The organism is Bradyrhizobium sp. USDA 3240, from assembly GCF_054063295.1.
The window spans coordinates 724776-835736 of sequence record NZ_JBSSGD010000002.1; the positions used below are offsets into that span (position 1 = coordinate 724776).

The window sequence follows — 110961 nt, forward strand, 5'->3', positions numbered from 1 at the left end:
AGGAACGCACGCCGCCCGACGAGTCGGCGCGCAGCATCGTCGATGCCGCGCTCGCGGCCGGCAGCAGCGACAACACTACCGCGCTGGTGCTCGACGTCGTCGACCTGCCGCCGGCGGATCGCGACGACCTCACTCATGCGATCGCGACCTTGCCGATTTTGGACTTGCCGGAAAGCGGCGACACGATCGACGATTTCGCGCTCCACGACGTGCTGTCCGACGGGCGCTACAGCCGCCTGTTCAAGGCGACCGACAAGCGTGCCGGACGCGAAGTGGTGCTGAAGTTTCCGCATCCGCGGGTCGCCAGCGAAGGCTCCTACCGCCTCGCCTTCGTGCGCGAGGCCTGGGTCGCCGCGCGCGTGCGCAGCCTGTGGATCGGCGAGATCATCGAGGTGCCCGCGGAGCGGCAGACCAGGCTCTATTCGGCGATGCCGCTCTACGAGGGCGAAACGCTGGAACAGCGGCTCAACCATGCGCCGCGGCTGTCGCTCACCGAAGGCATCGCGATCGCAACCAAGCTGGTGCGCGCGGTCACTGCGCTGCACCGCGCCGGCATCATCCATCGCGACATCAAGCCCGACAACGTGATCCTCTCGAAGGACGGCGGGCTGCGCCTCGTCGACCTCGGCGTCGCGCGTGTCCCCCTGCTGGAGGATTTTCCCGCCGAGGATATTCCGGGCACCGCGAGCTACATGGCGCCCGAGCTGTTCGGCGGCAAGGCCGGCGACGAGGCCTCCGACCTGTTCGCGCTCGGCGTCACCGTCTACCGCATGTTCACCGCGAACTATCCGTTCGGCGAGATCGAGCCGTTCTCGCGGCCCCGGTTCGGCAAGCCGGCGCCGCTGTCACGCTACCGGCCTGACCTGCCGGCCTGGCTCGATGCGGTGATCGGCAAGGCGCTCAGCATCGAGCCCGCGCAACGCTTCGGCGACGCCATCGAGTTCGCGCACGAGCTCGAGAACGGCGCGACCTGGGCCGGCCCCGCCGTCACGACCCGCAAATCGCTGCACGACCGCGATCCCGTGACCTTCTGGAAGGTGCTGTGCGCCATCCTGGCCCTGATCATCGTCGTGCTGCTGGCGCGGCATTAGCGGGCTGTAGAAGACGTCTTCCTTGGCGGCGACGAAGCTGACGTCACCGGGAGACTTCTTCAACTTCCTGCCAACGGCGCGAACGCAAGCGTTACTGAGCTTTCGTGACGAACGGACACCCGCCTTCCGCGAGCGGCCGCCAGGCTTCGTCCGGCGAAATCGTCGCGATCACCTTTTCATAGTCCCAAGGCTCGTGCGATTCGGATAGCGATTTGGCCTGGACCAAATACATCGAACGCATCACCTGCCCATCCTCGCGGATCCGTGCATTCTGCGTCATGAAATCGTTGACCGGAAGCTTGCGCATGGCGGCGGCAACGGCGCCAGGATCGTCGGTTCCGGCCGCCTGCGCTGCCTTCAGATAGTGCATCACTCCACTGTAGACGCCGGCCTGGATCATGGTCGGCGCCTGCCCGTGCCGACGCGCCATGAAGCGATGACCGAAGGTCCGGGTTGCCTCGTTCTGGGTCCACGAAAACGACGTCGCGTAGATGATGCCCTGCGCCGCCTCGAGGCCGAGCGAATGCACGTCCGTGATCAACATCAGAAGAGCGACGATATTCTGGTCGGCAGATTTTCCGATGCCGAACTCCGCAGCCTGCTTGAGGCTGTTGACCGTATCGCCGCCCGCGTTCGCCAACGCAATGACTTTCGCCTTCGAGTTCTGTGCCTGGAGCAGGAACGAAGATAGGTCCGACGCACCGAGCGGATGGCGAACCGAGCCGACGACCTTGCTCCCCGCGGTCGTGATGAAGCTTGATGCGTCACGCTCCAGCGCATGGCCGAAGGCGTAGTCCGCAGTCAGGAAGAACCACGTATCCGCGCCCTTCTTGAGCATGGCCTTGGTAACGGCGGAGGCTTCAGCGTAGGTGCTGTAGGTGAAATGAAACCCATAAGGCGAGCACTGCTTTCCGGTAAGATCGGAACTACCAGGCCCGGAAATCACAAAGATGCGCTTCTTCTCGCGGGTGATAGCCTGAATGGCCAGCGCCGTCGCCGAATTGCCGCCATCGGCAATCAGATCGACACCGTTCTCGTCGATCCAACGACGCACGATGCCGGAGGCGATATCGGGCTTGTTCTGATGGTCGGCCGACATCAGCTCAATCTTCTTGCCGAGCACGGTCGGGCCAAAATCCTCGATCGCGAGCCGCGCCGCCTCCACCGAGCCCTCGCCCCCAAGATCGGAATAAAGTCCCGACATGTCGTTGATGACGCCGATGCGCACCACGTCGCCGGACACCTGCGCGCGCACCGACCCAACGGCAGCCAGACACAAGACCGCCGTGAGCGCGGCCGCAATCGATCGCATAGAAACCTCCCCGCGATGTTTTTTTGTTGTTGTGGTCAGGCCGTCAGGAATTTGACCGCTTGACCGAATGTGACCGGCGCACCGCTCAGCATCAGATCGATGGCCTCGCGCTCCCACGCGTCGTCGGCCGGGGCCAGCGGATCCTTCGTCGACAGGCGATGCTCGAGCACGAAGCGTGACAGCAACAGCCGCCTTGCATCGACCTCCGGCTGGGATCCTTCCCATGCGAGCGTGATCGCCGATGCCGCATGATAAAGCGCGCTCGCCGCAAGACGCGCCGTGTGCTCCGAGCCGGGATCAGCCGCGACCTGCTCGGCAAAGCCGATCGAACGATCGAGCGCTATCCGAAGGCGCTTGCGGAACGACTCGGGCAACGCCTTCGCCTCCTCGAGGCGCGACTGAAGGACAGCGGCGAGCGCCCGGTGCGCGCCGCTCTTGCCGACGGCGCGCGAAATGATGTCGAGCGCGTTGATGTTGCTGGTGCCTTCCCAGAGCACGCCGACATGGGCATCGCGCACCAGCCGCGGCTGCACCCATTCCTCGATGTAGCCGTTGCCGCCACGCACTTCCATCGCACCGGTTGCAACCGGAATGTTGTCGCGGCACGCGCGATACTTCAACAGCGGCGTCAGGATCCGCAGCAGGTCCCTCGCCTGCGCCGAGCCGGCATTGGCATCGTCCATCGCGCGCGCGGCCACCAGCATCATCGACAGCGCCTGCTCGGTCGGCACGATCAGCTTCATCAGCTGACGGCGCAGCAGCGGGAAATCCATGACGCACTGGCCAAACGCCGCGCGCGACGAGGCGCTGACGACGGCCTCGTTGACACAGCGCCGCATCATCGCGGCGGCACGCACGCCGTGCGACAGGCGCGAGAGATTGACCTGCTCCATCATCTGCTTGAGGCCCTGCGTGGGATCACCGACCAGATAGGCAACCGCGTTGTCGAGCCGGATCTCGCCTGACGCCATCGATTTGGTGCCGAGCTTGTCCTTGAGACGGACGATCCGGTAGCTGTTGCGCCGGCCATCCTTGAGGCGACGCGGCAGCGCGAACAGTGCGAGCCCCCAGGTGCCGTCGGGCGCACCTTCCGGCCGCGCCAGCATCAGCGCGACGTCGGCATCGGCGTGCGAGCAGAACCATTTGTCGCCGGTCAGGCGCCAGACGTCGCCATCCCGCCGCGCAACGGTCTCGACGGCGCCGACATCGGAGCCGCCGGCGCGCTCGGTCATGAACTGGGTACCCTTCCACAGCGTCGCCATGTCGTCCGACAGCATCTTCGGCAGCAGGTAGGCCTTGAGCTCGTCGGAGCCGAATTTGCGGATCAAATGCGTCGAGGTGTCGGTGACGCTGATCGGGCACATCAGCCCGAACTCGGACTGCACGAACAGGTACTGAAACACGTATTTGGCCACCGCCGGCAGCGGCCGGTCCATGCCGAGCACACCGGCGCGATGGCTCATGGCGTGAAACTGGAAATCGCCGAAGGCGATCGCCTCCATCTCGCGGTAGGCCGGATGATAGTCGATCCAGTCCTCGTCGCGGCCGTAGGCGTCCCTCGGATTGAGCACCGGCGCATGCTTGTCGGCGATCCGGGCCAACCGGTCCAGCCTGCCGCCCGCCAGTTCGCCGAGTCGCTTGAAGTGCGGCTCCAGCCGCTCGCGATCCTCGCGCGCCAGATAGAGCCCCAGCAGGCCCCGGAGTCCGCGATCGAGGTCATAGAAGTTGAGGCCGGCACAATCATGCGAGATATGGCGAGCCGGATCGGCGGCATCGTCGGGGCTGCGAAGGTCGCGCGCGCTCATCTGCATCGGGGCTCTCCTGGTTCGGGATGACGTCGCGGCCGGTGTGCGGGATGTCATCGCTCGGTGTTCAAGCTTCGCCTGCAACATCGGGAACGATCGCGGCGATGTCCACCGGCGAGCCGGCTTGCGAGAATAATTTCAGATACGTGGAGGAAATGCCGTCCGCTCGAGGATCGCACGCCAGGTCATGCCGCACCGCGGACGCTTGACCTCCGCTGGTTTCGCTGCACATTCGACGGCACATAGCGACAATGGATGTTGCAGCGCACCAGGCCTGCGCTGCCTTCAAGGACACGAGCGGCAAGAAGATGAAGGGCGTTCGCTCCGATACCCAGCCCCCGTCCAGGCGAGGCCGCAGGCGCATCGTCGCCGACCGCGTGCGCCTGCAAGCGGACGATCCCTCGGCGATGGTGATCGAGGCCAACCGGCATGACGAATTGTTTCGCGCTGCCGACGGCAGCCCCGATCCGTCAATCGTCAAGTCCGCCCATCGCGTGCTCCGCATCTTCGAATATTTTGCCGAGATCGAGCGGCCCGCGGCCATGACCGAGATCGCGCGCCGGCTGAACTATCCGCCGTCGAGCACGTCGGCGCTGCTGAAGAGCCTGGTCGAACTCGGCTATCTCGACCATGACCGGCAGGCGCGCAGCTACCGGCCGACGGTCCGCGTCGCCCTGCTCGGCGGCTGGCTCACGAGCCAGACATTGCCGGGAGCGACGCTCGATGCGATCACGCGCGAGTTGCACGAGGCGACGCGGCTGACCACCTTCGTGGTGGCGCGCAACCAGCTCTACAGCCAGTACATCCGCGTGCTGCAGGGCACGACACCGGTGCGCTATTATCTGGAGCCTGGCGCACGACGGGTGCTGACCCATTCGACTCCGGGCCGGGTGTTTCTCAGCCTGATGAACGACGAGGATGCGCGGCGGATCGTGCAGAGGATCAACGCCGAGGAAGCACCGTCATCGGCGGTCCGATTCGGCAATATCCAGCAGGCGCTGGCGACGATCCGCCGCCAGGGATTCGCCTACACGCGCGACATGGGCACGCCCGGCCTGAGCGCGATTGCGATGCGGCTGACCGAGGCCGACCAGACGCCCCCGCTCGTCATCACCGTTGCCGGCCCGAGCTCGATCATCTCCGCGGAAGGCAATGCGATCATCGGAAAGATGCGCGAGCTGGTCGAACGGCAGTCGCCCGGCCTGCTGCCGCAGATCGAAATCGACGCAGCCCCGATCGAGACCTGAGATCGGGCGGGCCACGCGGCGCGGACGCGCCCGATCGATGTTCCTACGACCCCGCGCGGCGAATCGTGATCCGGGTCTCGTCGGTCATGTCCTTGAGCTCCTTGTTCGGCGCACGGTAGAGATGCCGCTCGATCTCGACGGTCCGGCCATCGGTGGTCTTGCTGCATGTCTCGTCGACAAAGACGCCCCCGACCTCCTGCTTGTCGGCGCCCGGCTTCGCCTCCGAGCAGGTCCAGCCATCCTCGCCGTAGCGCGACTTCGCCTGCAGGCCGAGCAGGAACGCCTTCTTGCGCAGATAGAGCCGAGCCTTCGGATCGGTCTCGATCGTCAGCGCCGCGATCCTGGCGTCCTTGTCGATCATCACGGTCAGGATCGCCGGGTGGCCGCCGACCATGGTGCCTTCCCGTGCGGTCTCGCGGTCATACTCGAAGCGGATGCCGCGCAGCTGATCCGGCCCGGCCGGGCAAGCCGCCCACTGAGCCCATTCCGCCAATCTGTGCGTCTTCTCCCCAACGCAGGTCAGGTTGATGTATCCCGCGTCGGGAACCTTGCCGATGTCCATGCCGACATTGATGTCGCGCAGATCACCTGCCGTCGCCATCGCCGGCACGGCCGCGGTGACGGTAGCCGCAAAAACGAACCCACGGATTGCCGATCTCTGCTTGCTCATGGCTTTGCCTTCTCGCTTGGGTCGGACGGCGCGGCGGCGTGGCCGGCCTCCTTGTAGATATTGCAGACGCGCGAGCCGTCGCCGAAGAAGGCGATGCATTCGTCATAGCTCGGCTCGCCCTTGCCCTTGACGCGGGCGAGCACGTAATCGGCAACCGCCTCGATCTCGTTCGGCCGCAGGAACACATTCGCCTCGGGCGGCATGCGGTCGGCGACATCCTGCCGGGTCATCTCGTAGCATTTCGTGGTGTCATAGGAGCCGCGCACGAAGAACGGCATGCCGGTGCCCGGCCGCCCGCACGTCACGGTCTCGATGATCTGCTCGCGCGTCAGCTCCGTCTTGCGCAGCGACAGTGCGTCGCCGCCATAACCGCCGCCGCCATTGCCGTGCCATTTGTGGCAGCCCATGCAATTGCCGCGCTTGAACACCGCCTTGCCGGCATCGGTCGGATCGCTCGCCGACTGTGCCTGCGCAGTACTCACAAATCCCGTCACCAGCGCGCAGCCGAGCCACGCGCCAACCAGCCATGTTTGTTTCATTTGTCTTGTTTCTTGTTTTACTTCTCTCGGCCAGATCGACGCGGGAGGCCTCTCGCTGAGGCCTCCCGCGCTTGCGATGTCAGAGCGCGAACACGTAGAGCATCGAGCCCGGCTGCATCCGCTTCAGCTCGGGCGTGGCATCGATGAACCACTTGTCCCAGGCGCCGCCGAGGCCGACCAGGATCGCGACATACTGCTTGCCGTCCACCGAGAACGTCATCGGAGGCGCATTGACGCCACCGCCGGTGTTGAACTGCCAGAGCTGCTGCAGCGATTTCGCATCATAGGCGATCACCTCGCCGGACGGCTGTCCGGAGAACACGAGGTCGGGCGTCGCCAGGATGCCGCCGAGGTTCGGGAATTGCGTCTCCGCCTTCCCCGCCACCTTGCCGGTGGTGACGTCGATCGCGGTGACGCTGCCGGTGATCTTGACGTTCTGGCTCGGCCCGCCGCCGGTGAAGAACTCGCGCGCCTTCACCTTGTCGGGCGTCATCTCCTCGACCTTGATGTGGTTGCAGCTCTCGATGACGGGAATGTACCAGAGCTTCAGGGTCGGATTGTACGCGGTCGGCGGCCAGTTCTTGCCGCCCATATTGCCGGGACAGATATCCGTTTCCTTGTTGCTACGGCTCGGCGTCACCGACGCGTTGTACTTCTGCACCCCCTGCTTCGGATCATACTCCACCGGCTTGCCGGACTCGGGATCGAGCCCCTTGGTCCAGGTCACCTTCTTGACGAAGGGCAGACCCCAGATGAACTTGCCGCTGTTGCGATCGACCGCATAGGCAAAGCCGTTGCGGTCGGCCTCGAGCGCGAGCTTCAGCGTCGTGTTGTTGGGGCCGGGGACGTCGACCAGCACGTTCTCCGCCACGCTGTCATAGTCGTAGGGATCGTTCGGCGTGTGCTGGTAGTGCCACTTGATCTTGCCGGTGTCGGCATCGAGACCGAGCGACGAGTCGGTGTAGAGGTTGTCGCCGGGCCGGTATTCATTGTCCCAGTCCGGTCCGGGATTGCCGACGCCCCAGACGACGGTGTTGGTCGACGGGTCGTAGCTGCCGGTGACCCAGGTCGATCCGCCGCCGCTCGCCTTGGCGTTCTTGTCGTCCTTCCAGGTCTCGGAACCGGGTTCGTCCTTGCCCGGGATGGTGTGGGTACGCCAGACTTCCTTCTGGCTCTTCAGGTCGGTCGCAGCGATCCAGCCGCGAATACCGTATTCGGCGCCAGCGACGCCCGTGATCGCCATGCCCTTGACGATCAACGGCGCGCCGGTGATCACCTCACCCTTGTCGGGATCGGCGACCTGACGCTGCCAGGCGACCTGCCCGGTCTCCTTGTTGGTCGCGATCAGGCGGCCGTCGAGCGTGTGCGAGATGACGAGGTTGTCCCACAGCGCGACGCCGCGGTTGTCGACGCCGCAGCAGGCGACCGCGCCGGCCCAGTCGTGGTCGGTCTTGGGATCCATCTTCCAGAGCAGCACGCCGTTGCCGCCATGCGCGTCGATCTTGTAGACCGAGCCCCAGCCGTCGGTGACGTACATGAATCCGTTCTCGACGATCGGAGTTCCCTCCAGGCCGCCGTGCCCCCAGATTCCGCCGCCCTCGACGCCGCCGAGATGCATGGTCCAGGCGACCTTCAGGTTCTTGACGTTGTCCTTGTTGATATCCGCCAGCGACGAGAAGCGGGTCGCCGAATAGTTCTTGTGATGGTGCAGCCAGTTGCCTGCTTCCTTGTCAGCATTGAGCAGGCGATCCTGGTTGACATCGTCGGCGAGCGCGAAAGAGCCCGCGAAGGTCGCGGCGGATGCTACTGCCGCCGCGAGCATGTGCGATTTAACCCAATTCAACCTTGTCATGAGTTCATTTCCTCCGGATCCAGCGTTCTTCATTGATCGAACCGTCCGTCACATACGGGCGGTCGCGCGAGAAGCCTTGAGTCCCGGCGATCGGCTGTGCCGCTCGCCGCCTTCCTTAATCACTTGTCTTCACCTGTCTTGGGGTCACTTCTGGACCTGTACCTCCGTCTCGATGGTGCCTGCTTTCTGAAAAACGACCGCGCATTTGAAGGTCTCGCCCGGCGCGAGCGCCTGACGCAACTGCAGCAGCATGACGTGATAACCGTCGCGCTTCAGTTCGAGCGTTGTCTTGGCGGGGACTGGTATATTGGATATCGAGCGCATGGCGGGCGCGCCTTCTCCGCGATCGACGATGTGGCGCTCGGAAAAATTCGAGACCGGGCAGCGCACACGGAGCAGCGCGTCGGCGCTGTCGGCCTCGTTCTTGATCGTCATCGTCAAGGGAAGGTCCCCGCCCGCTTTGTCGACCGCCGATACACGCGCATCCACAATCTGTAAGGATTCGTTCGCGACGGCGTTATGCATCACTCCGAACGTGCTGATCAGGCAGAATAATGGCAACGCCATCCACGATCTGCGCTTACCGGTCTTGCACGCAACTGCGCAATGCAACCCCCGCTCGAACGACATCCATCTCTATCCCATCATGATTTTTGCGGTATTGTTTCATGCTTCGTCGCGTGCTGCCAGCAATAGATCGAGAACGCTGCATCAATGCAATTTCGGCACGCATAGCGGCCATGCTATCTTTTTGCGCATGAGTGCTCTCGACATACTTCCGCCGGTGCAGCGCGAAACAGCGCATGCCGCACTGCGTGAGGTGATCGGCACGGCAGCGATCGACGCCATCACATCTATCTCAGGCGGCGCAACATCGGCACGCTTGTTCCGGATCGATGCAGGCGGCAAGAATTATTTGCTACGGATCGAGGGCGTGCCGAGCCCGCTGCGCAATCCGTATCAGTATGTTTCGCTGCGTATCGCGGCCGAGGCCGGCATCGCGCCACGACTCTATTATGTCGACGAGGCATCACGTGTCGCGGTGATGGATTTTATCCAGCGGCAGCCGCTCGGTCATTATCCCGGCGGCGCGCCGGCGTTGGCAAAGGCGCTCGGCGAATTGCTGGCGCGGTTGCAGGCGACGCCGACCTTTCCGGCTTTCGTGCGCTATCCCGACATCGTCGCGCGGCTCTGGGCCCATGTCTGCCGCACCGGTCTGTTCGCGCCCGGCGTGCTCGACCGATGCAACGAGCATCTCGAACGCATTCGCGCGGCCTATGTCTGGGATGAGGCGAACTCGGTCTCGAGCCACAACGACTCGCTTCCCGCCAACATCCTGTTCGACGGCAACAGGCTCTGGATGATCGACTGGGAATCCGCCTACCGCACCGATCCGCTGGTCGATCTCGCTGTTGTCGGCGACAGCTTCGCGCGAACGCCGGAGCTGGAGGAGATTTTGCATCGCGCCCGGCTGCGGCTGGTTCGCGCCCTCACCCGGCTCTACTACGCCGGCGTACTGTTCAGCGCATCTGCGACGGCGCCGCGCGCCGCGCCCGACACGAGCCTCGTGGCACCGACACTGATGGAACTCGCAGCCGCCTGCGCCGGCCGGCTCAGGATCGACACGCCGGCGGCCAAGCACGTGCTTGGAAAAATGTTCCTTGCCTCGTTCCTGACCGACGTTGCGACGCCCGGCTTCGACTCTCGGCTTGACGGTCAGCCCGGCGGATTGAACGTCCGTGCAAAGAACACCGGCGCCCTGGCCTTCTTCAACCGGTAGAGCTGCGCCGGCCGGTTCGGTCCCTTGCGCATCTTCGCGACTGGTTCGATCAGATCGGCGGCGAGCATACGGGTGCGGAAGGCGCTTTTCTCCAACGGACGATCGAGCACGATCTCATAGGTCCGCTGCAGTTCCGGCAGCGTGAATTCCGGCGGCATCAGATAGGCGGGCAGCGAGGTATACTCGACCTTGCTCCGCAAACGCTGCACCGCGGCGTGCAGGATCTCGGCATGGTCGAAGGCAAGCTTCGGCCTCACTCTCTCGCCCTCGATCGCGAACCACTGCGCATCTGCGGCCAGCGCGCCGCCCGCGGCGTGTTCCGGCAGCAATGCGAAGTAGGCATGCGTCGCAGACCAGCCGCGCGGATCCCTTGACGCGCTGCCCCAACTGCCGAGTTGCTCCAGATACGGACTGACCACGCCGGTCTTGTCCTTCAGCTTGCGCGCCGCGCACGCTTCGAGGTCGCGATCGCCTGCGATATCGACGAAGCCGCCGGGCAAGGCCCAAGACCCTGGAAACGGCTCGGTTTCCGCTCTTGGGCGTTGAACCAACAGAACCTGAAGCGCGTCTGACCGTATGGCGAAAATGACGACGTCGACCGTCGTCAGCGGCCTCGGAAAGTCGAGTTCCGGCTTCTCGGGCATGCTCTCCCCGCTTCCCCTGCTGGCGTGAACCTTCTCGCCGCCGGCCTTGACAATAACATACTTAGTTGTACAGTCCAACTAGCTTAGTTGCCTAGACACACTTATTCAGGAGTGCACGCCATGTTCGGTCTCCGCTTCATCAAGGCCCAACCGACCACCTATCTCATGAAGTACCGCCGCGGCGCGGTGACCGAGCAAGGCGCCGGTCTGTCCGGCTTCTATTATGGGCCGGTCACCTCGCTGGTTGCGGTGCCGATCGGCAGCCGCGACGCCGCCTTCATCTTCCAGCAGATCGCGCGCGACTTCCAGGCGCTGACCATCCAGGGCCATGTCACCTACCGGATCAGCGAGCCGCAGAAGGCCGCCGCGATGCTCAACTTCACCCTCAAGGCCGACGGCAAGACCTACGAGTCCGACGACCCGGAGCAGCTGGCGCAGCGGATTCTCGCGACTGTCGAGGTGCTGGCACAGCAGGCGGTGAAGGAACTGACCTTGAAGGAAGCGCTGCAGGCCGCCGATCGCATCGCCGGCCTGATCGAGAGCGGACTGCGTGCCCGTGCCGATGTCGCCGCCCTCGGTCTCGAAATCCTCGGCGTCTCCATCCGCGGCGTGAAGCCGACGCCGGACACCGCCAAGGCACTGGAGGCCGAGGCGCGCGAGGCGATCCTCAAGAGCGCGGACGAGGCGATCTTCGCGCGGCGCAACTTTGCGGTGGAGCAGGAACGCGCCATCCGCGAGAGCGAGCTCGACACCGAGATCGCGGTCGAGCAGAAGAAGCGCTCGATCCGGGAGACCCAGATGGATGCCGAAGCGAGCGTTGCGGCCAAGCAGGCCGAGCTGCGCGAGGCCGGCATGGTCGCCGACATCACGCTGGAGAGCAAGCGCAAGGATTTCGTCGGCCTCAACGCCGAGAACACCCGCACCTTGGCGGATGCCGAGGCCTATCGGGTCGGCGCGCTGATGAAGATCTTCGAGGGCGTCGACACCCGCGTGATCCAGGCGCTGGCCGCAGCCGGCATGCAGCCGGGACAGTTGATCGCGCAGGCCTTCAGCGGCATCGCCGAGAAGGCCGAGAAGATCGGCCAGCTCAACGTCTCGCCCGACCTGCTCAACACGCTGCTGGACAGGCCCGTCGCGGAGGCTCCTCGTGCCCGCCGACAATGACCGCAAGATCGTCCTCGTCACCCGCAAGACGCGGCTCGAGGGGCTGATCGCCAAATACCTGACGGCGGCGCAGGCGCGATTCTATGTCGAGCATCTCGGCGCCGACTTCTCCGATTACCAGCGCGAGCACGATGTCTATCAGGCCGAGCGCCACGTCACCGTGCAGGCGCTGGAGCAATGGGGCCGTTACCAGGTGATCGACCGGAGCTTCCTGCCTAACTTCATCTTCGGCCCCTCCGACATCGTGGTGGCGCTCGGCCAGGACGGCGTCGTCGCCAACACGATGAAATATCTCGACGGCCATCCGCTGATCGGACTCAATCCGGATGCCAGGCGCTATGACGGCGTCCTGCTGCCCTTCGCGCCGCGTGACCTCCCTGCCCTGCTGCGCGAGGTCGCCGCGGACAGACGCGGCTACAAGGCAGTGACGATGGCCAAGGCTGCGCTCACCAACGGCCAGATCCTCTATGCCGTCAACGACCTCTTCATCGGCGCACGCACGCATACATCAGCCGTCTACGAAATCGCCCTCGCCGACCGGAAGGAGCGTCAGTCCTCGAGCGGCCTGATCGTCGCGACCGGTCTCGGCTCGACCGCCTGGTTCAAGAGCATCGTCACCGGTTCGCTCGCGATCGCAGGCAGCTTCGGCGGCGGCGCCGGCAGCCCGCCCTATCTGCCGCAGCCTTGGGACGCCGGCGCGCTGCGCTTTGCGGTGCGCGAGCCGTTTCCGAGCCGCACCTCGCAGGTCACGCTGGTCTGCGGCAGCCTCGAACGCCCCGAGCGCCTCAGCGTCCGCTCGCTGATGCCGGAGAACGGCGTCATCTTCAGCGACGGCATCGAAGCCGATCGGCTCGATTTCAACTCGGGAACGGAAGCCCAGATCACGGTCGCGGAGCGCGAAGGGCGGCTGGTGGTGTGAGGCGGCCGCGCGCGGCTCACTGCGGCACGGGATGCAGCCGCACCAGCTGATCGATCGACAGCCGCGCCTCGCGCTCCGTCAAGGGAAAGCGGACAATGATGTCCTGGCGCGCAAGCTGGCCCCACAGCGCGTCCGACGACCATTTCTGCGGCTCGGGGCCGCGCGGCCCATCAATCCAGATGAAATACCATTCCGTCATGGGCCGTGACCAAGCTCCCTCTCCGGAAGATTGTCCCTTCGCCGGCCAATCCGCAACGCCGGATTTTCGCGCCGACTTGCGGTTCAGGAGTTATACGGACGGCCGTCCTTATGCAGGAAGCGGCCGTCGGAACTCGGGCTCATCATGTCGATGTCGGAACAGGTGATGACGTCGGCACGTGAGCGCGAGCCGACCTCGAGATAGGTCGCCGTCATCTGCGACCGGTTGATCATGTGGTGGCCGTTGCCGGAATTCTTGGGGAATGCCGCGCAGTCACCGGCGCGCAGCGCCGTCTCGCCGCCGTCCTCGACCAGCACCACCTCGCCCGCGAGCACATAGATGAACTCGTCCTCGTCCGAATGCCAATGGCGCTGGCTCGACCAGTTGCCCGGCGGCAGCCGCATCAGATTGACGCCGAAATCGGCAAGCCCGCCGGCGTCGCCGAGACGCCGCCGGATCCGTTCCGCGCACGGTGCGGCGAACTCGGCCGGATAGCCGGAGCCCTTGCGTTCCGGCACTTTCGTTAGATCGATCTTCGGCATGGCAGCGTCCCCGGGGCGATGACAGCAAACGAGTGTGCGGATGCGCGGCTATCGCAGCGGCCCGCCGGAATTGTGACGCTTCACTTTGCGCGACGTCAGGCGCGCCCGACCAAGTCCTTTGCCATCAGGATGTCGTCGTAATAGCGGCCGTCGATCTTCAGGGCGCGCTTCTCCAGCCCGTACTCGATAAAGCCGGCGCGCCGGTAGAGCTCGCAGGCAGGCTCGTTGCCTTTCACCACGGCGAGCTGCACCAGCTCGACCGATTGCGCAGCGAGATCGAGCACGGCATCGACCAGGAGCCGGCCGACACCGGCGCGCCGCGCCTGCTGCCGCACATACATCCCGAACAGCATGCCCCTGTGCTGCCGTTTCGGCCCATCCGCAGTGAAGAAGCCGACGATGCCGGCGAGTTCATCGCTCCGAAACGCCCCAAATATCACCGCCCCGTGCGCGAGCCTCTCGGCGAACCAGCCAACCGGATGAACGCTCTCCGTCTCATACGCGCTGCCGAACGCTTCGGGGCTCAAGCGCAGCGCCTCGAGACGGATGTCGCGATAAAGCGCAGCGTCGGCAGGCAAGAGGCGGCGAATCTCGATTGAGTGCGTCGTCATTCCGTGTCCTGTCTCCGCCGCGGCAGCATGGCCTCGATCGGCGTGTCGATCGCGGCAACTATCGCGCGGCCAGCATATCCACGGCTGCGGCTGTCGCATAGAGGTAGACTCCGGATGACGCTTGCCTGACACTGGCGCATCGAGGAGAGGCCGATGGTTTTCTGGATCGCGAGTGTAGCTGGACTGGCGACCGCCTATCTTCTCGGTTCGATACCCGCGGGCTATCTGGCGGGGAAACTGCTCAGGGGTATCGACATCCGGGAGCACGGCTCCAAATCCACGGGGGCCACAAACGTGTTGCGAACCCTCGGCAAATGGCCCGCGCTGGCGGTCCTCCTGGTCGATGTGCTGAAGGGCGCCGGGGCAATTGCATTTGCCCGCTGGTTCTATCCCTGGCTCGGGACATTACCGTCGGTCACGCCACCGACGGCGATCGATCTGAAAGCCTTGGTGCCTTGGGCGGTGTGCCTGGCTGGACTTGCGGTATTGCTGGGGCACAGCCGTTCGATCTGGTTGAATTTCACCGGTGGCAAATCCGCCGCAGCAGGGCTCGGCGTGTTGCTGGCGCTGTCCTGGCCGGTCGGCTTGGGCGCCGCCGCAGCCTTTGGCGCGGTGCTGGCTGTTTCCCGGATGGTGTCGCTTGGTTCGATGCTGGCGGCGCTCACTGCGATCGCGCTGGTCTGCGCCCTTGAGCAGCCGATGCCCTATCGGCTGCTGGTCATCGCGGGTGGCCTTTACGTGATCGCACGCCATCGTGCCAACATTCAGCGGCTGCTGGCCGGGACCGAGCCGCGACTGGGATCATCGAAAGCGGCTTCGCAAGGCTAACGTGCGCACTCAGAATGCGACCGCTGCCGCTAGCGGCAGCGCGCCCGAATCCGTCACGCCGTTCGATGTGCGCCTGAAATGGCCTCGATGACATCTGACGAATGCGTCACGAAGCCGAAGCATTTCTTGACGTTGAACAGGGTTGCTTCAACGCAGTAGCCCGGCGACGTCGTTGCGCAGCAGTCCTCGACCAGAAGGCAACCGTAGCCCAGGAAGTTCGCGTCGGTGAGCGAATGCAATACGCATTGATCGGTGTTGACGCCGGCAAACAGGATCGTCTTGGTTCCGAGATTGCGCAGAATGCTGTCCAGCGGCGTGTCCCAGAAGCCGCTGATCCTGTACTTGTCGACGTGAATGTCCTCGGGCTCCTGCTTCAATTCATCGACAACGGCCGCGGCCCAACTGTCCTTCTGCAGCACGCGCGCGCCACTGCCCGGCAACGGCTCGCCAAGGCCGATGCCGACGCCCTTCGGCTTGTAGAGATGGAGCTGGTTCGGCGCCATGTTCTTCAGATCGGGCCGATTGCCCCAGTTTAGCCAGATGATTGGCACGCCGGCATTGCGCAACACCGGGAGAAGCTTCTGCAGCGGCTCGATCGGCGCCCGATCCGGCGTGTGGTCGAGGCCGAGATGGTCGACCCATCCCCCCTTGGCGCAGAAGTCGTTCTGCATATCGACGACGATGAGAGCGGTGCGGTGCAGATCGACCGTCACCGTTTGCGGCTGCGCGTCGATCGTGACCGCCTTGGGCGGCGGCGGCGCCATCGCCATGTTGACGTTGGTGTCGTCGACCAGCCATTTGTAGCCGGGAGCAGACCCAAGGGGATTGGCGGTACCGGGCGCTGTGGATTCCGCGGCCTTTGCTAAAGTGGAACTCGTCATCGGACTTTCCTCCCTTGCCTATGTTTTCTTGGCTATGTTTTCTTGCCTATGTTTTTTGACGTCTGTTGCGATCAGCCGCCGCGTTCGAACGGAATGGTCAGGGCCGACGGCTGCCTGCTCTTTCCGACGAAGCCCGCGATAGCGACCAGTGCCAGCAGATATGGCAGCAGCAACAGCAGCGCGACCGGCACATCGAGCTGCAGCGCCGGCACCAGGAATTGCAGCGCGGTGGCGAAGCCGAACAGCAGGCAGGCCGCCAGCGTGTACCAGGGATTCCAGCCGCCGAAGATCACGGCCGTGATCGCAAGATAGCCCGCGCCCTTGGTCATGTTCTCGGTGAACGTGTTGCTGTCGGCGACCGACATGAACGCGCCGCCGAGGCCCGCCAGGATGCCGGCGTAAAGCACGCCGAGATAGCGCGTCCGCGCCACGCTGATGCCGGCCTTGTCCGCGGCGCGCGGATCCTCGCCGACCGCCCGCACCGCCAGCCCGAACGACGTGTATTTCAGGATCAGCCACGTCACGACGACCATCAGGATGCTGACATAGGCAAGGCCGGTCTGGTTCGCCAACGCCGGCCCGATCACCGGAATGCTGGCGAGCCACGGCAGATTGAGCTGCGCGAAGCCGGGAATCGGATCGCGCGACAGCGGCCCGAAGATCTCACGGTAGAGAAACGTGGTTGTTCCCAACGCGAGGATGTTGAACCCGATCCCCACCACCAATTGATTTGCGCGCAGTGTCACGCTCAGCACGGCCTGGACTGCGGCAACCGCCATCGCGACCAGGACGCCGGCCGCCACGCCGAGAAGCGGCGAGCCGGTCGCCCACGATGCCAGCGCCGCCGTGAAGGCCGACATCAGCATCATGCCATCGAGGCTGAGATTGAGCACGCCGGCGCGCTCGCTCAGCATCTCGCCGGTTGCGGCGAAGATGATCGGAACCGCGAGGCGCAGTCCGGAACCGATGAACACGGCCATTTGTTCGTCAATCATCGGGTCACCTTTCGGTTGGTGAGGATCGCGGAGCCTGCAATGACAATGACGATCAGGCCTTGGCAGATCAGAACGACGGCGGACGGGACGTGCGCCGAGATTTCCATGTTGATGGATCCCGACCGCAGGAATCCGAACAGCAGCGCACCGATCACCACGCCGACCGCTGAGCCGCGCGACAGCAGGCCGACCACCAGGCCGTCAAATCCGTAACCGGACGAGAAATCGCTCGTCAGATAGAATTGCTGGCCAAGGATCATGATCGCGCCGCCGAGACCGCCCAGGCCGCCAGAGACCGTCATGGCCAGGATCACGTACAAGCTCGTCCGCATGCCGGCACGACGGGAGGCCGTGGCATTCAGGCCGACAGCGCGCAGCCGCAGGCCGAGCGTGCTGTGCTTGAGCACCAGCCACACCACGACGACCGCGATCGCCGCGATCAGCAGGCCGATATGGAGCGGCGATCCATTGTCCGGGAACAGCAGCGGCAGCTTGGTCGAATCTGGAATCTCCGCCGATTCCGGCAGCGACGACACGTCACTGATCGGCTTGCGCAACAGGTGAAAGGACTCGACGGACCAGTACACCAGCGGCAGAGCAATGAAGCTCAACAGCAATGTGCTGATGACCTCGTTGGTGCCGCGCGCCGCCTTGAGGAAGCCGGCCAGGCCGCCCCAAACGGCGCCGGCGACGGTTCCGACGGCGAGCGGCACGATGAACGCCAATCCCAGCGGCAGGCCGCCGGCGCCGTGGAGAGCCGCAGCCGTCGCGAACATGCCGCCCATCGCGATCTGCCCCTCGCCGCCCACATTGGTCAGGTTGGCGCGGCTGGCGAAGATGAAGCCGAGACCGACCAGCGCGAGGCTGATGGCGCGATTGATCGAGGCGCCGATGTTGAAATCGCTTCCCGCCATGCCGTCCCAAAACGCCTCGATCGCCTCGAGGACGGATGCACCGGTGGCGGCGATGATGAGCAGGCCGATCCCGAGCGCGATGATGGTCGATACCACCGGAACCAGGACCTGCAACGGCACGAGCTCGAGTCTTGCGCCCTTTGCGACCCGCGCAAGCTTCGGATTTTTCATAACCATGGCCAACCTAGACATGCGCGTGCCCCGACATCATTGCTCCGATCGCCTCGCGGCTGAACGATCCAGCCGCGAGCTCGCCAACCAGCTTGCCGCGGTAGATCACCGCGATCCGATCCGACACCGCCATCAGCTCCTCGAGCTCGCTGGAGATCAGAAGCACCCCGAGGCCGTCATCGCGCGCGGCACGGATCCGATTGTAGACCGCCTCGATTGCACCGACGTCGAGGCCGCGCGTCGGTTGCGCGGCAAGCAGGAACACCAGCGGATCGAGCGACAGCTCACGTGCGAGCACCGCCTTCTGCTGATTGCCGCCGGAGAGGCTGGCCATCGAAACATCAGGGCTGCTCGCCCGCACGTCGAAGTCGCGCATCATGACCTCCGCCGCCTTGCGCCGCGCCGGCTTGTCGAGCAGGCCGAAGCGGCTGAATTTTCCGATCGCACCGAGAAACAGGTTCTCGGCAACCGACAATTCCTTGATGCAGGCCACCGCATGGCGATCCTCCGGAACGATGCCGACACCTGCATCCGTGATCTGCTGCGGCGTGCAGCCGCCGACCGGTGCCCCGCCGACCACGATCGCGCCGGCGCTTGGCGCGGCGAGCCCGGCCAGGATCAGTCCGAGCTCGGTCTGGCCGTTGCCCTCCACGCCCGCGATCCCGACGATCTCGCCGGTACCGACCGTGAGGCTCAGGCCGTCGAGCCGCGGCACGCCATGCGGGTCCCGATAGACGAGGTTCGAGATCTGCAGCACCGCCTCGCCCGGCGACACCGGACCGGCCGCGTCCACACTGGATTTCGCTGGCGTCTTGCCTTCGATGTCGACCGCGGCAGCAAGCACTGAGCCTGCCGACTGGACGTCGCGGCCGACCATTGAGCGCACCAGCGATCGGATGTCAGCGCCCTCCATCGCGACGGTCTCGATGATGCGGCCCTGCCGCAGTACCGTGGTGCGATCGGCCACACGGCTGATTTCACCGAGCTTGTGCGTCACCAGGATCACGGATTTTCCGCGCAGCGCCACCTGGCGGCAGATCGCCAGCAGCGCATCGATCTCGTCCGGCTGCAGCACCGCCGTCGGTTCGTCGAGCACCAGCAGCTGCGGATCGCCGAGCAGGCATTTGATGATCTCGACCCGCTGCCGCTCGCCGACCGAAAGCTCATCGATCCGCGCCTCGGGGTCGATCTCGAGCCCGTATTCGGCTGCGAGCTGCTCCATCCGCACGATGATGTCTTGCGGCTTCAGCACCGCGCTGGCACGGCCGAGCATCAGGTTCTCGGCCACGCTCATGTTGGGCACCAGACTGAAATGCTGATGCACCATCACGACGCCGCGCTGCAGCGCCTCCGCCGGGCCGCGCGGATCGAACGGCTCGCCGCCCAGCGTCATCGCGCCGGCATCCGGCCGGTGCACCCCGAACACCAGGTTGCACAATGTCGATTTGCCGGCGCCGTTCTCGCCAAGCAGGCAATGCACCTCGCCGCGCTCGATCAGCAGCGATATGTCGTCGAGCGCGGTGAAAGCCCCGAAGCGCTTGGTCAAGCCAGACAGTTCGAGAAGAGCCACGGTCAACCCACCTTGACTTTGATCTTGTTCGACAGCAGGTCGTCCTTGAGCTCCTTGATCTTTGCCTGGATCTCCGGCGTTGCCCCGGCGCAGATCTCGAGGTCGGCCGAACGTGGCCCCATGGCGAGGCCGAACTGCTTGTACTCCGGGTGCCACGTTCCGGCGACGGCCTGGTCGATGGCGTATTCGACCATGAACCCGATGCCGCTGACCGTGTAGGCAATGTAAAGCGGGTTGTTGTCGGAGCAGTAGTTGGTATAGCTCCCGATCATCCTGGTGCCCTTCTCGCGTGCCGCCTGCTCCATTCCGCGCACGCCGAGATTGAGGATGTTGTAGTGGACGTCGGCGCCCTGCGCGATCGCGGCAAGGGTCGCCTCCTTCGCTTTGGCGACGTCGTCGAAGTCGCCGGTGTAGGTCACGAAGCATTTGGTGTCCGGCTTGACGTGCTTGGCGCCGTTCGCGAATTCCGTTCCGGTGTTGACGATGGCCGGAATTTCAAGCCCGCCGACGTAACTCACCGCGCCGTTCTTCGACATCATCGCGGCGACCGCGCCGGCGATGAAGCCGATCTGGGCCTGCAGCACGTCGTATTGCGCGACGTTCTCGGTCGGCTGTCCGGTCGGGCCGACGATGGAGAACTTCACCTTCGGGAAGCGCTTGGCGACCTTGAGCACCGAAGCCTGGGTCTGCCCCGCGGCGCCGATCACCATGTCGTTCTTGGTCGCGAGCGTGACGAGCGCCTGCTCCATGTCGGCGAACTTGACGTTCTCGATCGACGTGATCACGACATTCTTGCCGTGGCGCTGCTCGGCCGCCCTCATGCCGTTGTAGGCCGACTCCATCCAGCCATGGTCGGCCCGCGACCCCGGAATCAGAATGCCTATGTGAAGCGGCTTCGCCGCATCGTCGGCGAAGAGCCGGCCTGATGAACCGATGAAGGCTGCCGAGAGCAGGCCTGTTTGCAGAAATGCACGACGCGTACCGTTCATGTGTTTCCTCCTGTTCGTTCCCGGTGTCGCCGCATTGTTTGTTGCGGCATTTTTTCAATCGGCGGCGCGACCGCGCCGTCGTTCTCAAACTCGAAGCAACGTCATCTCCCGGCCGTCGCCGCCAATGCGCCGACGGCGTCGACGAAGCACTTCATCGGCGCCTGCACGACGCCGGCGCCGATGATCCCCATACCCGGCTCCTTGTGCGCGGTTGCAGTGTTGATGACGGGCCGCCTGCTCTCGTCTACGACCTTGCGGATGTCGATCCCGACAGGCGCTCCGATGAAGTCGAGCATCGGCAAGGTGAAGCCGGGATTGCGGCCGATCGTGACGTGCGCCATCTCGCGCGAATAACGCAGGGCATCCTGCGGCGTGCCGCCGACGAACTGGACCATCGCCGGAGCCGCCGCCATCGCGAACGCGCCCAGACCCGCGGTCTCGGTGATCGCGCTGTCGCCGATATCCGGATTGGCATCGGCCTCGCTGAAGCCGGGCAGGAACAGGCCGACCGGGATGTCGGCCGGACCGACAAACCATTGCCCGTCCAGGCCGCTGACCCTGATGCCCACATTGACGCCGTTGCGCGCCATTGCCGTGACGATGCTGCTGAACGGCACGCCGTGCGCGGCATCCATGGTCGCCTTGCACGCCGCCATCGACAGGCTGAGGAAGAACATGTCGTCCGCCCCGATCGTCCGTAGCGTCTCGTGAACCAGATCGCGCGAGATCGAGGACTTGAGCAGCGATTCCGTGACGGCACGATACAGCAGCAGGGTCGCCGCCGTGTTGCGGTTGTGGACGTCGTCGCCCATGTGCAGCGACTGCGACATCAAAGGTTTCAACGGCAGTCCACCGTCGATGCCGGTGACCGCGGCCTTCAGACATGGGGCCAATACATTCTCGATCAGCTTGAGGCCTTCGATCACCTCGGGCGCGAAGGCCCCAAACCGCAATGTCTTGGCGCCGCCGGATTCCATCATCGGCGCATAGGCGCGATTGCCGGTGGTCTGGTTCTCCACCACGAACAGCGGCATCGAGGGCGAGATGATCCCGGTCATCGGCCCGACCGCGCCGAACTCATGGCACGGCGCGAAGCGGATGCCGCCTGCCGCGACGAGTTGTTCGGCCTCTTGCTGCGTCGTCGCCCATTTCTCGTAGAGGATTGCGCCGACGACGGCCCCCTTCATCGGACCGCACATATCGTTCCAGGCGATCGGCGGACCGGCATGGAGCAGCGTCCGGCTCATGTCCGGCCAGACTTCGGACGCGTGGGCCGCGACGTCGACCCATACCGGCTGTGCGGTCAGGATCCGCTCGAGCACTTCCGCATTGGCGCGATCGATCCGCGATCCGAGGCAATCGGCATCACGGGCATCGCCGACCAGTTGCGCGAGGCTCCAGGCGACCCCGGGACTTCCGTCGCCGACCGGCTGCCACTGCAGACGCACCAGCGGGGCACCACTGCTCTCGACGCCGCGATCGAGGCCGGAGGCGCCGAGGCTGATGACCGATGTCTTGTTCTGGAGCGCGGAAGGGGCTGCGTTCATCATCGTTCTCCACCTTGCATCGCACGACGCGCTGTGGCGTTGTCGTCCGCGGCCATGCGGCTCGCGATGGCTTGCGCGGCAAGCGCTGCGCCCGTGCTGCTGCCGACAATCTCCGCGCCGGCGTCCGCCAACATGGCTTTCTGGGTCTCGTAGGGCTGCGGATCTGAACCCGTCCCGCAGACGAAGCAGACCACGGGAAGCTCCCGCCCCTGCGCTCGCGCCGCGGCCCTCGCCCGGCGGATCGCCGGAGCCAGGATCTCGGCCGGATTGGGGTGGCTGCCGTAACCGAGCACGACGTCCAGGACGATGCAGGCAACGGTCGGATCGTCCGCTTCCTTCAGCAGCCGTTCGATCCGCACGCCATAGTCGATCATCGGATGCGGACGCCCGACCGTGAATTCGTCACTGCCCAGATCGATCGCCGTGTGCCCGTGGCTCTCTGCCACGTCGGCGAGACGATCTGTGCAGGCAAGCGGCGCGTTCGACCGGGCACGAATGCCCGCCGCCCGCCAGATGGTCTGGGCTTCCGAGCAGAACGTTCCACCGGAGTAGAGACCGCGCAGGTAGCGCTGCGACGGCGCCAGCGACGCACAGACCCGCGTTGCCAACGCTTCAATGGATTGTTCATCGCCGCCGGGTTGGCGCGCTCCCGCAAGCGCGACGGCCTGCCGCGCCGTCTCCTCGAGCGACGATGTGCGGTGAACATTGCCGGCAGATGCTGCCGGCTCGCCGCCGAGGAAGCAGATCACGACCGGCTTTCCGATCGCGCGAGCGCGCTCGATCACCCGCTTCTGCACATCGGGCGCAGGAGGTTTTGAGACGATGGCGACGACTTTGGTCTGCGCGTCGGCGGCCAATAGCTCGAGGCCCTGCAACATGGTGATACCGCCGACTTCGCTGGAAACGTCGTGGCTGCCGGTGCCGATCGCCTGCGAGATGCCCTGGCCATGACGATGGATCTGGCACATCACTTCCTGCAGGCCGGTGCCAGACGCGCCGACGAGCCCGATCGCGCCGCGCCGGACGACGTTGGCAAATCCAAGCGGCACGCCGTTGATGATGGCCGTGCCACAATCCGGTCCCATCACCAGCAGGCCCTTCTGCGCCGCAACGCGCTTGATGGCCACCTCCTGTTCGATCGGCACGTTGTCGCTGAACAGCAGCACATTCAGGCCCTGGCGCAGCGCCTTCAAGGCTTCCGCCGCGGCATAGGGACCCGGCACCGAGATCAACGCGAGATCAGCATGATCGGCAATCGCGACGCCGCCGGAGATCGAGCGCGGCGGCGCTTCCGCCGTCGCTTCGCTCGATCCTCCCTTCGGCTCTTCACCGGCGATCAGGGAGTGGATCTCGCGCTCCGCGGCGGCGACCTTGTCGGGCGCATCGTCCGCCACGACGATCATGATGTCGCCCGGCTTGGCGCTCTCGAGCGCCGGGCTCATCAGCCCGGCCTGCTGCAGGAACTCCTTGTTGCTGCGCGTTCCCATCAGCAGCGTGACCCGCTGCACGCCGGTCCGCGCGACCGTGACCTGGGAAATCCGCATCAACGACACGGAATCCTTGTACAGGTTCGCCCTTATGCTGGATTGAATGGCCATTGCCTTGTCGTTCCCTTGAATCCCGCAGGCTGCTTTGTTTGTCTTTAGCTTGAGCCATCGGCCAGCCCGATTGCCTGATCAGAATGAGGCGCCGACGCGCCTCAACTGCTTCAACTCGGTGAGGCGCGGGCGGATGTGCCGCCGAAGCGCCAATCTCGGTGGCTATTGAACGACGTGCGTCCCGGTCTCGCCCCGCAGCGCCGCCATGGCGCAATCGAGGTGACTGATGATCGCGCGCTTGCCGCCGCCCTCGAGAAACCGGATCGCCGCATCGACCTTGGGTCCCATGCTTCCCGGAGGGAAATGTCCCTCACGGTGGTAGGCCTTGATCTCATCGAGACTGACCTGATCCAGATCCTTCTTGTTCGGCTTGCCGAAATTCACCGCGACACGCGGGACCGCGGTCAGGATCAGCAACTCTTCGATACCAAGCACATTCGCGATATGAGCGGACGTCAGATCCTTGTCGATGACCGCCGGCACGCCGGTGCGCACGCCCTTCGCATCACGAACCACGGGAACGCCGCCGCCGCCTCCGGCAATGACGATCGTTCCGCGCTTGACCAACGCGTCGACCAGCGAGATGTCGCAGACATGCTTGGGCTTCGGCGACGGCACGACATGACGCCAGCCGCGCCCGGAATCCTCGCGCATCGCCCAATTGAGCTCGGCGCTGATCTTCTTCGCCTCGTCCTCGGAAAAGAACGGTCCGACGAACTTGGTCGGATTCTTGAACGCGGGATCGTCCTTGTCCACCTCTACCTGGGTCAGCAGGCTTGCCACATGTCGCTGGTTGCCCTGTTCGCGCAGGGCATTCTCGATCGCCTGCATCAGGAGATAGCCGATGCCGCCCTGGCTGTGCGCGACGCAGATGTCCAGGTCCATTGGCGGGATTCGGTTCATCGTCAGCATCTGGCGCATCATGATCTTGCCGACGACCGGGCCGTTGCCGTGCGTGATGACCAGCTCATTGTCGAGTTGCGCAAGCGGCAGCAGCGCTTCCGCCGTGATCTGCGCGACCGACTTCTGCTCCTGGGAGGTGCCCCTGATATCCTCGGGGTGAACCGCATTGCCACCGATCGCGACCACCAGGCGACGCGGCACGTCATTGAGTGTACGCATTTCCTTACCTCCCGGCATTCTGGACGATGGCAACCGCAAGCTCGCACGCCTGGGCGTTCGACGGCGCAACGAGGATTCCGGCCTGCTCCAGTTTCCTGACCTGCGCGGAGCGCCCTTGCGGGTCCTGCTCCGTGCCGACGACCGACGCGATCAACGCCGGCGCATCCTGCCCGCGATCGGCGACGATCTTCGTCAGATGTTCAGCGGGATCGGCATGCGCGCCATAACCGAGCACGAGATCGAGCAGCACCACCGAAAGATCGCGATTCCTGAGCGCAGCCCGCAACGCATCGTCGCGCACGGACGGATCGATCATCGGGTGCGGCCGACCACGGGTATATTCGTCGTCGCCGAGGTCGATCAGCCGATCCCGTCCGGCATTCGGCTCCACGCCGAGCTTGACCACGCCGGGGATTGCGGCGTTCGACGCCACCTTCCGACCTGCGGCAGCGAGGATCACCTGAGCTTCGGCACACAGCGTTCCGCCCGCGAACAAGCCCTCGATCCCGCCTCGGCCGCTGCGCGGAAGCTGCGACGCGACAGCTTTCGCGTCGAAGCCTGCGCAGATCTTCTTGTCTCCCAGGGCCAGTTCCGCGGCGCCCTTCAGCGTCGGCGAGAAATGGGCATTCGGCGGGAGCTCGATCTCCGAAGCACCGATGAAGCAGACGGTGTACGACTTCCTGCTTCTGCCGATCCGCTCAAGCACGGATTTGGCGACATCGGGATGCGGCGGCTTCGAGATCAGCACCACGTGATCGGTTTCCGGATCGGACTCGAATGCATCGATTGCCATCAACGTGGTGATGCCGCCGATATCTTTCTTCAGATCGCGCCCGCCGACCCCGATGGCGTGGGAGATTCCCGCGCCGGCTTCCGAGATCAGGCACGAGACCTCCTGCGTGCCGGTCCCGGACGCCCCGATGATGCCGATCCTGCCGCGCCTGATCTTGTTGGCGAACGCCAGCGGCGCACCGCCGATCACGGCCGTTCCGCAATCCGGTCCCATCATCAGGAGGCCGGCCGTCCGCGCCTGCTGCTTGAGCGACAATTCGTCCTCGAGGGACACGTTGTCGCTGAACATAAGGACATGCAGGCCGCGATTGAGCGCCTTGCGGGCCTCGGCGGCGGCGAACTCTCCGGGCACGGAGATCAGCGCAAGATTGATCTCCGGCCTGACCTTCACGGCCGCGGCGATCGAGTGCGGCTGCCAGGCGGACTGCGCTTCGCCCTGGGTCTTCGGCTTGTCGAGCGACTTGATCGCATTGTCGAGGGCTTCGCGGGCAGCGGTCTCGGACTCGGCCTTGACCGCGATCACGAGGTCATTGCCCTTCACGGCAGTGCCCTCCTCCAGCAGCCCCGCATTGCGCATGATCGCGGCGTTCGACGGCGTTCCCATCATCAGCGCCGCCTCGATCACGCCGGGCGAGCCGGCGACCTCACGCGACAGCCGCATCAGCGCGACCGAGTCGAGATAGAATCCCTTGCGGACCTCGTTCAGGACAACGACGTTCATGACACACCCAAATCCTTGGCGATCGCGACGATCGCCTGCTGGAAGCACGCCAACGGCGCCTTGACCACGCCGGCACCAACCTGGCCGATGCCGGGCTCACGATGCGCGATGCCTGTGTTGATGACCGGCACTACGCCGGAATCGACGACGAGGCGGATATCGATGCCGGTCGGCACGCCCGCGAAGTCCATTGCGGCGATGGTCCATTCCGGATTCTGCGCAACCGTGATCTCGCCCATCGAGCGGGTGAAGTTGCCGGCCTCGGACGGCGCGCCGGCCCCGACGAAGCCTGCGACGGCCGGCGCCGCCGCCATCGCAAATCCGCCGAGACCGATCGTCTCGACGATGGCGGAATCGCCCATGTCCGGATTGGCGTCCTTCTCGGAATAGCCGGCGAAATAAAGCCCTTCCGGCATTTCGACCGGCGCGGTGAACCATTGCTCGCCGAGCCCGCTGACGCGGATTCCGAAATCGGTGCCGTTGCGGCACATGGTGGTGACGATGGTCGAACCCCGGATGCCGTTGGCGGGATCGGTGATCGCCTTGCCCATCGCCATCGCAATGTTGAGGAAGAACTGATCGTTCTGCCCGACGAACGCGAGGCATTCGGCGAGAACGGCGTTGTCGGTCGAGCTTCGCGCCATCCAGGGCGCGATCTCGCGAAGGAAGACGCTGGAGCATGCCAGATTGCGCTGATGCAGCTCGTCGCCCATTGACAGGCCCCGCGCGACGATCGATTTCAGGTCGATGCCGCCGGCGGCACGGATCGCCTTGCCGAGCGTCGGCCCGAACACGTCGCGCAGCCAGGCGAGACGATTCAGCACGCTGGCGTCGTTGCCGCCGAAGCGCATCACCTTGCCGAGCCCCTCGTTGATCGCGCAATAGGCGCGGTTGGAGAAGCGCGCGTTCTCGACCACGAACAACGGCATCGACATCGTCGTCATGCCGGTCATCGGGCCGACTGCGCCGAAGTGGTGGTTCGGGTGAAACTCGATCTCGCCAGTGGCGGCGAGCTTGGTCGCAGTCGGCAGATCCTTCGCCCACCCTTCAAACACGACGGCGCCGGCGACCGCACCGCGCATCGGGCCGCACATCCTGTCCCAGGAGATCGGCGGTCCGGCGTGGAGGATCATCCGTTCGCGCAGGCCCGGGATCAATTCGCGGGCGGGAACGATGTCGATCAGCCGCGGCTCCCCTTCGAGGATCCGGGTGAGCGCCTGCTGGTTTGCGTCTTCGATCAGTTTCATCGGTGCGCCCTCACACACCGAGCTTCGCGAGCAGGGCCGCCATCTGCGGATCGCCGCCCGCCGACGGTTTCCAGTCGACGTGAACGACGTCGATGCCGCAGTCGCGGAGGTCCTTCACGAACCCCTCAAGCCCGACATTCACGACTTCGACCTTGCGCGCCAGCAACTGCTGATACTGCGGCCTATCCTGATCCGTCATCGTCTCCGCCCTAATCAAGTTCGTTTTCGCTGCCTCGAGTAAATAAGAAAACACTTACTTCGTCAAGACCGGATTCCCGGAAAATGCGAATTTCCGTATCCGCTCGAACAGCGGACCGGCCGAAGCGCGATCCGCCTTAAAAAAAGTGCTCCGAACTTCGTTCGGAGCAGTCTGGGAGAATTCGAAATTCGATCTGCAACGGCGTCACCGTTCGCGCAAGGCGTGGCGCAGGACAATCAGACTGCCGGCAAACGCATCCAGTCCGGATGTATGCCCGATCGCCGTCAGGGCAGTGAGCGCGCGGCGAAATCCAGCGGCCTCCCCGCTCATCGTTGCATGGATGGCAGCGTGCAGCGCCGCTGCGCCATAGCCCAGCGCCGCCGCGCGCAGATGGATTCGGCTGATGTCGTTGGTGCCGTCGAGCAGCGCGCGGCAATACTCCCACAATGCGTCGCGCGCTTCGATGCGTCCGAGCGCGGCCAACGCAATCAGCGCTCCGACGATCAGATCGTCGCCGGATGGCGTCAGCCCCGGCCCGAGACCGATCAGGCTGCCAAGCCCGGACTCTCGATCCGTATCGTCATCCGAGGCTGCAAGGATCAGCTCCAGTGCAGAAAGACCAGGCAAGGCAGCTCGAACAAGCGAAGAAGCGTCGCTCGGAACATGTCCAGCCCCGAGCGTGGCGAGGCCTTCCGAAGTCAGATCACCGCCCCACACCTCATCGACCACATCAAGGCCGCGCATGAGGCTGCTCATCGACCAGTGTGGTGCAGCGGGCGGCGCCCAGACGGACCGAGCGGCCAGATTCGCGAGCGGCGTCGCTCCGATCCACAGAATGGAGTCCGCGACCCGCACGGGATCGCCGACCACAAGGCCCGGCCATCGGAAGTCGCCGACCACGTGCAACGGACCCGATCCGATCCCGATCCGCCCAACGCAGATCCAGATCCCGTCGATCACGGCGTAGAACGAACGTTCGAACACGGCGACGACCTGGCCCGCGGCGCGATCGCGAAGCGCCTTGTCGGCAAGCAGCCCCACTTCCACATCGGCACAGATCGTCGCTGCGGGCTCGGGACGCCGCTCGTCGGGCGCACTCATGCGACCTGGCTCCCCTCCATCGACTTCGCGGCCTCCGACCAACATCCGCCCTCGTCTCCCTCAGCGCGCCTGGGCCGCGAAACGTTGCGGCGCGCCGGCCTGGGCCTCACCACCCAGATAGGCCGCCTCGAGCAGCGGATCCTCGGCGATGATGTCGGCGGCGCCGCTCTTCAGGATCGCACCCGTTTCCAAAAGATAGGCCCGGTCGGCCAGCGCGAGCGCGTGGCCTGCCATCTGATCGACCACGATGATGGTCATGCCCTCGCTGCGCAGCCGCTCAAAGGACGCGAACAGTTCATCGACCACCAGCGGCGCCAAACCGAGCGACGGCTCATCCAGCATGTAGATCTTCGGCCCGGTCAGAAGCCCGCGCGCCACCGCGAGCATCTGCTGCTCGCCTCCGGACAGCAGGCCGGCGCGCTGGTCGATACGCTCCTTCAGCCGCGGGAAGCGCACGAACATCGCCTCGATCTCGGCATCGAGGTCTATTCCCTTGCGGGCATAGGCGCCGAGCTGGAGGTTCTGCTTCACCGTCAGCTCCGGAAACACCTGCCGCCCTTCCGGCACCAGCACGACGCCATTGCGGGCACGAACATGTGCGGGCATCCGGTCGATGCGCGTCTCGGCGAGCCGCACTTCGCCGGTGGAGCGCGGCGGCTCGAGCCCGGCGATCGACCGCATCAGGGTGGTCTTGCCGGCGCCGTTGGCGCCGAGCACGGCGACCGCCTCGCCGGGAGCGACCACCAGATCGATCCCGTTCAAGGCGCGCGACAACCCGTAGAACGAATCGAGCGTCTTGACCTCGAGTGCAGAGCCCTGCCGCGCCGGCCGTGGCGCACGGGTCTTCTCACCGGCCGTCGCGTCGCCGAGATAGGCCTTGCGGACCAGCGGATCGTTGCGGATCGCCGCCGCGTCGCCGATCGCGATGCGCTTGCCGCCGTCGAGCACGACGATGAGATCGCTCAGCGACATGATCATCGGCATGTCGTGCTCGACGATGATCACGGCGATCCCGAGATCGGCGATCCGGCGCAACAGTGCGGTCAGGCGCTGCTTGTCGCCCTTCGAGAGGCCTGCCGCGGGCTCGTCGAGCAGCAGGATGCGGGGCCGCAACGCGAGCGCGCGCGCGATCTCGACCAGCCGCTTCTCGCCATGGGACAGCGAATCCGCGAGACGATCGACATCGCCATCGACACCGGCAAAGCGCAGCAGGAACCGGGCAAAACCCTCAGTCTCCGCGTTGCGCAGCGCGGAGACGACGCCGCCGAGACGGCCGACCCGCTCGGCCAGCAGGATGTTCTCCAAGATCGTGAGCGAGCCGAACAGCTGCGTGGTCTGGAACGTGCGCGCCACGCCGACCCGCGCCAGCAAATGCGACGTCATGCCCGTGACGTCGCGATCGCCGAGCTTCACCGTCCCCGCCTGCGGCCGGTAGAAGCCGCAGAGCAGATTGAGCGCGCTGGTCTTGCCGGCGCCGTTGGGGCCGATGATGCTGGTGACGGCACCTGGCGCCGCCTTGAACGAGACGCCCTGGACCGCGCGCACGCCGCCGAACGAGATCGACAGATCCGTCACGTCGAGCCCCGCCGCGTTGTGCGTCTCGAGGATCGCCGCATCGGTTTCCGCCGCGGCGATCGCGGGCTCGGCCACCGGCTTGCGCGCCGGCAGGAATTTTGCCGCGAGCTGCTCCACGAGTCCGACGATGCCGGAGGGTGCGGCGCGCAGCACGACGAACAGCAGCACGCCGAACGCCAGCAGGCGATACTCGGCGAGGTCAGACAGCGCTTCCGGCAGCAGCACCACGAGCGCTGCGCCGATCACCGGACCGAGCACCGAGCCGGCGCCGCCGACCATCACCGCGAACAACAGCAGCACCGATTGGAGGAACGGGAACGAGCTCGGGCTGATATAGCCCTGCAACGGTGCGAACAGCGCGCCGGCCAGCGCCATCGCGGCCGCCGAGATCACGAAGGCCACGGCGCGGACCTGCACCAGATCGATGCCGAGCGAGCGCGTCGCGACCTCGGTATCGCGAGCGGCACGCATGGCATAGCCCCAGCCGCTGCGCTTCAGGCGCTCGAACAGGAAGAGACCGGCAAACACCAGCACGACGCCGGCGATGGCCAGCGAACGCTCGGACAGCGTATAGCCGAACACGCTCGGCGGCGCGCTGAGCATCAGGCCGTTGCCGCCGCCGGTGAGATCGCGCCACTCAATCGTGACATGCTCGACGATGAAGCCAAAGGCAATCGTCACCATCGCGAGATACGGCCCGCGCACCCGCAGCGCCGGCATCGCGAGCAGCCCGCCGACGATGCTGACCAGCACGATGGCCCCTGCCGTCGCGGCGAGGTAGGGCCAGCCGGCCTTCTCCATCAGCAGCACGGTGGTGTACGCACCGATCGCCATGAAGCCGATATGGCCGAGCGAGATCTGCCCCGCGAGGCCGAGCAGGACGTTGAGGCCGATGCAGCCGATCGCCGTCAGCGAAATCGTCGCGATCAGGAACACCGAATAGCTGTCCGCGACCGCGGCATAACCGACAGCAATCGCGAACGCCGCGACTGCAACGAGAAGGGAGGCGCGCGAGGTCATACCTTCTTAACTCCAGCTCGGCCGAGCAGCCCGTGCGGCATGACGACGAGGATGACGATGACGGAAGCGAACGTGATGATCTGGGTGTAGACCGACCCGAGATAGTTGGTCGCGAACACCTCGATCAGGCCAAGGCACAATCCGGCCAGCATGACGCCCCAGGCGCTGGCGAGACCGCCGATGATGGCGGCGGCGAACGCCTTGATGCCGAACAGCGTGCCCATCTCGGACGAGACGTTGAACAGCGGCGCGATCAGCAGCGCAGCGACGCCCGCCAGCATGGCCGACACCGCGTAGCTCGCGGCAATGGCGCCGCTGACATTGATGCCCATCAGCCGCGCGGCATTGGGATTCTGCACCACCGCAAGCATCGCGACGCCATGCCGCGTGCGGCGGGTGATCAGATGCAGCGCCAGAGCAAGCAGGAGGCCGACCACGGGAATCAGGAGCTGGAGAGGATAGACCCCTGCCCCCTCCACGATCTGGATCGGCTTGGCCGCGAGCATCGACGGGAAGCTGCGCGGCTCCTTGCCGAACACGAACAGCATCACATTGTCGACGATGATGCCGACCGCGACAGTCGCCATCAGCCAGTTCTCCGACCCGCGGAGCACGAACGGACGCACCGCGAAGCGTTCAATCAGGACACCGTAGACCGCGCACACCAGCAACACCGCGGGGATGCCGATCGCGGCCGGCCAGCCCCACACGATGAGGAAGAAGTATCCGGCAACGGCTCCCAGGGTCATCGAGCTGCCCTGCGAGAAGTTGACCGTGCCGGATACGGCGTACGTGACGTGAAAGCCCAGCGCGAGCAGACCGTACATGCTCCCCAGCGCCATTCCGGTTATTATCGCCGAAAGAAACGACATCGATGATCACCCCGATCTGCTTGCTGGACGACCGCTACCGTCAGTTCTTGAACGGCAGGATGTGATTGTCTTCGAAGTGGGCCCAGATGTAGTCCTGCGCCGTCAGCGCATCGTGCTTGTCCTGGGCGAACGGCTTCTCATAGGTCTTGATCAGGCCTTCCAGCCGATCGATTCCGTAGAAGCCGTCACGAATGGCGGTCGGATCGGTGCTGCCGGCCTTCTGGATCGCGCCGGCGATCACCAGGACGCTGTCATAGGCGTTGGCAAAGCCGACCGCGGGCGTCACGTCCGCCGGGCCCTTGATGTCCGGATACTTGGCCTGCAGCTCGGCGAGCACGCGCTTGCCGACCGGCGAGAGGTTGCCGAAGAAGCTGTAGGTCTGGACGAAGACGACGCTCTCGGCGCTCGGCCCGGCGAGCTCGGTGAAGCGGCCGCCGGCCGGTCCCCAATGCGATACGATCGGCGGCGACCAGCCCATCCGGTCGAGCGATTTCACGACCTGCGAGGATGGACCGACATTGCCGACAAGGAACAGGGAGTCGGCGCCGGCCTGCTTGAGCCGAGACAATTGCGCGACCACGTCGACATCGTTCCCCTCGAACTTTTCGACACCCGCCGGTTCGATCCCGGCCGCCTTCAGCGCTGCGCGCAGGCCATGCTCGTTCGATTCGCCCCAGGGATTGTTGACCAGGATGAGGCCCGGCTTCTTGGCTGCGAAGGTCTTGCCTGCGAACGCAACGATCGCCTTGTCGACCTCGTCGTCCATCGCCGAGACGCGGAATACGTAGTTGGACGCGGCGCCGTTCTGCGTGATGTTGGTTCCGGCGGCCCATGGCACGACGAACGGCATCTTGACGTTGTTGACGAACGGCACGATCGCGAGCTGGACCGGCGTATCGAGGCCGCCGAGCAGCACCGCGACCTTCTCGCGCTGGATCAGTTCACGCGCGGCGGTCAGCCCCTTCGCGGGATTGCTTTCATCGTCACGGCGCACCAGCTCCAGCGGACGGCCGAGCACGCCCCCTTTGGCGTTGATCTCCTCGATCGCGATCGTGGCGCCGCGGGTCAACGCTTCGCCGGCGCGCGCCGACTGCCCCGACAGCGCGGTGACGAGGCCGATCTTGATCGGCTCGGCGGCCCGTGCCCGCTCCGCGAGCGGCACAGCGCCGATGAGAATGGCGAGCGCGCCCTGCAAGACGACGCGGCGGCACAACCCGGTGATGGGGGTACAAGCGTAGCTCATTTCTGCAATTCCTCCCGCTCCGACGGCTCCCAAGCCGCCTCTGGTCCGCTGCCGCTGTCTCCGCGGCCTTGACGGAAGTAAAAACTTTCTTCACAAATTGACGAATGTCAAGCGGCTGATCGCGCGCCGGATGGAGATTGCAATGCAACGGGAGACTGGAGCGGAACCGGAGCGGGCCACCTCGAATGACGTTCTCGGCGGTGCAACATCCGCACAAACGCCGGATCCGGCACGCGGTCTTCGCTCTCACGACCGCTACCGCTACAGTGCGATCACGCGCCGGCCCGACTTCGTGTGGCCAAACGGAAAGCGCCTCGCGGTCTACGTCGCGCTCAACCTCGAGCATTTCGCTTTCGGCGACGGACTCGGCGCCGAACTCTGCCCGGGCGGTCCACATCCGGACGTCCTCAACTACGCCTGGCGCGACTATGGCAACCGGGTCGGCGTCTGGCGGCTCATCGATCTGTTCGACGAGCTGAAACAGCCGGTCTCCGTGCTTGCGAACAGCAGCATCTATCACTACTGCCCGGAAGTCATGGACGCATTTCGTGCGCGCGGCGACGAGGTCGTCGGCCATGGACGGACCAATTCCGAACGGCAGGGCGTGCTCTCACCTGCCGACGAGCAGCAACTGATTGCGGAAGCAACGGATGTCATCGCGCGGGCCGAGGGACGACAGCCGCTCGGCTGGCTCGGTCCATGGATCTCGCAATCCGCCGTGACGCCGGATCTTCTCGCCGAAGCGGGCTACCAATACCTGCTCGACTGGTGCATGGACGATCAGCCGGTGTGGTTCTCGACAAGGGATGGCGGGCGGATCCTGTCCGTCCCCTATCCACAGGAACTGAACGACATCCCCTCGATCGTCGGGCGCAAGGACAGCGGCGAACAGTTTGCGACCATGATCACGGACACATTCGAGGAGATGCTGGCGCAATCCGCCAAGCAGTCGCTGGTGATGGGGATCGCGCTGCATCCATATCTGGTCGGCCAGCCCCACCGGCTGCGGCCGCTGCGACGCGCCCTGCAGGCGATCGTCGCACGGCGCGACGACATCTGGATCACCACCGCCGGCGAGATCGCGGCATTTTCGCGCGCCCTGCCCGACGGCATCGTGCCGACATAAGAAACCGGAGACTTGAAGTGACAGCCATCGACACACTCTTTCAGAACGCGCGGCTCACCGACGGCCAGCTGGTCGAAATCGCCGTCCGCGGCGGCAAGATCGTGGCGATCGCGTCGTCCCCGCAAAGCTACGGCGCAGTCGGCGAAAGGCGCGATCTTGGCCGGCGGCTGGTGCTGCCCGGCATGGTCGAAGGTCACATCCACCTCGACAAATGCTTCATCGGCGACGACTGGAAGCCGCACCGGCCCTGTACCGCGGGCTTCAATGTGCGCGAGCGCGTCAAATTCGAGAAGGAAGCCCTCGCCGCCGCCAAGCCGATCCCGGTTCGGGCCGCGGCCCTGATCGATCTTTGCGTCTCTCAGGGCACGACTCACATGCGCAGCCATGTGGATGTCGACGCCGAGGTCGGCCTGCGACATTTCGAGCCGATCGCCGCCGCGCGGGAGGCGCACCGGGAGAAGCTTTCGATCCAGATCGTCGCGTTTCCCCAGAGCGGCATCGTGACATCGCCCGGAACGGCCACATTGCTTGAGGAGGCCGTTCGCGCCGGCGCCGATCTGGTCGGCGGACTCGATCCCGCAGGCCACGATGGCGACGTCGCCGGGCATCTTGACGTCGTCTTCGGGATCGCCGAGCGGCATGGCGTCGGCATCGATATTCACCTGCATGACGGCGGCCTGCAGGGCATCTCGGAGATCGAGGAGATCGCGCGACGCACCAAAGCGTCGGGCCTTGGCGGCAAGGTCACGATCAGCCATGCCTACGCGCTCGGCGAAGTGGCTGTCGACGTGGCTCAACGGACTGCGCAGCAGCTTGCCGAAGCCGGCGTCGCCATTTTCACCAATGCCCCGGGGGCGCACGCATTTCCGCCCGTGTTGCTGCTTCGCGATGCCGGCGTCACCGTGTTCTCCGGCAACGACAACATCCGTGATTCCTGGTGGCCCTACGGCGACGGCGACCTGCTCGAACGCGCAATGATGGTCGGCTATCGCTCAGGCTTCAACACGGACGATCAGTTGGCCGCGGCCTTTGACATGGTGACGACCAACGCAGCGCGCGCGCTTGGCCTCAAGGATTACGGCCTCACGGTCGGCGGGACGGCGGATTTCGTCGTGCTCGACGCCCGGCATGTCCAGGAAGCCGTGGTCGCTCGTCCCAAGCCACGCGATGTCTACAAGGCCGGCCGACTCGTCGCGCAGGGTGGCGTGATGGTTGCGGCCGGCGCCCGGAAGCAGTGAACATGGAGGAATCGCACTTGACGAACAGTCGCAATGCCGATCTCAATCCCAGCTGCTTGCGCCGGGAAACGGTCCGCTGCCCGATATGGCCTGATGCGGACCTCCCCTGCGTGAATACCCGAGCCCAGGCAAGGTTGACGCCGTGACAGAAACGACAGCACCGACCAGCCCCACCCGCAGCACCACACGCGGAAAGCGGCCGCGCGACTCCGCGCTCACCAAGGAAGCGATCCTGCGCGCCGCGACCTTCGAGTTCTGCCACAATGGCCTCGGCGGCGCACGCGTCGAGGCCATCGCGCAGCGCGCCAAGGCCAACATGCGCCTGCTCTACGCCTATTTCGGCGACAAGAACGGGCTCTACATAGCCGTCCTCGAGGACGTCTACACCGAAATTCGCGCGGCCGAACAGCGGCTGAACCTGGATGATCTCGAGCCGATCGCCGCAATGAGCGGGTTGATCGATTTCACCTTCACCTTCTTCGGACAGCACCAGAACTACATCGCGCTGATCAACACCGAGAACCTTCAGCGCGGGCGCAATATGCGCAAGTCGCGCAAGATTGCCGATCTCACTTTGCCCCTGGTTGCAAGCATCGAAGGTATTCTGCGGCGCGGCGTGGCGGCGGGCCAGTTTCGCGGTGATGTCGATCCCATCCAGCTCTATGTCTCGATCACCGCGATGAGCTATTTCCACGTTTCCAACCGGTACACATTGTCGGCGATGTTCGACAAGGATCTCGGCGCGTCAGACTGGCTCGAGCTGCGGCGCGAGCATGCGCAGGACATGATCCTGACCTGGCTGACGGCCCCTGCCGGGACGCGCAAGGACAAGGCTGCAGCATCGAAGGCGACGGCGCGCCTCGGCAAGCCGTCACGCTAAGAGGTCAGCCGCACGACACCGTGTCGTGCGGATCATGCGCCGGGAATGCCCCTCAGCGGGTCGCAACGACGCCGTCGCTGCGCGGATCGCTGGCCCCTTCCATCAGGCCGTCCGGATGCCAGACGATGGCGCCGGCGTGTCCCATGATCTCCTCGAACGGGCCGGTCACCTGAATGTCGTGGCCGAGCGCGCGGAGCCGATCGATGATTGCGGGATCGAAGCGGGATTCGATCTTCAGATTGTTGTTTTCCTCGCCCCAGGTGCGACCAAGCAGCCAGCGCGGCGCCGTAATCGCGGACTGCAGCTCCTGGCCATGCAAGGCGTAGCGGGAGAAGATCGCGGCCTGGGTCTGCGGCTGCCCCTCTCCACCCATCGTGCCAAAGGATATCAGCCGCCCATCGCCGAGTTCGGCCATCGCCGGCTGGATGGTGTGGAACGGCAGGCGTCCCGGATCCAGCCGATTGGTATCGGTCTCGCCGAGGCTGAAGCTCGTTCCACGGTTTTGCCAGGTGACGCCGCTCTCGGGCAGGATGACGCCCGAACCAAACTCCCAATAGACGCTTTGAATGAAGCTGACGCTGAGCCCGTTGCGATCGGTCGCAGCGAGCCACACCGTATCGCCCTGCTTGGACGGATCGGGCCACGGCGCGGCGCGGCGATCGGATATTGTTTCGTGAAGCGCGGCCAGCGACTGTTCAGACAGGAATTCGGCGGCCGGCCGCTTCATGTAGTCGGGATCGGTCACGTGGCCGTTGCGAATACGGAACGCAGCCTTCGTGCATTCGACGAGCCTATGCAGATGATCGACGCCATCGGCTTCACCGGCGATGCGCCGGGCATACAGTGCCAGGATCAGGAGCGAGGCCAGCCCCTGCGTCGGCGGAGGCATGTTGAAGACCTTGTGGCCGGACACCTCGACCGAGAGCGGCGTCACCAGCGATGCCTGATGCCGCTCCAGATCGGCCAATCGCAGCGGGCTCCCTGCCCGCTCGAGATCGGCCGCCATCGAGCGCGCCAGTTCGCCGCGATAGAAATCAGACAGCCCGGCCTTGGCCAGACGCCGCAATGTCGCGGCGACACGCGGCTGTCGCAGCCGCGCACCGAGCGCGAGCGGGGCGCCTTGCGGCAGATAGACCTCGGCATAGCCGGGCACGTTTTCGAGCTCAGGCCGTTTCTTGCGGATGTTCTCATGTAGCGTGCTGGTGACGGCCACGCCCTCCTCGGCATGCCGGATTGCGGGCTCGAGCAGCCGCGCCATCGGCAGCCGGCCGTCATGACGATCGCGGCTGAGTTCGTAGGCCTTCTGCCAACCGTCGACGGTACCGGCGACGGTGAGCGCGGCGAGCGGGCCGCGACCGGGAATGCTGCTGCAGCCACGCTCGCGATACCAGCTGCGATCCGCTGCCATCGCGGCGCGTCCGCAAGCCTGAATCCCGACCGGCTTCGAACCGGCGCGGCCGACGAGCCAGAAGCTGTCGCCGCCGAGGCCGTTCATGTGCGGATAGGCCACGGCAATCGTCGCCGCCGCGGCGATCATCGCCTCAATGGCATTGCCACCTTCCGACAGGACCGCGAGTCCGGCCTGCGCCGCGAGGTGGTGCGGCGCGGTCACCATGCCGCCATAGCTTCGTTTTGTCTGCAACATCAACCGTATCTCCCAACCACGGCATGTAATAATATTTTTACTTACCGTGTCAAGGCGCCAGAGATCGGTCTTTTATATACGGGTGCCGAACCGTCGAGCTCGTTACCAGGACTGGCCATTGCAGTTCGGCACCGTGATCATTGCATGAAGCTCAGGCTGCCGCCACCTCGTGGCTAGCCATCACCTCCAACGCTCTCAGAATTGCGGAATGGTCCCAGGCCTTGCCGCCGAGCGCGGTACAGGCGTTGAACAATTGCTGGGCGGCCGCTGTGCCCGGCAGCGACAACCCGAGTGCCCGCGCGCCCTCCAGCGCGAGGTTGAGATCCTTCTGATGCAGCTCGATGCGAAAGCCTGGATCGAAATTTCGCTTCAACATGCGCTCGCCGTGCACTTCAAGGATCCGGGACGAGGCAAAGCCGCCCATCAACGCCTGGCGTACCAGCGCAGGATCGGCGCCGGCCTTGGACGCGAACAGCAGCGCCTCGCTCACCGCCTCGATGGTCAGCGCCACGATGATCTGGTTCGCAACCTTGGTGGTCTGGCCGTCGCCATTGGCGCCGACATGCGTGACATTCTTCCCCATCGCGTCGAACAGGGGCTTCATCGCGTTGAACGCCCGCTCCCGCCCGCCGACCATGATGGTCAGGCTTGCTGCCTTTGCACCGACCTCGCCGCCGGAAACCGGCGCGTCGAGATAGTCGGCTCCGAGCGCATCGATCTTACGTGCAAACTCCTTCGTCGCCAGCGGCGAGATCGAGCTCATATCGACCACGATCATGCCTTTGGACACCCCCTCCGCGACGCCGCCCTGACCGAACAGCACGGCTTCGACATGCGGCGTATCCGGCACCATGATGATCACGGCGTCGGCTTCCTGCGCCACTTGCCTCGCGGACTCGCAAGCGATGGCGCCGGCTGCAATCAGCTCCGGCGGAAGCGGTGCAACGTCGTGCAGGAACAGGCGATAGCCGGCAGCCAGGAGGTGGCTCGCCATCGGACGTCCCATGGTGCCGAGCCCGATAAATCCGATATCTTTCATTGTCGTCGCTCCTGTCAGGCGGGTTAGAGCGTTCTCCCGCGAAGCGGACAACGCATCAAAACAAAGTCCAGAGTTCGGTTCCGATTCGATCGGAACGGAAAAGCTCTAGGTCACGAAGGTCTGCGCGGCATGCCAGGCGAGGCTCTCGAGCGTGGTCGTCCGCGGCTTGTATTCGCATCCGATCCAGCCGCGATATCCGATGCTGTCGAGATGCTTGAACAAATGGGGATAGTTGATCTCGCCGGTCCCCGGCTCGTTCCGGCCAGGATTGTCGGCGAGCTGGACATGCGCGATCCGGTCGAGATGCTTTTGCAGGGTCCGCGCCAGATCGCCTTCCATGATCTGCATGTGATAGATGTCGTACTGGATGAACAGGTTGGATGAGCCCACGTCGGAAATGAGCTGCACCGCCTGTTCCGGCCCGCTCAGGAAGAAGCCGGGAATATCGATTGTGTTGATCGGCTCGATCAGGAGCTTGATGCCGTGCTGGCCGAGCGCAGCGGCGGCGAAGCGCAGATTGGACAGAAGGGTCTCGCGCAGGTCGGCTGCATCCGCACCGGCGGGAGCGATGCCGACCAGGCAGTTCAGCTGCCGGCAATCCAGCGCCTTCGCGTAGTCGATCGCGCGCACCACGCCGTCGCGAAATTCATCGACACGGTTGCGCAGGATCGCAATGCCCCGCTCGCCGGCGGCCCAATTGCCCGCCGGAAGATTGTGCAGCACCTGGGTCAGCCCGCAGCGCGCCAACTCCTCGCGCAACGCGCCCTTTTCGAAGTCGTATGGAAAGAGATACTCGACGGCATTGAAGCCGGCGGCCTTGGCGGCGACGAACCGATCGAGAAACGGCAGCTCGTTGAAGAGCATGGTGAGGTTGGCGGCAAATTGAGGCACGGGTCTATCTCCGCTTGGGGCAGCGCTGGATGATGTCGTCAGGCCGGCAACAGCGTGCCGGATCGTTGTGCGCTCGGCACGTCATCGAGCGGGAGATCGAGCACCTCCTCGAATTCGACGATGTTGTCGATCTCGGTTCCCATCGCGATATTGGTGACCCGCTCGAGGATGAACTCCACCACCACGGGCACGCGATGCTTGGCCATCAGCACGCGCGCGGTCGCGAACGCGGCCTGTGCCTCGTTTGGATCCGTCACCCGGATCGCCTTGCAGCCCAGCCCTTCCGCGACGGTCACGTGGTCGACACCGTAGACGCCGATCTCGGGTGCGTTGATGTTCTCGAACGACAGCTGGACGTGATAGTCCATGTCGAAGCCGCGCTGCGCCTGCCGGATCAGCCCGAGATATGAATTGTTCACGACGACGTGGATGTAGGGCAGATTGAACTGCGCCCCGACCGCGAGCTCCTCGATCAGGAACTGGAAGTCGTAGTCACCCGACAGCGCGACGATGTCGCGGCCGGGATCGGCGGCGCGCACGCCGAGCGCAGCGGGCAGCGTCCAGCCGAGCGGACCGGCCTGCCCGGCGTTGATCCAGTTGCGCGGCTGATAGACGTTGAGGAACTGGGCACCCGCGATCTGCGACAATCCGATCACCGTCACGTAGCAGGTGTCGCGGCCGAACGCCTTGTTCATTTCCTCGTAGACGCGCTGCGGCTTGATCGGGATGTTGTCGAAGTGGCTCTTGCGCAGCATCGAGCGCTTGCGGTCGCGGCAGGCTGCGGGCCAGGCCTGCCGATCGCGCAGCTTACCGGACTTCCGCCACTCGCGGGCGACGTTCACGAACATTTCCAGCGCGGCCTTGGCGTCCGACACGATGCCGAGGTCCGGATTGAAAACCCGTCCGATCTGCGTCGGCTCGATGTCGACATGAACGAACTTGCGGCCCTTGGTGTAGGTCTCGATCGAGCCGGTATGCCGATTGGCCCAGCGGTTTCCGATGCCGAGCACGAAATCGGATTCGAGCATCGTGGCGTTGGCGTAGCGGTGACTGGTCTGCAAGCCGACCATCCCGGCCATCAACGCGTGATCGTCAGGAATGGCGCCCCACGCCATCAGCGTCGGGACGACCGGAACGTTGACCGCTTCGGCGAATGCGACCAGCAGCTCGGATGCATCGGCGTTGATCACCCCGCCACCGGCCACGATCAGCGGCCGCTCCGCGGCGTTGAGCATTTCGAGTGCCTTCTCGATCTGCTTGCGCGTCGCCGCAGGCTTATAGACCGGCAGCGGCGAATAGGTCTCGTCGTCAAACTCGATCTCGGCCAGTTGCACGTCGAGGGGAAGATCGATCAGCACCGGTCCCGGCCGCCCCGACCGCATGATATGGAAGGCCTGGCTGAACACGCGCGGCACCAGCGCCGGCTCGCGCACGGTGACGGCCCATTTCGTCACCGGCTTTGCGATCGCCTCGATGTCGACGGCCTGGAAATCTTCCTTGTAGAGCCGCGCCCGCGGCGCCTGCCCGGTGATGCAGAGGATCGGAATCGAATCCGCGATCGCCGAATAGAGGCCGGTGATCATGTCGGTTCCGGCCGGGCCCGACGTGCCGATGCAAACGCCGATATTGCCCGCTTTCGCCCTGGTGTAGCCCTCCGCCATGTGCGAGGCGCCTTCGACATGGCGCGCCAGAATGTGCCGGATCGAGCCGTTGCGCTTCAGCGCGGAGTAAAGCGGGTTGATCGCGGCGCCGGGAACGCCGAATGCGCAGGTGATCCCCTCGCGTTCGAGAATGCGCACTGCTGCATCGATTGCTCGCATCTTCATCTGATGATCCCGCTTCGCTATGAGTTGGCCTGAGTATGATCATCAGGCCCGCGATCATCGATCTCAACGCAATCGATTGGATTTTCCGCACAGTGGCAGCGCTTGCGATTTCTTGCATCTCTCCAAGAGATTAGCGCCTGCGAAACAATGGAAACCGGCAAAGCCGAGAACAGCAGCAGGCCTTGCGCCTGCTACGGTTGCGTGCGGCTGCTGCCGCGAAGCTCTGCCGAGAGCTCGGCTGCGATCTGGTGCACGATGGCGCCGATCTCCGGCAAGCGCTCGTCCGTCAGACGATCCGCCATCCCCGATACGGAAACCGCGGCGAACGGCTCGCTGCAATCGTTGAAGACGACGGCGGCCACGCAGCGCAGGCCGAGCCGCGCCTCTTCATCGTCCACCGCATAGCCCTGGCGTCGCACGGTCTCCAATTCCCTGAACAGCTCGCCCGGCCGAATGATCGACTTTTCCGTGAGGCGCGGCATGCCGCGACGACGAATGATCGCGTTGATGTCCGCATCGGAATACGCGGCCAGCACCGCCTTCCCCACACCCGACGCGATCAACGCCACACGTCCGCCGACCTTGGTCAGCGAGCGCATGATCTCCCGGCTCTCGATACGGGATACGACGATGATGGAGTCGTCATCAACGACGGCAAGATTGGCCGTTTCCCTGGTCTGGTCGCGCAGCTTGCGCAGATAGGGCAATGCCCGCGCGGAAAAATTGCGCCGGCGCATGAACGTCGAGCCGACCACGAAGCTTTGCGCGCCGATATGCCACTTGGACTCATCGCGGTCGAACTGCACGAACCTGCGATTCTCCAGCGTCGTCAGCAGCCGATGGGCCGTCGACGGCGGCAAGCCGATGCGGATCGCAAGATCGGTCAGCCGATAGCCTTCGTCATCCTCTGCAAGCGCTTCCATGATTTGCATCGCGCGATCGACAGATTGAACGCCGCCGTCTCGCGCGTCCTGATCCGACGGAGCGCGAAGATCGGGATCGGACGGCTTGCGCCGGATCGGCTCTCTTTTCATCACGACCTGCCCCTAACCGGTTGCGGTTCAGAACGAAATTGCTCGCCGATAACGAGCGTCACAATTGGCATATGGCATACCAAAAGACCCCTGAGTCAAGGTTGCGGAATTCGAGAATAAGCAAGAATAGGTAAGCATTTTTGCCGTTTTTCTTTCAGAACACGCCGATTCTTTTGTTTGACTTCTGGGATAATGTATACCACGATTGTTTCTTAACGATCCAATGATGCAACCGGGAGGACCATACCATGTATGTCGGGGACATCCTTCGTACCAACAGTGCGCACGTGGTGACGATCGGCTCGAGCGAAACCGTGAGCATTGCGGCGAACCTGATGTACGCGAGCAATGTCGGCGCACTCGTGGTCAGGAACGGCTCGCGCAGCGTCGACGCCGCCGTGGTCGGAATGTTCAGCGAGCGCGATGTGGTCGCTGTGATCGCCGAGCGCGGCACGGGTGGTCTTGCCGCGAAAGTCGCGCAGTTCATTTCGCCGCGGCCGCTGGTGTCCTGCACTTCGCAGGATGCGCTCGCCGATGTCGAGCGTGTGACGGTCCGTCACGACATCCGCCATATCCCCGTCATCGACAACGGCCGGCTGGTCGGCGTCGTGAGCATGCGGGACATCGGCTTTGCCCTGGAGGAAGCCGCCTGCGCGGCCTGACGGATTTTCCCAAGGTCATTGTCACGCAACCCGGTTCGAGCCGTTGCGGCTCATGCTGTGCCCCCACTCTGCTCGCGAGGATTTCATGAAGGTCTGCATCTACGGCGCCGGCGCCATCGGCGGCTATCTCGGTGTCGAATTTATGCGCGCTGGCGCCGATGTCAGCCTGGTGGCGCGGGGCGCGCACCTCGCCGCGATGCGGCAGAACGGCCTGAAGCTCCTGATCGGCGACGAGGAGCGCGTGGTGCATCCTCGCTGCACCGACAACCCCGCTGAACTCGGCGAGCAGGATTTCGTCATCATCTGCCTCAAGGCGCATTCGATCACCGGCGTCATCGAGCCGATGCGGCCGCTGCTGGGTGAGCGGACCCGCATCGTCACCGCCGTGAACGGCATTCCCTATTGGTATTTTTACAAGCACGGCGGACGGCACGAAGGATCGGCGCTCGAGAGCATCGATCCCGGCGGTCGGCAGTGGAACGAGCTCGATCCCGCGCGCGCCATCGGCTGCGTGGTCTATCCCGCCACCGAAATCGAGGCGCCCGGCGTGATCCGCCACGTCTACGGCAACAGCTTTCCGCTCGGCGAACCCTCCGGCGAGATCACGCCTGACGTCGAGCGGCTTGCCGCCCTGTTCACGGCGGCGGGCATGAAGACGCCGGTTCTCGACCGCATCCGAGACGAGATCTGGCTCAAGCTGTGGGGCAATGTCTGCTTCAACCCGATCAGCGCCCTCACCCACGCGACCCTCGACGTCATCTGCACCAATCCCGGCACGCGGGCGCTGTCCAGGGCGATCATGCTGGAAGCCCAGGCGATCGCGGAAAGCCTCGGCGTCAAGTTCCGGGTCGATGTCGAACGCCGCATCGAGGGCGCACGCAAGGTCGGCGCGCACAAGACCTCGATGCTGCAGGATCTCGAGCGTGGACGTCCCGTCGAGATCGATCCGCTGATCACCGTGGTGCAGGAGATGGGCCGGATGACTGATATTGCGACGCCCGCCCTCGACGCGGTGCTGGCGCTGGTCGCGCAGCGCACCAGACTGGCAGGCCTCTACGACGGGGCGGCCGGCGTCGAAGCCCAATCGCTTGCGGTGGCGTGATCACGATGGCCAATGTGACGCGCTGGGTCCGCTTCCGCCACCATGCCGAAATCGGCTTCGGGCAACTCACCCCGTCCGGCATCGCCGTGCACACGGGCGAGATGTTCGGCGAGACACGACCGACCGGACAGACGCTGGCGCTTGACGATGTCGAGTTGCTCGCGCCCACCGAGCCGAGCAAGATCGTCGCGCTCTGGAATAACTTCCACGCGCTGGCGGCGAAGCTGAAATCACCTGAGCCGGCCGAACCGCTGTATTTGTTGAAGGCGCAGACCAGCGTGACCGCGCCTGGCGCCGTCATCACGCGTCCCCGGGGCTACGATGGCAAGACGACCTACGAAGGCGAACTCGGCATCGTCATCGGCAAGAGCTGCACGGCCGTCACACCCGAACAGGCCGACGGCTTCATCTTCGGCTATACTTGCACCAACGACGTCACCGCCGCCGACATCCTCAATCGCGACCCGACCTTCCCGCAATGGGCGCGGGCCAAGGGTTTTGACGGATATGGCCCGTTCGGTCCGGTGATTGCCTCGGGCGTCGACCCCGCACGCCTGGTGGTGCGCACCATCCTCAACGGCGTGGAGCGCCAGAACTACCCGATCGCCGACATGATCTTCAGCGCGCAGGCGCTGGTCAGCAAGATCTCGCACGACATGACGCTGTTGCCGGGCGACCTGATCTGCTGCGGGACATCGATCGGCGTCGGAGTGATGAAGGAGCCGATCAATACCGTCACCGTCGCGATCGACGGAATCGGTGAGTTGACCAACGAATTTCGTCAGTAGGCAGCGTCAGGGCGACAGCCCGACGCAGCCGGACAACCGACCAACACCTCTTTTGGGAGCGCACATGATCTCCAGCACGAAACCGGTATCGTCGCCCGGCGGCTTCCGCTGGTTCCAGCTCGCGATCGGCATCGTCTGCATGGCGATGATCGCCAACCTTCAATACGGTTGGACGCTGTTCGTCGATCCGATTGACGCGAAATATCACTGGGGTCGTCCGGCCATCCAGCTCGCCTTCACGATCTTCGTGATGACGGAGACATGGCTGGTGCCGGTCGAAGCCTGGTTCGTCGACAAATACGGCCCGCGCATCGTCATCACGTTCGGCGGGCTGATGATCGGATTGGCCTGGGTGCTGAACTCATACGCCTCTTCGCTCGTCATGCTCTATGCGGCGGCTATTGTCGCGGGCATCGGTGCCGGTGCCGTCTACGGCACGTGCGTGGGCAACGCGCTGAAATGGTTTCCGGACCGGCGCGGCCTCGCCGCAGGCGCGACCGCCGCAGGCTTCGGCGCCGGCGCGGCCCTCACCGTCGTGCCGATCGCCAACATGATTGCCACCAGCGGCTACCAAAGCACGTTCCTGACGTTCGGTATCGGGCAAGGCCTGATCGTTCTCCTGCTGGCCTGGTTCGTCCGCCCGCCGCATGGCGTCGAGGCCCCCAGGAAAAAGCAGCTCAATCTGCCGCAGAGCGCGATCGACTACACGCCGCCGCAGGTCCTGCGCACGCCGATCTTCTGGGTCATGTACCTGGTGTTCGTCATGGTGGCTTCCGGCGGGTTGATGACCGCCGCGCAAATCGGGCCGATCGCCCACGACTTCAAGATCGCGGATGCGCCGGTCACCCTGGCGGGCTTCCAGATGGCGGCGCTGACCTTTGCCATCTCGCTCGATCGTGTGTTCGACGGTTTCGGCCGTCCGTTCTTCGGCTGGGTCTCCGACACGATCGGCCGCGAGCACACGATGTTCATTGCGTTCGCGACTGCGGCGCTGATGTTGCTGACGCTGTCGACCTACGGCCACATTCCGGTTGTCTTCGTGCTGGCCACGGCGGTCTATTTCGGCGTCTTCGGCGAAATCTACAGCCTGTTTCCAGCGACCTCGGGCGACACCTTCGGCGCCAAATACGCGACCACCAACAACGGCATGCTCTACACAGCGAAGGGCACCGCGGCGCTGCTCGTGCCGCTCGCAAGCATCATTTCCACGCAGCTCGGCTGGCAAGCCGTGTTCATCGTCGCGGTGGCGCTCAATGCCACCGCGGCCCTGACGGCCTTGCTGGTGATCAAGCCGATGCGGCGCGCCTTCATTCTCGGCAGTGAGACGACGGCAAAGACCGCGATCGCGCCTGCACCTGGCCGGAGCGCGGCGATTGAACACTGACTGGACGGACCTGCGTGCTCGAACGGCGCTGCGGAAGATCTTCGATGCTGCCATCGCCAGCTGCGATCCGAGGCTGACCATCGCGCGCGCCCTGCCGGCAAAGCCGAAGGGCAGATGCATTGTCGTCGGCGCCGGCAAGGCATCGGCCGCGATGGCCGCAGGCCTCGACGCGGCCTGGCCTGACGTCGACCTTTCGGGTGTCGTGGTCACGCGCCACGGCCATTCAGTTCCCGCGGGCCGCATCGAAGTGCTCGAGGCGTCTCACCCCGTGCCTGACGACACGAGCAAGACGGCCGCCCTTCGCATGCTCAGCGCCGTTCAGGGACTTTCAGCGGATGATCTCGTCATCGCCCTGATGTCCGGCGGAGGCTCGGCGCTGATGACGCTTCCTGCATCCCCGATGACCCTCGCCGACAAGCAGGCGGTCAACCGTGCCCTCCTTGCAAGCGGCGCAACGATTGCCGAGATGAACGTCGTCCGCAAACATCTGTCCGCGATCAAGGGTGGACGGCTGGCGCTCGCAGCCCACCCCGCCCACGTCGCGACGCTTGTGATCTCGGATATTCCCGGCGACGATCCCACAGCGATCGGCTCCGGTCCCTCGCTGCCGGACAGCAGCACAAAAGCCGATGCGCAGGAGATCGTGGGCCGGTTTGCAATCGACCTGCCGGACGCGGCGCGGCTTGTGCTCGCGCAAGCCGACGAGACCCCGAAACCCGGCGAGATCGACGCAGACGTCCGCATCCTTGCCGCGCCGATCCACGCGCTTGACGCTGCGGCAAGAGTAGCGCGAGATGAGGGCCTGACCCCGATCATCCTTGGCGACGCGATCGAAGGCGAGGCGCGCGAACTCGGAACCGTGATGGCGGGCATCGCCCGCTCGGTCGTGGGGCATGGGCAACCCGGCCCGGCCCCTGCCGTGCTACTCTCCGGCGGCGAGACCACGGTGACGATCGGACGCGGGCCGGCGGGCCGCGGCGGCCGCAACACCGAATTCCTGCTGGGGCTTGTCATCGCTTTGTCCGGTACGTCCGATATCTGGGCGATTGCGGGAGACAGCGATGGTATAGATGGAACGGAAGATGCGGCTGGAGCTTTGATCAGTCCGGATACCCTGCGGCGCGCTGCCGCCAATCGCCTCGACGCGCGGGCCTATCTGGCAGCCCATGACAGCTACACGTTCTTCGACCGCCTTGGAGACCTCGTGCGCACCGGGCCAACGCTTACCAATGTCAACGATATCCGCGCCGTGCTAATTGCGGCCGGCAAGCCAGCCATGAGGTAACCCATGCGTCGTCATCGACGGGCCAAGATCGTCGCGACCGTCGGCCCCGCCAGCAGTTCCCCCGAGATGCTCAAGGCGCTGCTGCTGGCCGGCGTCGATACGTTCCGTCTCAACTTCAGCCACGGAACCCAGAGCGACCACGCAACCATCCACGCCGCGATCCGAAAGCTGGAACAGGAAGTCAACCGGCCGATCGGCATTCTGATGGACCTCCAGGGTCCGAAAATCCGCGTCGGCACCTTGCGCGATGGCAAGATTGTGGTGGCGGCCGGCGAGACCATCCGGTTCGTGCTGTCCGGATCGGAGGGCGAGCGAACGTCGATTCCGCTGCCGCATCGGGAAATCTTTGCCGCCGTGGCCCCCGGCCACGACCTTCTGATCGACGACGGCAGGGTCCGGGTTCGCGTCGCCGGCCTCGGTGACGATTTCATCGAAGCCAAGGTGATCGTCGGCGGCACGATCTCGAACCACAAGGGCGTCAATTTGCCGGGGACGGTGCTCGATCTGTCGCCACTCACCGCCAAGGACCGCCTCGATCTGGAGTTCGGCCTGAACCTCGGCGTCGATTGGGTCGCCCTGTCGTTCGTGCAGAAGCCCTCCGATATCATCGAGGCGAGAAGTCTGGTCGGCGACCGCGCCGGTCTGATGGCCAAGATCGAGAAGCCGGCGGCGCTCGAGCGGATCGACGACATCATCCAGTTGTGCGACACCATCATGGTGGCGCGGGGTGACCTCGGCGTCGAAATTCCGCATGAGGACGTGCCGGGGCGTCAGAAGGAGCTGGTGCGGGCGTGCCGTCTCGCGGTGAAGCCCGTGATCGTCGCCACGCAAATGCTGGACTCGATGGTCGCCGCGCCGACACCGACCCGTGCGGAAGTTTCCGACGTTGCGACCGCGATCTATGATGGCGCTGACGCAGTGATGCTGTCGGCGGAATCCGCGACGGGGCGATATCCGCGCGAGGCCGTCGAGATGATGGATCGCATCATCCGCAGCACCGAACAGCACAAGATGTACCGCTCGATCGTCGAGGCGACCCAGCCCGGCGAAGAGCAAACGCCGCCGCATGCGGTTGCAACGGCCGCCGCCGACCTTGCCTCCGTGATTCACGCCGCGGCCATCGTGGCCTACACCTCGAGTGGCACCACGGCCGCACGCGTCGCGCGCAAGCGGCCGAGCCTGCCGATCCTCGCCATCACCCCGAGCCGCGAAGTGTCGCGGCGCCTGTGCCTGCTCTGGGGCGCGCACAGCGTTCTTTCCGATGACGTCGGGAGTTATGAGGAGATGGTGGAGCGCGCGACGGCTCTCGCACATGCCGAGCAGTTTGCATCAAGCCGCGACCTGCTGGTCGTGGTCGCCGGCATTCCCTTTGGACAGGCGGGAAGCACAAACAACCTGCGAGTCGTGTCGCTTCCCTGAGTCACGGCATTGCGCCAAACCAGATCACGAGCGCGAATATCACCAACAAGGCGACGGTGATGATCGCTTCGCTCGTGGGCATACGCTTCATAGGCCGCCTCCGCGCGCGGGAGCAGGATACTGCGACGGGGCGGTGGTTCAGATCAGCACAACACCGCCCGCTTAAAATGCATGCGGACGGCGTCGGCTCTAGCCCCAGGAAGGAAATGCAAAATCCCGGTAGCCATTACGTCTACACATCTGGGCAAAAGGTTCACGTGGCGATCGGCACCCTCCATGAGGGAAAAATGGCGACCGCAGGACCGCGAAGGACGCCGCTGACGCCCGCCCGTTGCTCTCCAATCCGGCTCCGACAAACGCTTTGTGGGGACCCGCAACAGGTCCCCACGATCATCCTATCTCAGCGATCTCTCCACATGCCTCACCGTCGCAGCCTCACGCATGCTGTGGCTGCGCCAGCTGGCTGACCTGCGTCGCCGGCGGATCGACAACCAGGGTCCCGCCATGGCCGTCACTCGAGGTCGCGAATGTCGAGGCCATGTAGTTGCCCAGCAGCGCAATGCTCGCCGTGACGGTGCCGTCCGTCACCGTGAGCGTTCCGCCCGATGCGTTTCCGCTGAAGCTCGGGGTGTGAACGTTCGCGAAACTGATGTTCGCGAAATCGATCGCATCCGAACCGGTCATCCCGGCGACCGTTCCGGCAAAGCTCGCGGAATTGTCCAGCTTGAGCGTCCCCGTCGAACCCTGGAACGCCACGGTGGCATTCGACGTTCCGGTCAATTCCAGGGTGCTGCCCGATGCGATGGTGGCATTGGTGGAGCTCTCGCCCGTCACGTTGAAGGGCTGCCAGGCTCCCCACGCAATGCCGTCATTGGCCCGGATCCAGAGTTGATCCGTGCCCGAGCCGGCCTGATAGGTCGTCTGGGAAAGTTGCGCCGCAGTGATGTCGATCTCGGTATTCACGGGCTGCGATGTGCCGTTGACGCTCCAGTGCCCGTTCGAGTTGGAATCCCACAGCGCATATTTCGTGATGGTATCGCCGTCGGCGTCCGTGGCGCTGAACAGGCTCGATGCGGCGAACGTCTGCCCTGAGACCGTCACCACGTTCGAAGCCGAAACGACCGGAAGGTGGTCGGGCCCCGGGGTGGCCGTGAAGCTCTTCCAGGCGCTCCACATGCTGCCGTCATTGGCCTTCACCCAGAGCGTATCGGGCGTCGAGCCGGTCGGGCCGAACACGTAGCTCACCTGCGACAGGTTCGCCGCCGAAACATCGATCTCGGCGTTGGTGGCCTGGACGACGCCGTTGATGGCCCAATGTCCGTTACCTTGCGTGTCCCATAACGCGTACTGGGTGATCGTGTCGTGCTCGGCATCGCTGACCGAGAACAGGCTCGAGGCGAGCGCCGACGTCTGCCCGTGAACCGCGGCCACGTTCGGTGCCGTCACCACCGGGGCCGTGTCGGGGCCCGGTGTTGCCGTGAAGCTCTGCCAGGCGCCCCACATGCTGCCGTCATTGGCCCTCACCCAGAGCGTATCGGGCGTCGAACCGCCGGGGCCGAACACGTAGCTCACCTGCGACAGGTTCGCCGCCGAAACATCGATCTCGGCGTTGGTGGCCTGGACGACGCCGTTGATGGCCCAATGTCCGTTACCTTGCGTGTCCCAGAGCGCGTATTGGGTGATCGTGTCGTGCTCGGCATCGCTGACCGAGAACAGGCTCGAGGCGAGAGCCGAGAACTGCCCGTGAACCGCGGCCACGTTCGGTGCCGTCACCACCGGGGCCGTGTCGGGGCCCGGTGTTGCCGTGAAGCTCTGCCAGGCGCCCCACATGCTGCCGTCATTGGCCCTCACCCAGAGCGTATCGGGCGTCGAACCGCCGGGGCCGAACACGTAGCTCACCTGCGACAGGTTCGCCGCGGAAACATCGATCTCGGCGTTGGTGGCCTGGACGACGCCGTTGATGGCCCAATGTCCGTTACCTTGCGTGTCCCAGAGCGCGTATTGGGTGATCGTGTCGTGCTCGGCATCGCTGACCGAGAACAGGCTCGAGGCGAGAGCCGAGAACTGCCCGTGAACCGCGGCCACGTTCGGTGCCGTCACCACCGGGGCCGTGTCGGGGCCCGGTGTTGCCGTGAAGCTCTTCCAGGCGCTCCACAGGCTGCCGTCATTGGCCTTCACCCAGAGCGTATCGGGCGTCGAACCGCCGGGGCCGAACACGTAGCTCACCTGCGACAGGTTCGCCGCCGAAACATCGATCTCGGCGTTGGTGGCCTGGACGACACCGTTGATGGCCCAATGTCCGTTACCTTGCGTGTCCCATAACGCGTACTGGGTGATCGTGTCGTGCTCGGCATCGCTGACCGAGAACAGGCTCGAGGCGAGCGCCGACGTCTGCCCGTGAACCGCGGTTACGTTCGGTGCCGTCACCACCGGAGCCGTGTCGGGACCCGGCGACGCCGTGAAGCTCTGCCAGGCGCTCCACAAGATACCGTCATTGGCCCTCACCCAGAGCGTATCTGATGTCGAACCGCCGGGGCCGAACACGTAGCTCACCTGCGACAGGTTCGCTGCCGAAACATCGATCTCGGCGTTGGTGGCCTGCACGACGCCGTTGATGGCCCAATGTCCGTTACCTTGGGTGTCCCAGAACGCGTACTGGGTCATCGTGTCGCCGTCCAGATCGCTCACCGTGAACAGGCTCGATGCAGCAATCGACGTCTGGCCGTGCGCCGCAGTCACGTTGACTGCGTTCACGGTTGGCGCGTTGTCGCCAAATGCCTTGGCCGTAAATTGAGTCCAGTCGCCCCAAACCGTGCCGTCATTGCCTCGAACGCGAAGGGTATCAGTCGATCCGTTTGGACCGAAGACGTAGCTCACCTGCGACAGGTTCGCCGCCGCAACATCGATCTCGGCATTGGCCGCCTGGGCGACACCATTCACCACCCAGTGGCCGTTGCCGCCGGTGTCCCAGAACGCGTATTGGGTGATCGGATCGCCATCGGCGTCCGACACCGTAAAGAGGCTGGAAGCCAGCACGGAGGTCTGGCCAGAGCCTGCATGGATGTTGGACGCTGACGTGACCGGCGCGATATCGGCACGTGTCGTGACCAGCGTTCCGGTGCCGGAATCCGCGCTGACGCTGAACCGCACGCCGGGTATCGCATCAAGCTGCAGATTGAAGGTGGATGCCCCCTCGGTGACGTGCAGGATGTTGCCGGCCTGCAAGGTCGCCGACCCACCCGATACGAAATTGAGGCCTGCCAGATCAATGCTGTCGCCCAGCACCAGACTGCTGATCGTCGTGCCGGCCAGGGAGGTGCCATCGATCTTGAGCTGACCGCCGGAACCGCTGAAGGTGATGCCGCCGTTCGCGATGCTGCCGGCCCGCAGTTCGACCACGCCGCCGGAGATCGTGACCGGCCCCGTGGAGCCGCCCGAGGAAACGATCTCATTGCCTCCGGCAAAGACCGCGACATTGCTCGTCACCGCGCCGGCAACGTTGAGCGCACCACCGCTCGACACCGCGATGTCGTGCGCCGCGGCTCCAGATTTAATGTTCAGCACGCCACCGCTGATGACGGTCGTGTGGTCGATTGCGCCTCCCGAGGACACGTTGACGGTGCCACCCGAAATCCCGGTTCCGGAGCCGGTCACACCGGTAACCACGCCTCCGGAGAGTACGTTCTCGATGCCGCCGGCAAAGACCGAGACATTGCTCAGAACCGTGCCGCCAACGTTGAAGATGCCGCCGCTCGAGACGGAGATATGGTCCGCCGTCGCACCGGACGAGACATTCAGGTCACCACCATTGAAGACTGTCGCATATTCGAACGACGCGCCGGAGAGAACGTCGACGAGTCCGGAAATGACGGTCCCCGAACCGGTGACGCCGGTGACGGAGCCACCTGCAGAGACGATTTCGTGGCCGCCGCTCTGAATGGTGACATTGCTGGTGATCTTGCCCTGCACGTTGAGCGTGCCGGCCACGTTGATCATGCTGGCCGAGCCTCCGGCCAGGAGGTTGAGCGTTCCGCCGGCCGCAATGAATGTTCCCGCACTGGCCGCACCGCTGATGGTGCCCTGGATGACGCCACCGGACGAGACGTTCTCGACGCCGCCGCTGGACACCACCACCATGTTGGACGTGGTCCCCATCACGTTAAGGATGCCGCCGGCCGAAACCGTCGTCCCTACACCGTTGGAGGATGCCGAGACCAATCCTCCCACCAGCACGTTTTCTATGCCGCCGCTCGAGATGAAAACGTTGCTGGTGACGGTGCCGCCAAGATTGAGCGTTCCACCCGACAGGGTGACGTCGTGCGCCGTCGCGCCGGCGGAAACATTCAAGGCGCCGCCGCCGAAGACCGCAGTGTTGAACGTCAGGCCGCCAGACGAAACATCCTCAACACCTCCGCTTGAAACTTGCGCCGCGGCCGAACCGCCGGCCGACACATTCAACATGCCGCCGCTTGAGATCGTGGCGCCAATGGTGACGCCACCAGAGGAAACCACCTGATTGCCACCCGACAGAATCGTGGCGCCGGAATCGACGCCACCACTGAAGACGGCCTCGAAGCCGCCAGACAGGATCGTGCCCGTCGCGCTGCCACCGGCCGAAACGGCACTACCGTTGAACGATCCGAGCTGGAAGTAGCCGCCGCTCAGCACCGTCGTGTCGGCCGCCGTGCCGCCGCTCAGGACGGTCATGCCGCCGGAGTTGGAGATCGTCGTTCCGGATACTGCACCGCCCGAGGTGACTTGTGCGCCGCCGTTGTCGGAAATCGTGGTGGACACCGCAAGGCCACCGGAGTTCACATCGAGCTGACCGCCCGCCACGGTCGTATTGCTCGCGGTTCCACCCGCCGAACCACCCGATCCCTGGAACGACGGAATGCCGACTTGCATGAAGCCGCCACTGCCAACGATGGTGCCCCGGGCCGTGCCGCCCGCAAGCACGATCTCCGTTCCATTCGCGCTGACGGTGATGGCGGAGGTTGAGCCGCCCGACAGAACCTCGAGGATCGGGCCATTACCCACCGAATAGCCGCTCACGACAGCGCCAGGCCCCACATCAAGCTCGGTACCGCTACCAAAAGTGGTGTTGGAAAGCTGCGAAACGGACGCTCCGCTGATCAGTTCTACGGCGCCGAAATTGACCGAAACGCCACTGAGGGTCCCGCCTGAGAACAGCTTCAGCAGACCACCATTGACCATCGTGCCGTTTGCCGATCCGCCGGAAAGGACATCGAGCTCACCGCCGCCGAAGACATTGGCGCCGTTCTCGGCTCCTCCGGAGGAAACGGTTTCCAGGCCACCGTCGTGGATGTTGATGTTACTGGTCGTGCTCCCCGCGAGATTGAATTGGCCACCGCTATTCACATTGATGTCATGCGCGGACGCGCCGGCCTGCAAGTTCAGGGCGCCGTTGCTGTTGACCGCAACGTAGCTGACGGACGCACCCGCGGATGCATTCACTGTGCCCACAACGGTGACCGTCGGGAGGGCGGATGGATCCAATGAACCGCTGAGGGCACCGCCGGCAGAGACGTTCAACGTGGCGCCGCCCCCAACGAACACGAAGTTCGTCGCCGTACCCAGAAGGCTGAGCGTTGCTCCGTTCGATATGGTCAGATCGTGAACGTTGCCGCCGGTTGCGACGCTGGCCGAGGCTCCGGACGACAGGGTGAAGAACTCGGACCGGCCTCCGGAGAGGACATTGAGCGAGCCTCCCGACACCGTAAAGGACTGCGCATTGCCGCCGGAGAGCACGTTCAGCGTGCCCCCCGACACATCGAAGTTCTGCGCGTTGCCTCCCGAAAAGACATTCTCGGTGCCGCCGGCGAAGACCTCCGAGTTGCTGGTCTGAGAACCTGCGAGATTGAGGATGCCGCCACTGCTGACGCCGAAGTCGTGGATCGTCGCGCCAAAGTCGGCCGTGACGAGGCCGCCACTCCTGACCGTGAAGAAGGAGAGCTGGCCGCCCGAGGTCACGCTGACCGTGCCACCCGACACAATCGTCTCGTCGCTGCCGGGAGTGCCCGTCTCGATGCCGCCGGAAGCAATCACAACAAGGCCGTTCGAAAAGACCTCAACGTGGCTTGTCACCGTTCCGGCAACGTTCAGCGTGCCGCCCGAAGACACGGTAAGGAACGACGCCGCACCGCCCGAGGAAACGTTGATCGTGCCGCCTCCATACACGGTGGCCGAGACGCCGAGACCGCCGCTGGAGATAGTCTGGCTGCCGCCGGACAGAATAGTGGCGCCGCTGTCGACACCACCGCTCGAAATCACCTCGGAGCCGCCGGACACAGTCGTTCCAGTGGCGCTGCCCGCGGACTCAATGATGAGCGTGCCGCCAGCCAGGACGGTATCGTCGGATTCTGTGCCAGAAGATACGGTAACGGTGGCGCCGCTGGAAATCGTCTGCATGGCTCTGCCTCTAGGCCAGAATAAAATTCATTTGCCGGTTTCGGGCATCGATGCCCGTCCGCGTCGATATGCTTTACGGACTACGCTCTGGCGCCGACCGGAAATCCCGGTATGCGCTGAATAACCTGCTTTACGTGATCGGCCGTAATCAGCCGTGTGCATTCAAATTGTCGCGGTGAATTTGCATGCCGCGGACACCACAGAAAAATCCTTGTGGTCGAAACGCACCCGCGGATCGTTCCAGCAACTGTTGCACGCGTGAAAATTGACAATGCGGTAAGGCGTTTCAAATTCGTTGGTCGGATGGGTGAACCCGCTGATCATGATGACCGGCGTTCCCGATGCCCATGCAAGCCACGACAGGCCGCTCGACAGACCAATGAAAAAGTCAGCATGCTTGAGGTAACGAAATCGCTCGGCGAGCGGCTTGTCGCCGGTCTCATCCTCGGCACCGTTCGGAATGTGGTTCCAGATCAACTGAGTGCCGTGAACGGCCTTCTGGTCGATACAGACCACCCGGTAGCCGGCCGCCTTCAGGAAATTGACGATCTCGCGCCAACCATGGGGATTGTTCCAGTATTTGCTTTGCGTGGTGCTCTGAACCGCGATGCACACATAGGGCTCGGCAATCGGCCTCTTGTCATCCTTGACGGCGATGCGCGGTGGTTGCTCTGTCGGATCGACGCCCAGGATGTAACCCGCGGTCCGATGTAGCCCGACATGGCGAAAATCGGTCGGCTGATAGACGCAATCCTTGTCGTCGAAAAACAGTCCGACGCTGTAGGTCGCGTAATATCGCTCCGGCTTTACCTTTTCGTGCGTGATGAACTCGATGTCAGGATAGGCGTCGCGGAACAGTTCGATCAGCGGCGCTCCCATGGCGCAGCTCAGCTTGCAACCGTGCTTGTCCTTGAATTTCACGGCATAGGGAAACCATCCAATTGTATCGCCGAGCGTCCCGACCGGAAACTGGATCAGGACAGCGCGATCTTTCGCCGAGTATTCATGATGAAGGACGGATTCGCCCTGCTGGGAAACTTCTATTCCGAAACGGATGTAGTAGCGCTTGCTGCTGTTGACATAGCCGCCGTCGAATTCCGTTTCGAACAACACGTTGCCTGTGTCGAGATCCCGAATCCTCACCTTCCAGGGCTGCTCGCCATGAGGGCAAACAATTCGCGCGCCGTCATTGAAGTCGAATTGCAGTCCTCTTGGACCGACCTGGGTGGGCAATTTGGCGGCCGCAGGATAGGCGGATTTCGGGGCCTCGGCATTCGACGAAACAACCTCCGGTTTGACCGGCGCGGCATCGATCGAACGATCAACGATGACGTTGGGTTGTTCCGGCAAATGGTCCGCCGGGCGTTTCAGCGCGATCGCCGGCGCAACGGTAATCGCATTCACGAAGAGACCCCTGCACTGAAATACACAGAAAAGGTATGCGAGATTGATAACCTCGTCACGAAACCTTGGCGAGTACCTCCTCGGGGCTGCTCCGGAATCGCAGAAGCAGGACCACATTCAACCATGAGCTGCAATTCCAGCGCCGCTCCAGCTTGCCTCGGGCGAAGTCTGCCCTGTCGGTGACGACGAACCTGGCGATCACGATCGCGGCCAGTTGGTAAAGGCCAATACGCAAATTTCGCTCCGATTTGGATGCAGACAAGCTTCTGATCATTCACACGAGAGAAGCTGGCTCCGGGGAACCGATTTAGGGTTCCCTAGAAAGGAGAGGCGCGTGTGATTGCGTTCGCGCGATCCGAGCCAGCGCCCTGGAGCAGCAAGCGCGAGATGCTGACTCGAGTCGAGCGCATTTCGAAGAAAGGCATTCTGGCCGCTGGCTCGCGTCCCGAGCTGACCTTCACGTCGTTTGGCCCGCATGGCGGCGGAGCCACCGAGGCGAGCGCGTCCGGCCTCACCGAAACGCGGCTGATGAAGAAGGGCCAATGGTCATCGACCAAGTCGATGGCGCGCTACCTCCATCACGACGACGAGGCCAAGCAGGACACTTCCACCCAACACGCTGGCGCCGACGAAAGATAGCGACAGGACGCGCACCCAAGGCTTCTGGTTGCTGACGAGGTCATCCGAATTTGGCATCAGCGCGCCCCGGCATTTTTGTGCGACATGCGCCCCTCACCCGCGGGTATTTCTGATGAAACCCTGGATGTGCGGCAAGACATTATCGATGTCGCTCATTTCCATGTCATGTGTCAGTCCGTCGATCGTGCATAACAATACCTTGGAGTTCGCCAAGGCGGGCTCGATGCTCCGGGCACTTTCCAGTGCAACCGGATTTTTCCCGCCGACAATCCAAAGCGTTGGACAGAGCATTTGCGCCGGAACGATTTCGTCCCAGTCGAGTATGGCGGTAAGCCACGGAACTTCGTGCTGCGCACGGGCGCTCTGAAGATAGGCGCGCTCGGGGTGAGTAAGCGACTCCAGATCGAGTGTCCCCTCGTTTTGCGCGCGCAGAATCGGTATCCAGCGATCCCGAACACCCGTCACTGTGCGGCGGAAGTCGCCGGAAGCGCCGGGACCAAACGGCACACCGACCATGACGAACCGTGTTACGCGCTCCGATTTGGCCGCAAGATAGCGGCCAGTATTTGCTCCGAAAGAGTACCCCCAAAGCGCGAATCGTTCGATACCCGCGTGATCGGCAACAGACAGGATGTCTTGGCAGTGGCGGTCGATGCCATATGCCTCAACTCTAGTCGGCTTGTCGCTTTCACCGTGACCTCGAAGGTCCATAGCCACGACGGTGAAGTCCGAACTTAACCTATCCACGTAGCCAGCATCTTGCCACGTTTGGCGAGACTGAGCCCCACCGTGCAAGAGCACCACAGCTGGACCTGAGCCGGTCTTTTCATAGGCAATGCGAGTTCCGTCGTCCGACGTAGCGAAATGCGCAGGCATGTTTCTTCGTTTCTTTCAGATATGGTTGATCTCGGGCTGAGCGCGTAGGCGTCTCAAGCCGTGTCGGCGGCAGCCGTTTCGCTCAGGTCAAAGATTGCGCGCTGTCGGCGTACGACCAATCGGCAAACGACCTCGGGTCGCTGCGAGGCGAGCCGCGCAAAGAGCGCGCCAGGCGTGGGTGCCATAACTTGCGACCAGATCCTTCCCCGTCTCCTTCCAGAGCGATGACGTGGGATCCAGCCCTAGCATTCGCACGAAATTATCGTCGCCAACGACGACCTGCTTTGCGAACGGGAATAGAAACCGCTCGCCACCTTGTCGGCAGAAAGCGCGGGCGTCAGCATAGGTTGAAAACCAGCTGTTGAGCTGGAATTGACAACGTAGATCGTACCAGAGGCCGCCGAGGTCGTCGGATGGTTGGGCTCGTCCCTCAAGCACACGGCGAGCGTGCGCCCAATCCTGAAATCCAAGTTCCGTGGAAACGATATTCAGGGCGTGCACAAGCTTCCAGGACACTGGCAAAGCCCAACGTCGCTTCCTCGAGATCCAGCGCGCATAGAACATCGCATCTGGTACTTGATTGGCCAGATCATTCAGGCGGAGTCGCGCGCGGATCTTGACTTCGCGCAGGAGTTCGCTCGCGGCGACTTGAGACGACGCAAGCACAATTTCTTTTGATGGAGATAAAGGCACAACAACCCTCCGTAGAGACTTCGGCCTTCCCGCTGTGGCCGAACAAAGGGTCGAGTCATTGTCGTAGCCCCGATGCCATTCGAAGCAACGGGAAACGAACTACTGAAGGGTGAGAGCCTCTTGCGCGGGAAGGCGCCCCTTCGACACCTTCATGAACTGTAAAGCCGATTTGGGAACAGTGCAAGTTCGTAGCCGAGAGCCCGCTGCTTCGCTGCTGCTGCGGGACGAACTGCGCGTCGCGGGGCCGGGGTACGGCTGCGTATTGGAGCGGGTGAAGGGAATCGAACCCTCGTATTCAGCTTGGAAGGCTGCTGCTCTACCATTGAGCTACACCCGCATCGGGCGATCACCTAACACGGCCGGACGGCCGTCTCAACTGCCTCGGCGGGGGTCGTTATTGCGCCGGTAAACGAGACTATGTCCGCGCGATCGGACCGGTTCCTGGCCGGAATGAGACGGACGGCGGCCTTAACAGCGGCAGATTCGCCACCTATATTGCTGGTCCCATCAACAAAGAAAGGAGGTGATCCAGTGTCTTGTCTCAAGCGCTGTCACCTCGCTGGGATCGCCCGCTAGGCGCTGAGTAATCAGCCTGGCAATCGGGGCGCTCTCAGCCCTGGACCAGCGAGACAACAAATCCGGGGGCGCGGCGGAAGCGATTCCGCCGCGCCTTTTTTGGCTGTTCGGGCCGCGCTACGCGCCGCCGCCATGCCGCCGGCGGGATACCTTGTCGCAGCACAAAAACCGGCCGGTCCGCTACACATGAAATGTCGGCGTGGCCGGCTCTGGGCCGTCCTTGGGCCTGCCGCATCAGAAATGAGGAGCTCACCAGATGCTTTATGCCATCCTGGCCTATCACGTCGAAGCCGAGGTCAAGTCGTGGAGTGCCGATGAGGACGCCGCCGTCATGGCGGGTCTGCGCGAGGTCCATCAACGGCTGAAGGGGCGGCTCGGACCGGCTGCACGGCTCGGCGAAACCCGCAACGCCAGCACCCTGCGCGGGCCCGGCCACGGCATGGTGGTCGACGGCCCGTTCTCGGAGACCAAGGAGCAGTTGCTCGGCTTCTACGTGATCGATTGCGCCGATGAAGCGGAAGCGATCGCCGCGGCGCGCGACCTGCGCAGCGTCAACCCGTCGGCGGTTTACGAGATCCGCGCGCTGAAGCGCTATACCCCCGGCGCACCGTTTCCGGAAACCGCGGGCCCAAGCGACGCCTAGAGCGCGCGCCTGGAGAGCTGCTCAACGGCTCGAGCGTTTCGGCAATTTCGGCAGCTTGCTCGGATCGAATTTCGGCAGCGGCAGATCCGCCGGCGGCTCGGGTGTCGCCTCGTGGCTCGGCATCAGCGTCACCTCGAAGGCGAGATCGGGCACGGCATCGGCCCTGCCCGTGCAGGTCGCGATCGCGCCGCTGAAGATACCCTCGAGCCGCACCACGAGATCGTCGGTGCCGAACACGGTCGCATGACCATCGGAATGCCGCCTGGTGGTGAGAACGGCGGAGAAGCGCTCGCCGTCCACCTCATAGGTGCCGCTGTAGAGCATGATGGCATCGCTGCCCCACAGCCTGCCATCGGCCACGTGCACGATGCCGGTGCCGTCAGCGAGCGACGTTCGAAACCACGCCGCATAGGTGCCGTTCTTGAGCATGGAGCCTGTCTCCACTCGCTCCGTTTCACCGCAACGATCTGGGCACCGTTGCGTTAACAGGCGGTGAAGGAACCTGGAGTGAAGGAATTTGGCCCTGCGCTCATTGGCCGCCGTCGATCTGCCGTCCCATGATCGCGATCGCCTTCTGATAGACCCCTGCCGCGTTCCACGCCTCGATCGCGGCGAAATTGGGTTCCCCGGGCTGATAGCCGGCGCCGGCGCGCCAGCCATTGGCGCGCAGGAAGTTCGCCGTCGAGTTCAGCGCGTTGGCGGCGACGTCGAGATTGCCGGTGCCATAGGCGAGGACGTTCTTCGGCATGAACTGGGTCTGGCCGATTTCGCCATGCATCGAGCCGCGCGTGCTGCCGGACAAACTGCCGCGGTCGATCAGCTTCAATGCGGCATAGAGCTGATCGGTGAAGAACTCCGGACGGCGGCAGTCATAGGCAAGCGTCGCGATCGACGACAGCATGTTCTGGTTGCCGCGCTGGCTGCCGAAGCCGCTCTCCATGCCCCAGATCGCGATCAGCGGTCCCGGCGGCACGCCATAGCGCTGCTGGATCGAGGCGAACAGCGCCGCCTGCGACTGCTTCAGCGAACGGCCGCGCGCCACGATGGTCGCAGATCCCCGCTTGGCCATGAACTGCTCGAGCGACAGGCCAAAGCTGCGCTGGCCGCGATCCGCGGCGATCGTCGCGCTGGCGTAATGTGCCTGCATCAACGCATCGATCGCGGTGGCGCCGACGCCCTTGGCCCTCGCCTCGCCGGCAAACTGCTCCTTCCAGGCTTCGAACCCGCCGGGCCCGTTGCCGCACTGCGCCGCGTTGGCCTCTGCGCCCAGCGTTGCAACCATCACGACGATGGCGAGCGCCGACGTCGCAATCTGCCAGCCCCTGATCATCCGAATCCTCCTCCGAAAAATGTGCCGCCGCCCCTCGCGGGCGCGGCGCTGACGATGGCCTGATGTAGATGACCCGGCGATGAACGATCCGCCGCAGATTCGGCCGCGGACCGTCACGATATGTCGCCGGCGGCGGATTGGCCATCCCGGCCAGATCAGGCAGCCGGGACATTTGGCCCCTGCGTCCGTCCCGGCGGATCGACGGAGTTCAGCGGCGGCGCCCGCGAGCGCCGCAACACGGCGCTTGACATTGACGCTAATGAGAAGGTGCTAGGCCGATCCTCGACAGGAGATCGCGATGCGGATTCAGGAGGCGGCACGCCATCTTGGCGTGAGTGCACGGACGCTTCGGCACTACGAGGAGGCTGGCCTGATTGTGCCGCGCCGGAATTCGAACGGCTATCGAAGCTACGCCGCGTCGGAGATCGAGCGGGCCGCGTGGGTGAGAGACCTCATCGCCGCGGGCTTCTCGACCCGCGAGCTTCGCAATCTCCTGACCGCGCTTGCAGACGGCCGGCGCGGCGCGCGCGTGAACTGCTCCGCAGTGATGCAGGAGAAGCTCGATCAGATCGATCGGGCGATCGCAGCGCTGCGCAAGCGGCGGCGCGCCTTGTCGCGTCGTCTGGCTGGACCGGATGGCGGTCGCAGCAACATCAGAACATCAGGACCTGGCGATGAAGATACTCAATATCCTGGCGAGACGTTACCTGCCGCTCGAGGGCCTCGACGAAGCGGTGGCCTTCCACGAAGCCCTGATCGGCCAGACGGCGCGCCTTCGCTTCGACTATCCCGAATATGATATCAGGCTGGCGCAGGTCGCCTCGATCCTGTTCATTGCAGGGACGGAACAAAGCCTGAAGCCGTTCACGGCGACGCATCTGACGTTTCTGGTCGATGACATCGACGCATTCGCCGCGCGTCTCCCCGGCGTCGGCGCCACGATCCTCGAGGCCCCCAAACAGGTTCCGACCGGCCGCAACATGCTGGTGCTGCATCCGGACCAGACCCGCGTCGAATATGTCGAGCATCGCGACAAGCATCCCGCCGATGTATTGCCTTGAGCATGTCAGCCGCACGGCCGTGATGACGGCAGCGCCGGCTCGCGAAATGCCGCACGCGATGTCGCCCGCTACGGCACCTCGCCTCGCCGCAGCGGGCCAACCGTCTGCGGGCGGTTGAGGAAGAATTCGCGGTTGCCGAGCGCGGACTCCGCATACTGGTCGATCGCCACGATGATCGCCTGCACGTGGTGAAAGCACCAACCCTCCCGCGTCGCCATGTGCCGGACCTCGGCCAGCGCCTTGATCCAGGGCGCATGATCATCGCTGTCGTGGAAATACCGAAGCGGCTCTCTCATCTTTCCTCCGGCAGATCACGTCCTCCAGCTCGGCGCGCTTGCGCGACAGCAGAAGCTGCGCCGATGCACTATCGCGTCCGGCCCGCCTGAGCCGGTTCACGGATGCGTCGAGCGCGCGCAACTCGGCGCGCAGCCGCCGCATCCTCGGGCCGTCATCAGGCACGCGCTTCGCCGGCGGCAAGCTCCCGCTTCGCCACGCGAAGAAAGATCGGCGTCGCGGCGCGGCGGCGCGGAGCAACGCTCGCATACACGATGATCGGCTCGCGGTCGCCCAGTGTGCCCCGCTCTTCGACCAGACGGCTCATCACCAGACGCATCTTCAGCAGGTCGCCGGCAACGAAGGCGCAGTCCTCATCCCGGTTGATCTGCTGTCGCATGATCGCCTCAGCCTCGAGCATGCTGACGCGCAGCGCCCTGATCTGCCTACGAATTTCGTTGATGCGGTTGTCCATGGCGGCCTCCTATTCAAGGTGGAGGGCAATTAGAACAAAACCAGAACATACAGTCAAGCGGCGGAGCCTGCCTGTCGTGGATTTTTGTCATCGAAAGCCATGCCCCGGTTCCTGCTGCGGGAACCAGGAGGATCACCCTTTTCACGAGCTCAACGTGAGGATGTTCGATGAAGCGAGACCAGAGAACCACGGACGAACGTACCCGGCCGGGGTCACGGCGAACGTGTGCAGGCGTCCGCAGAGAAGCCGCGGCAGACCGTCACAGCCGGCTGCCCTTCTTCTGCGGCCTCCTCACGAAGATGCGCGCCGTCAGGATTTCCTCAGTGCTCAGGCCTTCCGCGGCAGACAAACCGCCGACACATGACTGTGGAACAATTCGCCCTTGGAACTTGTCTACTCAAATAGACAAATTAGAATGGGGTCGATTCTGTTTCGATCATTGCGCAGTACATGACGAAGTCTTCCAAACTGGTTGCCGCCAAGCGCGGCAAGGTCCTTCTGGTCCGACGTCGATCTGACGGGCTGTGGATGTTCCCCGGCGGGCGCAGGCGTGCGCGCGAGACCGGCAAGGACTGCTTGAAGCGTGAGATCAAGGAAGAGCTGCCGAAGCTCAAGCTCGGCAGGCTCAGCCTGTGGAAGGAAGTGACGGCCAAGAACAAGCGTTCCGGCCGCAAGATGAGCGATGCGATCTTCATCGCCAAGAACGCCAAGGGCAGACTGGCGATCGGCGACAAGAAGGAGATCGACCGTGCCGCCTGGCAGAAGCCGCGGGGACTTCGCCTGACGGCGACCTCGCGCTACATCCGCGATCGGCTGTTTCCAAGGAAGCAGCGGCGCCGGCGATAGGCGGCGGGATATCTGCTGCGCGGAAAATCACAGATTTCATCTTGGGGCATTTGGCGGCTGCGTGGGCATGCCTTGCTGATTTGTTGAGCTTCGCCCACCATCGACGCGTGCTAGGAATGATGTGATCCGTCCGGACCGGACACGACATCAGCCGGAACACCGTCAGAATGGGCTTCCCCTCCAACCGCCAGAGGCGGTTATTCAGAATCGTTTCCGCGCGTTGGCAGCGCCGGGCCATCTTCCTGCTGGGCGGCATCGCGGTCGGTGCGGCGGCCGTCGCGCTCGCACAGCTCGCGGATCTGGCGCAGATCGCCTTCTCCGCACTGGTGTCGCATCTCCGCTACGCCTCGCTGGTGGTGACGCCCGCAGGCTTCGCGCTGTCCGTCTTCCTGACCAACCGCTTCTTCCAGAACGCACAGGGAAGCGGCATCCCGCAGGCCATCGCCGCACGCCATCTGACCGACCAGACCGCGCGAAAGCCTGGTTTCGCTGCGCATTGCCGCCGGCAAGATCCTGCTGACGTTGTTCGGCCTGCTGTGCGGCGCGTCGGTGGGGCGCGAGGGACCGACGGTGCAGATCGGCGCGTCGATCATGTTTGCGCTCGGCCGCTTCTCGCCGCGGCGTCAACCCGGTTTGATCCTTGCCGGTGCGGCCGCGGGCGTCGCGGCAGCCTTCAACACCCCGCTGGCCGGGATCGTGTTCGGCATCGAGGAAATGAGCCGCGCCTTCGAGACGCGAACCTCCAGCCTGATCATCGGCGCGGTGATCGCCGCGGGCCTGACGTCGCTCGCCCTGATGGGCAACTACACTTATTTCGGCACCAGCGCGACGGCGCTGCGCAACGGCGCCGACTGGCTCGCGGTCCCGCTCTGCGGCGTGGCCGGAGGCCTCGCAGGCGGCCTGTTCAGCCGCATCCTGATCGCAATGGCGCGCGGATTTGCCAATCCAGTCGGACGCGCGATCAAGCGCTATCCGGTCGGCTTTGCCGCGATCTGCGGATTTGCGGCGGCGATTTGCGGGATCGCTTCCGACGGCGCGATCTACGGCACGGGATATCAGCAGGTCAAATCCGCGCTCGAAGCCGGATCACAATTGCCCGCGAGCTTCAGCGTCTGGAAATTCCTCGCCACCACTTTTGCCTCGATCAGCGGCATGCCGGGCGGCATCTTCGCACCCTCGCTCGCGGTCGGCGCCGGGCTCGGCTCCAACATCGCGCCGCTGTTTCACGGCGCGCCGCTGCCGGCGATCATGCTGCTCGGCATGGTCTCGTACTTCGCCGGCGTGGTTCACGCGCCGATCACGGCCTTCGTGATCGTCACCGAGATGACCGACAATCACGCGATGGTCGTGCCGCTGATGGCCGCGGCCCTGATTGCGCATGCGAGCTCGCGCCTGATCTGCAAGGAGGGCGTCTATCATGCCCTCGCCAAGGGATTCATCGATCGGGCTTCGCCGGCGCAGACGACGACACCGACCTGAGATTTTTCAGCCGCTATAGGCAAACAGCTCGATCGGCTCGCTGAAGCCGCGCACCGCATGCTCGCCGACATGCTCGAGCGCGAAATCGTGCTCGACCAGATCCGCGAAGGCGCGGGACAGCAGCACGGTCTTCTTCAGCTGCTTGGTCAGGGTTTCGAGCCGCGAGGCCATGTTCACGGCGGGACCGATCACGGTGAAGTCGAGCCGGGTGCGCGATCCGATATTGCCGTACATGACGTCGCCGACATGGACGCCGATACCGTAATTCATCGGCGCCCGGCCCATCATACCGTTCCGTTCGCTGAGCGCCGCCATCGCCTCGCGCGCCTCGGACACCGCGTGCAGCAGGTTGGCGCAGGCCTTAGGATCGCTGAGCGGGAAAATCGCGAGCAGGCCGTCGCCGATGAATTTCAGGATTTCCCCGCCATGCCGCGTAATCGGCTCCGACATCGCGTCGAAATAGTCATTCAGGAGATCGATGACGTCATCGCGCGGCCAGCTATCCGAGATCCGGGTGAAATCCCGCAAGTCGCAGATCATGATCGCGGCGCGCACCGTGGTGCCGCTGCCGCGCCGCGTCGCGCCGGCCAGGATCATCTCGCCGGCATGCGACCCGACATAGGTCTCGAGCAGCGTCCGCGCCAGGCGGTTCTTCATCCGGATCTCGCTGACCAGCGCCAACACCGGCAGCACCTTTCGCAGCTCGGCGATGTGGACGTCATCGAAACCGCCGGCACGGTCGGTCGCGAAGGTCACGACGTGCCGCTTGCCGAGCGTGTGCAGCAGCGCCCAGGCCACATAGTCGGTCAGTCGCACGCATGTCGTCATAGAGCGCGTGCTTGCGGCCCTGTGACGGGTCACGTTCGAGCTTCTCGCGCACCTCGTCGGCACCCTGATGGATTTCGTAGACCGGACTGCCGATATATTCCGATCGCTGCTGGACATCGTAGTCGACCCGCGTGATCTCGGCTTCGCGCTTGCCATCGGCCCAGATGATCCGGGCGCCGAGCCATTGCGGATGCTGGATCAGGAGATTCATCGTCGCCCGCTTCAGCGGAATGCCAGCGCCCTGCAGCCGGATGCAAAGTTCGGCGAAGATGTTGTCGATGAAGCGCTGGTCGCGCGTCTGGTTGGTCAACCAGCTCACAACGTCGCCGTCGGACTGCGACGGGACGGAATCGATGTTGGGCGCGTTCATGGCTGGCTCCGGAGCGGCGGGTGGGGTCGGCAACCGGTATGTCGTGCTTCCGCACGGCCGCGTCAACGCCGCCAGCGGCATCGTGATCGAACTCGTCGGCCTGCCCGAGCCCCTCGAAGGGTACTGCGGGCCTCCGCGAGGTATGGTGACGGCGAGAGCGTAAAGGGACGGGTTGCCAAAATATCGAAAACAACCCCATGCAAAGTAGCCGGCGGTGGCCGGCGCTCGACCAGGCTACTTGACACGTCGGGCAACTCACGGATAGATTTCCAAAATTCCGAAATCATTCAGACGCACGCTCGCCCTCCCCGCACGCGGGGCGAGGTCAAGTGGAGCCTACCCGCCCAGCCGGTCGACCTCGGCCTTGCCGGCCTTCATGACCAGCGGGATGTGCTCGCCCTGCCCAAGCAGGCAGGTGACATCGCGCAGCGGATTGCCCTCCACCACCAGCAGGTCGGCAAAAGCCTCCGGCGCGATGCGGCCGAGCTTGCCTTCCATACCGAGCACCTCGGCGCCGATAATGGTCGCGCTCGCAATCACCGCCTGCGGGCCCAACAATTCGGCGCGGATCCGGAACTCGTCGCTCTGCAAGCGCTGCGACGGCCCGAGCAGATCGGTGCCGAATCCCATCTTGACGCCGGCCTCGCGATAGATCGCGAGCGAGCGCAGGCCGGCGTCGCGCACGTCGGCAACCTTGGCGACGCTCGCCGCCGGCAGGCCGTATTTGGCGCCTTCGGTGGCCAGCGCCTCGTAGGTGACGAGGGTCGGCACCACGTAGGCGCCCTGCTCCGCCATCAGGCGCGCGGTCGGTAGGTCGACCAGATTGCCGTGCTCGATGGTGCGCACGCCGCAGCGCACCGCGCGCTCGATCGCCTCCGCGGTGTACGCATGCGCCAGCACATAGGTGTGGCGCGCCCGCGCCTCCGCGACGATGGCGCGGATCTCGTCCTCGGAATAGCCGAACGCACCGATCGGATCGGTGGGTGATGCGACGCCGCCCGACGCCATGATCTTGATCTGGTCGGCGCCCATCTGCAGCTCCTCGCGCACCGCCTTGCGCACCGCATCGACGCCGTCGACGACACGCGCGATCGCGCCGACCCGCACGCAGCAGGAGCAGGTCGGGTCGGCCAGATAGTCCGAGCGGGCGCGCCCGTCGCCATGCCCGCCGGTCTGGCTCAGCGCGCGGCCGGAGACGAACAGCCTCGGACCGTCGGTCAGGCCGGTGTCGATCGCCTGCTTGAGCGCATAGCCGGCGCCGCCGGCATCGCGGACGGTGGTGAAGCCGCGCTTCAGCATGCCCCGCAGCAGCATGGTCGAGCGCAGCGTCACCAGCACGTTCGCCATCCGCGCCTGCTGCGACAGGTCGAGCTCGACGGCGACCGCGTGGACATGCAGGTCGATCAGGCCGGGCATCAGGGTCTTGCCCCTGAGGTCCATGACCCGATCGGCCGAGGCCTCGATCGGCCGGTCGGAGACCTCCTTGATCAGCCGATCCTCGACCAGCACGTGGTGCCCTTCGAGCAGATCGGAGCGCAGCGGATCGAGCAGCGCGGCATTCTTGAAGAGGACGGTGGACATGATGATCTCCTGTCAGGACGCCGCTGTGGTCACGCAGCTTCGCTTGCGATGTCTTCGAGTGACCGGCCGCGCGTCGGCACGCCCATCAAGAGGACGGTGACGGCGCCGATCAACAGCACGGACGTGGTGACGCCGAACACGCCGGCGAAACCGAAATTGGGATAGAGATAGCCGACCAGGATCGGTGCGATGATCGCGCCGATGCGGCCGATGGCGGACGCAAGGCCTGCCCCCGTGGTCCTGAACGCCGTCGGAAACACCTCGGCCGTGTAGGCATAGACGCCGGCATAGGTGCCGTTCATGAAGAACGACAACAGCAGGCCAGCCGCCATGATCTGCCCGTCGCTCGCGGCAAAGGCGAGCCCGAGCGCGCTGGCGCCGCCGAGGATCATGTAGGTCGCGATCGTGGACTGCCGGCCGATCCGCTCGTTGAAAAAGGCGGCGGTGAAATAGCCCGGCACCTGCGCGCAATACATCGCGAGCGAATAGCCAAAACTCTTGGTGATGCTCATGCCGTTCTGCACCAGCAGGCCAGGGATCCAGACGAAGAACGAATAATAGCTGAACGTGATCGACAGCCACATGATCCAGGTCATGGTGGTGATCCGCGCCTGGCGGCCGGCCAGCAGCGCCGCAAAATTGCTCAGCAGCGTTCCCGACGATACGGCAGGCGCAGCGGGCTCGGCGACCGGAGCCGGCAGCACGCGGCCCTCGCGCGCGAAGCTCGCCTCGACCTTGTCGAGCACGGCTTCGGCTTCCTTGACCCTGCCGCGGCTTTCCAGCCAGCGCGGCGATTCCGGCAGCGACCGGCGCCACCACAGCAGCATCACGACCGGGATGGCGGTGATGACGAGCACGATGCGCCAGCCGTTCTCATAGGCCGGCACGATGAAATAACCGAGCAAGGCGGCCGCGACGAAGCCGAACGAGAAGAAGCCGGCGAGCGCGCCGGTGAAGGCGCCGCGGTAACGCCGCGCCACGAATTCCGCGAGATATGGCGCGATGATCGCGCTTTCCGCGCCTGTGCCCATGCCTGCGACGACGCGCGCGGCGAAGAACGCGGGCCAGCTATCCACTGTCGCACTCACCAGCGAGGCCACGCTGTAGACCGCGAGCGCCGACATCATCACCGCACGGCGGCCGATCAGGTCGCCGAGCGTCCCCGCGAGCAGCGCGCCGAACAGATAGCCGACGAAGGTGCTGCTGCCGAGCACGCCGGTTTCGACATTGCTGAGCCCCCAGGTGGTGCGCAGCACCGGCAGGATGAACGCCAGCACGGCGGCATCCATCGCGTCGAACAGATAGCCCAGGCCGCCCATCAGCAGCAGGTGCACATGGAAACGCGCGAACGGCAGGCGCTCGATGCGCGCCGAAATCATCGACATGAAATAGCCCCCCTCCGCCCCGCGGTCGGCACGCGCCGCGAGGTCAGTCCGGGGGAATGATAGACAAATCAATATTATGGGAATAATTTATAATTGTTATCTAGCACATCACCATTGTGAATATTGCTCGTGTCCTTCCGAACGCTCGACCTCAACCTGCTGAAAGTCTTCGAGGCACTGATGACCGAGGGCAGCGTCACCCGCGCGGCGAGCGCGTTGACGATGACCCAGCCCGCCGTCAGCAACGCGCTGGCGAGGTTACGCGACGCGCTCGGCGATCCCCTGTTCGTACGCTCCGCCAGCGGGATCCGCCCGACGCAGCGTGCGGTGGCGCTGTGGCAGCCGATCGGCGACGCACTGGAGCACGTCCGCCACGCGCTCGACGAGGACGCTTTCGATCCGCGGCGCACCGAGACCGAGTTCAGCCTGTCGATGTCGGACTACGTGTCCTCGCTGGTGATGCCGCGGCTCATCAACCGCTTCAGCGAAATCGCGCCTTCCGCGCGGATCCACACCTTGCCCAACACCATCCTGGAGATCGGCGACCGGCTCGAGGACAACCGGGTCGATTGCGTGCTGAGCGTCTATGTCAACGAGGCGCAGCAGCCGCCGGCCGCGATCCGCTCGCGCTCGCTGTGGACGGTCGAGTATGCCTGCATGATGCGGCGGGATCATCCGCTGGCGAACAGGAAGCGGCTCAACGCCCGCAGTTTCCTCAACGCCAAGCATGTCGATGTCAGCCTCGCCGGCAAGACGCTGCCGACCTACGACCAGTTCCTCGCCTCGCGCGGGCTGTCGCGCAATCTGGTCACGACAGTCAATCACTACAACGCCGCCTACGAGATCGTCCGCCAGTCCGACCTGATCGCGGTGCTGCCGCGCGATCTCAGCGCGCAGTCCCGCCACGCGCCGTACCTGCATGCGGTGCCGGTGCCACTGCCGGCGCCACCGCGCATCGTCAGTCTGTTCTGGCACCAGCGCAACGACACCGTCCCCGCGCAGCGCTGGCTGCGCGAGACGCTGGTGGAGCTGTTCGCGCGGATGGAGTGAACCGGCGCAAGGCATGCCCCTGTCAGGTCGATGGCGGCGCGGGCTCGATCGACGCCGCGTCCGGCGACGGCGCGCTCCGCGCCAGCGGACGTCCAAACAGCCGATGCAGGGCAAGGTAGCTCGCCATCGCAACGCCGATGCCGGTGAGCCACGACAGGTCCACGCCGCCGGTCGCCAATGCAAGCGGGCCTTGCATGGCCTTGATCGTGCCCATCTGGAACGCCCACGCCGCCGCGAAGCCGGCAGCAAAGGCGATCAGCCCGGCCCAGTTGAAATCGCGATCCCGCCCCGGCGCCTCGTAGAGCGAGGCGACATCGATCCGGCCGCGTCGCACCAGGTAGAAGTCGGCGAGCGTCACGCCGGCCCATGGGCTGATCCAGACGATCAGGGCGACCATGAAATTGTCGAAGGCGTGGGCAAAATCGCCCGACTGCAGGAAGGCGTACAGGATCGCGGAGGCGATCAGGCCTGAGACCACCGAGATCACCCAGCGCGGCCGCCGCAGATCGAGCGCCAGCGACGACAGCGCCGCCGAATAGATCACGACGATGTTGGTCGCGATCGGGCCATGCACCAGCACCAGCAGCACCGGCAGCGCCATCGCACCAAACGCTGCGATGATCAGCTTCGACGGATCGGAGCCGGCGCCGGCCGATGCAATGGCCGCACCGAGAAAAGCGAGCCAGACCGTCGGCAGGAACATGCCGAGGAAGGTCGCCCGGAACACCTTGGCGGCACCGAGCGAGGGCCTGGTGAAGCGCGTATAGTCGGAGGCATAGGTGAGCCACGAAATGCCCCAGCCGATGCCGATCGCGGTCATCAGTTGCGTCGCCGCGGCGAATGCCGGCATGCCCGTAACAGCAGCGGACTGCCATTTGATATCGACGCGCAGGAAAGCGAGCGCGGTCATGACCGCCATGATCAGCAGAATGAACGGCATGGTGTAGCGCTCGAACACCTTGATGGCATTGAAGCCCCAGGCCGCGATGCCGATCTGGAGCAGCATCACCAGCACCGCGATCGCGTATTTGAGCTCGACGCCGCCGCCAATCCCCATCCGCTCCAGCGCCGCCATGCAGAGGTCGAGCACGATCCAGGTGTTGATTGCGACCCACCCCATCGGCATCAGCACCTGCGCCAGTGCCGGCAGATAGGCGCCGCGGCGGCCGAACGCCAGCCGGCCCAGCACCATCTGCGGCACGCCGGTGCGATGTCCCATCAGGCAGAAGGCGGCGAACAACGCCGCGCCGAACAGGTTGCCGACGACGATGACGGCAAGCGTTTGCAGCAGGCTGAGGCCGAGCTGGATTCCGAGCGCGCCCAGCACCCAGTTGATCGGCGCGATGTTCGCGCCGGTCCAGATCCAGAACTGATCGAACGATGACGACGTGCGGTGCGCCGCCGGCACCGGCTCAATTCCGTGGGCATCGAAGCCGGCCTCATCCTGCGCCGGAAGCTGTGTCTGCTTGAGCAACATGTTTCCCCCGTTGTCCGGCGCATTGGTTTGGGCCGGGATGGGGCATCTGAGCAGCAGGCAGCGTTGAGGCGATAATGAGGAATCCTCAAGCCGGGTTGAGGCGGCGTCGAGAGTGAAGTTTGTCGACCCGAGTGTCGGCAAATCGGCCGCGATCAGGCTCGCACACCGCGTCACCGTGGCGCGCTGCTTCACTGTTAAGATTTTCTCAACCCAGCTGCCGGATTCGTCAATCACGCTGCCCCAGGTACTCGGTCATTGTGGAGCCGACGCACTGCTCCCCAATCAGCCGAGGCCAGAGATGACGACCCTTCTGCATATCGATGCCAGCCCGCGCGGCGACCGTTCGGTCAGCCGGAAACTCTCCAAATCGTTTGTCGAGCACTGGCTGACGCACGAGCCCGGCGCGACAATCATCTCGCGCGACGTCGGCCGCGCCCCGCCGCCGCTGATCACGGAGGCATGGGTGGCCGCCGCCTTCACCGCGCCCGGCGACCGCACGGCCGAGCAGCATGACGAACTTCGTCTCTCCGACGAACTGATCGACGAGCTTGAACGCGCCAACGTCATCGTCATCGGGGCGCCGATGCACAATTACGGCATGCCGGCGGCGCTGAAGTCATGGTTCGACAAGGTGATCCGCATCGACAAGACCTTCAGCTTCGATCTCGCGCGCGGCGACTTTCCGCTCGAGCCGATCATGCGCGGCAAGACGCTGGTGGTGCTGAGCTCGCGCGGCGAATTCGGCTTCGGCCCCGGCGGGGTGCGGGAAAGCATGAACCACCTGGAGACCCACATCTTCACCTGCGCCCACTATCTCGGGGTGCAGGAGAGCCATCTGATCGCGGTCGACTACCAGGAGTTCAACGACGAGCGCTACCTGCGATCGGTCGCCGACGCCTTTGCCGCGATCCCCGTGCTGGTCGGGCAGTGTCTTGGAATCGACGGGCCTGTTAATGTCGCGGCGGAATGATGCGCCGCTGTCCGCCGGACGCGTGAGGATGATCCGATGATCCGTAATCCCATCCCCTGGCCGAACGGCGCGCGTTGCGCCTGTGCGATCACATTCGACGTCGACGCCGACAGTCTGATCCACATCGCCCGGCCGAAGGACTCCTTCGACCGGCTCTACCCGATCACGATGGGACGGTACGGGCCGACCGTCGGCGTGCCGCGCATCCTGGAAACCTATCGGCGCCTCGGCCTGAAGCAATCGTTCTTCATGCCGGCCTGGACCATGCAGCGTTATCCGAATGCGGTGGAGGCGATCCTCAAGAGCGGCCACGAGATCGGCCATCACGGCTATATCCACGAGGATCCGACGGAGATTTCCTCGGCGCGGCAGCGCGAGGCCTTCGAACGCGCGCTCGGCATCCATGTCGCGATGACCGGGCGCAAGCCGCGCGGCTACCGCGCGCCGGTCTACAACGCCAACCAGACCACGATCGATCTCCTGATCGAGCACGGCTTTGTCTACGATTCGTCGCTGATGGCCGACGACATCCCGTACCAGATGCGCACCGCGCGCGGATCGCTCTACGAGATGCCGCCGCACTGGGGATCGGACGATTGGCCGCCTTTCGCCCATTACGCGGAGATCGGCTACATGATGCCGGTCAAATCGCCGAGCGAGGGCCTTGCCGCTTCGTTCGAGGAGTTCGAGGCCGCCTATGAGGCCGGCGGATTCTGGATGGGGATCTGGCACCCGTTCCTGACCGGCCGGCTCGCCCGCTGGCGCGTCGTCGAGCGCTGGCTCGAGCGGATCGTTGCCGAACGCAAGGTCTGGTTCGCATCGCTCGAGGACATCGCCGCGCATCTCGACGGCCTGGTCAAGGCGGGCACCTACCAGGTCCGCGTCGAGACCCTGCCCTATTTCACGCAGCCCGTGTCATGACCAGTTCGGGAGCTGCACGAAAGGTGGCCGCCTCGGCGCGCAGCCAGTCGATGAACGCCGTCACCGCTTTGCGCCGGGCAGCGCTCGGCGCATCGACGAGGCGATAGGCAAAGCCCGCCAGCGTGGGACCGTCGAGCCGGCGCAGCGTGCCCTGACGCAATTGCTCGTCCACCAGCGCATCGCTGCACAACAGCGGTCCGAGCCCGCGCTCAGCGGCGTGCAACGCCAGCGGCTCCTCGCTGTACCATGAGATGCGGAAGTCCCGGCCGGGATCGTGGTCGGCCGCCGCGAGCCAGGCCGACCACGCCGGCGAATCCAGCGCGGCGTTCTTCCAGCGGAACGCCAGCAGCGAGCGCGAGCGGACGTCGTCAATGCCGAGACGGGCACCGGGCGGACAGATCGCGCTCGCCGCAACCGCAATGTAGCGATCGCTAAACAGCACCGATGTCTCGCCGGCGCGATCAGCGCGTCCGTAGCGGATCGCCAGATCGACGCCGTCGGCGCCGGGCGTCCGCACCTCTTCGGTCGCATCGATATGGACAACGAGGTGAGGAAATGCCGCGTTGAAGTGTGCGAGCCGCGGCATCAGCCAGCGCTCGGCGAAGGCGCGCGTGGTCGATACCGTGATCGCATCGCCATCCGCCGGCGGCCGGATCGCGGCGAAGGCGCTCGCCATGCGGTCGAAGCCGTCGCGCAGCATCGGAAACACCGCATGGCCCTCCGCGGTCAGCACGACCGCGCGGCCGGAGCGTTCGAACAGCTTGTGGCCCAGAATCGCCTCGAGCTGCCGAACCTGGTGGCTGATCGCCGTCACCGTGACGCAGAGCTCATTGGCGGCGGCGGTGAAGCTCTCGTGGCGCGCGGCGGCTTCGAACGCGCGGACGGCATTGAGCGGCGGCAGCTTGCGCATGATCGGTTCTCCACGCTGACAGTGTCAGTCGATGAGAAAGTGAGCGTCGGTCGGCCGCATGTCGTTCACCGGCACCATGTCCTGCGGACAGGCCGAAAACACGATGACCAGGTCCATCTCGGCGCGCAGCGCCACATACTGCCCGGCCTCGCTGACGGGCGACTTGAAGTCCAGTTGTCCGCTGTCGGCGACGGGCACATTCATGAACAGATTGAGCGGAGCCGGCGTCACCGCAGCCGACAGGCCGACAGTCTCGAGCGCGCGCGCCAGATTCTGCGTGCAATTGTCGTGATGGCCGACGGCGCCGAGCTGGCGATAGCGGTGAATGTCGCAGGCCGCGATCAGCGTGTCGTGGATTCCCGGCGTGGTGTCGGCGACGAAGGTGAGGATCGCGCGGCGCCGGTTGGTGGTCAGCGTGTCGCCGACGCGCGGAATGAGCCGCAGCATCGATGCACGGCTGTGCTCCATCGACATGAACTCGCCGGTGTCGCGGGCATTGAAGGCCCAGGTGTCGACCACCTGTTTGCCATGTGTGTTGACGACCATGACCGTCTCTCCCGCATCGAGGCGCGCCGCCACGCCATTGCGGGCCGGAATCAGACGGGCGCGGGTCAGATCGATGGGTGCTGCGGTCATTTGGTGTCTCCTCAATGGCTCGTTGCGCCATTGGAGCACCGCCCGTCATGTAACTCTAATAATATTAATTGTGTCCATTATAGCAGATTCGTATAGTCGCCCGATGCGCCTCAGACAGCTCGAATGCTTCCGCGCCCTGATGCTCCACGGCACCATGACCCGGGCGGCCGAACTGCTCGGCATGTCGCAGCCCGGCATCAGCACGATGATCGCGGGCCTCGAGCACGAGACCGGCCTCAGTCTCTTCCTGCGTCGCGGCGGCCGCCTGCAACCGACCCCGGAAGCCAGGCTGTTCTATGTCGAGGCAGCGCGCGCCCTCGAAGCCGCCGAGAACGCATCGCGCGTTGCGGCCGAGATCAAGTCCGGCCGGCGCGGTCACCTCGCGATCGCGGCCTATCCGAGCATTTCGATCAATTTGCTGCCGCGGCTGCTGTCGCAGTTCGCGAGGAACAAGCCCGAGCTGCAGATCAAGATCATCACGCGCAATTCCGCGACCGTCCGCGAGCTGATCTCGACGCAGCAATTCGATCTCGCGGTCGCCGAGCTGCCGCTGGATTATCCGACCTCGCACATGGAGGTGTTCTCGTATGAGTGCGTGTGCATGCTGCCGCATGCGCATCCGCTCGCGAAGCTGAAGCAGATCACCCCTGATGACCTCGATGGCGTCCCGTTCGTGACGCTGTTTCGCGGCGACCCGATCTACCAGCAGCTGGCATCCGCCTTCTCCGAATATGGCGCGCGCTGGAACGTGGTGGCGGAGACCGAGTTCTTCTCGACCGCGTGCCAGCTCGTCGCCGAGGGCCGCGGCGTCGGCATCGTCGATCCGGTGGTGAGCAAGCCCTTCACCGAAGGCCTCGCCATCCGCCCGTTCAAGCCGAAGATCCAGTACCAGATCGCGATCCTCTCCCCGACGCACGAAGCGCCGTCGCAGATGGCGCAGGATTTCGCCAAGCTACTGCGGCGTGGGTTGCGGGGGTGAGTCGTGGTGGCGGCGCGAGACGCCTTGTCGGCATGCCCAGCGAAATGGGAGTAACGTGTCGAGTTGAAGTTCGTGGAAACGAGGCCCTTGGCCCAGTCCGTCTTCGCTTTCGCTGGCGCTCAAGCTACGCCGGACACGCTTTGCCCTGACGGGTCAGGCGTGGCTGCGCCACGCGTAGCCCGTCAGGGCGAAGCGTGGTGGGGGAGGCAGGACTCGAACCTGCGAAGCCATGAGGCGGCTGATTTACAGTCAGCTCCCTTTGCCACTCGGGACACTCCCCCGTCCAACAGCGTCGAACCGGCCGCGCGAGTGGCGGCGGACCGGGTCATCGAAATGACGCTGATAACCGGCCGACCCGAAACGGGTGCGCGGTCGGGCGGTTTATGGGCGAAGGCGGTCCCCAAAGTCAACCAAGCCGGCGCGCAATTTGCCGGTTAAATTGCCATTCTGCGACACCCGTGACACAAGCCTCACATGAGCGACCGCGACCGCAAACCCAATTTCCGAGGCAAGGGCGGTAAACCCTTCCAAAAAGGGCCGAAATTCGGCCGCCCGCCGGCCCGGCGGGAGCGCGAATCCGGTTCCGACGGACCGGTGATTCTGTATGGCTGGCACACGGTGGCGGCCGCACTTGCCAACCCGGACCGCCAGATCCGCAAGCTTTACCTCACCGACAACGCCGCCAAGCGCCTCGCCGACGAAAACATCGCGACCCGGGTCACCCCTGAGATCGTCCGGCCCGGCGACATCGACCGGCGCCTCACCCCCGATGCCGTGCATCAGGGCCTTTTGGCGGAGGCCGAACCCCTGCCCTCGCCTGACATCGACACGCTGGCGCAGGAGGGAATCGTGCTGGTGCTCGACCAGATCACCGATCCGCACAATGTCGGCGCCATCCTGCGCTCAGCCGCGGCATTTGCGGTGAAGGCGATCGTCACCACCGCCCGCCACAGCCCGGAGGCCACCGGCGTGCTGGCGAAGTCCGCCTCAGGCGCGCTCGAGCTGGTGCCGATGGTGACCGTGCAGAATCTGGCGCGCGCGCTCAACGAACTGAACGATCACGGCTTCCAGACCGTCGGCCTCGACAGCGAGGGCTCGGAAGATCTCGGCAAGGTTCCGCTGCAGCAACCGCTCGCGCTGGTGCTCGGCGCCGAAGGCAAGGGGTTGCGGCAATTGACGCGCGAGACATGCCGCGTCGTCGCCCGCCTCGACATGCCGGGCGAGATCAAGAGCCTCAACGTCTCGAACGCCTGCGTGCTCGCGCTCTATATCGGCGCCAGCCGGCTCGGGCTGATGTAAGCGAAAACGCCCGCTCGCTTGACGCGAACGGGCGCTGATATCTGTTCGACCGATCGCCGGATCAGTAGTAGCGGCGCAGCACCGGATGGCCGTAGCGATGCGGCGCGTAACCGTAGCGGTGCGGCGCGTAGCCGTAGCGATAGCCGTAGTGCGGACGGTACGGCCGATAGTGATGGCGGTAGCCGTAGTGGCGATAGCCGTAATACGGGCGGCCATAACCTTCGCGGTAGTACGGACGCGGCGCCCAATTGCCCGGGCCGGTGTAGGCCGGTCCCTGGTTGACGTAATAGTACTGCTGCGCTGCGCCGGGATAGGCCGCATCCGGGTCGGGCAGACGTTCGACCGCGCCGTAACCGCCATAGCCATAGCCGTAGCCGCCGCAGCCGCCGCAGCCGTAATTCACGACGGGCGCGGAATAGCCGCAAGGGTTGAAGCCGCACGCCATTGCGGGCGCGGTCACCATGACGGCCACGGCCGCAATCAGTCCTTTGATCATTTGACGCATTACTCTCTCCTGATGGTCTCTCTGTTGGTCGCGTAGCTCTTGGTGGCTATGAAGGCGCCCCGCGAGGGGCTGTTGATTTCGGGTAGTTGGTTTTAGGGGCCCCGGGGACGCGGTGGCCGCGGGACCGGTCCGGGCAGCGGCCGCGGACCGTTGAACTGCGGCGCGTAGATCACCGGCGGCGGATCGACCGGCACGTTGGACTGTGCCGGCAGCGGCGCGGATTGCGCCCCCCACGATTCATGATAGCTCTCGGCCGGCTGCGGCAGGCGGCGGTTGGCCGGCGGCTCGATCTCGAGGCGGCCGTAACCCGGCATGCGGCCGAGGCTCGGATAATAGTGGCCGACATTCGGCTCGGGAGCGATCGGGCGGCCGCCATAGACGGTCGGCACCATCGAGTCGTTGCGGGCCAAGCCCATCGCGCTTTCGACCACGGCGTAGGATGCGTCGACGCCATTGATGATGATGGGTACGCCGGGGCGATTGGGCACGACGATGTCGAAGCCGCCGCCAGCCAGCGCCGTCGAGGTCATCGCAGCCAATATCGTCAGCGCAAGACTTCCGCGCATGTTCACCCAGCGTCCCAAATTGTTCCACCCGCAGCCTAATCCAACGGTTTGGCGGAAGGGTTAAGGGCGCGGGCCAAACTGGCGGTAAGCCTAACGCGTAAGCATCCGCATCCGGTCAATGCGGCCGTGCGGGATCAGAAATCGTTAACGGCGCGCCTGTGCCTCAGGTGAAGGCGTTCTCGATGATCGCGTGGATGCCGATCGCGATCGTGACCGCGCCGACCGCCATTTGCAGGCCGCGATTGGCCCAGGTCAGCCAGCGCGCGGAGGCCGCGAGCGGCACCGCGATCACGCTGGACAGCACGCCCATCCCGATCATCGAACCGACGCCGAACAGCGCGACATAGCCGAGCCCGATCACCGGGTTTGGGGCCTGCGACACCGTCAGCACCAGCAGCGCCGCTGAGCCCGCCATGCCGTGCATCAGGCCGACCAGCAGCGTGCGCCAGCGGAAGCCGTGCACATGACCGTGCGGCGCGCGGGCATGCGGCAGGATGTCGCCCGCGTGGCTGTGGGCGTGGAAATGCGTCTTGCCGTCGCCGTGCGAATGGGTGTGGAAGTGCACGCGATCGCGCCACAGCCGCCACCATACATGCGCGCCGAGGCCGACCAGCATGACGCCGACCGCGGTCTCGATCGGCTGCGCCACCGTCTCGGGGATCGCGTGCCCGAGCAGGATCGCGGCGCCGGCGAACACGAACAGCGTGAGCGTGTGACCGAGGCCCCAGGTCAGGCCGTGCTTGACGATGTCACCGACATGGGTACGGCGCGCCGCGATGCTCGATACCGCCGCGATGTGATCCGGCTCCAGCGCATGCTGCATGCCGAGCAGAAAACCAAGACTCAAGATTCCGAACATCAATCCCCCGCGCCGGCGCGTGACGGCAGATCAAACACCACATCGCCGATCTTGTCAGGCCGGCAACTCGTCAAACCAGCACCTCGTCGAACAGGCCTTGCATCGCCACCCAGGAGCGGCGGTCGGCCCGCGCGTCGTAGAGCGCCGACTTCATGATCAAGCCGTCGGCGGTCGGGTTGGTAAAGCCGTGCAGCGTGTTGCCGTAGCTGATCACCTGCCAGTCGGCAACCTTGCCGGCGCGCATCTCGTTCTCGAACGCCGCGACCTGGTCGGAAGGCGCCAGCGGATCGTCGGCCCCGGTCAAGACCAGCACGCTCGCCCTCACCGCACCCGCTGCCGCAGGCTGCGTGGTCGAGAGCACGCCATGGAAGCTGACGACGGCCTTGAGGTCGGCGCCGTCGCGCGTGAGCTCGAGCACGACCGTGCCGCCGAAGCAGAAGCCGATCGCCGCGCAACGGGTCACATCGACCTCGGGCAAGGCCGTTAGCGTCGCGAGCGCGGCGCGGGCCCGTGCGCGGAGCGTGGCAGGGTTTGTACGCAAATGACCGATCAGCGCCATCGCCTGCTGCAGATCGGCGGCCTGCCGCCGCTCGCCGAACATGTCGGCGGCAAGCGCCACATAGCCACGCTCGGCAAGCCTGCGTGCCCGCTCCATCGCGAAATCGCCGAGCCCGAGTCCTTCGTGGAACACCAGCACGCCGGGACGCTTTACGCCGCGGTCCTTGAACGCAAGATAGCCGCGCAAATTGGCGTCGCCGGCGGTGTAGTCGATGTCACCAGTGTGCATGCAATTCTCGTCAAGACAGCATCATCCGGAACGGATCATGCGCGAGTGTTGCGGAACTTCACACTGGTTTGAACGCAGGGCAAGGCCGCGCCGGAACGGTCGCGGCACGGCGAGATTAGCTCTCGACGACGACAAGAGGAGAATCTCGCATGACGCAACTCAAAATCCATGGTGCTGTTCTTGGCGCAGCAGCCCTGCTCGCATCAGCGCTGGCCAGCCCCACGATGGCGCAACAGACGATCGGCACCGCCGCGCGCTGCTCCGATGCCACACCAGACGCCCGATGCCAGGCGATGGGATCAGACACGACCTATCGCCATCATATCTATCGGCGGGACCGCGACTGGCAGAATCCAGGCTGGCAAGACAGCTACAACCGGGTTGACCCCGGCCCGTTCGGGCCCGTCGACGCCGCGGCCGGTGTGGTCGGCGGCGCGGTCGGCACCGCGGCTGCGATCGCGACCGCCCCGTTCGGCGGCCCCGACTATGCCCGCACCCCGATCGGCGGCGAGGAGTATGCCCGGCAGAACGGCTTTGTCTGCACCCCCGGCACCTGGTTCCGCGGCAGCGACGGTCTCCAGCATCCCTGCCAGTAGCTCGTACGAAACACACATGCGCAAAAGGCGGCCTTCGGGCCGCCTTTTTGCGGCCGGGCTGGCGGAGGCGAAGCGGCCGATCCGAGCTTTCCGGGTTCTGGCCTTCAGGTTCTGGTCCTGCCCGGCCAAGTCTGCTATGCGAGCGCGCAAATCACGCCCATTTCGCCGGCTTAGCTCAGCGGTAGAGCAGCAGTTTTGTAAACTGAAGGTCGGGGGTTCAATCCCCTCAGCCGGCACCATTTGACTATTCACCAGCTTTCGCTAGTCTTCGTCTCAGCGACCTAAATCGCTGAATAACATACATTTTCTCTTCGCCAGCGTTCGCTTCCCTCCGCCCGCCATCGCGTTCTTTGTTGGTATCTGCGTTGGTATCACTGGGGTCTGGACTGGGGAGATACCAACAACGGCTCGGGAAATGCGAAGCCGGGGGGATAATCCATGGCGTTGACGGACGCAGCCTGTCGGGCCGCCAAAGGGGCCGAAAAGCCCTACAAGTTGAGCGGCGGCGGCGGCCTCTATTTACTGGTCGAGACGGGAGGGTCGCGCCTCTGGCGGCAGGCGTACCGGTTCGGCGGCAAGCAAAAGACAATCTCGTTAGGCATCTATCCGCAAGTTGGCCTCTCCGCCGCACGCGACGCGCGCGACGCGAACAAGCGGCTGCTAGCGGACGGGATTGATCCGTCTGAAAAGAGGAAAGCAAACAAGAGGGCCGCAGAGACCGCACCCCTGTCCACGTTTAGCGCGGTGGCCGATGCGTGGCTGGCCGAGCAGCGCAAGACGGCCAAGAGCGCGACCACCTTGAATAAGCTGACCTGGATAGTCGAGCTGGTCCGTCCGCAGATCGGTGGGCTTCAGATCGGCGCCATCACGCCGGCAGACGTGCTCGTGGCGCTCCGTAAGGTGGAAACCACCGGCCGGCATGGAAAGAACCGCTACGAGACGACAAAGCGATGCCGCGCGACACTTAGCCGCGTGTTTTCGTATGCGGTCGCAGAGGGCCTGCGCGAATTCGACCCGGCCGCTGCATTTGCGAAATCAGGTCACCTGACCCCACCGGCAACGAAAAGCTACGCCGCCATTGTTGAACCGAAGGAGTTTGGTGCCCTCCTCCGCTCGATCGACGACTACGATGGCAAAAGCGAAACGAGGCTAGGCTTGCAATTGCTCGCTCTCACCGCGCTTCGGCCGGGTGAACTGCGACAGTTGCGATGGAGTTGGGTGGATGACGACTGCAAGGCCCCCGCGATCACCTTGCCGCCGGAAGTCATGAAGATGCGGCGCGAGCACAAGGTGCCGCTCGCCCGGCAAGCAGTCGCCATCCTGACAGAACTGCGCGAGTTTACGGGATGGTCGTTGATCCACACTCCGACTGGCGCCGACTACTTGTTTCCCAACGCACAGCCTCGCCGCTCGATCGGCCAACACGGCATGCCGTCGAAGCGGCCAGCGATGCGGCCCATGTCCGAGGGCGCGCTGGGGTCTGCTCTGCGCCGCCTTGGCTATTCGAGCGACACGCACGTCCCGCACGGCTTCCGGTCGTCCTTCTCGACGATGGCAAACACTTCGCGACTGTTCGATGCCGACATCATCGAGGCGGCGCTGGCTCACAGCGACGGGAACCAAATTCGGGGCATTTACAACCGAGCGACCTACGATGCCGATCGAGCTCGTCTTGCTCAATGGTGGGCCGACTATCTCGACGAGCTCCGAGCGCTCGGCCGCGTGGTGCAGTTGAGAGCGTGAACATGGCGCGTGATCGGAAGAATGCGCCTGCTGTCTTTGGCGATCGCAAAATGCGGTGGTCGCTCACGAGGATGGATTGGCGACTATGGGGCGATCCTGGACTGGACGACCATCTCGCTTCTCCGCCGGGCTGGATTGCTTGGAGTGAGCCAAAGAAGCCACTCCCAGTCGACGAGTTTGTAGCAGACCTTATCGAGGGCAAGGTGCGCGGCCGAAATAGGGTCATCATGCTTCGCGGGCCCGAGACCCTCGGCGGTCATTGTCCCTACGAGATCGCGCGCCGCGGTACGAGCTATGCTCTTTCGCGCGCGTGCAGTGAGCAACGAAAAGCCGAAGCCATTGCCAAGACGATCCGGTCGCCCCTCGCGGATGCCGCCGCCAATGTTTGCAAAGGATCAGGCGTGGTCACCAAGCTTGGGTCCGATCTGACGCCCGTCTTGAATTTGGCCTCCCTGCGTGTCGCCTATAACCAACTGCTCGAGCCAGACTTCTCCGGCCTCCAAGCAACGAAACGCGCGTCCGAATTGCTCGCAGAGTTAGGTGAGCTTCTCCCGTCGGTTCGCGCCGAACTGAGCGCGCATCACATCACGCTCTCTCAGTCCGTGAAGAACGCAGAGGACGCAAAGAACGTCTGGCGTGTCGAGTTTGTCTCCGCTCTGGGAGACACCTGGATGTGGCTCGTTGGAGAGCGACCGACAAAGCAAGGCGCGTTCTCTGAATTCGTTGAGGCCGCCTGGAACAGTCTCGAAGATCCAGCGCCGGAAGCGTGGGAGTGGGAGAGCTCGATCAGGACCGCGATCAAGCACAAAGGCGAGGCTTGGCAGGTCCAGACGCACCCCCTCCCGAAATAGCCGGAGGGTGCGTCCTTAAGCCCTGATCCAAAACCCTGTAGGTCCGATCCCGCACTCACAACGAAGGCGAACGGGCCAATGCGGAAGAACACGAAAAGCGCGGATTGGGCGCAAGATGCGACCGGCAGCAATTCTCCGAGCGTCGAACGGCAAATTGAACCAGATCGTGATCTGGACCTGAGCTACGAGGACTTCGTCAAGGCACACAGCCTCGCTCCGCTCAACGACATCAAGACAGCCTGTCGCGTCGCGAACGTCGGAATGACGCGGTTCTACGAACTCGTTGCAGAGGGCGTTTTCGTGCTGGTCCCAAATGGCAGCCGGCGAAACGTCACCGCGAAAAATCTTCATCGTCACTATCAGACGCTGATCGCAGCGGCGCGCTCCCGCGCTGCGTGATCCTGAATTGCAGCGGCGCTGAGGCTGTCTCCAGCGCCGGCGCAGCGTGCTGCGTGCCGGAGGTACGCACGCAGCACCACCGCGGTGCCGGTCCAGGGCTGCCCTGACCTGGGCCGGCACCCACTCTCCGCTCACCCAGCCACAGGAGAAAACCTAATGGGCGAAGTTATACAGTTTCGGCCGCTGCGAACCTCTTGCGGGTTGGCCGAGCCGAACCGGACAGGTGTGCCTGGCGGCTTCAAGCTGACAGACATTGAGGATCTGTTCTTCGACGTGCTGTGGTGGCAACTTCACGAAGCCGGCCACGAAGCGCCGCCGGAGCTGCACCTGCCGCGTGGGACGCGCGTGGTGCATCGCTCGATTGTCAGCACGGCCTACAAGCGCAGCTCGATCCCTCAGGATGGCTCGCAGTCAATCTCAGAGAACACGATCAAATCGCGGTGGGACCGCTCCGCGCGCAGGCTGCGTAAGTTCAACGTCATCGGCTTCCACGAGCCGTACTTTTGGTGGACGGGTATGCCGGTGCTCGGCAAGCCCGCGACGCAGCAGCATCGACCCGGAGGTGCAGCGTGAGCACTATGGAGGTGGACGCGGACACCGAAGCGTCGGCAGAAGAACTAACGCGCGATGCTCTGGTCAACCGAGCCAAGATCGGCGATGAGGACTTTGGCGACGACGACTATGACGACATTTCATTTGGTCTTAGTTCGATAACGCCAGAAACGTGGAAGGACACACCGCAAGTTTCTCAGCGGTGGCTCGCCAGCGGTCGTGTACGAGCGAGCGACGTGTCGATCCTTTCAGGTAATGGCGGCAGCGGCAAAACTGAGATCGCTATGCAGTTGCTCATCTCTGTGGCCGCAGGTCTCGGTGATTGGCTGGGATGTATTGTCGAGGCTGGACCGACGTTGTTCCTTTCGTGTGAGGAGCCGGAGGACGACATCCGCGACCGCGTGCAGCGTATCTGCGAGCACCGAGGACTGGACCCTCACGCCCTCCGAAGTCTGCACTTGGTATTTCCGGAACTGGACGCCACTTGGCTCGCCACCACGCGAGACAGTGGCCGGATTGTTGCGACACCCCTACTGCACGATGTTGTGTACTGGATTAGGCAGCACCGGCCTCGCGTGCTCGTAGTCGACAGCATTGCCGCGGTGTTCGACGGCGAGGCGAAAGACCGACGCCAAACTCGCGCTTTCGTCGCGATGTTGCGCAAGATCGCCAGACAATATGACGTCGCCATTCTGTTGCTCGATCACCCGTCGGTACGCGGCATGGCCGACGGCAGTGGGACCGCCAACTCCGTAGATTGGCGCAACTCGGTGCGGACGATGATGCATCTGTCCGACCCTGCGAAAGACGACCAAGATGCCCGCACGCTCGAAGTCAAGAAGAACAATGGTGGCCGCGGCGGTGAGAAGGTCGCGATACGTTGGACCGGATTGACCTTCACCACCGGAGCCGAGGTTGCCGCTTCACCGTACCGGATCGCCGCCGAGCGCGAGGTAGACGAGCTCTTTCTGCGACTGCTCGATAAACGGATCGCCCAACGCCGTCCGGTGCACGCCAAGAGCGCCAAGGGCAGCGCATCGTCTGAGTTCGTCGACGATCCCGAAGCGAATGGCGTGACCGCGGACGCCTTCCGCGCGGCGATGGAGCGCCTGCTGACCGCGGGCAAGGTCGTTGTGATCGAAAGCGGGCCGCCATCCAAGCGCCGCCAGCACATCGAAAGAGCGCCCTAAAATGGCTTCCAACAGGGGTCCCAACGCTCTTTTCGACCTTCCAACTCTACTACCAACGCCACTACCAACAGCGTTCCAACGACTTCCAACAGGGGTACCAACGGGTGTTCTCCAACCCCCCATACCCCCCAGCGTTGGAAGCGTCGTTCCAACGACCGCTTCGCTGGAGCTACGCGGCGCGTTGAAACGCCCAACCGGACGTAGGTGGCGCGCGCTGAGCGCGCCGCCCTTGCCGTTGCTCACCGAGGTCGAGCGAGACAGCGGCCGGTCGTACACCGCCGTTAGCGACGCTCAGAACAGCACCGCGCCTACGCCAGCACCGCTCGCTGGTGGTGGCTCTCCGCGAGCCCAGTCTTTTCGCGTGCTGATCGGCAAACCGCCGCCAGTGACGCTGGCAAGCCGTCCTACCCGCACTTTGCCGGGGAAAAAGGACAAGTATCTTTCAACACCGGGAAGCCATGCGAGCGCGATGCGCGCTTGGTTTCACCGTATCTGGGAGGCCGGGAAACCGGATTTAGTTTGGGGCGGGCGAGCCTGATGAGCAAGCGGTCCCGCCGTCAAACAGGTTATGCAGGGAGGCCGCTCGCGCTGAGGCGCGAGCTGCTCGCCATCCTCGGTCGGGTCGACAAACTGTCGGTTCGGGAACTCGCCGCTGCGGCATATTCGGGCCGGGTCTGTCGATCTCGTCCGCCATCGTGCTCTGCAGCGCAGATCACAGCGACGCGCAAGGCCATTCGCCGGTTGATAGACCGGGGGCACGTCGTTGCGGTGGGCGTCTATCGCCGCCGCCAGCTGTTTGCCCTGGCTGGCCGCGACGATCCTCCCCTGCTGCTCGAGCTGGAGCCGCTCAGTGGATGATCCGGCCGCCAGCATCCAACGCATTGTGGAGGCTGTTGAAGCCGGTTTGCTGGCGTCCGATGCCGCCGCGGCGGAGCTGCAAGCGCTGATGCTCCCGCCGGCAGCTCTCACCGAGCGAGACACGCATATCGTGGAAATTCGACATCGGTTCTATCCAGATCGGACGGACCACGATGCTGCGCACGAAATCGCCGCGAGGTGGAGACGCTACGCGGCAAATGCCTGGGCTCGCGAACGAACTATCGCAGTCTGTCCCGCGCGACACATCGGAACGCCGAACGAGCTGTTTTGGAAGATCATGCGAAAGTCGGCCCGGGTGCTAAGCGCTGGACGGATCAGAGCAATACTTGCACGTTTGCGATGAGCAATCGGCCGCGTCACGGTGATCTCCGACAAATCATTTTGGAGAAGCCGTGTGACCATCATCCTCAACGCCGTAGAGGACCGCCTACAGGCATTCCGCGACATCGCCAGCGAGCGTTCTGCTTCCATTGTCGGTCTCTCAGCGGAGATGCGCGCGGCCTACAGCGACCATCAGTTCGCGCAAGCCCGTTTGCGGGAACTGGAACGCGATGGATTGAAAGATAACCCGTCATTTCTTGCTGCGCGAGACGCCGTTGACCGTGCCGACCAAGCCCGCGCGAAGCTGGTTACTCGCATCGAGAAGCTGAGCCCCGGCTCGGTTTGGGCGCGGCGGTTGACCGACAATCTCGAAGCCTACGTTCGGGCACATTCCGCAGCCGGCATCTCCATGTACGAAGGCGCTTTGCCGCAGCTCCTGAGCGGCGAGACAGCTCTTGATGGCATGGAGCGCGCAGCGCGCCGCTCGCGGGCACTCAAGGCGGATCGACGCGAAGTTCTGGCTGCACCTTTTCCCGCCGCGCTGGCGAAAAAGACCGCGTGGGAGCAACTCCAGAGCCGAGCCAATGCGGCACGGCCCGATGTCAGCATCGTGGTTGACCGGCTCGGTGCGGTCAAATTCCCGACGAAGCGGATCGAACAGTACGGCGGCTCGTCGGACTTGTTCGCTGTCGACCCCGTCGGGCTGCTCACCCTGATCGCTCCTGACTTGATGCGCAGCTTCATTGACCGCGAGATCGACGCGGTCGCCGATGATGAAGCCGCTCTGTCAGCGACGGATCGCATCGAGCGTCTCGCAGAAATTGAAGGCGATCTTCTCGCCTCCGAGCGTGAAGAAGTTACGTTCGCAGAAATGATCGGCCAGTTGCCCAGGTGGGACGCGGACCCGCGCGCGGTGCTCGGCTTGGCCTCCTCGATGCCTGCTCCGGATCGGGACTGACCGCCATGAGCAACACCGCCGTTTCCTTCGAGCACTTGAAGGCCCAGCTCTTCAACCGCCCCTTGCTGGTGGACGCCGACCGCATCGCGGTCATAATCGACAGCATCGCCGACCGGACCGGCGTGGCGTTCGATCCTGCCGTGATGGATGGCGTGAATAGCCGGCTCGGCCAGCTCCCGGCGGAAGCGCGAAAAGCTATGCGCGGACCAGCTAGGCCGCGCACTCACGCCGCCACCGACAAGCTTTATCCGGTCGTCGACGGCACAGCGATCGTCGCCGTGCACGGCAGCTTGCTGAACCGCGGCAGTTGGATCGGAGCATACTCCGGCATCACAACATACGAAGGGCTCCGCCGACAGTTCCGGCAGGCCGGTGCGGACGACGACGTGAAATCCATAATCCTCGACGTCGACAGCGCCGGCGGCCAAGCCGCGGGTGCGATGGAGCTTGCCTCGGTAGTCCGCGAGCTTCGGGCCTCCAAGCCCATCATCGCGGTGGTAAACGATTGCGCCGCATCGGCGGCGTTCGCGATCGCGAGCGCCGCGACGAAGGTCTTGATCTCGCCGAGCGGCGTGGCGGGCTCGATTGGCGTTGTTTTGGTGCACCTCGATCACAGCGCCCGTCTGGACAAAGCCGGGGTGAGGCCGACGTTGATCCACGCCGGTGCACGAAAGGTCGACGGCAATCCCTACCAGGCACTGCCGGATGGGGTGCGGACCAGCCTTCAGGCTGAGGTTGACCGGTATTACGGCATGTTCGTCGAGACCGTTGCACTGAACCGGCCGGCACTCTCGCCAGCTGCAGTTCGCGCGACGGAGGCAGCAACGTACATCGGCCAGGCCGCCGTCGACGCAGGCCTAGCCGACGAGATTGGCGACATAGAGAAGGCGCTGACCGAACTGCAGAAGTCAAACCAGCCCGTAGACGGCCTGTACCTGCAGGCCGCCGCTCGCCGCGCGGCTATCCTCGCCCTGCCGGAAGCCGTTGGCCGGGAGGACTACGCAGCCAGCATGGCTGATCGGGACACTCCCGTGGAAACCGCCAAGGCTGCGTTGAAAGCGCTACCGAAAAAAGCCGAGCGTGACGCCCGCGATGCTGCGGCGAGAAAGGCCGCAGCAGAAGCAGCCGCGCGCGAGCGCGAGAAGGCTGTCAGCCATAGCTGGGCGGAAATCGTCGACCAGATGAATGCGCGGATGCGCTCGTGATCGAAATCTCCCGGCGGGCCCGGTAGCAGTCAGGTCGTGTCGGGAATGGCGCCGGCGGATTTCAGCTTTCCCTTAATCCGCCGGCGCCGAGCTTTACGGAGCGAGTAGAATGCGAACTGAGCAGGATGTGCGCCGAGAGGTGATGCGGACCGTTCTTGATCGAACCGACCGTTCCATCGAGATGACGATCGAGGCAGCGGTAAAAGCTGGCATCGAATTCGAGCGAGCCAGGATACGCGCCATTCTGCAGATCAGCCCGCCTCCAGGCCTTGAGAAGGCAATGATCGTTTTGGCACTCAACGCCGAGACCACGGTTGAGGCCGCGGAGCAGTTTATCGCGACATGGCGCGTCGACAGCGGCCGCCATTCAGCAAATTTGCGCCGGACGTTTCGTCTGGTGTCGGACAACAGCGAACCGGCGAAGGTAGAGAATGTCTAAGATCATTGAGGCACGTGCTGTAATCAGCGCCACCGATAAAACCGGCAGCGTGTTTGACAAGATCGCTGCGAAGTTTAAGGGCGTAGAGAGCAGCGCGAAGGCGTTCGAGGGCATCAAGGCCCCGAACTTCAGCGGCGACATGTTCAAGGAGCTGGAGCGGCTCAAGCTCACCGAGCGCCAGTTGCAGAACGTGCGAAAGGAATTCGCAGCATTCCATGACCAGCTCAAGTCCGGCCCGATCCGTGCAGCGCATTACATGCGCGCCGTCGACGACTGGAAGGGCAAGACCGTCAATCATTGGCGTGAAGTCCGCGCCCGCACCGAGGAGGCTGAGGCCGCCCGGAAGAAATATTTCGACGGCGCGAAGGGCGCAGGCAGGTTCGGCATGCACGTGGCCGCACACGCCGTCGGCATTGGGTCGATGGTCTATGGCGCTGGCCATGCCATTCGCAGCACCGCGGAGGCCGCCGGCGAGCGCGGCCGCGCCGTCGCGAAATACGAAATGATGGGTCTCTCCGACGACCAGCTCTCGGAGGGCAAGGAGATCGCCAGTGCGATCAGCAGCAAATTCCCGTCGATCTCGCGCACCGAAGCTCTCGACTATCTCCGCACCAACGCTTCGCGTCTCGGCAGCTGGGACCGGTCGAAAGAGGTCGCCGAGCCGTACGCGCGCGCGCTGATCGCAAACAAAATGTCAGGCGGCGACCCGCATGAGATGGAGCAGATCGTCCGCGCACTCGAGGGCATGGGCAAGGCGAACACGTCCGGCCAGATCACAGAAGGCCTCAACGCCTTTGCGAAGGCCAAGGCTGCGAACCCGGACTACACCGGCGAGCAATTCCGGTCAGACATGGCGGCCGCGAGCAGCTCGAAATACGGCCTCTCCAAGGCCTACATGGAGAATGTCTTCCCTATCCTCGCATCTCACACCACCGGCTTCGGTAACAAGCTGGCGACCGGCCTTTCGGCGATGGTTGGCCAGCGCATGACGAAACAAGCGAAGGCCCAGCTCGAGGCGGATGGACTGATCAAGGACGGCAAGCTGATCGATCAGGAAGGCTGGATCGCGAACAACTTCGAGTGGACGCAGAAGTACGTCCGGCCACGCCTCGAACAGGCGGGTGTTAAATTCAGCGAGAACATGACCGAGGAGGACAAAGGCAAGGTTGTCGCCTGGCTCGCAAAGCGCTTCTCCGCCCGCAATGCCGCTGACCTTGTGGCGACAAACCTGCTCGACGAACCGTTGGTCGAGAAAGGCCGGCATCGTCACTCGGCTGGCCTCGAGCGCATGGACGAGCTCCAGAAGAAGGACCCGATCCTCGCTTTCGAGGGCATCGTCAACCAGCTCAAAGATGCAGCCGTTGCGATGGCGAAGCTGGAACCGGTGCTCAAGACGATGAACTCGGTATCGGACGAGATCGCGAAGCGGACCAAAGCCATCGAGAAAGGCGACTACCTCTCGATCCTTCCCGAGGACGACCAGCGCATAATTCGCGGGGCCAAGAAGCTTGTCACCGGCGGCGACATGATGACTGCCGATGACCTCGATCGCGAGCGCATCAACGCGCGCATCTTGGACGCCGACAAGATGCTGAACAACGGCATCGGCGACGAGGGAAAGATCCGCCTCAAGAAATTTGATCTTGAGCAGGCCCTCAATCAGCACGACCAGCTTGCAGCTATGCCGCCGATCTATTCGGACGCCGAGCTATCTCGCTGGCAGGAGGACGCAGCTCGCGAGCAGGCGTCGAAGATCCCGCTGCCGCGTGCTCGGCCGAAGGAGGCGGATCAGCCGGCGGCCATGCCGCCGGTGCAGCCGCTCGACAACGCGCCGCAACGCGTCGACGTGCAAGGCAAGGTGGAGGGCGAGGCAAAGCTGGAAGTCGAGATCAAGCCGAGCAGTTGGTTCGAGGCGCTCGTCCGACGCGCTGAGAACGCGATCAAGCTAACCGGTTCGCTCAATACGAACGGACCGGGTTCAACCGGCAAGAGCAGCCCCGATGCCGGTGCGCCGGCGACGGGCTTCAATGGCGTGCCCTGAGACTGGCGACGGCAGTCGCGCTTCGGTTCGATCCATTGTCCGCATCAAACGGTGATGCTACGTCTGTTGCCATTAAGATGCACGCCTGCACGCTTGGGGGGAAGCCACTATGGAATGGGACTGGATGGCAGCGCACGCGCCAATAGCAACGGCGACTATCGCGCTCATAGCCAGCATCGTCGCAATGCGAGCGATCCGCGTTCAACGTAGCATCGCGAAGAACAGAGCGGCCGTTGACTTCTTCATCAAAACGGAGATGGATCAGCCGATGCTTACCGCACACGCAAAGTACGAAGCGGCGGCGCTGGTCTTGTCCAGTCATACTGCGAACTCAACGCTGATGGCCCAGTTCGAAGCCAGCGAGGAGTACACGCACGTAAGATCGTATCTAAATATTCACGAGCTGCTTGCGGTCGGCATCAGAAAAGGCGTCATCGACGAAGACGTCGCTTACCACTTCTGGGCTGATACTCTCATCCGTCATTGCAATGAGTGCGAGCTGCTGATCAAGCGCCTTCGGCAACGGCCTAATCACGGCGCTGCCTATCTAGAGTTGACGAATTTACATAGCATCTGGAAGACGAGAGTAGAGAACTGGCACCGGCAAAATCCGGTGACTAGGATGGGCTAGAGCCCGTCCAGACCGAACGTCGCCGGAGCCGAGATCCTCAGTCCTACGAGTATAAAGCTCGCAAATCACTCCAAAGTTGTTGACTTTTCCGTTGCTAGCCGGGCTTTCCCGTTGGCTTTGCCGGGTCTGCCGCTAGTCTGATCAGACAATGAAGATCATCAGCATCAGACAGCCCTGGGCGTCTTTAATCGTCATCGGCGGGACGAACGTCGAGACCGGAGCAATCGAGTTCAAGGACGTCGAGAACCGCACCTGGAAGACCGCCTATCGCGGTCCAATGCTCATACAGGCCTCACAGCGTCCGGACGACATCACGGCGGATGAGATCGAGCAACGCTTTGGAGTGCGTCCAGCGCGCGAGCAGCAACTCGGTGGCGTCGTCGGCGTCGTTGACCTCGTCGACTGCGTTCGATCGCATCCGAGCCGCTGGGCGGCGGCTGCTCACTGGCATTTTATGCTTCGCAACCCTCGTCCGCTTCCCTTCACTAAATGGAAGGGTGCGCTCTCGCTTCGAAGCGCGCCGAACGAGCTAATTGAGCGGATCGAACCTCTAACCTACAGGGCTGCCTAACTGCTGCGGGCTATCGTCCTCCGCACTCTGCAGAGCCGACAAGCAGATGTGCCAGAACCTACGGTCCATTTTCGATTTGATCGCTTCCTGATCTCGAAGATCTTGATCCCGACCTTCGACAGCGAGCATCGCTGCTCGAACGAACTGTGCCGCGGTATTCGCCAATAAGAAAAGCTGGTCAAATTCCGGCAGCTCGTCGGCGGCGGGGACTTTGTCGAACAGGTGATGAGCTAGGCGGGCATCTCGAATTTTGCGGAGACGCTCGAACGCTCGCCGGTGATCTTCATCCTTCTCGAAATGTTCATACACTTCCAATGCTAGGCTGATTGCAGCGCGACAATCTGCCCGATCCGCCTCCGCACCCATGCCCGATCGCCAGTCGGACGCACTCGCGAGCAAGGCCTGCTGCACGTCGGACCGCCTCAGCAAGTGCGCCAGCACGGGTATGGATGCCTTGTCTTGTTGCTCTATCGGATATCTCTCGGGGTTCGATACATCGAACACACGCGCCACCGCCAGCGCCGCCTGGAGCTGCAGAGCATTCGTTACGACATTGTACGTGTCTCCGAATTGCATTGTCTCACTGATGTCCAGCTCCCAAATCTCGTCATTAGCAGAGCTAAACGCTGACCGGACACGCAAGGCGTGCCATGTGTCTCGCGCCAACATGGGCACGATGCGCTGGACGCGGCGCATCGCTTCTTCATCATCGAGCTTCTTTGCCATCGAACCCGCCTACGATTTGTAGATTTCCTACAGAATGTGGGTTCAAAATACTACAGTTCGTAGCGGGCTTTTCCATTGGAGCACTACATTCTCGCCGCTACGCTTCTTCTCGTGAACAGCAGCGCATCAGCGCACCAGAGGAGAACAACATGCAGCCCTGTCCAGTCCGAATGCTTGCGCACCAGTATGATCGGCTAGCTAAGCACTGGCTTGAAAACGAAGACGACGAAACCTGGGACAAGATGTCGAAAGTGATGGTCTCGGTTGAGCAGCTCAAGCCGGAGAGCATCACGGGCGCATCCTTCATTCTGGGAGCTGTGATCTACGAACTTGAGCGCGCAACCGAGGAAGTTGACGCGCCCCAAATACGTCTAGCGTCCGAGAGACGCGCGTTGAGAATGCTGCGTCGGGCATTCTTATATCTCGAAGATCATAGCGACGAGCTGCCGTCTTGCTGGAAGTTCGGGGCGCTCGCTGCCGGCGACGAGCACCTGAGACTGAACTACTCGATTTAAAGGAGCGCAAAAAAGGAGATCAAGCTTCAGCGGAGCGGCGGCATGGGCCGCCGCTCCTGCCGTCGTCAATTTAGCTCACCAGCGAAATTCCACTTCTGGATGGTGGCCCCGCTATCGGGCTGGCCAATCCAAAAATAAGCGTCTCGATTTCTTCCAGTGGAACGGCCAAATCCTTTGCGATGTCGTATTTCGTGAGGCGCTTGCTCCAGAGAGCAGCGAGCACCTTTGCCAAGACGGTGGACGTTTCTCGATCGATCCCCTTTGGCTCGCCACTCCTAAAGCCCATCTTTCCCAACTCGATGCAAATAGACCGATGGGTCCATTCGCTCAGCAGCCCGAGTTTGTGCAGTCGATAGGCCAAAGCCATAGCCGACACCCGCCATCGCGCCTTCTTCGCGATGATCTGCTTCGCGTTCGATGCATGCCCGGCTTCGTTTAGGATATCTTCCTGCGGCATGAGAAATGCAGACGCGAACTGATCAGCTTGCGTTTCAGCGTCTCGATCGGTTTTTGCACCAGCATGGTGATGCAAGACGAGATGACCAAGCTCGTGGGCGCTGTCGAAAATGGATCGCTCCGCGGTCTTTTCTTGGTTCAGGAAAATGTACGGCCTTTCACTTCGCCAAAATGAATAAGCATCGACATTCGCCGTTCGCTCCGACAAGGAGAGAACGCGGACGCCCTTCGCTTCGAGCAGCTTTAAAACATTGCCGATGGGCTTCTCACCCAAGCCCCAATGCTGGCGAAGCAGGCGCGCGGCGCTCTCCGGCCTCGCCCGATCACGGCTTAGGTCGATAAGGTCGGGCTTCGGCAGATTGAAACGATCGTCGATCCAATCGTACAAGGCGACGCCGAGGCTTCCGGCGGCAAGCGAAGCATCACGCTCAGCGGCTCCCATCTTTTTCAAACTGCGAAAGCTGACGGTGTCGACGTCCAGTATTGCCGGCGATGGTAGAAAGAAAAATTCTCGCGGATACTTCAACGCGGACGCCAGTTTATCGACAACGTAATCTTCCGGCTGGTGGCCATTCTCGATTTTGGAAACGGTCACAGGAGTGACGCCTGCCTTGTCTGCCAACTTGAGACCAGACAGCATTCTCCTCTGCCGAGCTAACGTCAAACGCTCACCGTTAAACATCGCGCCGATCTTTGAACGTTACGTCAATTTCGAAATCTTCGGCGACGCCGGTCTCCACGCTGGCTTCATCCTCAAAAGTGCCCGCAGGACGATCAATGAAGATGCGTTCGTTGAAGTGATGATAAGCGCCATCCACGATCTGGGGGTATGACAGCTCAACGCTCCCATCTTCACCAACCATGGCGTAGTAAGTCGAGATCCCATCGGCGGGCGCCGGCGGGAGAGGTCCAGGCTCGACGCCGAAATGCTCGAAGAGCGTCGGGCCGGACAACATCTCCGATGACGAGCCCTTTGCTGAACGCGGATGAGGCGGCATCACAGGGTCGCAAGCGCGATCGACATTATGAAACCCGATGCGCAGTCCGATCTTCCGATTGACGACTGCCTCGATGCCGCCGGTACGATCGACGCGCCACTCTTCGTCGATAAGCTGCGCGCGCAGTTCCTGCACGCCAAAGATATATGCCAGCGTACCGGGTGCGTTGGCGGGCATCAGCGGCCCCGCATCGTCGGCCCAACTTCGCGCCGCGCGGGCTACCGCGATGAACTGAGCCCTGGTCAAACCCCAGTCACGGAGGCGACTTTCAGCGTCGTCACTCTCCTCAAGCACTGCAGTCCGGAACATAGCCACTTAAACAGTCCTCCGTTTAATAATCTTCCCCTCAATAGAGGTGGAATTTCTTAAACGCAAGCGTTAAAGCGCTGCGGCGGGTCCAATCGACGGTTCGTCGACGGAAGTCCCCAGATACGGTCGATCACGCTGCTCAGTGGACAACCTCCGCGCACCTTCGCGACCTGTTGGTATCTGCGTTGGTACCGCCCCGAGTTATTCCGAAAATTTGCTCTTAAAATCAATATGTTAAAATAAAATACCTGTCCCCTCAGCCGCACCATCTTTTCACGAAATCAATCAGACGGATCGGTGGGCCGTGCCTCTGTACGGGGTACCCAACTTGGTCGCCCTGGCGAGCGGGGTGTTGGACAACCAGGTCGTGGAGGCTTGCACTCGCTGAAAACATTCCGCAAAATTGCCCGACGGGGAGCCACAAGCGGATTTCGGGCAGGCACCGGATGACGGAAAAGCAGTTGCGGGCAAGGACGTCTTTGCTGAAGGCAATGCTGTTGGTCTGTGCCCTGCTGATGGGCTACTCGGATCTCATCACCACCAACGAGATCTTGCAGCGGGGAATGGGCGAACTGAACCCGTTCATGTGGCTCACCCAGGAGTGGCTGGGCGAATGGTGGCTTATTGCCAAACTGGGTTTGACCTACCTCGTGATATGGTTGCTTTGGCACGGCAACAGCGAGCGCCAGATGGCTTATGTGGTCGCCCTCATTGCACTGCCCGTCTACAATAATCTGTTCATCCTCGCGGGCGCCAATTGAGCTGACCCTGCGATTGTGCTGACGAGCCGCCGGTCGCGCTGCCTGGCAGAGTTGCCGAAGCTCACTTGTTTCACAATGGACACAGCCAAGCGCGGTTCCAATGATGAACTGGTCCTACTATCTCGTCGGCGTTGCTGTTGTCCTGCTGCTCGTCGCCTATCGCCTGCATGGCGGGCTGTACAGGAAAGATAAGCTGCGGGACGAGCGATTGAATCGGCTGATCGACGAACGCATCGATCGCCTGGACCTGAAGCGCGACAAGACGCACGAGCCGTCAGAGCTATGAAGACCGGCCGGTCAGCCACGTCGCGCGCAGATCATTCGGCCGAGATCGACCGTCGTCCGCAGCAGCCCCGCCAGCTCGTCGGAGAATACGGCAGCTCCGAACATGGCGAAGCGGGCTTTGACACCGGCGAACTGACCGCAGCACGGTTCTTCGACGCAGATGCCGACGCAGTCCGCTGCTGCAAATCTCTTGATGATCCCGTGAATGCCGACCGTGCCGCCGCCGGTGTTGCCTTCAAACCGAAGTGCCTGGGCATCGAGTCCTCCATCCATATCGACACGGCTTGCGCCGCGCATTGTTGAGCCAAGCCGAGCATGTATTCGCGGCTTAGTTAAAGAGCCTCGCTTGGATTACCCACAACGTTTCATGGAAGGCCGTAGTCTTCCGGGCTCCGTGAGAATTGGATGATATCCGTCATCTCACTATGTTTTGCGCGACGCAACTTGCAAACCTGCCGCTGGAAGCCAACGGCGGACCGTTCGCCAATTACGCTTCCGCTGGTCTCAAGCGCGCCTCGCGTGTCGGCGATCATCCAACCTAGCCGGTCGATATCGACAGCAGCCGGGAACAGCTGGACGCCCTGTCATTGGCAGGAATCGTGGGATCATCCCCGTAGCATCCCCCATCCCTTGCCTTGTTTCTGTCCTTGCAGCCCGAAACGCGGTATGCAGAATGTGGGATGGGACTCAGCCAATGACCTATTTGATCCTTGCCCGGGACGGCACCAGTCAAATCGTGCTGAAGCGCGACAGCGAAGACGCGGCCGAGAAGAAGGCGCGCGAGCTGAAGGAGATGGGTTGGTTCGAGGTCGAGGTCCGCGAGGACAAGGCCGGCCACCCGGTCACGGCTACGGTGACCGATCGGCCCAACACCCTTCAATAACGCTTCCCTTCAATGCCGCCTTCCCTTCCATGACGGCTTGATGAACCTTTGCCGGACGGCCCTTACACATGTGTGAGGAGCCTACGATGTCCGACACAGCCCATTATCGCTTCCAGTCCGATCAGGCGCGACGGCTGGCCCGCCAGGTCACCGACGCCGCAGTGCGCGAAAAGCTGCTCGAAATGGCCGAGGAGTATGGCCGCTATGCCGACCAGATCGAGGCCCGCAGCATCGAACCGGCACCCGCCCAGGCGATGGCTCACTAGGCTCAACCCGCCCGCTCCCGCCGGCACACCGGGCCGATCGCGGCGAGGAAGCACCTCGCGGGACCGACGATCCAAGCTTCCAGGTCTGCTCCTGACGCACTTTCTGAAGCCTGCCGCCAAACCGCGCGAAAGCGTCTGAGGATTTGTTCGGAACATTATGCCCCCTCACGCGATTTTCCCCGCATGAGGGTCCGCGAAACCAACCGCAATTTGATGCTTCTGGGCGGCTTCACGCTGCTGAGCGTGGCCGCTGCCGGCATCGTCGCCCTGCTCGATCCGTCCCCCGCGCCGACGAGCGCCGCGCCCCGGCCGGCCGCGAATCAGGCGCCGGCCCCAAGCCGGGCACTGGCCCAGACGCCGGTCCGGATCGTCGGTACCCCGTTCGTCCCGAACACCAATCCGCACCAGCGCTGACCCTCCTCGCGTACAGCTCACGTCACAATTTTGTCACCGTGCCTGCAAAACAGGCGTCTTCATCAACCATCATGATGGCGAGTGCTTGATTCCGCGGGGTTGCTCTGCTGCAATCCGCGCGCCCAAGGTGCGCCATGAAGTGGATGAAGGAACGCGATCTCCTGATCGCGCAGACAATGGCTTTCGTACAGTCGGTGAAGGGCAAGCTGCCCGACGCCGAGGAGCCGGCGCATGCCCCGCGGACCGCTGCGGCACCTGCCCCGCTGCCCGCCACCGCGGCGGCCGTGATCGAGGCAGCGTTTGACGCAGAGCTAGCCTTTGACGCAGAGCTAGCCTTTGACGCAAAGCCCGCCGTGGAGGCAAAGCCCGCCCTGGAGATCGAGCCTAAGGCCGAGGTCGAAAGGGTGGTCATGCCGCCGCCGCTGCCGGTGCCGACCGTGCTCGAAGGCCTGCCCCCCGCGCCGCCGCCTTTGACGGTGACCGTCGTCGAGGTCCCCCCGCCGCCGGCGCAGCCGCCGCAATTTGCCAAGCTCGACATCAGCGGCGACTTCGGATCCGAGGTGCGCGAGCGGGTGGCCAATTTCCGCGCGCAGCAGCAGCGTTTCCTCAGGGAGCGCGAGGAATATTGCACGACGACCATGGCCAAGGTCCGCGCCGCGATCCGCGACAACAGCGACCTGCCGCGCTCCGGCAAGTAACCGGCGCCCTCATCTCCAAACGTTCGCTGAGCTTCAGCCTCGCGCGCCCGATTTCACCGGCTCGGTCAGGAAGCGTCCGCTCGATCGCGTCGGTGCCGGCTCTTCCATGGCATCATCGGCAGGCTGCTGGTCTTCCAGCATCGATCGCAAGCCGGCCACCGCCTGGGTCATGCGCTCGGCGAATTTGGCCGCGGCGCCATCGAGGAATGCCCTGTCCTTCGGCTTCGGCTTGGCGATCCGCAGCTCGAAACGGGACGTTCCGCCCGGGCCGTCGAGAACGGCGCGGGTCATGATGATGCGCGGCGCTCCGGGCACCGGCAGCGTGATCCCGACCGTGAAGTAATCGTCCGGACGCCAGTCGAGCGTCTCCTCGACGTTGGTATGGTTGCCGTGCGCGCAATGGTTTTTGGTGCCGACACCGCGTCGCCCCTTGCCTGACTCCTCGATGATGTCGTCGGCGTCCCACCATTTCATCCATTGCCCGGGCACGGTGATGAACTCCCACACCGTTTGCCGCGGCGCGGCGATGTCGAACTCCAGGATCGCGTAGGCGTCTTCGCGCGTCACCTCCATCCGCGTTTGCGCGTCGTCCTGCTGCCACGCCGCTTCGAGATCGCGCGCCCACAGCGTCACGTCGCCGATGATGTCGATGGTTTCTTGATGCGGGATGAGACCTTGCGCCACCGGATCGACGCCCATGGCGCGGATCGCCGCGTCGCTGTAGAGCGCGTAGGCCCGCCCGCCGACTTTCTCGCCGACCGTATTCTTGAGCAGCCGGTGGACCAGGATGACGTCGCGCCCGGCGAGCTCTTCCCTGCCGCCCATCTTCTGCTTCACCATCTCGCCGTGATGGACGACGAACTTGAAATCGAGATCGCCCATCGCGACGCAGGCCTTGCACTCGCAGGTCGAGGCCTGGCGAACGTCACGCAGCCGCCGGCGGAATTTGAGATAGGCGCCCTCGATCGCGTCCTGCAGCAGCGAGCCGTCGATTGTCCCGGTCGAGTAGACGAAGGCGGCGTCGCCTTCGAACTTGGCGAGACGAAATGGCGGACGCAGCCCCTTCACCACCACGTCCATGAAATCGGCGATGATGTCCTGCGCATGGTCGAGCTCGACCGCCGCGAGGAAGTTGGTATAGCCGGAAATGTCGGCAATCGCGAAATATGCCGCTTCAGCCTTCGGAAGCATGGGGACCTCCCGCGTAACCTTTTCGTGTGATGACGCAGTCTGTCACACCGCGCCATACGAGGTCGAGAGCGGCGCTCCTTGTTCTGACGCGTTTTCTGAGCGCGAACCGGTACCCACTTCGCTTGAAAACGCTCTAGCGGCCGCCGATCTTCTGCAGCACCGGCAGCAGATGCTTCAAGAACTCGCTTGGGTTCTCGCTCATCGGGAAATGCCCGAGGCCTTTCATGATGGTGGCCTCACTGCCGGCAATGCTGTTCGCCACCGCCAGCGTCTCCTCCGGCGTGCAGGAATAGTCGTATTCGCCCGACAGCAGGAACAGCGGGCAGCGTCTGGTGTCGATCTCGGCTATGCGGGCGCGGATATCGCCGTCGATCTTGTAGAAATAGAGGTCGCCTTTGAACACGCCGGGGCCGCCCTGCATGTAGTGCCACAGCGTCTCCCACCGCTCCTTGTCGGGCGCGTCGGGGCCGACCAGACCCGAGACGATCGCGGCCGCGACCTCGCCGCCATGCACGTCCGGCCGGTGCAGGAAATTCAGGTCGTAATAGGGATCGACATGCGCGCCGGCCTGCAGGCCGATGATCGCACGGAAGCGTTCGGGATGCTCGAGCGCGAGATGCAGCGCGATCCGGCCGCCGATCGAGCAGCCGATCACGATCGGCCGGTCGAGCTCGAGCGCCTCCATCACGGCCAGGATCATCGCCGTGTATTGCGCCGAGGTGAGCTGGTATTCCTCGTCGTGCCAGCCCTGGGGCGGCGACGACTTGCCGTGCCAAGGCATGTCGAAGGCAATGACGCGATGGTTGCGCGTGACGCTGACATCGTTCATCAGGCCGCGATATTGCCGGCCGTCGGCGCCCGCAGTGTGCAGGCAGAGCAGCGGCGTGCCCTCGCCCGCCTCCTCGACATAGACGCGGTGCGGCCGGCCGAACAGCTCGAGCTGCATGTAGCGGCCGACGATCGGCTCGAATTTGGCGCTCATACGGCGGCTCCCTCGCGGCGCAGCTTGCCTAGCGCCTCCTTGAAGTAGCGCAGGTTGGCCATGAAGACCTGCAGCTCGCCCTCGGCCTTCAGTACGCGGCGCTTGATCAGCGCCATCAGGTCGTTGGAGCCCGGCGGCGGCCGCTTTTCGCAGAACCGGTCCCATTCCTCGTCCGAGGTGCGCAGCGCAAACGACGACGACGGCATCACGAACGGGCCCTTGGTCACCGCCACGATCCGGCCCTCATGGATCGCGATCAGCCAGGCGGCCTTGCCGATCTCGAGCAGGAAGGTCGTGGTGAGGTAGCGGCCGCGCCGCACGAGGCCGGCGTCGCCATTGACCCGTTCCTTCAGCATCTCGATCATGTCAGCTCCACCCCGATCGCGGCCCGTCCGCGCAGGCCGCAGCGGGCACTTGTTCTGCCGGCAATGATGGGAGAAATGGCGGGGCCGTCAATCGGTCGAGGCGTCGCGCGGCCACGGCGTTTTCGCGTGGGCCGCTACATACAGGTTTTGGCTAAAGCCAGATTTCCCTATAGCCACGACCAGACCAGCGCCACGTTGGCGGCGCAGGCTGCGAGCAGCACAACCGCAAGCGCGAGCTGTACGCGTTCGTAGGGGGGCTGGTGGATCGCTCTCATGACTCGGAACATCCGGCGATTCTACCCGAGGAGTCCCGGGGATTCTTTTTTCGGGGGTTTACCGCTCATTAAGGACTCAGGCCCCTCCGGCGAAAGGTCCGAAATGACTCATGTTTTCAGATGCCTCGCTCACGGTTCCGTGATCGGAACGGCGATCTGGCCTGAAACCCGGGACGGGCCTTGGCGTTGTTGTCGGTTGTTTGGGGAAACGACGAATGCCGTACGCGCTGTTCTATCAAGATGCCAAGCTGAGCAAGGCCTATCCGACTGAGGCCGACGTCTGGAAGCTTGCCCGGAAATCGGGCCTGGTGGTGGATGCCGTCTCCGAGGAGGAGAAGTCCTCGCCGCGCCCGGTGCTGGACAATGACTACGAGATCCGGCCGTGCCAGCCCGAGCCGAACGAGGACCCGGTCAAGAACAAGGCCGATGCCGATCGCGAGGCACGCCTGGAGCCGCGGTTGAACTGAGTGACAGTGGGTCGTCCGGTGCGCGGGGGCGGACCGGATGCCGATGCTGCCGTCGTGCTGCCGTTACGGCGTCGCCGTCGCCAGCGACGCCTGTTCGGCGGCGAGCGACACGCAGATTTTCCGCCGATGCAGACCGCGGATCGACCCGGTCACCTTGAGCACCTTGCCGGCCGTACAGGAGGCGTCCTGCACGAATACGACCTCATAAGGCGCAAGCGCCAAGGGTTCGGATTTGAGGATGGTCTGGGCAAAGCACGGCACAGAGACCGCAGAGATGATCAGCCCTAACGCAAAGCTACGCATGTTTGTTTGTCCACCAGCCCGGCGATCCCACAATAGCGCATCACGATGAAAGTTCCGTGCAATGCAGGAATTATTTTTTGCATTGCACGATCAGGCCTGAACATCGGGTGAATATGGGGCCCCGCGCACGGGGCAAGCCAACAAAAAAGGCCGCCCCGAGGGCCGGCCTTTCGATCTCGATGCGATGACGATGCAATCAGTAGCGGGAGCCCACCGGACCGCCCCAGCCGAAGCGGTAGTTGACCCCGAGCTTGACGGTGTGTTCGTCGTTCCGGAAGCTCGCGCCGACCACGTCGGCCGGACCGCTGGTGAAGGTGGTCTTGCCGAAATTGTAGTACTGGTACTCGGCCTTCGCCGACCAGTTCGGGGCGAACATGTATTCGAGGCCCGCGCCGACCGTGTAGCCGTCCTTGTGACCGCCATCGGTGGTGAAGGCCGCCGGCACGCCGCCGACCGCCGCCGTGATGTTGTTGTTGTCGCGCCAGGCGTAACCGCCCTTGGCGTAAAGCAGCGCCGGACCCCAGGTGTAGCCGAGACGGCCGGTCACCGAACCGAGCTGGTCGGTATTGCCGGTCACGACCGTTCCGGCGGGGAACGTCAGGCCATTGTTCGAGGAGCTCGGCAGCCAGGAGTACTGCGCCTCGATACCCATCACCCAATTGGGCGCGAACTGATAGTCGAAGCCGCCCTGCACGCCACCCATGAAGCGCGCGTCGCTGCCCATCAGATTGGTGCCGTCGGTGAACGCGCCGCCGACATGGCCGCCGATATAGAATCCGGTCCAGTTGTAGACGAGCGCCGGGGCGGTATAGGGCGGCGGTGCCTTGGTGTAGGTGCGGGCCGGCATGTCAGCCGCAAATGCCGGGCCCGCAAGGGCGGCCAGCGCGACTGTGCCGAGCAAAAACTTCCTCATCTTTGATCCCCGTTACGAACGCTGCGCTGTTAAGCCAAACAACGTGACGCCAATTAGGTTGCTTTGGGGCAATGCTGACCTGTGATGTTTCCGAGCTGTGACAGGGTCGCAACAACGCCCGTTTGTTCCTTGGCACAGAAGGGTTTTTTCACCGGTTAAGCAGCCGTATTTCGGCTGTATGTAAGTCGCAAACGGCTAAGGTGAAGTTCAGCCCTCCCCGAAAAGTGATCGGAGCTCGCTAACGATCCGGTGAGGCTTGCGACAACCCGCCGCGTGTCAGCGCGACATCTTTTCCAGATCGGGAAATGCCGCGTAGGACGCGCCGGCGCAGGCCTCGGCGGCATTGTCGAGGATGCGATCGAGCCGGCCGTCGACGAACAGGACGCCGCGCTCCCTGGCCGGGCGGTAATTGCCGTCGGTCTCCTTTGCGCTGTAGCGCAGGCAGACCACGTAGCGCAGCCGGCCGCCGACCGTGCGCTGCACCGGCTCGGCGATCCCGCCTTCGCGGACCCCGACCGGGTTGTTCAGATAGGTCCGCATGAAGGCCAGGATCTGGTCGCGGTACCGGTCCGGAAACGGCTGGTTGGCGACGCCGCGATCGTCGGTAAAGGTGGTCGAGCTGCCGCCGTCATCGCTGGTGAGGCAGCCGGCGAGCGGGATCGAGAGCAGCAGGATCGCCGCCAGTCTTGATGAAGTCCGCAAAGTCAGCTGTTTCATGTTGCCCCGGTTGCGTCTCATAAACCGCCAGGCGGGGAATTCGCAACTCGGTTGTTCCTGCCCGCAACGGCGCCGTCCGGGTCTGAACCGAGGCCCCGACGCACTCCGGCCCGCCGCCATTGGGGAAGCAATGGACGAGCGGGCCGGTTCTGCATCCCAAGGGCGCAGCGGGGCAATGTGGATCGAACGACGCCCTTCGGATCAGGTTCAGTCGCGCTTGATCAGCCGCGCTTGGCCGGCACGACGTGCTTGGTGGCGACCTTGGCGTGGACGTGCTTGGTCGCGTGCTTCGGCGCCTTCACCTTCAGCATGCCCATGTGCTTGTGGTGGCGGTGATGGCGATAGTGCTTGTGGTGCATCTTGGCGTTGGCGTTGCGCACCTTCGACGGCAGCTGCTCGCTCTTGATGACGGGAGCGGCCTTGGTCGCCGGAGCGGTCGTGGTCACCGGCGCCGGAGTTGCGGTCTTGCCGGCCTCAGCGGCGAGCGCGGGCGCTGCGATCACGGACATGGCGAGCAGCGCGGCGGAAATCGTCTTCAGCATGGTGGTCTCCTCTGCGGGATCGAGAGGTCTCCGGCCGGATGGTCGGCCTCACCGATCAATGCACGTGACCTTATGGGCTGCGCACTGAACCCGTTCTGAAGGGCATGGACGGACTTCATTCATGTGAATGACATCTTGGTCATGTTGGCCTGCCCCTGCCCGCCGATTGCAGGGATCACGCAATCGTGGCATCGGCCGGGAATGTTCTGCACCCTCGGGTGTTCAAGTCAGCAGGCTTGGGTGTAGGATTACCGAGCACGATCAGGAACGATCAGGAGCAACCAGGAATGAGCAGGACGACGAAGTTTTTGGGCCTCGCAGTGCTCTCGATGACCCTCGCCGCCGGGCCGGTCATCTCGGCCTACGCCGCAGGCGGCGACAATCCCTCCCCGCCGGCTTCCGACAGCGGCAGCAAGGGCAAGAAGGCGAAGAAGGACAAGAGCTCCGCGATCGACGATCAGAAGTTCTTGGCCGGCTATCACGCCGCCTATGCCACGATCTACGACAAGCACGACTATACCGTCGCGATCGAGCAGCTGAAGGCGCTCGGCCAGGATGACCGTGCCGACGTCGCCAACCTGATCGGCTATTCCTATCGCAAGCTCGGCGACTACAAGGTCTCGCAGGTCTGGTACGAGCGCGCGCTGAAGGCCGACCCGGCCCATGTGCGCACCTGGCAGTATTACGGCCTCTGGCAGGTCGAACAGGGCAACCGCGATCAGGCGCAATACCACCTGAACCGCATCGCCCAGCTCGCCGGCACCAGCAGCGACGAATATCGCTCGCTCGCCGCCGCACTGGAGAAGCCCCCGGGCACCGGCCTGGTTTACTGAGTTAAGGCAGCCGTTCAAACATCAAGCCGGCGTAGTCGCGACGACTGCGCCGGCTTTTTTGCTGATCCCTAGCCGCTGGATGGGTGGAGCGCAGCCTACGGGTAGTGCTCGAGGCGCCGGTCGGGCTTTTTCGGACGGCTCGCGCCGACCGTGCTGCCATCAGCGCTTTCCGCCGGCTTCGCCGGATGCGCGGCCTTCGCGATCGGTGGGCCGCTGTCGCCGGTCTGCTTGCCGGTGTTGATCGCCTGGCCGGTGGTGACATTGGCGGCCTGCCCGGCCCCCGCTGAGCCGGCCGACGGACCGGAGCTCTGCGCCAACACGGTTCCCGATAGCACCAGTGCCGCCATCAGTATTGCCGCGTTGATTGTCATGGAGGGCCTTCTGCGCACGAATGATGCACAGCAACGCGCCGCTGCCACGGTCGTTCCCCCGGGGCCATCATTTAAGGTAAATGCAAGGCGAATGCCCGCGCACGCCTCCGGCAGCAGCACACGGGCGGGTACGGCTCAATCAACCATGCGCCGCCGTCGGGCTGCGCAGCGCCGTCTCGCGATACTCGGCCCAGGCCTGCCGCAGGATTTGCACCGACGAGGTGAGGAATATCATCGCCATCACCGCGGCGACCGCGAGATCGGGCCAGGCGGTGGCGGTTCCCCACACGCCGAGCGCGGCCACCATCACGATGAGGTTTCCGATCGCATCGTTGCGCGAGCAGAGCCAGACCGAGCGGACATTGGCGTCGCCGTTCTTGTAGGGCAGCAGCAGCACAACGGACGACAGATTCGCCGCAAGCGCCAACGTCCCTATCGCGCCCATCACCTCGGCCTTCGGCACACCGAGAACGAGGGTTTGGTAGACCGTCGAGCCGACGACCCACAGCGCCATCAGGCTCAGCGAACCACCCTTCAGCAGCGCCGCCGACGCACGCATGCGCAGGCTCGCGCCGATCACCGCAAGGCTCAGTCCATAAGTGACGGTGTCGGCAAGGAAGTCGAGCGCATCCGCCTTGAGCGCCTGCGATCCGGCAAGCTGACCTGCGATCATCTCGGTCAGGAACATCGCGCCATTGATGGCAATGACGGTCCAGAGCACGCGCTTGTAGCGCGGATCGAGGCCGTCAAATACGGGAACGCCGCCCGAGCAGCCGCACGCATCAGCCGTGTGATGACGATCCGATGCCGGCGCGCCGGCCTTCGCCGGCAGTATCAGCTGCGGTGGCGCACAGCATTCAGACGTCTTCTGCTCGCAGCAATCGCTCATCGCTTGTCCTTCCAGACCACAGGATAAGGCCGCACGCATCACGCATTCAAGCCGATCCGCCTGGAACAGCTCTGCTTTGACGATGATGTCCCGCGATTGCTGGGGCTGCCGGCTGCATTTCAGCCGACAGCCCAATGTGCGCGGAGCGACGATACGCCTGTCGCCTCACTTCGCCTTCTGGATCGTGGTGACGGTGTAGCCGCCGTCGCCCTCCTGGGCTTCGAACTTGACCTTGTCGCCGACCTCGACCTGCTTGAGCAGCGCGGGATCCTTGACCCGGTAGACCATCGTCATCGGCTCATCCATGCCGAGGCTCTTGGCCGGGCCGTGCTTGAGCGTGATCTTGCCTGCGCCCTCGTCGATCTTCTTGACCTCGCCGTTGATATTAGCGGCCTGCGCGAAAGCGCTGCCCAATGTCAGCACCAGCGCAGCTACGGCTGCGATCCGGGTCATCCTGTTCATCGTTGTCGTCCTTTCTCTCGTTGTCGATTTCATTTCACGATGACGCGGCCGGTCATCCCGTAGTCGCGATGATCGGGGATCAGGCAGGAATATTCGAACGTTCCGGTCTTGGTGAACTTCCAGACGATCTCCGCGGTCTTCTTCGGCGCGAGGCGGACGCCGTTCGGATCGTCATGCTCCATATGCGGATGCTTCTTCATCACTTCGGCATGCTTCAGATTCTCCTCGGTGGTCGCGAGCAGGAATTCGTGATCCTCGGTGCCGGCATTCTTGATCATGAAGCGGATCTGTTCGCCGCGCTTGACCTCGATGCGGAACGGCGTGAACTCCATCTCCTTCATCTCGACCTCGACCGTGCGCGACGGCTTGCTGGGATCACCGGGCTCGCCGGCCGAATAGGATTGGTGACCGTGTTTTTCGTGACCGCGCGACGGCGCCGCGGTGATCGACAGCGCAACAAGGGCGATGCCGATAGTGGTGACGCGCTTCATTGGATTCTCCATTTTGTTTTTGATGATTGGTGTCGTGGGAAGGCGCGTTGATCCGCTACATCTTCATTCCCTTCATCGATGGCTTGGCTTTTCGCTCCGGAGCCGCCGGCGGCTGACGCGCGGGCTCTGCGGCGGGCGCGTCGACCTCGTAGGCAACGGTGCCCGGCGGATAGTTGTAGGGACCGGGGTCGGCGTAATCGTCGCGACCGAGACCCTCGCGGATCTTCATCACCGTGAACATGCCGCCCATCTCGATCGGCCCGAATTGTCCGGTCCCGGTCATCATCGGCAGCGTGTTGTCGGGCGCCGGCATCTCCATGTTGCCCATCGCCATGCCGGTCGATCCCATCACCATCGCGTCGGGCGCGAGCTTGCCGACCGCCTTCGCCAGATCCTGGCGCGACACACCGATGAAATTTCTGACGTCGTGGCCCATCGCATTCATGGTGTGGTGCGACTTGTGGCAGTGAAACGCCCAGTCGCCGGGATTATCGGCGAGCATGTCGAACGCCCTGACGGCGCCGACCGGCACGTCGGTCGTGGTCTCCGGATATTGCGCGCTCTGCGGCACCCAACCGCCGTCGGTGCAGGTCACTGCGAAATTGTGCCCATGCACATGGATCGGATGGTTGGTCATGGTCAGATTGCCGATCCGCACGCGGATCCGATCGCCGAGCCGGATCGGCATCGGATCGATGCCGGGATAGACGCGGCTGTTCCAGGTCCACATGTTGAAGTCGGTCATCTCGTTGACCTTCGGCAGATAGGTGCCGGGGTCGATCAGGTAGCTGCTCATGATGAAGACGAAGTCGCGGTCGACCGGACGGAACGCCGGATCGCGCGGATGCACGATGAACATCCCCATCATGCCCATCGCCATCTGCACCATCTCGTCGGAATGCGGGTGGTACATGAAGGTCCCGCTGTGCTTCAGCTCGAACTCGTAGACGAAGGTCTTGCCCGGCTTGATGTGCGGCTGGTTGAGGCCGCCGACGCCGTCCATACCTGACGGCACGATCATGCCGTGCCAGTGCACCGTGGTATGCTCGGGCAATTTGTTGGTGACGAAGATGCGGACCTTGTCGCCCTCGACCGCCTCGATGGTCGGTCCCGGCGCCTGGCCGTTATAGCCCCACAGATTGGCTTTCATGCCGTCGGCGAATTCGCGCACCACCGGCTCGGCGACGAGATGGAATTCCTTCCAGTCGCCGTTCATCCGCCACGGCAGCGACCAGCCGTTGAGCGTGACCACCGGCCGGTAGTCGGGCCCGCTGGTCGGATGCAGCGGCGGCTGCATCACCGCTTTGTCCATGGTCGGCGCTTCCGGAATCGCGGCGGCCTGCACGCGGCCGCTGACCGCGCTTGCCGTGACCAGCGCCGCGCTCTCCAGAAATCCTCGACGTGAAAACATCTACGTCTCCTCTCAATGATCGCCGGCCGCGGGTGCGGTCGAGGCGACGGCGGATGGTGTCGATGGCGCGGCCGCCGGGCCGCCGCCGTTGATCGCGGTCTGCAAGTCGGATTGCGCCAGCCAGAAATCGCGTTTG

The 110961-nt window shown here is 64.0% G+C and carries 113 protein-coding genes, 3 tRNA genes and 2 pseudogenes (2 of these 118 running past the window's edge); 51 read left to right on the forward strand and 67 right to left on the reverse strand.

The genetic code is table 11. The features are described 5' to 3' along the window. A protein-coding gene (locus tag ACVIGA_RS04030) for a protein kinase domain-containing protein (protein WP_456665370.1) crosses the window boundary here: on the forward strand, positions 1–1091 show its 3' portion. It extends 613 nt beyond the left edge of the window; only the last 1091 of its 1704 coding nucleotides appear in the window; its start codon lies beyond the left edge, outside the window; its stop codon occupies positions 1089–1091. Positions 1092–1182: 91 nt separating this feature from the next. Here ACVIGA_RS04030 and ACVIGA_RS04035 read toward each other — a convergent pair whose 3' ends face one another. Continuing rightward, a complete protein-coding gene (locus ACVIGA_RS04035; protein ID WP_456665371.1) occupies positions 1183–2403 on the reverse strand; it encodes an ABC transporter substrate-binding protein in 1221 nt (406 codons plus the stop codon). A gap of 35 nt (positions 2404–2438) precedes the next feature. Then, positions 2439–4208, reverse strand: coding sequence for an acyl-CoA dehydrogenase family protein (locus ACVIGA_RS04040; protein ID WP_456670733.1), 1770 nt, complete (start codon positions 4206–4208; stop codon positions 2439–2441). Positions 4209–4459: 251 nt separating this feature from the next. Between ACVIGA_RS04040 and ACVIGA_RS04045 the strand changes: the two genes are divergently transcribed. After that, positions 4460–5455: an IclR family transcriptional regulator gene (locus tag ACVIGA_RS04045; RefSeq protein WP_456665372.1), complete on the forward strand. Its 996-nt coding sequence runs from the start codon at positions 4460–4462 to the stop codon at positions 5453–5455. Positions 5456–5498: 43 nt separating this feature from the next. Here ACVIGA_RS04045 and ACVIGA_RS04050 read toward each other — a convergent pair whose 3' ends face one another. From ACVIGA_RS04050 to ACVIGA_RS04065, 4 genes are all read right to left on the reverse strand, one after another. Next, entirely contained in the window at positions 5499–6125 is a 627-nt protein-coding gene (locus ACVIGA_RS04050) for a hypothetical protein (protein ID WP_456665373.1), read from the reverse strand. Then, the gene (locus ACVIGA_RS04055) at positions 6122–6664 is read right to left on the reverse strand and encodes a c-type cytochrome (protein ID WP_456665374.1); all 543 of its coding nucleotides are present in this window, start codon (positions 6662–6664) and stop codon (positions 6122–6124) included. Before ACVIGA_RS04055 ends, ACVIGA_RS04050 begins: the two co-directional genes overlap by 4 nt. 79 nt (positions 6665–6743) lie before the next feature. Next, a complete protein-coding gene (locus ACVIGA_RS04060) occupies positions 6744–8516 on the reverse strand; it encodes a PQQ-dependent dehydrogenase, methanol/ethanol family (RefSeq protein WP_456665375.1) in 1773 nt (590 codons plus the stop codon). 144 nt (positions 8517–8660) lie between these two features. Continuing rightward, a complete protein-coding gene (locus ACVIGA_RS04065) occupies positions 8661–9146 on the reverse strand; it encodes a copper chaperone PCu(A)C (protein WP_456665376.1) in 486 nt (161 codons plus the stop codon). A gap of 127 nt (positions 9147–9273) precedes the next feature. On the opposite strand from ACVIGA_RS04065, the gene ACVIGA_RS04070 reads away from it, so the two are divergent. After that, entirely contained in the window at positions 9274–10296 is a 1023-nt protein-coding gene (locus tag ACVIGA_RS04070) for a phosphotransferase (protein ID WP_456665377.1), read from the forward strand. On the opposite strand, the gene ACVIGA_RS04075 is transcribed toward ACVIGA_RS04070, so the two are convergent. Next, positions 10233–10940 (reverse strand): NUDIX hydrolase, encoded by a 708-nt coding sequence (locus ACVIGA_RS04075; RefSeq protein WP_456665378.1) that lies wholly within the window; start codon positions 10938–10940, stop codon positions 10233–10235. The two genes, ACVIGA_RS04070 and ACVIGA_RS04075, sit on opposite strands and share 64 nt — an antisense overlap. Positions 10941–11060: 120 nt before the next feature. Here ACVIGA_RS04075 and ACVIGA_RS04080 point away from each other — a divergent pair, with 120 nt between their 5' ends. Next, positions 11061–12104 carry an SPFH domain-containing protein gene (locus ACVIGA_RS04080; protein WP_456665379.1) on the forward strand — a complete coding sequence of 348 codons (1044 nt, stop codon included), beginning with the start codon at positions 11061–11063 and terminating at the stop codon, positions 12102–12104. Continuing rightward, positions 12088–13023: a sugar kinase gene (locus ACVIGA_RS04085; protein WP_456665380.1), complete on the forward strand. Its 936-nt coding sequence runs from the start codon at positions 12088–12090 to the stop codon at positions 13021–13023. The genes ACVIGA_RS04080 and ACVIGA_RS04085 overlap by 17 nt, the downstream gene beginning before the upstream one ends. A 16-nt stretch (positions 13024–13039) precedes the next feature. On the opposite strand, the gene ACVIGA_RS04090 is transcribed toward ACVIGA_RS04085, so the two are convergent. The 3 genes from ACVIGA_RS04090 to ACVIGA_RS04100 all read right to left on the reverse strand — a co-directional run bounded on the left by ACVIGA_RS04090 (position 13040) and on the right by ACVIGA_RS04100 (position 14375). Continuing rightward, on the reverse strand, positions 13040–13222 hold the full coding sequence (locus tag ACVIGA_RS04090; RefSeq protein WP_223966216.1) for a hypothetical protein: 183 nt from the start codon (positions 13220–13222) through the stop codon (positions 13040–13042). Between the two features lie 83 nt (positions 13223–13305). Next, the gene (locus tag ACVIGA_RS04095; RefSeq protein ID WP_456665381.1) at positions 13306–13764 is read right to left on the reverse strand and encodes a cupin domain-containing protein; all 459 of its coding nucleotides are present in this window, start codon (positions 13762–13764) and stop codon (positions 13306–13308) included. Between the two features lie 95 nt (positions 13765–13859). Beyond that, positions 13860–14375, reverse strand: a complete 516-nt coding sequence (locus tag ACVIGA_RS04100; RefSeq protein WP_456665382.1) for an N-acetyltransferase family protein — start codon at positions 14373–14375, stop codon at positions 13860–13862. 153 nt (positions 14376–14528) lie between these two features. Between ACVIGA_RS04100 and plsY the strand changes: the two genes are divergently transcribed. Continuing rightward, positions 14529–15203 (forward strand): glycerol-3-phosphate 1-O-acyltransferase PlsY, encoded by a 675-nt coding sequence (gene plsY / locus ACVIGA_RS04105; RefSeq protein ID WP_456665383.1) that lies wholly within the window; start codon positions 14529–14531, stop codon positions 15201–15203. Positions 15204–15256: 53 nt separating this feature from the next. Here plsY and ACVIGA_RS04110 read toward each other — a convergent pair whose 3' ends face one another. The 15 genes from ACVIGA_RS04110 to ACVIGA_RS04180 form a co-directional block, all read right to left on the reverse strand. Further along, positions 15257–16084 (reverse strand): cysteine hydrolase family protein, encoded by an 828-nt coding sequence (locus tag ACVIGA_RS04110; RefSeq protein ID WP_456665384.1) that lies wholly within the window; start codon positions 16082–16084, stop codon positions 15257–15259. A 71-nt stretch (positions 16085–16155) separates the two neighbouring features. Then, positions 16156–17079, reverse strand: a complete 924-nt coding sequence (locus tag ACVIGA_RS04115; RefSeq protein WP_176530600.1) for an ABC transporter permease — start codon at positions 17077–17079, stop codon at positions 16156–16158. Then, a complete protein-coding gene (locus ACVIGA_RS04120; RefSeq protein ID WP_456665385.1) occupies positions 17076–18164 on the reverse strand; it encodes an ABC transporter permease in 1089 nt (362 codons plus the stop codon). The genes ACVIGA_RS04115 and ACVIGA_RS04120 overlap by 4 nt, the downstream gene beginning before the upstream one ends. 13 nt (positions 18165–18177) lie before the next feature. Next, positions 18178–19734 carry an ABC transporter ATP-binding protein gene (locus tag ACVIGA_RS04125; protein ID WP_456665386.1) on the reverse strand — a complete coding sequence of 519 codons (1557 nt, stop codon included), beginning with the start codon at positions 19732–19734 and terminating at the stop codon, positions 18178–18180. 2 nt (positions 19735–19736) lie between these two features. Further along, positions 19737–20723, reverse strand: coding sequence for a BMP family protein (locus tag ACVIGA_RS04130; RefSeq protein ID WP_456665387.1), 987 nt, complete (start codon positions 20721–20723; stop codon positions 19737–19739). A gap of 101 nt (positions 20724–20824) precedes the next feature. Continuing rightward, on the reverse strand, positions 20825–22270 hold the full coding sequence (locus ACVIGA_RS04135; RefSeq protein ID WP_456665388.1) for an oxamate carbamoyltransferase subunit AllG family protein: 1446 nt from the start codon (positions 22268–22270) through the stop codon (positions 20825–20827). Continuing rightward, complete coding sequence (gene fdrA, locus ACVIGA_RS04140; protein ID WP_456665389.1) at positions 22270–23868, reverse strand: acyl-CoA synthetase FdrA; 1599 nt, start codon at positions 23866–23868, stop codon at positions 22270–22272. The genes ACVIGA_RS04135 and fdrA (ACVIGA_RS04140) overlap by 1 nt, the downstream gene beginning before the upstream one ends. A 162-nt stretch (positions 23869–24030) precedes the next feature. After that, positions 24031–24990 (reverse strand): carbamate kinase, encoded by a 960-nt coding sequence (gene arcC / locus ACVIGA_RS04145; RefSeq protein ID WP_456665390.1) that lies wholly within the window; start codon positions 24988–24990, stop codon positions 24031–24033. 4 nt (positions 24991–24994) lie between these two features. Then, entirely contained in the window at positions 24995–26503 is a 1509-nt protein-coding gene (gene fdrA, locus ACVIGA_RS04150) for an acyl-CoA synthetase FdrA (protein ID WP_456665391.1), read from the reverse strand. Then, positions 26500–27750, reverse strand: coding sequence for a DUF1116 domain-containing protein (locus ACVIGA_RS04155; protein ID WP_456665392.1), 1251 nt, complete (start codon positions 27748–27750; stop codon positions 26500–26502). The genes fdrA (ACVIGA_RS04150) and ACVIGA_RS04155 overlap by 4 nt, the downstream gene beginning before the upstream one ends. Positions 27751–27760: 10 nt before the next feature. Beyond that, positions 27761–27949, reverse strand: a complete 189-nt coding sequence (locus ACVIGA_RS04160) for a hypothetical protein (RefSeq protein ID WP_050404632.1) — start codon at positions 27947–27949, stop codon at positions 27761–27763. 204 nt (positions 27950–28153) lie between these two features. Continuing rightward, positions 28154–29092 (reverse strand): oxamate carbamoyltransferase subunit AllH family protein, encoded by a 939-nt coding sequence (locus ACVIGA_RS04165; RefSeq protein ID WP_456665393.1) that lies wholly within the window; start codon positions 29090–29092, stop codon positions 28154–28156. An 18-nt stretch (positions 29093–29110) separates the two neighbouring features. Then, positions 29111–31645, reverse strand: a complete 2535-nt coding sequence (locus tag ACVIGA_RS04170) for a branched-chain amino acid ABC transporter ATP-binding protein/permease (RefSeq protein ID WP_456665394.1) — start codon at positions 31643–31645, stop codon at positions 29111–29113. After that, the gene (locus ACVIGA_RS04175; protein ID WP_375775290.1) at positions 31642–32517 is read right to left on the reverse strand and encodes a branched-chain amino acid ABC transporter permease; all 876 of its coding nucleotides are present in this window, start codon (positions 32515–32517) and stop codon (positions 31642–31644) included. Before ACVIGA_RS04175 ends, ACVIGA_RS04170 begins: the two co-directional genes overlap by 4 nt. 40 nt (positions 32518–32557) lie before the next feature. Further along, positions 32558–33760: an ABC transporter substrate-binding protein gene (locus tag ACVIGA_RS04180; RefSeq protein WP_456665395.1), complete on the reverse strand. Its 1203-nt coding sequence runs from the start codon at positions 33758–33760 to the stop codon at positions 32558–32560. Between the two features lie 142 nt (positions 33761–33902). Between ACVIGA_RS04180 and ACVIGA_RS04185 the strand changes: the two genes are divergently transcribed. From ACVIGA_RS04185 to ACVIGA_RS04195, 3 genes are all read left to right on the forward strand, one after another. Continuing rightward, positions 33903–34886 carry a polysaccharide deacetylase family protein gene (locus ACVIGA_RS04185; protein WP_456665396.1) on the forward strand — a complete coding sequence of 328 codons (984 nt, stop codon included), beginning with the start codon at positions 33903–33905 and terminating at the stop codon, positions 34884–34886. A 17-nt stretch (positions 34887–34903) separates the two neighbouring features. Continuing rightward, a complete protein-coding gene (locus ACVIGA_RS04190) occupies positions 34904–36124 on the forward strand; it encodes an amidohydrolase family protein (protein ID WP_456665397.1) in 1221 nt (406 codons plus the stop codon). 142 nt (positions 36125–36266) lie between these two features. Next, positions 36267–37004: a TetR/AcrR family transcriptional regulator gene (locus ACVIGA_RS04195; RefSeq protein ID WP_456665398.1), complete on the forward strand. Its 738-nt coding sequence runs from the start codon at positions 36267–36269 to the stop codon at positions 37002–37004. A 52-nt stretch (positions 37005–37056) separates the two neighbouring features. Here the strand turns inward: ACVIGA_RS04195 and ACVIGA_RS04200 are convergent, their stop codons facing one another. From ACVIGA_RS04200 to ACVIGA_RS04220, 5 genes are all read right to left on the reverse strand, one after another. Next, positions 37057–38649 (reverse strand): gamma-glutamyltransferase family protein, encoded by a 1593-nt coding sequence (locus ACVIGA_RS04200; protein WP_456665399.1) that lies wholly within the window; start codon positions 38647–38649, stop codon positions 37057–37059. 151 nt (positions 38650–38800) lie between these two features. Then, positions 38801–39688: a 2-hydroxy-3-oxopropionate reductase gene (locus ACVIGA_RS04205; protein WP_456665400.1), complete on the reverse strand. Its 888-nt coding sequence runs from the start codon at positions 39686–39688 to the stop codon at positions 38801–38803. 105 nt (positions 39689–39793) lie between these two features. Continuing rightward, complete coding sequence (gene hyi / locus ACVIGA_RS04210) at positions 39794–40579, reverse strand: hydroxypyruvate isomerase (RefSeq protein WP_456665401.1); 786 nt, start codon at positions 40577–40579, stop codon at positions 39794–39796. A gap of 38 nt (positions 40580–40617) precedes the next feature. Then, positions 40618–42405 (reverse strand): glyoxylate carboligase, encoded by a 1788-nt coding sequence (gene gcl / locus ACVIGA_RS04215; protein WP_456665402.1) that lies wholly within the window; start codon positions 42403–42405, stop codon positions 40618–40620. Between the two features lie 191 nt (positions 42406–42596). Next, complete coding sequence (locus ACVIGA_RS04220; RefSeq protein ID WP_223966251.1) at positions 42597–43439, reverse strand: IclR family transcriptional regulator; 843 nt, start codon at positions 43437–43439, stop codon at positions 42597–42599. Between the two features lie 248 nt (positions 43440–43687). Between ACVIGA_RS04220 and ACVIGA_RS04225 the strand changes: the two genes are divergently transcribed. From ACVIGA_RS04225 to pyk, 6 genes are all read left to right on the forward strand, one after another. Further along, the gene (locus tag ACVIGA_RS04225; RefSeq protein WP_456665403.1) at positions 43688–44101 is read left to right on the forward strand and encodes a CBS domain-containing protein; all 414 of its coding nucleotides are present in this window, start codon (positions 43688–43690) and stop codon (positions 44099–44101) included. Between the two features lie 85 nt (positions 44102–44186). After that, positions 44187–45203 (forward strand): 2-dehydropantoate 2-reductase, encoded by a 1017-nt coding sequence (locus tag ACVIGA_RS04230; RefSeq protein ID WP_456665404.1) that lies wholly within the window; start codon positions 44187–44189, stop codon positions 45201–45203. Positions 45204–45208: 5 nt separating this feature from the next. Then, a complete protein-coding gene (locus ACVIGA_RS04235) occupies positions 45209–45991 on the forward strand; it encodes a fumarylacetoacetate hydrolase family protein (RefSeq protein ID WP_456665405.1) in 783 nt (260 codons plus the stop codon). Positions 45992–46055: 64 nt separating this feature from the next. Beyond that, the gene (oxlT, locus tag ACVIGA_RS04240; RefSeq protein ID WP_456665406.1) at positions 46056–47375 is read left to right on the forward strand and encodes an oxalate/formate MFS antiporter; all 1320 of its coding nucleotides are present in this window, start codon (positions 46056–46058) and stop codon (positions 47373–47375) included. Then, complete coding sequence (locus ACVIGA_RS04245; protein WP_456665407.1) at positions 47365–48660, forward strand: glycerate kinase type-2 family protein; 1296 nt, start codon at positions 47365–47367, stop codon at positions 48658–48660. The genes oxlT and ACVIGA_RS04245 overlap by 11 nt, the downstream gene beginning before the upstream one ends. A gap of 3 nt (positions 48661–48663) precedes the next feature. Continuing rightward, the gene (gene pyk, locus ACVIGA_RS04250; RefSeq protein ID WP_456665408.1) at positions 48664–50079 is read left to right on the forward strand and encodes a pyruvate kinase; all 1416 of its coding nucleotides are present in this window, start codon (positions 48664–48666) and stop codon (positions 50077–50079) included. A 435-nt stretch (positions 50080–50514) separates the two neighbouring features. On the opposite strand, the gene ACVIGA_RS04255 is transcribed toward pyk, so the two are convergent. After that, the gene (locus ACVIGA_RS04255; protein WP_456665409.1) at positions 50515–56508 is read right to left on the reverse strand and encodes a hypothetical protein; all 5994 of its coding nucleotides are present in this window, start codon (positions 56506–56508) and stop codon (positions 50515–50517) included. Between the two features lie 162 nt (positions 56509–56670). Further along, positions 56671–58029 (reverse strand): autotransporter strand-loop-strand O-heptosyltransferase, encoded by a 1359-nt coding sequence (locus ACVIGA_RS04260; RefSeq protein ID WP_456665410.1) that lies wholly within the window; start codon positions 58027–58029, stop codon positions 56671–56673. 270 nt (positions 58030–58299) lie between these two features. On the opposite strand from ACVIGA_RS04260, the gene ACVIGA_RS04265 reads away from it, so the two are divergent. Then, on the forward strand, positions 58300–58551 hold the full coding sequence (locus tag ACVIGA_RS04265) for a hypothetical protein (protein WP_456665411.1): 252 nt from the start codon (positions 58300–58302) through the stop codon (positions 58549–58551). Between the two features lie 93 nt (positions 58552–58644). Here ACVIGA_RS04265 and ACVIGA_RS04270 read toward each other — a convergent pair whose 3' ends face one another. The 3 genes from ACVIGA_RS04270 to ACVIGA_RS04280 form a co-directional block, all read right to left on the reverse strand. Then, the gene (locus ACVIGA_RS04270) at positions 58645–59427 is read right to left on the reverse strand and encodes an alpha/beta fold hydrolase (RefSeq protein WP_456665412.1); all 783 of its coding nucleotides are present in this window, start codon (positions 59425–59427) and stop codon (positions 58645–58647) included. A gap of 87 nt (positions 59428–59514) precedes the next feature. Further along, positions 59515–60120 carry a hypothetical protein gene (locus ACVIGA_RS04275; protein ID WP_456665413.1) on the reverse strand — a complete coding sequence of 202 codons (606 nt, stop codon included), beginning with the start codon at positions 60118–60120 and terminating at the stop codon, positions 59515–59517. A 263-nt stretch (positions 60121–60383) separates the two neighbouring features. After that, positions 60384–60457 (reverse strand) — tRNA-Gly (locus tag ACVIGA_RS04280). Positions 60458–60952: 495 nt separating this feature from the next. Between ACVIGA_RS04280 and ACVIGA_RS04285 the strand changes: the two genes are divergently transcribed. Beyond that, positions 60953–61339: a YciI family protein gene (locus tag ACVIGA_RS04285; protein WP_223976643.1), complete on the forward strand. Its 387-nt coding sequence runs from the start codon at positions 60953–60955 to the stop codon at positions 61337–61339. 21 nt (positions 61340–61360) lie between these two features. Here the strand turns inward: ACVIGA_RS04285 and ACVIGA_RS04290 are convergent, their stop codons facing one another. Together ACVIGA_RS04290 and ACVIGA_RS04295 are read right to left on the reverse strand one after the other, a co-directional pair. Next, entirely contained in the window at positions 61361–61768 is a 408-nt protein-coding gene (locus ACVIGA_RS04290) for a hypothetical protein (protein WP_223976641.1), read from the reverse strand. A gap of 100 nt (positions 61769–61868) precedes the next feature. Continuing rightward, on the reverse strand, positions 61869–62669 hold the full coding sequence (locus ACVIGA_RS04295) for a lytic murein transglycosylase (protein WP_375775311.1): 801 nt from the start codon (positions 62667–62669) through the stop codon (positions 61869–61871). A 298-nt stretch (positions 62670–62967) separates the two neighbouring features. Here ACVIGA_RS04295 and ACVIGA_RS04300 point away from each other — a divergent pair, with 298 nt between their 5' ends. After that, a complete protein-coding gene (locus ACVIGA_RS04300; protein ID WP_456665414.1) occupies positions 62968–63468 on the forward strand; it encodes a MerR family transcriptional regulator in 501 nt (166 codons plus the stop codon). Further along, positions 63404–63730, forward strand: a complete 327-nt coding sequence (locus ACVIGA_RS04305) for a VOC family protein (RefSeq protein WP_456665415.1) — start codon at positions 63404–63406, stop codon at positions 63728–63730. Before ACVIGA_RS04300 ends, ACVIGA_RS04305 begins: the two co-directional genes overlap by 65 nt. A 68-nt stretch (positions 63731–63798) precedes the next feature. Here the strand turns inward: ACVIGA_RS04305 and ACVIGA_RS04310 are convergent, their stop codons facing one another. Both ACVIGA_RS04310 and ACVIGA_RS04315 read right to left on the reverse strand, forming a co-directional pair. Further along, a complete protein-coding gene (locus ACVIGA_RS04310; RefSeq protein WP_456665416.1) occupies positions 63799–64026 on the reverse strand; it encodes a hypothetical protein in 228 nt (75 codons plus the stop codon). Positions 64027–64181: 155 nt separating this feature from the next. Beyond that, positions 64182–64478: a hypothetical protein gene (locus ACVIGA_RS04315; protein ID WP_456665417.1), complete on the reverse strand. Its 297-nt coding sequence runs from the start codon at positions 64476–64478 to the stop codon at positions 64182–64184. A 450-nt stretch (positions 64479–64928) separates the two neighbouring features. Here ACVIGA_RS04315 and ACVIGA_RS04320 point away from each other — a divergent pair, with 450 nt between their 5' ends. Together ACVIGA_RS04320 and ACVIGA_RS04325 are read left to right on the forward strand one after the other, a co-directional pair. Continuing rightward, positions 64929–65324 (forward strand): NUDIX hydrolase, encoded by a 396-nt coding sequence (locus ACVIGA_RS04320; RefSeq protein WP_163159328.1) that lies wholly within the window; start codon positions 64929–64931, stop codon positions 65322–65324. A gap of 167 nt (positions 65325–65491) precedes the next feature. Then, a pseudogene (locus tag ACVIGA_RS04325) lies at positions 65492–66803 on the forward strand (chloride channel protein). 6 nt (positions 66804–66809) lie between these two features. Here the strand turns inward: ACVIGA_RS04325 and ACVIGA_RS04330 are convergent. Next, a pseudogene (locus tag ACVIGA_RS04330) lies at positions 66810–68001 on the reverse strand (adenylate/guanylate cyclase domain-containing protein). On the opposite strand from ACVIGA_RS04330, the gene ACVIGA_RS04335 reads away from it, so the two are divergent. Continuing rightward, positions 68000–68164 (forward strand): hypothetical protein, encoded by a 165-nt coding sequence (locus ACVIGA_RS04335; RefSeq protein ID WP_456665418.1) that lies wholly within the window; start codon positions 68000–68002, stop codon positions 68162–68164. The pseudogene ACVIGA_RS04330 and the gene ACVIGA_RS04335 overlap by 2 nt on opposite strands. 173 nt (positions 68165–68337) lie before the next feature. Here ACVIGA_RS04335 and ACVIGA_RS04340 read toward each other — a convergent pair whose 3' ends face one another. Both ACVIGA_RS04340 and ACVIGA_RS04345 read right to left on the reverse strand, forming a co-directional pair. Continuing rightward, the gene (locus tag ACVIGA_RS04340; protein ID WP_456665419.1) at positions 68338–69582 is read right to left on the reverse strand and encodes an amidohydrolase family protein; all 1245 of its coding nucleotides are present in this window, start codon (positions 69580–69582) and stop codon (positions 68338–68340) included. Between the two features lie 29 nt (positions 69583–69611). Then, positions 69612–70967 carry an MFS transporter gene (locus ACVIGA_RS04345; RefSeq protein WP_456665420.1) on the reverse strand — a complete coding sequence of 452 codons (1356 nt, stop codon included), beginning with the start codon at positions 70965–70967 and terminating at the stop codon, positions 69612–69614. Positions 70968–71090: 123 nt separating this feature from the next. On the opposite strand from ACVIGA_RS04345, the gene ACVIGA_RS04350 reads away from it, so the two are divergent. Continuing rightward, the gene (locus ACVIGA_RS04350; RefSeq protein WP_456665421.1) at positions 71091–72017 is read left to right on the forward strand and encodes a LysR family transcriptional regulator; all 927 of its coding nucleotides are present in this window, start codon (positions 71091–71093) and stop codon (positions 72015–72017) included. A gap of 22 nt (positions 72018–72039) precedes the next feature. Here the strand turns inward: ACVIGA_RS04350 and ACVIGA_RS04355 are convergent, their stop codons facing one another. Further along, a complete protein-coding gene (locus ACVIGA_RS04355; protein ID WP_456665422.1) occupies positions 72040–73494 on the reverse strand; it encodes a purine-cytosine permease family protein in 1455 nt (484 codons plus the stop codon). A 298-nt stretch (positions 73495–73792) separates the two neighbouring features. Here ACVIGA_RS04355 and ACVIGA_RS04360 point away from each other — a divergent pair, with 298 nt between their 5' ends. Further along, a complete protein-coding gene (locus ACVIGA_RS04360; RefSeq protein WP_456665423.1) occupies positions 73793–74464 on the forward strand; it encodes an FMN-dependent NADH-azoreductase in 672 nt (223 codons plus the stop codon). A gap of 36 nt (positions 74465–74500) precedes the next feature. Continuing rightward, a complete protein-coding gene (locus ACVIGA_RS04365) occupies positions 74501–75385 on the forward strand; it encodes a polysaccharide deacetylase family protein (RefSeq protein ID WP_456665424.1) in 885 nt (294 codons plus the stop codon). On the opposite strand, the gene ACVIGA_RS04370 is transcribed toward ACVIGA_RS04365, so the two are convergent. Beyond that, on the reverse strand, positions 75366–76295 hold the full coding sequence (locus ACVIGA_RS04370) for a LysR substrate-binding domain-containing protein (protein ID WP_456665425.1): 930 nt from the start codon (positions 76293–76295) through the stop codon (positions 75366–75368). The genes ACVIGA_RS04365 and ACVIGA_RS04370 overlap by 20 nt on opposite strands. A 24-nt stretch (positions 76296–76319) precedes the next feature. Continuing rightward, the gene (locus ACVIGA_RS04375) at positions 76320–76931 is read right to left on the reverse strand and encodes a DUF1989 domain-containing protein (protein ID WP_456665426.1); all 612 of its coding nucleotides are present in this window, start codon (positions 76929–76931) and stop codon (positions 76320–76322) included. 103 nt (positions 76932–77034) lie between these two features. Between ACVIGA_RS04375 and ACVIGA_RS04380 the strand changes: the two genes are divergently transcribed. Continuing rightward, positions 77035–77910 carry a LysR family transcriptional regulator gene (locus ACVIGA_RS04380; RefSeq protein WP_456665427.1) on the forward strand — a complete coding sequence of 292 codons (876 nt, stop codon included), beginning with the start codon at positions 77035–77037 and terminating at the stop codon, positions 77908–77910. A 195-nt stretch (positions 77911–78105) separates the two neighbouring features. Here the strand turns inward: ACVIGA_RS04380 and ACVIGA_RS04385 are convergent. Next, positions 78106–78191: transfer RNA gene (locus ACVIGA_RS04385), tRNA-Tyr, on the reverse strand. A gap of 193 nt (positions 78192–78384) precedes the next feature. Between ACVIGA_RS04385 and rlmB the strand changes: the two genes are divergently transcribed. Next, positions 78385–79209, forward strand: coding sequence for a 23S rRNA (guanosine(2251)-2'-O)-methyltransferase RlmB (rlmB, locus tag ACVIGA_RS04390; RefSeq protein ID WP_456665428.1), 825 nt, complete (start codon positions 78385–78387; stop codon positions 79207–79209). 61 nt (positions 79210–79270) lie between these two features. On the opposite strand, the gene ACVIGA_RS04395 is transcribed toward rlmB, so the two are convergent. From ACVIGA_RS04395 to ACVIGA_RS04410, 4 genes are all read right to left on the reverse strand, one after another. Beyond that, on the reverse strand, positions 79271–79714 hold the full coding sequence (locus tag ACVIGA_RS04395) for a hypothetical protein (protein ID WP_223976607.1): 444 nt from the start codon (positions 79712–79714) through the stop codon (positions 79271–79273). Between the two features lie 92 nt (positions 79715–79806). Beyond that, entirely contained in the window at positions 79807–80280 is a 474-nt protein-coding gene (locus ACVIGA_RS04400; protein ID WP_456665429.1) for a hypothetical protein, read from the reverse strand. A 163-nt stretch (positions 80281–80443) separates the two neighbouring features. Further along, on the reverse strand, positions 80444–81139 hold the full coding sequence (locus ACVIGA_RS04405; RefSeq protein ID WP_456665430.1) for a HoxN/HupN/NixA family nickel/cobalt transporter: 696 nt from the start codon (positions 81137–81139) through the stop codon (positions 80444–80446). Positions 81140–81209: 70 nt separating this feature from the next. Continuing rightward, the gene (locus ACVIGA_RS04410; RefSeq protein WP_456665431.1) at positions 81210–81926 is read right to left on the reverse strand and encodes a dienelactone hydrolase family protein; all 717 of its coding nucleotides are present in this window, start codon (positions 81924–81926) and stop codon (positions 81210–81212) included. A 149-nt stretch (positions 81927–82075) separates the two neighbouring features. Between ACVIGA_RS04410 and ACVIGA_RS04415 the strand changes: the two genes are divergently transcribed. The 8 genes from ACVIGA_RS04415 to ACVIGA_RS04450 all read left to right on the forward strand — a co-directional run bounded on the left by ACVIGA_RS04415 (position 82076) and on the right by ACVIGA_RS04450 (position 88115). After that, entirely contained in the window at positions 82076–82522 is a 447-nt protein-coding gene (locus ACVIGA_RS04415) for a hypothetical protein (protein WP_456665432.1), read from the forward strand. A 164-nt stretch (positions 82523–82686) separates the two neighbouring features. Then, positions 82687–82761, forward strand: a tRNA-Thr gene (locus ACVIGA_RS04420). A gap of 199 nt (positions 82762–82960) precedes the next feature. After that, positions 82961–84265, forward strand: a complete 1305-nt coding sequence (locus ACVIGA_RS04425) for a tyrosine-type recombinase/integrase (protein WP_456665433.1) — start codon at positions 82961–82963, stop codon at positions 84263–84265. A 2-nt stretch (positions 84266–84267) separates the two neighbouring features. Next, complete coding sequence (locus tag ACVIGA_RS04430) at positions 84268–85116, forward strand: hypothetical protein (protein ID WP_456665434.1); 849 nt, start codon at positions 84268–84270, stop codon at positions 85114–85116. 78 nt (positions 85117–85194) lie between these two features. Continuing rightward, positions 85195–85515, forward strand: coding sequence for a hypothetical protein (locus tag ACVIGA_RS04435; protein WP_456665435.1), 321 nt, complete (start codon positions 85195–85197; stop codon positions 85513–85515). Between the two features lie 201 nt (positions 85516–85716). Beyond that, positions 85717–86088: a hypothetical protein gene (locus ACVIGA_RS04440; protein ID WP_456665436.1), complete on the forward strand. Its 372-nt coding sequence runs from the start codon at positions 85717–85719 to the stop codon at positions 86086–86088. A gap of 5 nt (positions 86089–86093) precedes the next feature. Continuing rightward, entirely contained in the window at positions 86094–87257 is a 1164-nt protein-coding gene (locus tag ACVIGA_RS04445; protein WP_456670734.1) for an AAA family ATPase, read from the forward strand. Positions 87258–87794: 537 nt separating this feature from the next. Continuing rightward, positions 87795–88115 (forward strand): hypothetical protein, encoded by a 321-nt coding sequence (locus ACVIGA_RS04450; protein WP_456665437.1) that lies wholly within the window; start codon positions 87795–87797, stop codon positions 88113–88115. On the opposite strand, the gene ACVIGA_RS04455 is transcribed toward ACVIGA_RS04450, so the two are convergent. Continuing rightward, positions 88105–88299 carry a hypothetical protein gene (locus tag ACVIGA_RS04455; RefSeq protein ID WP_456665438.1) on the reverse strand — a complete coding sequence of 65 codons (195 nt, stop codon included), beginning with the start codon at positions 88297–88299 and terminating at the stop codon, positions 88105–88107. The genes ACVIGA_RS04450 and ACVIGA_RS04455 overlap by 11 nt on opposite strands. Positions 88300–88530: 231 nt before the next feature. On the opposite strand from ACVIGA_RS04455, the gene ACVIGA_RS04460 reads away from it, so the two are divergent. The 6 genes from ACVIGA_RS04460 (at position 88531) to ACVIGA_RS04485 (ending at position 94302) form a co-directional block, all read left to right on the forward strand. Continuing rightward, positions 88531–89415, forward strand: coding sequence for a hypothetical protein (locus ACVIGA_RS04460; protein ID WP_456665439.1), 885 nt, complete (start codon positions 88531–88533; stop codon positions 89413–89415). Positions 89416–89420: 5 nt separating this feature from the next. Further along, a complete protein-coding gene (locus tag ACVIGA_RS04465; RefSeq protein WP_456665440.1) occupies positions 89421–90620 on the forward strand; it encodes a S49 family peptidase in 1200 nt (399 codons plus the stop codon). 109 nt (positions 90621–90729) lie between these two features. Further along, the gene (locus tag ACVIGA_RS04470) at positions 90730–91059 is read left to right on the forward strand and encodes a hypothetical protein (RefSeq protein WP_456665441.1); all 330 of its coding nucleotides are present in this window, start codon (positions 90730–90732) and stop codon (positions 91057–91059) included. Then, positions 91052–93100, forward strand: a complete 2049-nt coding sequence (locus tag ACVIGA_RS04475; protein ID WP_456665442.1) for a hypothetical protein — start codon at positions 91052–91054, stop codon at positions 93098–93100. The genes ACVIGA_RS04470 and ACVIGA_RS04475 overlap by 8 nt, the downstream gene beginning before the upstream one ends. A gap of 109 nt (positions 93101–93209) precedes the next feature. Further along, entirely contained in the window at positions 93210–93731 is a 522-nt protein-coding gene (locus ACVIGA_RS04480; protein WP_456665443.1) for a DUF4760 domain-containing protein, read from the forward strand. A 148-nt stretch (positions 93732–93879) separates the two neighbouring features. Next, on the forward strand, positions 93880–94302 hold the full coding sequence (locus ACVIGA_RS04485; protein WP_456665444.1) for a hypothetical protein: 423 nt from the start codon (positions 93880–93882) through the stop codon (positions 94300–94302). Here ACVIGA_RS04485 and ACVIGA_RS04490 read toward each other — a convergent pair. Beyond that, entirely contained in the window at positions 94282–95028 is a 747-nt protein-coding gene (locus ACVIGA_RS04490; protein ID WP_456665445.1) for an AbiU2 domain-containing protein, read from the reverse strand. The genes ACVIGA_RS04485 and ACVIGA_RS04490 overlap by 21 nt on opposite strands. A gap of 149 nt (positions 95029–95177) precedes the next feature. Here ACVIGA_RS04490 and ACVIGA_RS04495 point away from each other — a divergent pair, with 149 nt between their 5' ends. Continuing rightward, a complete protein-coding gene (locus tag ACVIGA_RS04495; protein WP_456665446.1) occupies positions 95178–95543 on the forward strand; it encodes a hypothetical protein in 366 nt (121 codons plus the stop codon). A gap of 70 nt (positions 95544–95613) precedes the next feature. Here ACVIGA_RS04495 and ACVIGA_RS04500 read toward each other — a convergent pair whose 3' ends face one another. Next, positions 95614–96681, reverse strand: a complete 1068-nt coding sequence (locus ACVIGA_RS04500) for an ImmA/IrrE family metallo-endopeptidase (RefSeq protein ID WP_456665447.1) — start codon at positions 96679–96681, stop codon at positions 95614–95616. Next, complete coding sequence (locus ACVIGA_RS04505; RefSeq protein ID WP_456665448.1) at positions 96674–97174, reverse strand: hypothetical protein; 501 nt, start codon at positions 97172–97174, stop codon at positions 96674–96676. The genes ACVIGA_RS04500 and ACVIGA_RS04505 overlap by 8 nt, the downstream gene beginning before the upstream one ends. 578 nt (positions 97175–97752) lie before the next feature. Here ACVIGA_RS04505 and ACVIGA_RS04510 point away from each other — a divergent pair. The 7 genes from ACVIGA_RS04510 (at position 97753) to ACVIGA_RS04540 (ending at position 100613) form a co-directional block, all read left to right on the forward strand. Then, on the forward strand, positions 97753–98067 hold the full coding sequence (locus ACVIGA_RS04510) for a DUF5658 family protein (protein ID WP_223976585.1): 315 nt from the start codon (positions 97753–97755) through the stop codon (positions 98065–98067). A gap of 100 nt (positions 98068–98167) precedes the next feature. Next, positions 98168–98353: a hypothetical protein gene (locus ACVIGA_RS04515; protein ID WP_456665449.1), complete on the forward strand. Its 186-nt coding sequence runs from the start codon at positions 98168–98170 to the stop codon at positions 98351–98353. Beyond that, a complete protein-coding gene (locus tag ACVIGA_RS04520) occupies positions 98350–98655 on the forward strand; it encodes a hypothetical protein (protein ID WP_456665450.1) in 306 nt (101 codons plus the stop codon). Before ACVIGA_RS04515 ends, ACVIGA_RS04520 begins: the two co-directional genes overlap by 4 nt. Before the next feature lie 391 nt (positions 98656–99046). Continuing rightward, positions 99047–99235 (forward strand): hypothetical protein, encoded by a 189-nt coding sequence (locus tag ACVIGA_RS04525; RefSeq protein WP_212309787.1) that lies wholly within the window; start codon positions 99047–99049, stop codon positions 99233–99235. A gap of 86 nt (positions 99236–99321) precedes the next feature. Next, a complete protein-coding gene (locus ACVIGA_RS04530; protein WP_212309788.1) occupies positions 99322–99501 on the forward strand; it encodes a hypothetical protein in 180 nt (59 codons plus the stop codon). A 183-nt stretch (positions 99502–99684) separates the two neighbouring features. Then, positions 99685–99915, forward strand: coding sequence for a hypothetical protein (locus ACVIGA_RS04535; RefSeq protein WP_456665451.1), 231 nt, complete (start codon positions 99685–99687; stop codon positions 99913–99915). Positions 99916–100049: 134 nt separating this feature from the next. After that, positions 100050–100613 carry a hypothetical protein gene (locus tag ACVIGA_RS04540; protein WP_456665452.1) on the forward strand — a complete coding sequence of 188 codons (564 nt, stop codon included), beginning with the start codon at positions 100050–100052 and terminating at the stop codon, positions 100611–100613. 33 nt (positions 100614–100646) lie between these two features. Here the strand turns inward: ACVIGA_RS04540 and ACVIGA_RS04545 are convergent, their stop codons facing one another. The 3 genes from ACVIGA_RS04545 to ACVIGA_RS04555 form a co-directional block, all read right to left on the reverse strand. Beyond that, complete coding sequence (locus tag ACVIGA_RS04545; protein ID WP_456665453.1) at positions 100647–101804, reverse strand: DUF2652 domain-containing protein; 1158 nt, start codon at positions 101802–101804, stop codon at positions 100647–100649. 133 nt (positions 101805–101937) lie between these two features. Then, positions 101938–102786 (reverse strand): alpha/beta fold hydrolase, encoded by an 849-nt coding sequence (locus tag ACVIGA_RS04550; RefSeq protein ID WP_456665454.1) that lies wholly within the window; start codon positions 102784–102786, stop codon positions 101938–101940. Next, the gene (locus tag ACVIGA_RS04555) at positions 102783–103151 is read right to left on the reverse strand and encodes a hypothetical protein (RefSeq protein ID WP_456665455.1); all 369 of its coding nucleotides are present in this window, start codon (positions 103149–103151) and stop codon (positions 102783–102785) included. The genes ACVIGA_RS04550 and ACVIGA_RS04555 overlap by 4 nt, the downstream gene beginning before the upstream one ends. A 490-nt stretch (positions 103152–103641) precedes the next feature. Between ACVIGA_RS04555 and ACVIGA_RS04560 the strand changes: the two genes are divergently transcribed. Continuing rightward, positions 103642–103893: a hypothetical protein gene (locus ACVIGA_RS04560; protein ID WP_375775363.1), complete on the forward strand. Its 252-nt coding sequence runs from the start codon at positions 103642–103644 to the stop codon at positions 103891–103893. A 63-nt stretch (positions 103894–103956) separates the two neighbouring features. Here the strand turns inward: ACVIGA_RS04560 and ACVIGA_RS04565 are convergent, their stop codons facing one another. From ACVIGA_RS04565 to ACVIGA_RS04580, 4 genes are all read right to left on the reverse strand, one after another. After that, a complete protein-coding gene (locus ACVIGA_RS04565) occupies positions 103957–104196 on the reverse strand; it encodes a DUF6719 family protein (protein ID WP_050402822.1) in 240 nt (79 codons plus the stop codon). Between the two features lie 196 nt (positions 104197–104392). Then, positions 104393–105109, reverse strand: coding sequence for an outer membrane protein (locus ACVIGA_RS04570; protein ID WP_223976564.1), 717 nt, complete (start codon positions 105107–105109; stop codon positions 104393–104395). 276 nt (positions 105110–105385) lie between these two features. Then, entirely contained in the window at positions 105386–105826 is a 441-nt protein-coding gene (locus tag ACVIGA_RS04575; RefSeq protein WP_223976563.1) for a hypothetical protein, read from the reverse strand. Positions 105827–106047: 221 nt separating this feature from the next. Continuing rightward, positions 106048–106368: a His-rich protein BRANT gene (locus tag ACVIGA_RS04580; RefSeq protein WP_223976561.1), complete on the reverse strand. Its 321-nt coding sequence runs from the start codon at positions 106366–106368 to the stop codon at positions 106048–106050. A 287-nt stretch (positions 106369–106655) separates the two neighbouring features. Between ACVIGA_RS04580 and ACVIGA_RS04585 the strand changes: the two genes are divergently transcribed. Continuing rightward, entirely contained in the window at positions 106656–107201 is a 546-nt protein-coding gene (locus ACVIGA_RS04585; protein WP_456665456.1) for a tetratricopeptide repeat protein, read from the forward strand. 95 nt (positions 107202–107296) lie between these two features. Here the strand turns inward: ACVIGA_RS04585 and ACVIGA_RS04590 are convergent, their stop codons facing one another. The 6 genes from ACVIGA_RS04590 to ACVIGA_RS04615 all read right to left on the reverse strand — a co-directional run. After that, positions 107297–107572 carry a hypothetical protein gene (locus ACVIGA_RS04590; protein WP_456665457.1) on the reverse strand — a complete coding sequence of 92 codons (276 nt, stop codon included), beginning with the start codon at positions 107570–107572 and terminating at the stop codon, positions 107297–107299. A 139-nt stretch (positions 107573–107711) separates the two neighbouring features. Next, positions 107712–108461 carry a cation transporter gene (locus tag ACVIGA_RS04595; RefSeq protein ID WP_456665458.1) on the reverse strand — a complete coding sequence of 250 codons (750 nt, stop codon included), beginning with the start codon at positions 108459–108461 and terminating at the stop codon, positions 107712–107714. Positions 108462–108626: 165 nt separating this feature from the next. After that, positions 108627–108923 (reverse strand): copper-binding protein, encoded by a 297-nt coding sequence (locus ACVIGA_RS04600; protein ID WP_456665459.1) that lies wholly within the window; start codon positions 108921–108923, stop codon positions 108627–108629. A 29-nt stretch (positions 108924–108952) separates the two neighbouring features. Then, on the reverse strand, positions 108953–109414 hold the full coding sequence (locus ACVIGA_RS04605; protein WP_456665460.1) for a cupredoxin domain-containing protein: 462 nt from the start codon (positions 109412–109414) through the stop codon (positions 108953–108955). A 55-nt stretch (positions 109415–109469) separates the two neighbouring features. Beyond that, positions 109470–110825, reverse strand: a complete 1356-nt coding sequence (locus ACVIGA_RS04610; RefSeq protein WP_456665461.1) for a multicopper oxidase family protein — start codon at positions 110823–110825, stop codon at positions 109470–109472. A 12-nt stretch (positions 110826–110837) separates the two neighbouring features. After that, positions 110838–110961, reverse strand: partial view of a TolC family protein gene (locus ACVIGA_RS04615; RefSeq protein WP_456665462.1) — the 3' end only. Its footprint extends 1295 nt past the window's final position; only the last 124 of its 1419 coding nucleotides appear in the window; its start codon lies off the right edge, out of view; it ends in the stop codon at positions 110838–110840.

What these genes read in the sequence shown, in the direction of transcription:
- ACVIGA_RS04130 (WP_456665387.1), bottom strand. Translation starts at nt 20,723, where the DNA reads ATGAACGGTACGCGTCGTGCATTTCTGCAAACAGGCCTGCTCTCGGCA.
- ACVIGA_RS04035 (WP_456665371.1), bottom strand. Translation starts at nt 2,403, where the DNA reads ATGCGATCGATTGCGGCCGCGCTCACGGCGGTCTTGTGTCTGGCTGCC.
- ACVIGA_RS04425 (WP_456665433.1), top strand. Translation starts at nt 82,961, where the DNA reads ATGGCGTTGACGGACGCAGCCTGTCGGGCCGCCAAAGGGGCCGAAAAG.
- ACVIGA_RS04480 (WP_456665443.1), top strand. Translation starts at nt 93,210, where the DNA reads ATGGAATGGGACTGGATGGCAGCGCACGCGCCAATAGCAACGGCGACT.
- ACVIGA_RS04270 (WP_456665412.1), bottom strand. Translation starts at nt 59,427, where the DNA reads ATGCCTGCGCATTTCGCTACGTCGGACGACGGAACTCGCATTGCCTAT.
- ACVIGA_RS04065 (WP_456665376.1), bottom strand. Translation starts at nt 9,146, where the DNA reads ATGTCGTTCGAGCGGGGGTTGCATTGCGCAGTTGCGTGCAAGACCGGT.
- ACVIGA_RS04295 (WP_375775311.1), bottom strand. Translation starts at nt 62,669, where the DNA reads ATGATCAGGGGCTGGCAGATTGCGACGTCGGCGCTCGCCATCGTCGTG.
- ACVIGA_RS04535 (WP_456665451.1), top strand. Translation starts at nt 99,685, where the DNA reads ATGAGGGTCCGCGAAACCAACCGCAATTTGATGCTTCTGGGCGGCTTC.
- ACVIGA_RS04410 (WP_456665431.1), bottom strand. Translation starts at nt 81,926, where the DNA reads ATGCACACTGGTGACATCGACTACACCGCCGGCGACGCCAATTTGCGC.
- ACVIGA_RS04395 (WP_223976607.1), bottom strand. Translation starts at nt 79,714, where the DNA reads ATGCGTCAAATGATCAAAGGACTGATTGCGGCCGTGGCCGTCATGGTG.
- ACVIGA_RS04605 (WP_456665460.1), bottom strand. Translation starts at nt 109,414, where the DNA reads ATGAAGCGCGTCACCACTATCGGCATCGCCCTTGTTGCGCTGTCGATC.
- ACVIGA_RS04320 (WP_163159328.1), top strand. Translation starts at nt 64,929, where the DNA reads ATGACGAAGTCTTCCAAACTGGTTGCCGCCAAGCGCGGCAAGGTCCTT.
- ACVIGA_RS04575 (WP_223976563.1), bottom strand. Translation starts at nt 105,826, where the DNA reads ATGAAACAGCTGACTTTGCGGACTTCATCAAGACTGGCGGCGATCCTG.
- ACVIGA_RS04055 (WP_456665374.1), bottom strand. Translation starts at nt 6,664, where the DNA reads ATGAAACAAACATGGCTGGTTGGCGCGTGGCTCGGCTGCGCGCTGGTG.
- gcl (WP_456665402.1), bottom strand. Translation starts at nt 42,405, where the DNA reads ATGAAGATGCGAGCAATCGATGCAGCAGTGCGCATTCTCGAACGCGAG.
- ACVIGA_RS04310 (WP_456665416.1), bottom strand. Translation starts at nt 64,026, where the DNA reads ATGAGAGAGCCGCTTCGGTATTTCCACGACAGCGATGATCATGCGCCC.
- ACVIGA_RS04185 (WP_456665396.1), top strand. Translation starts at nt 33,903, where the DNA reads ATGCAACGGGAGACTGGAGCGGAACCGGAGCGGGCCACCTCGAATGAC.
- ACVIGA_RS04335 (WP_456665418.1), top strand. Translation starts at nt 68,000, where the DNA reads ATGGCTGGCTCCGGAGCGGCGGGTGGGGTCGGCAACCGGTATGTCGTG.
- ACVIGA_RS04255 (WP_456665409.1), bottom strand. Translation starts at nt 56,508, where the DNA reads ATGCAGACGATTTCCAGCGGCGCCACCGTTACCGTATCTTCTGGCACA.
- ACVIGA_RS04470 (WP_456665441.1), top strand. Translation starts at nt 90,730, where the DNA reads ATGCGAACTGAGCAGGATGTGCGCCGAGAGGTGATGCGGACCGTTCTT.
- arcC (WP_456665390.1), bottom strand. Translation starts at nt 24,990, where the DNA reads ATGCGTACACTCAATGACGTGCCGCGTCGCCTGGTGGTCGCGATCGGT.
- ACVIGA_RS04075 (WP_456665378.1), bottom strand. Translation starts at nt 10,940, where the DNA reads ATGCCCGAGAAGCCGGAACTCGACTTTCCGAGGCCGCTGACGACGGTC.
- ACVIGA_RS04550 (WP_456665454.1), bottom strand. Translation starts at nt 102,786, where the DNA reads ATGAGCGCCAAATTCGAGCCGATCGTCGGCCGCTACATGCAGCTCGAG.
- ACVIGA_RS04380 (WP_456665427.1), top strand. Translation starts at nt 77,035, where the DNA reads ATGCGCCTCAGACAGCTCGAATGCTTCCGCGCCCTGATGCTCCACGGC.
- ACVIGA_RS04095 (WP_456665381.1), bottom strand. Translation starts at nt 13,764, where the DNA reads ATGCCGAAGATCGATCTAACGAAAGTGCCGGAACGCAAGGGCTCCGGC.
- ACVIGA_RS04435 (WP_456665435.1), top strand. Translation starts at nt 85,195, where the DNA reads ATGCGGAAGAACACGAAAAGCGCGGATTGGGCGCAAGATGCGACCGGC.
- ACVIGA_RS04060 (WP_456665375.1), bottom strand. Translation starts at nt 8,516, where the DNA reads ATGACAAGGTTGAATTGGGTTAAATCGCACATGCTCGCGGCGGCAGTA.
- ACVIGA_RS04340 (WP_456665419.1), bottom strand. Translation starts at nt 69,582, where the DNA reads ATGTCCACCGTCCTCTTCAAGAATGCCGCGCTGCTCGATCCGCTGCGC.
- ACVIGA_RS04570 (WP_223976564.1), bottom strand. Translation starts at nt 105,109, where the DNA reads ATGAGGAAGTTTTTGCTCGGCACAGTCGCGCTGGCCGCCCTTGCGGGC.
- ACVIGA_RS04110 (WP_456665384.1), bottom strand. Translation starts at nt 16,084, where the DNA reads ATGACGAGTTCCACTTTAGCAAAGGCCGCGGAATCCACAGCGCCCGGT.
- ACVIGA_RS04495 (WP_456665446.1), top strand. Translation starts at nt 95,178, where the DNA reads ATGCAGCCCTGTCCAGTCCGAATGCTTGCGCACCAGTATGATCGGCTA.
- ACVIGA_RS04300 (WP_456665414.1), top strand. Translation starts at nt 62,968, where the DNA reads ATGCGGATTCAGGAGGCGGCACGCCATCTTGGCGTGAGTGCACGGACG.
- fdrA (WP_456665391.1), bottom strand. Translation starts at nt 26,503, where the DNA reads ATGAACGTCGTTGTCCTGAACGAGGTCCGCAAGGGATTCTATCTCGAC.
- ACVIGA_RS04485 (WP_456665444.1), top strand. Translation starts at nt 93,880, where the DNA reads ATGAAGATCATCAGCATCAGACAGCCCTGGGCGTCTTTAATCGTCATC.
- ACVIGA_RS04525 (WP_212309787.1), top strand. Translation starts at nt 99,047, where the DNA reads ATGACCTATTTGATCCTTGCCCGGGACGGCACCAGTCAAATCGTGCTG.
- ACVIGA_RS04100 (WP_456665382.1), bottom strand. Translation starts at nt 14,375, where the DNA reads ATGACGACGCACTCAATCGAGATTCGCCGCCTCTTGCCTGCCGACGCT.
- ACVIGA_RS04120 (WP_456665385.1), bottom strand. Translation starts at nt 18,164, where the DNA reads ATGAAAAATCCGAAGCTTGCGCGGGTCGCAAAGGGCGCAAGACTCGAG.
- ACVIGA_RS04290 (WP_223976641.1), bottom strand. Translation starts at nt 61,768, where the DNA reads ATGCTCAAGAACGGCACCTATGCGGCGTGGTTTCGAACGTCGCTCGCT.
- ACVIGA_RS04180 (WP_456665395.1), bottom strand. Translation starts at nt 33,760, where the DNA reads ATGAGCTACGCTTGTACCCCCATCACCGGGTTGTGCCGCCGCGTCGTC.
- ACVIGA_RS04560 (WP_375775363.1), top strand. Translation starts at nt 103,642, where the DNA reads ATGCCGTACGCGCTGTTCTATCAAGATGCCAAGCTGAGCAAGGCCTAT.
- ACVIGA_RS04475 (WP_456665442.1), top strand. Translation starts at nt 91,052, where the DNA reads ATGTCTAAGATCATTGAGGCACGTGCTGTAATCAGCGCCACCGATAAA.
- rlmB (WP_456665428.1), top strand. Translation starts at nt 78,385, where the DNA reads ATGAGCGACCGCGACCGCAAACCCAATTTCCGAGGCAAGGGCGGTAAA.
- ACVIGA_RS04565 (WP_050402822.1), bottom strand. Translation starts at nt 104,196, where the DNA reads ATGCGTAGCTTTGCGTTAGGGCTGATCATCTCTGCGGTCTCTGTGCCG.
- ACVIGA_RS04445 (WP_456670734.1), top strand. Translation starts at nt 86,094, where the DNA reads ATGGAGGTGGACGCGGACACCGAAGCGTCGGCAGAAGAACTAACGCGC.
- plsY (WP_456665383.1), top strand. Translation starts at nt 14,529, where the DNA reads ATGGTTTTCTGGATCGCGAGTGTAGCTGGACTGGCGACCGCCTATCTT.
- ACVIGA_RS04355 (WP_456665422.1), bottom strand. Translation starts at nt 73,494, where the DNA reads ATGTTGCTCAAGCAGACACAGCTTCCGGCGCAGGATGAGGCCGGCTTC.
- ACVIGA_RS04405 (WP_456665430.1), bottom strand. Translation starts at nt 81,139, where the DNA reads ATGTTCGGAATCTTGAGTCTTGGTTTTCTGCTCGGCATGCAGCATGCG.
- ACVIGA_RS04040 (WP_456670733.1), bottom strand. Translation starts at nt 4,208, where the DNA reads ATGAGCGCGCGCGACCTTCGCAGCCCCGACGATGCCGCCGATCCGGCT.
- ACVIGA_RS04400 (WP_456665429.1), bottom strand. Translation starts at nt 80,280, where the DNA reads ATGCGCGGAAGTCTTGCGCTGACGATATTGGCTGCGATGACCTCGACG.
- ACVIGA_RS04510 (WP_223976585.1), top strand. Translation starts at nt 97,753, where the DNA reads ATGACGGAAAAGCAGTTGCGGGCAAGGACGTCTTTGCTGAAGGCAATG.
- ACVIGA_RS04260 (WP_456665410.1), bottom strand. Translation starts at nt 58,029, where the DNA reads ATGTGGTCCTGCTTCTGCGATTCCGGAGCAGCCCCGAGGAGGTACTCG.
- ACVIGA_RS04450 (WP_456665437.1), top strand. Translation starts at nt 87,795, where the DNA reads ATGAGCAAGCGGTCCCGCCGTCAAACAGGTTATGCAGGGAGGCCGCTC.
- ACVIGA_RS04465 (WP_456665440.1), top strand. Translation starts at nt 89,421, where the DNA reads ATGAGCAACACCGCCGTTTCCTTCGAGCACTTGAAGGCCCAGCTCTTC.
- ACVIGA_RS04080 (WP_456665379.1), top strand. Translation starts at nt 11,061, where the DNA reads ATGTTCGGTCTCCGCTTCATCAAGGCCCAACCGACCACCTATCTCATG.
- ACVIGA_RS04580 (WP_223976561.1), bottom strand. Translation starts at nt 106,368, where the DNA reads ATGCTGAAGACGATTTCCGCCGCGCTGCTCGCCATGTCCGTGATCGCA.
- ACVIGA_RS04600 (WP_456665459.1), bottom strand. Translation starts at nt 108,923, where the DNA reads ATGAACAGGATGACCCGGATCGCAGCCGTAGCTGCGCTGGTGCTGACA.
- ACVIGA_RS04515 (WP_456665449.1), top strand. Translation starts at nt 98,168, where the DNA reads ATGATGAACTGGTCCTACTATCTCGTCGGCGTTGCTGTTGTCCTGCTG.
- ACVIGA_RS04220 (WP_223966251.1), bottom strand. Translation starts at nt 43,439, where the DNA reads ATGAAAAGAGAGCCGATCCGGCGCAAGCCGTCCGATCCCGATCTTCGC.
- ACVIGA_RS04315 (WP_456665417.1), bottom strand. Translation starts at nt 64,478, where the DNA reads ATGGACAACCGCATCAACGAAATTCGTAGGCAGATCAGGGCGCTGCGC.
- ACVIGA_RS04200 (WP_456665399.1), bottom strand. Translation starts at nt 38,649, where the DNA reads ATGTTGCAGACAAAACGAAGCTATGGCGGCATGGTGACCGCGCCGCAC.
- ACVIGA_RS04050 (WP_456665373.1), bottom strand. Translation starts at nt 6,125, where the DNA reads ATGAGCAAGCAGAGATCGGCAATCCGTGGGTTCGTTTTTGCGGCTACC.
- ACVIGA_RS04590 (WP_456665457.1), bottom strand. Translation starts at nt 107,572, where the DNA reads ATGACAATCAACGCGGCAATACTGATGGCGGCACTGGTGCTATCGGGA.
- ACVIGA_RS04365 (WP_456665424.1), top strand. Translation starts at nt 74,501, where the DNA reads ATGATCCGTAATCCCATCCCCTGGCCGAACGGCGCGCGTTGCGCCTGT.
- ACVIGA_RS04490 (WP_456665445.1), bottom strand. Translation starts at nt 95,028, where the DNA reads ATGGCAAAGAAGCTCGATGATGAAGAAGCGATGCGCCGCGTCCAGCGC.
- ACVIGA_RS04205 (WP_456665400.1), bottom strand. Translation starts at nt 39,688, where the DNA reads ATGAAAGATATCGGATTTATCGGGCTCGGCACCATGGGACGTCCGATG.
- ACVIGA_RS04585 (WP_456665456.1), top strand. Translation starts at nt 106,656, where the DNA reads ATGAGCAGGACGACGAAGTTTTTGGGCCTCGCAGTGCTCTCGATGACC.
- ACVIGA_RS04530 (WP_212309788.1), top strand. Translation starts at nt 99,322, where the DNA reads ATGTCCGACACAGCCCATTATCGCTTCCAGTCCGATCAGGCGCGACGG.
- ACVIGA_RS04175 (WP_375775290.1), bottom strand. Translation starts at nt 32,517, where the DNA reads ATGTCGTTTCTTTCGGCGATAATAACCGGAATGGCGCTGGGGAGCATG.
- ACVIGA_RS04160 (WP_050404632.1), bottom strand. Translation starts at nt 27,949, where the DNA reads ATGACGGATCAGGATAGGCCGCAGTATCAGCAGTTGCTGGCGCGCAAG.
- ACVIGA_RS04265 (WP_456665411.1), top strand. Translation starts at nt 58,300, where the DNA reads ATGCTGACTCGAGTCGAGCGCATTTCGAAGAAAGGCATTCTGGCCGCT.
- ACVIGA_RS04375 (WP_456665426.1), bottom strand. Translation starts at nt 76,931, where the DNA reads ATGACCGCAGCACCCATCGATCTGACCCGCGCCCGTCTGATTCCGGCC.
- ACVIGA_RS04555 (WP_456665455.1), bottom strand. Translation starts at nt 103,151, where the DNA reads ATGATCGAGATGCTGAAGGAACGGGTCAATGGCGACGCCGGCCTCGTG.
- ACVIGA_RS04235 (WP_456665405.1), top strand. Translation starts at nt 45,209, where the DNA reads ATGGCCAATGTGACGCGCTGGGTCCGCTTCCGCCACCATGCCGAAATC.
- ACVIGA_RS04545 (WP_456665453.1), bottom strand. Translation starts at nt 101,804, where the DNA reads ATGCTTCCGAAGGCTGAAGCGGCATATTTCGCGATTGCCGACATTTCC.
- ACVIGA_RS04045 (WP_456665372.1), top strand. Translation starts at nt 4,460, where the DNA reads ATGGATGTTGCAGCGCACCAGGCCTGCGCTGCCTTCAAGGACACGAGC.
- ACVIGA_RS04505 (WP_456665448.1), bottom strand. Translation starts at nt 97,174, where the DNA reads ATGCCCGCCAACGCACCCGGTACGCTGGCATATATCTTTGGCGTGCAG.
- ACVIGA_RS04430 (WP_456665434.1), top strand. Translation starts at nt 84,268, where the DNA reads ATGGCGCGTGATCGGAAGAATGCGCCTGCTGTCTTTGGCGATCGCAAA.
- ACVIGA_RS04345 (WP_456665420.1), bottom strand. Translation starts at nt 70,967, where the DNA reads ATGTCGATGATTTCGGCGCGCATCGAGCGCCTGCCGTTCGCGCGTTTC.
- pyk (WP_456665408.1), top strand. Translation starts at nt 48,664, where the DNA reads ATGCGTCGTCATCGACGGGCCAAGATCGTCGCGACCGTCGGCCCCGCC.
- ACVIGA_RS04540 (WP_456665452.1), top strand. Translation starts at nt 100,050, where the DNA reads ATGAAGTGGATGAAGGAACGCGATCTCCTGATCGCGCAGACAATGGCT.
- ACVIGA_RS04520 (WP_456665450.1), top strand. Translation starts at nt 98,350, where the DNA reads ATGAAGACCGGCCGGTCAGCCACGTCGCGCGCAGATCATTCGGCCGAG.
- fdrA (WP_456665389.1), bottom strand. Translation starts at nt 23,868, where the DNA reads ATGGCCATTCAATCCAGCATAAGGGCGAACCTGTACAAGGATTCCGTG.
- ACVIGA_RS04155 (WP_456665392.1), bottom strand. Translation starts at nt 27,750, where the DNA reads ATGAAACTGATCGAAGACGCAAACCAGCAGGCGCTCACCCGGATCCTC.
- ACVIGA_RS04090 (WP_223966216.1), bottom strand. Translation starts at nt 13,222, where the DNA reads ATGACGGAATGGTATTTCATCTGGATTGATGGGCCGCGCGGCCCCGAG.
- ACVIGA_RS04370 (WP_456665425.1), bottom strand. Translation starts at nt 76,295, where the DNA reads ATGCGCAAGCTGCCGCCGCTCAATGCCGTCCGCGCGTTCGAAGCCGCC.
- ACVIGA_RS04415 (WP_456665432.1), top strand. Translation starts at nt 82,076, where the DNA reads ATGACGCAACTCAAAATCCATGGTGCTGTTCTTGGCGCAGCAGCCCTG.
- ACVIGA_RS04595 (WP_456665458.1), bottom strand. Translation starts at nt 108,461, where the DNA reads ATGAGCGATTGCTGCGAGCAGAAGACGTCTGAATGCTGTGCGCCACCG.
- ACVIGA_RS04500 (WP_456665447.1), bottom strand. Translation starts at nt 96,681, where the DNA reads ATGTTTAACGGTGAGCGTTTGACGTTAGCTCGGCAGAGGAGAATGCTG.
- ACVIGA_RS04610 (WP_456665461.1), bottom strand. Translation starts at nt 110,825, where the DNA reads ATGTTTTCACGTCGAGGATTTCTGGAGAGCGCGGCGCTGGTCACGGCA.
- ACVIGA_RS04135 (WP_456665388.1), bottom strand. Translation starts at nt 22,270, where the DNA reads ATGAACGCAGCCCCTTCCGCGCTCCAGAACAAGACATCGGTCATCAGC.
- ACVIGA_RS04225 (WP_456665403.1), top strand. Translation starts at nt 43,688, where the DNA reads ATGTATGTCGGGGACATCCTTCGTACCAACAGTGCGCACGTGGTGACG.
- ACVIGA_RS04170 (WP_456665394.1), bottom strand. Translation starts at nt 31,645, where the DNA reads ATGACCTCGCGCGCCTCCCTTCTCGTTGCAGTCGCGGCGTTCGCGATT.
- ACVIGA_RS04115 (WP_176530600.1), bottom strand. Translation starts at nt 17,079, where the DNA reads ATGATTGACGAACAAATGGCCGTGTTCATCGGTTCCGGACTGCGCCTC.
- oxlT (WP_456665406.1), top strand. Translation starts at nt 46,056, where the DNA reads ATGATCTCCAGCACGAAACCGGTATCGTCGCCCGGCGGCTTCCGCTGG.
- ACVIGA_RS04070 (WP_456665377.1), top strand. Translation starts at nt 9,274, where the DNA reads ATGAGTGCTCTCGACATACTTCCGCCGGTGCAGCGCGAAACAGCGCAT.
- ACVIGA_RS04285 (WP_223976643.1), top strand. Translation starts at nt 60,953, where the DNA reads ATGCTTTATGCCATCCTGGCCTATCACGTCGAAGCCGAGGTCAAGTCG.
- ACVIGA_RS04230 (WP_456665404.1), top strand. Translation starts at nt 44,187, where the DNA reads ATGAAGGTCTGCATCTACGGCGCCGGCGCCATCGGCGGCTATCTCGGT.
- ACVIGA_RS04360 (WP_456665423.1), top strand. Translation starts at nt 73,793, where the DNA reads ATGACGACCCTTCTGCATATCGATGCCAGCCCGCGCGGCGACCGTTCG.